119 protein-coding genes, 4 tRNA genes, 1 riboswitch and 1 other annotated feature are annotated in these 110,787 nt (G+C 42.5%); of the genes, 79 read left to right on the plus strand and 44 right to left on the minus strand.

Going from position 1 to position 110,787, the window contains the following annotated elements; all coding sequences use genetic code 11:
- Positions 1-137: 137 nt before the first annotated feature.
- Complete coding sequence (locus ABTQ23_RS04780; protein ID WP_408614508.1) at positions 138-437, plus strand: hypothetical protein; 300 nt, start codon at positions 138-140, stop codon at positions 435-437.
- Between the two features lie 590 nt (positions 438-1,027).
- On the opposite strand, the gene ABTQ23_RS04785 is transcribed toward ABTQ23_RS04780, so the two are convergent.
- The gene (locus tag ABTQ23_RS04785) at positions 1,028-1,855 is read right to left on the minus strand and encodes an enoyl-CoA hydratase/isomerase family protein (RefSeq protein WP_408614509.1); all 828 of its coding nucleotides are present in this window, start codon (positions 1,853-1,855) and stop codon (positions 1,028-1,030) included.
- A 106-nt stretch (positions 1,856-1,961) separates the two neighbouring features.
- Between ABTQ23_RS04785 and ABTQ23_RS04790 the strand changes: the two genes are divergently transcribed.
- The 4 genes from ABTQ23_RS04790 to ABTQ23_RS04805 all read left to right on the plus strand — a co-directional run bounded on the left by ABTQ23_RS04790 (position 1,962) and on the right by ABTQ23_RS04805 (position 4,020).
- Positions 1,962-2,327, plus strand: a complete 366-nt coding sequence (locus ABTQ23_RS04790) for a winged helix-turn-helix transcriptional regulator (protein ID WP_408614510.1) — start codon at positions 1,962-1,964, stop codon at positions 2,325-2,327.
- Between the two features lie 203 nt (positions 2,328-2,530).
- Positions 2,531-2,764 (plus strand): hypothetical protein, encoded by a 234-nt coding sequence (locus tag ABTQ23_RS04795; protein ID WP_408614511.1) that lies wholly within the window; start codon positions 2,531-2,533, stop codon positions 2,762-2,764.
- A 39-nt stretch (positions 2,765-2,803) separates the two neighbouring features.
- Positions 2,804-3,334 carry a GNAT family N-acetyltransferase gene (locus tag ABTQ23_RS04800; RefSeq protein WP_408614512.1) on the plus strand — a complete coding sequence of 177 codons (531 nt, stop codon included), beginning with the start codon at positions 2,804-2,806 and terminating at the stop codon, positions 3,332-3,334.
- A gap of 119 nt (positions 3,335-3,453) precedes the next feature.
- Positions 3,454-4,020 carry a PhnA domain-containing protein gene (locus tag ABTQ23_RS04805; protein ID WP_408614513.1) on the plus strand — a complete coding sequence of 189 codons (567 nt, stop codon included), beginning with the start codon at positions 3,454-3,456 and terminating at the stop codon, positions 4,018-4,020.
- Positions 4,021-4,076: 56 nt separating this feature from the next.
- On the opposite strand, the gene ABTQ23_RS04810 is transcribed toward ABTQ23_RS04805, so the two are convergent.
- On the minus strand, positions 4,077-6,044 hold the full coding sequence (locus tag ABTQ23_RS04810) for a glycoside hydrolase family 127 protein (RefSeq protein ID WP_408614514.1): 1,968 nt from the start codon (positions 6,042-6,044) through the stop codon (positions 4,077-4,079).
- 13 nt (positions 6,045-6,057) lie between these two features.
- Positions 6,058-7,464, minus strand: a complete 1,407-nt coding sequence (locus ABTQ23_RS04815) for an MFS transporter (RefSeq protein WP_408614515.1) — start codon at positions 7,462-7,464, stop codon at positions 6,058-6,060.
- Positions 7,465-7,664: 200 nt separating this feature from the next.
- Here ABTQ23_RS04815 and ABTQ23_RS04820 point away from each other — a divergent pair, with 200 nt between their 5' ends.
- From ABTQ23_RS04820 to arfA, 3 genes are all read left to right on the plus strand, one after another.
- The gene (locus ABTQ23_RS04820; protein ID WP_408614516.1) at positions 7,665-8,477 is read left to right on the plus strand and encodes a helix-turn-helix domain-containing protein; all 813 of its coding nucleotides are present in this window, start codon (positions 7,665-7,667) and stop codon (positions 8,475-8,477) included.
- 92 nt (positions 8,478-8,569) lie between these two features.
- Positions 8,570-9,514, plus strand: a complete 945-nt coding sequence (locus ABTQ23_RS04825) for a ketopantoate reductase family protein (protein WP_408614517.1) — start codon at positions 8,570-8,572, stop codon at positions 9,512-9,514.
- Between the two features lie 200 nt (positions 9,515-9,714).
- Positions 9,715-11,211, plus strand: coding sequence for an arabinosylfuranosidase ArfA (gene arfA, locus ABTQ23_RS04830; RefSeq protein WP_408614518.1), 1,497 nt, complete (start codon positions 9,715-9,717; stop codon positions 11,209-11,211).
- Between the two features lie 45 nt (positions 11,212-11,256).
- Here arfA and ABTQ23_RS04835 read toward each other — a convergent pair whose 3' ends face one another.
- Together ABTQ23_RS04835 and ABTQ23_RS04840 are read right to left on the minus strand one after the other, a co-directional pair.
- The gene (locus ABTQ23_RS04835; RefSeq protein ID WP_408614519.1) at positions 11,257-13,176 is read right to left on the minus strand and encodes a methyl-accepting chemotaxis protein; all 1,920 of its coding nucleotides are present in this window, start codon (positions 13,174-13,176) and stop codon (positions 11,257-11,259) included.
- A 270-nt stretch (positions 13,177-13,446) separates the two neighbouring features.
- The gene (locus ABTQ23_RS04840; protein ID WP_408614520.1) at positions 13,447-14,637 is read right to left on the minus strand and encodes a pyridoxal phosphate-dependent aminotransferase; all 1,191 of its coding nucleotides are present in this window, start codon (positions 14,635-14,637) and stop codon (positions 13,447-13,449) included.
- A 197-nt stretch (positions 14,638-14,834) separates the two neighbouring features.
- Here ABTQ23_RS04840 and ABTQ23_RS04845 point away from each other — a divergent pair, with 197 nt between their 5' ends.
- Positions 14,835-15,746, plus strand: coding sequence for a DnaJ C-terminal domain-containing protein (locus ABTQ23_RS04845; protein ID WP_408614521.1), 912 nt, complete (start codon positions 14,835-14,837; stop codon positions 15,744-15,746).
- A gap of 63 nt (positions 15,747-15,809) precedes the next feature.
- Here the strand turns inward: ABTQ23_RS04845 and ABTQ23_RS04850 are convergent, their stop codons facing one another.
- Complete coding sequence (locus ABTQ23_RS04850) at positions 15,810-17,012, minus strand: MFS transporter (RefSeq protein WP_408614522.1); 1,203 nt, start codon at positions 17,010-17,012, stop codon at positions 15,810-15,812.
- 110 nt (positions 17,013-17,122) lie between these two features.
- Between ABTQ23_RS04850 and ABTQ23_RS04855 the strand changes: the two genes are divergently transcribed.
- The 3 genes from ABTQ23_RS04855 (at position 17,123) to ddlA (ending at position 19,747) form a co-directional block, all read left to right on the plus strand.
- On the plus strand, positions 17,123-17,452 hold the full coding sequence (locus ABTQ23_RS04855) for an ArsR/SmtB family transcription factor (protein WP_408614523.1): 330 nt from the start codon (positions 17,123-17,125) through the stop codon (positions 17,450-17,452).
- 65 nt (positions 17,453-17,517) lie between these two features.
- The gene (locus ABTQ23_RS04860; protein WP_408614524.1) at positions 17,518-18,429 is read left to right on the plus strand and encodes a homocysteine S-methyltransferase family protein; all 912 of its coding nucleotides are present in this window, start codon (positions 17,518-17,520) and stop codon (positions 18,427-18,429) included.
- A gap of 217 nt (positions 18,430-18,646) precedes the next feature.
- Positions 18,647-19,747, plus strand: a complete 1,101-nt coding sequence (gene ddlA, locus ABTQ23_RS04865) for a D-alanine--D-alanine ligase (protein WP_408614525.1) — start codon at positions 18,647-18,649, stop codon at positions 19,745-19,747.
- Between the two features lie 171 nt (positions 19,748-19,918).
- On the opposite strand, the gene ABTQ23_RS04870 is transcribed toward ddlA, so the two are convergent.
- A tRNA-Asn gene (locus ABTQ23_RS04870) sits at positions 19,919-19,995 on the minus strand.
- A 659-nt stretch (positions 19,996-20,654) separates the two neighbouring features.
- Here ABTQ23_RS04870 and uvrB point away from each other — a divergent pair.
- A complete protein-coding gene (uvrB, locus tag ABTQ23_RS04875; protein ID WP_408614526.1) occupies positions 20,655-22,643 on the plus strand; it encodes an excinuclease ABC subunit UvrB in 1,989 nt (662 codons plus the stop codon).
- On the opposite strand, the gene ABTQ23_RS04880 is transcribed toward uvrB, so the two are convergent.
- The 3 genes from ABTQ23_RS04880 to ABTQ23_RS04890 all read right to left on the minus strand — a co-directional run bounded on the left by ABTQ23_RS04880 (position 22,640) and on the right by ABTQ23_RS04890 (position 25,069).
- On the minus strand, positions 22,640-23,362 hold the full coding sequence (locus tag ABTQ23_RS04880; RefSeq protein WP_408614527.1) for a sulfite exporter TauE/SafE family protein: 723 nt from the start codon (positions 23,360-23,362) through the stop codon (positions 22,640-22,642). The genes uvrB and ABTQ23_RS04880 overlap by 4 nt on opposite strands.
- A 158-nt stretch (positions 23,363-23,520) precedes the next feature.
- On the minus strand, positions 23,521-24,273 hold the full coding sequence (tpiA, locus tag ABTQ23_RS04885; protein ID WP_408614528.1) for a triose-phosphate isomerase: 753 nt from the start codon (positions 24,271-24,273) through the stop codon (positions 23,521-23,523).
- A 175-nt stretch (positions 24,274-24,448) separates the two neighbouring features.
- Positions 24,449-25,069 carry a YdcF family protein gene (locus ABTQ23_RS04890; protein ID WP_408614529.1) on the minus strand — a complete coding sequence of 207 codons (621 nt, stop codon included), beginning with the start codon at positions 25,067-25,069 and terminating at the stop codon, positions 24,449-24,451.
- 385 nt (positions 25,070-25,454) lie between these two features.
- Here ABTQ23_RS04890 and ABTQ23_RS04895 point away from each other — a divergent pair, with 385 nt between their 5' ends.
- Entirely contained in the window at positions 25,455-26,645 is a 1,191-nt protein-coding gene (locus ABTQ23_RS04895; RefSeq protein ID WP_408614530.1) for an amino acid aminotransferase, read from the plus strand.
- A 52-nt stretch (positions 26,646-26,697) separates the two neighbouring features.
- Here ABTQ23_RS04895 and ABTQ23_RS04900 read toward each other — a convergent pair whose 3' ends face one another.
- Complete coding sequence (locus tag ABTQ23_RS04900) at positions 26,698-27,021, minus strand: cupin domain-containing protein (RefSeq protein WP_408614531.1); 324 nt, start codon at positions 27,019-27,021, stop codon at positions 26,698-26,700.
- Positions 27,022-27,415: 394 nt separating this feature from the next.
- A complete protein-coding gene (locus ABTQ23_RS04905) occupies positions 27,416-28,033 on the minus strand; it encodes an LON peptidase substrate-binding domain-containing protein (RefSeq protein WP_408614532.1) in 618 nt (205 codons plus the stop codon).
- An 82-nt stretch (positions 28,034-28,115) separates the two neighbouring features.
- A riboswitch (molybdenum cofactor riboswitch) is annotated at positions 28,116-28,259 on the plus strand.
- Between ABTQ23_RS04905 and moaA the strand changes: the two genes are divergently transcribed.
- From moaA to moaE, 6 genes are all read left to right on the plus strand, one after another.
- Complete coding sequence (moaA, locus tag ABTQ23_RS04910; RefSeq protein ID WP_408614533.1) at positions 28,246-29,217, plus strand: GTP 3',8-cyclase MoaA; 972 nt, start codon at positions 28,246-28,248, stop codon at positions 29,215-29,217. It overlaps the preceding riboswitch by 14 nt.
- Position 29,218: 1 nt before the next feature.
- Positions 29,219-29,803, plus strand: a complete 585-nt coding sequence (gene mobA, locus ABTQ23_RS04915; RefSeq protein ID WP_408614534.1) for a molybdenum cofactor guanylyltransferase — start codon at positions 29,219-29,221, stop codon at positions 29,801-29,803.
- A complete protein-coding gene (gene moaB, locus ABTQ23_RS04920; protein WP_408614535.1) occupies positions 29,787-30,299 on the plus strand; it encodes a molybdenum cofactor biosynthesis protein B in 513 nt (170 codons plus the stop codon). The genes mobA and moaB overlap by 17 nt, the downstream gene beginning before the upstream one ends.
- Positions 30,299-30,784, plus strand: coding sequence for a cyclic pyranopterin monophosphate synthase MoaC (gene moaC, locus ABTQ23_RS04925; protein ID WP_408614536.1), 486 nt, complete (start codon positions 30,299-30,301; stop codon positions 30,782-30,784). Before moaB ends, moaC begins: the two co-directional genes overlap by 1 nt.
- Positions 30,781-31,026 (plus strand): molybdopterin converting factor subunit 1, encoded by a 246-nt coding sequence (gene moaD / locus ABTQ23_RS04930; RefSeq protein ID WP_408614537.1) that lies wholly within the window; start codon positions 30,781-30,783, stop codon positions 31,024-31,026. Before moaC ends, moaD begins: the two co-directional genes overlap by 4 nt.
- Position 31,027: 1 nt before the next feature.
- A complete protein-coding gene (gene moaE, locus ABTQ23_RS04935) occupies positions 31,028-31,474 on the plus strand; it encodes a molybdopterin synthase catalytic subunit MoaE (protein WP_408614538.1) in 447 nt (148 codons plus the stop codon).
- A gap of 70 nt (positions 31,475-31,544) precedes the next feature.
- Here the strand turns inward: moaE and moeA are convergent, their stop codons facing one another.
- Positions 31,545-32,780, minus strand: a complete 1,236-nt coding sequence (gene moeA / locus ABTQ23_RS04940) for a molybdopterin molybdotransferase MoeA (RefSeq protein ID WP_408614539.1) — start codon at positions 32,778-32,780, stop codon at positions 31,545-31,547.
- Between the two features lie 116 nt (positions 32,781-32,896).
- On the opposite strand from moeA, the gene folE reads away from it, so the two are divergent.
- The 6 genes from folE (at position 32,897) to ABTQ23_RS04970 (ending at position 37,617) form a co-directional block, all read left to right on the plus strand.
- Positions 32,897-33,553, plus strand: coding sequence for a GTP cyclohydrolase I FolE (gene folE / locus ABTQ23_RS04945; protein WP_408614541.1), 657 nt, complete (start codon positions 32,897-32,899; stop codon positions 33,551-33,553).
- Between the two features lie 77 nt (positions 33,554-33,630).
- Complete coding sequence (locus ABTQ23_RS04950) at positions 33,631-34,188, plus strand: GNAT family N-acetyltransferase (RefSeq protein WP_408614542.1); 558 nt, start codon at positions 33,631-33,633, stop codon at positions 34,186-34,188.
- Between the two features lie 3 nt (positions 34,189-34,191).
- Positions 34,192-34,461 carry an acylphosphatase gene (locus ABTQ23_RS04955; RefSeq protein ID WP_408614543.1) on the plus strand — a complete coding sequence of 90 codons (270 nt, stop codon included), beginning with the start codon at positions 34,192-34,194 and terminating at the stop codon, positions 34,459-34,461.
- A gap of 587 nt (positions 34,462-35,048) precedes the next feature.
- Positions 35,049-35,792 carry a DeoR family transcriptional regulator gene (locus ABTQ23_RS04960; protein WP_408614544.1) on the plus strand — a complete coding sequence of 248 codons (744 nt, stop codon included), beginning with the start codon at positions 35,049-35,051 and terminating at the stop codon, positions 35,790-35,792.
- Positions 35,793-36,152: 360 nt separating this feature from the next.
- Positions 36,153-36,809, plus strand: coding sequence for an OmpW/AlkL family protein (locus ABTQ23_RS04965; RefSeq protein WP_408614545.1), 657 nt, complete (start codon positions 36,153-36,155; stop codon positions 36,807-36,809).
- A 67-nt stretch (positions 36,810-36,876) separates the two neighbouring features.
- Positions 36,877-37,617: a heparin lyase I family protein gene (locus tag ABTQ23_RS04970; protein ID WP_408614546.1), complete on the plus strand. Its 741-nt coding sequence runs from the start codon at positions 36,877-36,879 to the stop codon at positions 37,615-37,617.
- Here the strand turns inward: ABTQ23_RS04970 and ABTQ23_RS04975 are convergent, their stop codons facing one another.
- From ABTQ23_RS04975 to hisG, 10 genes are all read right to left on the minus strand, one after another.
- Complete coding sequence (locus ABTQ23_RS04975) at positions 37,618-39,402, minus strand: ABC transporter ATP-binding protein (RefSeq protein WP_408614547.1); 1,785 nt, start codon at positions 39,400-39,402, stop codon at positions 37,618-37,620.
- Positions 39,395-41,137, minus strand: coding sequence for an ABC transporter ATP-binding protein (locus tag ABTQ23_RS04980; protein WP_408614548.1), 1,743 nt, complete (start codon positions 41,135-41,137; stop codon positions 39,395-39,397). Before ABTQ23_RS04980 ends, ABTQ23_RS04975 begins: the two co-directional genes overlap by 8 nt.
- A 119-nt stretch (positions 41,138-41,256) precedes the next feature.
- Entirely contained in the window at positions 41,257-41,868 is a 612-nt protein-coding gene (gene hisIE / locus ABTQ23_RS04985) for a bifunctional phosphoribosyl-AMP cyclohydrolase/phosphoribosyl-ATP diphosphatase HisIE (protein WP_408614550.1), read from the minus strand.
- A complete protein-coding gene (hisF, locus tag ABTQ23_RS04990) occupies positions 41,865-42,638 on the minus strand; it encodes an imidazole glycerol phosphate synthase subunit HisF (protein WP_408614551.1) in 774 nt (257 codons plus the stop codon). The genes hisIE and hisF overlap by 4 nt, the downstream gene beginning before the upstream one ends.
- Positions 42,620-43,357 (minus strand): 1-(5-phosphoribosyl)-5-[(5-phosphoribosylamino)methylideneamino]imidazole-4-carboxamide isomerase, encoded by a 738-nt coding sequence (gene hisA / locus ABTQ23_RS04995; RefSeq protein ID WP_408614552.1) that lies wholly within the window; start codon positions 43,355-43,357, stop codon positions 42,620-42,622. The genes hisF and hisA overlap by 19 nt, the downstream gene beginning before the upstream one ends.
- On the minus strand, positions 43,358-43,963 hold the full coding sequence (gene hisH / locus ABTQ23_RS05000; RefSeq protein ID WP_408614553.1) for an imidazole glycerol phosphate synthase subunit HisH: 606 nt from the start codon (positions 43,961-43,963) through the stop codon (positions 43,358-43,360).
- Complete coding sequence (hisB, locus tag ABTQ23_RS05005) at positions 43,963-45,033, minus strand: bifunctional histidinol-phosphatase/imidazoleglycerol-phosphate dehydratase HisB (protein ID WP_408614554.1); 1,071 nt, start codon at positions 45,031-45,033, stop codon at positions 43,963-43,965. Before hisB ends, hisH begins: the two co-directional genes overlap by 1 nt.
- The gene (gene hisC / locus ABTQ23_RS05010) at positions 45,030-46,100 is read right to left on the minus strand and encodes a histidinol-phosphate transaminase (protein WP_408614555.1); all 1,071 of its coding nucleotides are present in this window, start codon (positions 46,098-46,100) and stop codon (positions 45,030-45,032) included. Before hisC ends, hisB begins: the two co-directional genes overlap by 4 nt.
- A gap of 2 nt (positions 46,101-46,102) precedes the next feature.
- Positions 46,103-47,389 (minus strand): histidinol dehydrogenase, encoded by a 1,287-nt coding sequence (hisD, locus tag ABTQ23_RS05015; protein WP_408614556.1) that lies wholly within the window; start codon positions 47,387-47,389, stop codon positions 46,103-46,105.
- 4 nt (positions 47,390-47,393) lie between these two features.
- Positions 47,394-48,293, minus strand: coding sequence for an ATP phosphoribosyltransferase (hisG, locus tag ABTQ23_RS05020; protein ID WP_408614557.1), 900 nt, complete (start codon positions 48,291-48,293; stop codon positions 47,394-47,396).
- Between the two features lie 24 nt (positions 48,294-48,317).
- Positions 48,318-48,440 (minus strand) — a sequence feature (His leader region).
- Between the two features lie 180 nt (positions 48,441-48,620).
- On the opposite strand from hisG, the gene ABTQ23_RS05025 reads away from it, so the two are divergent.
- The 6 genes from ABTQ23_RS05025 to rnd all read left to right on the plus strand — a co-directional run bounded on the left by ABTQ23_RS05025 (position 48,621) and on the right by rnd (position 53,555).
- Positions 48,621-48,836, plus strand: coding sequence for a hypothetical protein (locus ABTQ23_RS05025; protein ID WP_408614558.1), 216 nt, complete (start codon positions 48,621-48,623; stop codon positions 48,834-48,836).
- Positions 48,837-48,895: 59 nt separating this feature from the next.
- The gene (gene yoaA / locus ABTQ23_RS05030) at positions 48,896-50,839 is read left to right on the plus strand and encodes a DNA repair helicase YoaA (RefSeq protein ID WP_408614559.1); all 1,944 of its coding nucleotides are present in this window, start codon (positions 48,896-48,898) and stop codon (positions 50,837-50,839) included.
- An 8-nt stretch (positions 50,840-50,847) separates the two neighbouring features.
- A complete protein-coding gene (gene tsaB / locus ABTQ23_RS05035) occupies positions 50,848-51,537 on the plus strand; it encodes a tRNA (adenosine(37)-N6)-threonylcarbamoyltransferase complex dimerization subunit type 1 TsaB (protein WP_408614826.1) in 690 nt (229 codons plus the stop codon).
- Positions 51,538-51,540: 3 nt separating this feature from the next.
- Positions 51,541-51,807, plus strand: coding sequence for a hypothetical protein (locus tag ABTQ23_RS05040; RefSeq protein ID WP_408614560.1), 267 nt, complete (start codon positions 51,541-51,543; stop codon positions 51,805-51,807).
- Positions 51,800-52,300 (plus strand): Slp family lipoprotein, encoded by a 501-nt coding sequence (locus ABTQ23_RS05045; RefSeq protein WP_408614561.1) that lies wholly within the window; start codon positions 51,800-51,802, stop codon positions 52,298-52,300. The genes ABTQ23_RS05040 and ABTQ23_RS05045 overlap by 8 nt, the downstream gene beginning before the upstream one ends.
- 133 nt (positions 52,301-52,433) lie before the next feature.
- The gene (gene rnd, locus ABTQ23_RS05050; protein ID WP_408614562.1) at positions 52,434-53,555 is read left to right on the plus strand and encodes a ribonuclease D; all 1,122 of its coding nucleotides are present in this window, start codon (positions 52,434-52,436) and stop codon (positions 53,553-53,555) included.
- Positions 53,556-53,614: 59 nt separating this feature from the next.
- On the opposite strand, the gene minE is transcribed toward rnd, so the two are convergent.
- Genes minE through minC form a run of 3 tightly spaced genes read right to left on the minus strand, consistent with a single transcriptional unit; the run spans position 53,615 to position 55,412 of the window.
- Positions 53,615-53,896: a cell division topological specificity factor MinE gene (minE, locus tag ABTQ23_RS05055; RefSeq protein ID WP_408614563.1), complete on the minus strand. Its 282-nt coding sequence runs from the start codon at positions 53,894-53,896 to the stop codon at positions 53,615-53,617.
- Between the two features lie 6 nt (positions 53,897-53,902).
- Positions 53,903-54,715: a septum site-determining protein MinD gene (gene minD, locus ABTQ23_RS05060; RefSeq protein ID WP_408614564.1), complete on the minus strand. Its 813-nt coding sequence runs from the start codon at positions 54,713-54,715 to the stop codon at positions 53,903-53,905.
- A 16-nt stretch (positions 54,716-54,731) separates the two neighbouring features.
- Complete coding sequence (gene minC, locus ABTQ23_RS05065; RefSeq protein WP_408614565.1) at positions 54,732-55,412, minus strand: septum site-determining protein MinC; 681 nt, start codon at positions 55,410-55,412, stop codon at positions 54,732-54,734.
- Between the two features lie 114 nt (positions 55,413-55,526).
- Between minC and ABTQ23_RS05070 the strand changes: the two genes are divergently transcribed.
- From ABTQ23_RS05070 to ABTQ23_RS05085, 4 genes are all read left to right on the plus strand, one after another.
- A complete protein-coding gene (locus ABTQ23_RS05070; RefSeq protein WP_408614566.1) occupies positions 55,527-55,811 on the plus strand; it encodes a YcgL domain-containing protein in 285 nt (94 codons plus the stop codon).
- Entirely contained in the window at positions 55,798-56,781 is a 984-nt protein-coding gene (locus ABTQ23_RS05075) for a lytic murein transglycosylase (protein WP_408614567.1), read from the plus strand. Before ABTQ23_RS05070 ends, ABTQ23_RS05075 begins: the two co-directional genes overlap by 14 nt.
- A 242-nt stretch (positions 56,782-57,023) precedes the next feature.
- Positions 57,024-57,482, plus strand: coding sequence for a YcgN family cysteine cluster protein (locus tag ABTQ23_RS05080; RefSeq protein WP_408614827.1), 459 nt, complete (start codon positions 57,024-57,026; stop codon positions 57,480-57,482).
- Positions 57,483-57,591: 109 nt separating this feature from the next.
- Positions 57,592-58,170, plus strand: coding sequence for an MSMEG_1061 family FMN-dependent PPOX-type flavoprotein (locus ABTQ23_RS05085; RefSeq protein WP_408614568.1), 579 nt, complete (start codon positions 57,592-57,594; stop codon positions 58,168-58,170).
- A 54-nt stretch (positions 58,171-58,224) separates the two neighbouring features.
- Here ABTQ23_RS05085 and dsbB read toward each other — a convergent pair whose 3' ends face one another.
- From dsbB to rne, 6 genes are all read right to left on the minus strand, one after another.
- Positions 58,225-58,731, minus strand: a complete 507-nt coding sequence (gene dsbB / locus ABTQ23_RS05090; protein ID WP_408614569.1) for a disulfide bond formation protein DsbB — start codon at positions 58,729-58,731, stop codon at positions 58,225-58,227.
- Positions 58,732-58,781: 50 nt separating this feature from the next.
- The gene (gene nhaB / locus ABTQ23_RS05095) at positions 58,782-60,368 is read right to left on the minus strand and encodes a sodium/proton antiporter NhaB (RefSeq protein WP_408614570.1); all 1,587 of its coding nucleotides are present in this window, start codon (positions 60,366-60,368) and stop codon (positions 58,782-58,784) included.
- 384 nt (positions 60,369-60,752) lie between these two features.
- On the minus strand, positions 60,753-62,258 hold the full coding sequence (locus ABTQ23_RS05100; RefSeq protein WP_408614571.1) for a SpoVR family protein: 1,506 nt from the start codon (positions 62,256-62,258) through the stop codon (positions 60,753-60,755).
- A gap of 10 nt (positions 62,259-62,268) precedes the next feature.
- Positions 62,269-63,537, minus strand: coding sequence for a YeaH/YhbH family protein (locus tag ABTQ23_RS05105; protein WP_408614572.1), 1,269 nt, complete (start codon positions 63,535-63,537; stop codon positions 62,269-62,271).
- A 17-nt stretch (positions 63,538-63,554) separates the two neighbouring features.
- Positions 63,555-65,477: a PrkA family serine protein kinase gene (locus ABTQ23_RS05110; protein WP_408614573.1), complete on the minus strand. Its 1,923-nt coding sequence runs from the start codon at positions 65,475-65,477 to the stop codon at positions 63,555-63,557.
- Positions 65,478-66,017: 540 nt separating this feature from the next.
- Positions 66,018-69,020: a ribonuclease E gene (rne, locus tag ABTQ23_RS05115; RefSeq protein WP_408614574.1), complete on the minus strand. Its 3,003-nt coding sequence runs from the start codon at positions 69,018-69,020 to the stop codon at positions 66,018-66,020.
- 129 nt (positions 69,021-69,149) lie between these two features.
- Here rne and ABTQ23_RS05120 point away from each other — a divergent pair, with 129 nt between their 5' ends.
- Positions 69,150-69,350, plus strand: coding sequence for a hypothetical protein (locus ABTQ23_RS05120; RefSeq protein WP_408614575.1), 201 nt, complete (start codon positions 69,150-69,152; stop codon positions 69,348-69,350).
- Positions 69,351-69,441: 91 nt separating this feature from the next.
- The gene (gene rluC, locus ABTQ23_RS05125; RefSeq protein ID WP_408614576.1) at positions 69,442-70,407 is read left to right on the plus strand and encodes a 23S rRNA pseudouridine(955/2504/2580) synthase RluC; all 966 of its coding nucleotides are present in this window, start codon (positions 69,442-69,444) and stop codon (positions 70,405-70,407) included.
- Positions 70,408-70,464: 57 nt separating this feature from the next.
- On the opposite strand, the gene ABTQ23_RS05130 is transcribed toward rluC, so the two are convergent.
- Positions 70,465-71,052: a Maf family protein gene (locus ABTQ23_RS05130; protein ID WP_408614577.1), complete on the minus strand. Its 588-nt coding sequence runs from the start codon at positions 71,050-71,052 to the stop codon at positions 70,465-70,467.
- A 130-nt stretch (positions 71,053-71,182) separates the two neighbouring features.
- On the opposite strand from ABTQ23_RS05130, the gene yceD reads away from it, so the two are divergent.
- The 12 genes from yceD to ABTQ23_RS05190 all read left to right on the plus strand — a co-directional run bounded on the left by yceD (position 71,183) and on the right by ABTQ23_RS05190 (position 80,749).
- Positions 71,183-71,713: a 23S rRNA accumulation protein YceD gene (gene yceD / locus ABTQ23_RS05135; protein ID WP_408614578.1), complete on the plus strand. Its 531-nt coding sequence runs from the start codon at positions 71,183-71,185 to the stop codon at positions 71,711-71,713.
- Positions 71,714-71,725: 12 nt separating this feature from the next.
- Positions 71,726-71,899 (plus strand): 50S ribosomal protein L32, encoded by a 174-nt coding sequence (rpmF, locus tag ABTQ23_RS05140; protein WP_408614579.1) that lies wholly within the window; start codon positions 71,726-71,728, stop codon positions 71,897-71,899.
- 10 nt (positions 71,900-71,909) lie between these two features.
- Positions 71,910-72,941, plus strand: coding sequence for a phosphate acyltransferase PlsX (plsX, locus tag ABTQ23_RS05145; RefSeq protein WP_408614580.1), 1,032 nt, complete (start codon positions 71,910-71,912; stop codon positions 72,939-72,941).
- Positions 72,942-73,115: 174 nt separating this feature from the next.
- A complete protein-coding gene (fabD, locus tag ABTQ23_RS05150; protein ID WP_408614581.1) occupies positions 73,116-74,054 on the plus strand; it encodes an ACP S-malonyltransferase in 939 nt (312 codons plus the stop codon).
- Positions 74,055-74,069: 15 nt separating this feature from the next.
- Complete coding sequence (gene fabG, locus ABTQ23_RS05155) at positions 74,070-74,807, plus strand: 3-oxoacyl-ACP reductase FabG (protein WP_408614582.1); 738 nt, start codon at positions 74,070-74,072, stop codon at positions 74,805-74,807.
- Between the two features lie 151 nt (positions 74,808-74,958).
- The gene (acpP, locus tag ABTQ23_RS05160; protein ID WP_131913439.1) at positions 74,959-75,195 is read left to right on the plus strand and encodes an acyl carrier protein; all 237 of its coding nucleotides are present in this window, start codon (positions 74,959-74,961) and stop codon (positions 75,193-75,195) included.
- A gap of 77 nt (positions 75,196-75,272) precedes the next feature.
- The gene (gene fabF / locus ABTQ23_RS05165; RefSeq protein ID WP_408614583.1) at positions 75,273-76,505 is read left to right on the plus strand and encodes a beta-ketoacyl-ACP synthase II; all 1,233 of its coding nucleotides are present in this window, start codon (positions 75,273-75,275) and stop codon (positions 76,503-76,505) included.
- A gap of 79 nt (positions 76,506-76,584) precedes the next feature.
- Positions 76,585-77,397, plus strand: a complete 813-nt coding sequence (gene pabC, locus ABTQ23_RS05170) for an aminodeoxychorismate lyase (protein ID WP_408614584.1) — start codon at positions 76,585-76,587, stop codon at positions 77,395-77,397.
- Between the two features lie 6 nt (positions 77,398-77,403).
- Complete coding sequence (gene mltG / locus ABTQ23_RS05175) at positions 77,404-78,396, plus strand: endolytic transglycosylase MltG (protein WP_408614585.1); 993 nt, start codon at positions 77,404-77,406, stop codon at positions 78,394-78,396.
- Positions 78,393-79,028: a dTMP kinase gene (gene tmk / locus ABTQ23_RS05180; RefSeq protein WP_408614587.1), complete on the plus strand. Its 636-nt coding sequence runs from the start codon at positions 78,393-78,395 to the stop codon at positions 79,026-79,028. Before mltG ends, tmk begins: the two co-directional genes overlap by 4 nt.
- Positions 79,018-79,974: a DNA polymerase III delta subunit-related protein gene (locus ABTQ23_RS05185; protein ID WP_408614588.1), complete on the plus strand. Its 957-nt coding sequence runs from the start codon at positions 79,018-79,020 to the stop codon at positions 79,972-79,974. The genes tmk and ABTQ23_RS05185 overlap by 11 nt, the downstream gene beginning before the upstream one ends.
- Positions 79,964-80,749: a TatD family hydrolase gene (locus ABTQ23_RS05190; protein ID WP_408614589.1), complete on the plus strand. Its 786-nt coding sequence runs from the start codon at positions 79,964-79,966 to the stop codon at positions 80,747-80,749. The genes ABTQ23_RS05185 and ABTQ23_RS05190 overlap by 11 nt, the downstream gene beginning before the upstream one ends.
- Positions 80,750-80,860: 111 nt before the next feature.
- On the opposite strand, the gene rsmF is transcribed toward ABTQ23_RS05190, so the two are convergent.
- Positions 80,861-82,342: a 16S rRNA (cytosine(1407)-C(5))-methyltransferase RsmF gene (rsmF, locus tag ABTQ23_RS05195; protein WP_408614590.1), complete on the minus strand. Its 1,482-nt coding sequence runs from the start codon at positions 82,340-82,342 to the stop codon at positions 80,861-80,863.
- A 108-nt stretch (positions 82,343-82,450) separates the two neighbouring features.
- Between rsmF and ABTQ23_RS05200 the strand changes: the two genes are divergently transcribed.
- From ABTQ23_RS05200 to prc, 4 genes are all read left to right on the plus strand, one after another.
- A complete protein-coding gene (locus ABTQ23_RS05200; protein WP_408614591.1) occupies positions 82,451-82,720 on the plus strand; it encodes a YebG family protein in 270 nt (89 codons plus the stop codon).
- Positions 82,713-83,186 (plus strand): free L-methionine (R)-S-oxide reductase MsrC, encoded by a 474-nt coding sequence (locus tag ABTQ23_RS05205; RefSeq protein ID WP_408614592.1) that lies wholly within the window; start codon positions 82,713-82,715, stop codon positions 83,184-83,186. The genes ABTQ23_RS05200 and ABTQ23_RS05205 overlap by 8 nt, the downstream gene beginning before the upstream one ends.
- An 81-nt stretch (positions 83,187-83,267) precedes the next feature.
- A complete protein-coding gene (gene proQ / locus ABTQ23_RS05210; RefSeq protein WP_408614593.1) occupies positions 83,268-83,879 on the plus strand; it encodes an RNA chaperone ProQ in 612 nt (203 codons plus the stop codon).
- A gap of 21 nt (positions 83,880-83,900) precedes the next feature.
- The gene (gene prc, locus ABTQ23_RS05215; RefSeq protein WP_408614594.1) at positions 83,901-85,925 is read left to right on the plus strand and encodes a carboxy terminal-processing peptidase; all 2,025 of its coding nucleotides are present in this window, start codon (positions 83,901-83,903) and stop codon (positions 85,923-85,925) included.
- Positions 85,926-85,980: 55 nt separating this feature from the next.
- Here prc and ABTQ23_RS05220 read toward each other — a convergent pair whose 3' ends face one another.
- The 3 genes from ABTQ23_RS05220 to ABTQ23_RS05230 form a co-directional block, all read right to left on the minus strand.
- A complete protein-coding gene (locus ABTQ23_RS05220) occupies positions 85,981-86,931 on the minus strand; it encodes a tyrosine-type recombinase/integrase (protein ID WP_408614595.1) in 951 nt (316 codons plus the stop codon).
- A gap of 292 nt (positions 86,932-87,223) precedes the next feature.
- Positions 87,224-88,618: an amino acid permease gene (locus ABTQ23_RS05225; RefSeq protein ID WP_408614597.1), complete on the minus strand. Its 1,395-nt coding sequence runs from the start codon at positions 88,616-88,618 to the stop codon at positions 87,224-87,226.
- A gap of 97 nt (positions 88,619-88,715) precedes the next feature.
- Positions 88,716-90,659: an exoribonuclease II gene (locus tag ABTQ23_RS05230; RefSeq protein ID WP_408614599.1), complete on the minus strand. Its 1,944-nt coding sequence runs from the start codon at positions 90,657-90,659 to the stop codon at positions 88,716-88,718.
- 363 nt (positions 90,660-91,022) lie between these two features.
- On the opposite strand from ABTQ23_RS05230, the gene ABTQ23_RS05235 reads away from it, so the two are divergent.
- Positions 91,023-92,441 carry an MFS transporter gene (locus ABTQ23_RS05235; protein ID WP_408614600.1) on the plus strand — a complete coding sequence of 473 codons (1,419 nt, stop codon included), beginning with the start codon at positions 91,023-91,025 and terminating at the stop codon, positions 92,439-92,441.
- Positions 92,442-92,450: 9 nt separating this feature from the next.
- Complete coding sequence (locus tag ABTQ23_RS05240) at positions 92,451-93,386, plus strand: glycoside hydrolase family 43 protein (RefSeq protein ID WP_408614601.1); 936 nt, start codon at positions 92,451-92,453, stop codon at positions 93,384-93,386.
- Between the two features lie 96 nt (positions 93,387-93,482).
- Here the strand turns inward: ABTQ23_RS05240 and ABTQ23_RS05245 are convergent.
- From ABTQ23_RS05245 to ABTQ23_RS05255, 3 genes are all read right to left on the minus strand, one after another.
- Positions 93,483-93,559: transfer RNA gene (locus tag ABTQ23_RS05245), tRNA-Val, on the minus strand.
- 21 nt (positions 93,560-93,580) lie between these two features.
- Positions 93,581-93,657: transfer RNA gene (locus ABTQ23_RS05250), tRNA-Val, on the minus strand.
- A 22-nt stretch (positions 93,658-93,679) separates the two neighbouring features.
- Positions 93,680-93,756 (minus strand) — tRNA-Val (locus ABTQ23_RS05255).
- A gap of 317 nt (positions 93,757-94,073) precedes the next feature.
- Between ABTQ23_RS05255 and putP the strand changes: the two genes are divergently transcribed.
- A complete protein-coding gene (putP, locus tag ABTQ23_RS05260; RefSeq protein WP_408614602.1) occupies positions 94,074-95,573 on the plus strand; it encodes a sodium/proline symporter PutP in 1,500 nt (499 codons plus the stop codon).
- A 56-nt stretch (positions 95,574-95,629) separates the two neighbouring features.
- Here the strand turns inward: putP and ABTQ23_RS05265 are convergent, their stop codons facing one another.
- Entirely contained in the window at positions 95,630-96,550 is a 921-nt protein-coding gene (locus ABTQ23_RS05265; RefSeq protein WP_408614603.1) for a chemotaxis protein, read from the minus strand.
- Between the two features lie 235 nt (positions 96,551-96,785).
- Positions 96,786-97,181 carry a response regulator gene (locus ABTQ23_RS05270; protein ID WP_408614604.1) on the minus strand — a complete coding sequence of 132 codons (396 nt, stop codon included), beginning with the start codon at positions 97,179-97,181 and terminating at the stop codon, positions 96,786-96,788.
- A gap of 458 nt (positions 97,182-97,639) precedes the next feature.
- Here ABTQ23_RS05270 and ABTQ23_RS05275 point away from each other — a divergent pair, with 458 nt between their 5' ends.
- A complete protein-coding gene (locus tag ABTQ23_RS05275) occupies positions 97,640-98,659 on the plus strand; it encodes a CobW family GTP-binding protein (RefSeq protein WP_408614605.1) in 1,020 nt (339 codons plus the stop codon).
- Positions 98,660-99,465: 806 nt separating this feature from the next.
- Here the strand turns inward: ABTQ23_RS05275 and ABTQ23_RS05280 are convergent.
- A complete protein-coding gene (locus ABTQ23_RS05280) occupies positions 99,466-99,708 on the minus strand; it encodes a helix-turn-helix domain-containing protein (protein ID WP_408614606.1) in 243 nt (80 codons plus the stop codon).
- Between the two features lie 268 nt (positions 99,709-99,976).
- Between ABTQ23_RS05280 and ABTQ23_RS05285 the strand changes: the two genes are divergently transcribed.
- The 8 genes from ABTQ23_RS05285 to ABTQ23_RS05320 are packed head-to-tail and all read left to right on the plus strand — an operon-like array spanning position 99,977 to position 104,799.
- Entirely contained in the window at positions 99,977-100,237 is a 261-nt protein-coding gene (locus tag ABTQ23_RS05285) for a hypothetical protein (RefSeq protein WP_408614607.1), read from the plus strand.
- Positions 100,230-100,469 (plus strand): hypothetical protein, encoded by a 240-nt coding sequence (locus ABTQ23_RS05290; RefSeq protein ID WP_408614608.1) that lies wholly within the window; start codon positions 100,230-100,232, stop codon positions 100,467-100,469. Before ABTQ23_RS05285 ends, ABTQ23_RS05290 begins: the two co-directional genes overlap by 8 nt.
- Positions 100,466-102,169, plus strand: coding sequence for a rolling circle replication-associated protein (locus ABTQ23_RS05295; protein WP_408614609.1), 1,704 nt, complete (start codon positions 100,466-100,468; stop codon positions 102,167-102,169). Before ABTQ23_RS05290 ends, ABTQ23_RS05295 begins: the two co-directional genes overlap by 4 nt.
- Before the next feature lie 14 nt (positions 102,170-102,183).
- On the plus strand, positions 102,184-102,411 hold the full coding sequence (locus ABTQ23_RS05300; RefSeq protein ID WP_408614610.1) for a hypothetical protein: 228 nt from the start codon (positions 102,184-102,186) through the stop codon (positions 102,409-102,411).
- A gap of 11 nt (positions 102,412-102,422) precedes the next feature.
- Positions 102,423-102,719: a hypothetical protein gene (locus tag ABTQ23_RS05305; protein ID WP_408614611.1), complete on the plus strand. Its 297-nt coding sequence runs from the start codon at positions 102,423-102,425 to the stop codon at positions 102,717-102,719.
- A 3-nt stretch (positions 102,720-102,722) separates the two neighbouring features.
- Positions 102,723-103,223, plus strand: coding sequence for a hypothetical protein (locus ABTQ23_RS05310; RefSeq protein WP_408614612.1), 501 nt, complete (start codon positions 102,723-102,725; stop codon positions 103,221-103,223).
- The gene (locus tag ABTQ23_RS05315; RefSeq protein ID WP_408614613.1) at positions 103,220-103,942 is read left to right on the plus strand and encodes a hypothetical protein; all 723 of its coding nucleotides are present in this window, start codon (positions 103,220-103,222) and stop codon (positions 103,940-103,942) included. The genes ABTQ23_RS05310 and ABTQ23_RS05315 overlap by 4 nt, the downstream gene beginning before the upstream one ends.
- Positions 103,943-103,959: 17 nt before the next feature.
- Positions 103,960-104,799, plus strand: coding sequence for a hypothetical protein (locus ABTQ23_RS05320; RefSeq protein ID WP_408614614.1), 840 nt, complete (start codon positions 103,960-103,962; stop codon positions 104,797-104,799).
- A 92-nt stretch (positions 104,800-104,891) separates the two neighbouring features.
- Here ABTQ23_RS05320 and ABTQ23_RS05325 read toward each other — a convergent pair whose 3' ends face one another.
- Positions 104,892-105,134 carry a hypothetical protein gene (locus ABTQ23_RS05325; protein ID WP_408614615.1) on the minus strand — a complete coding sequence of 81 codons (243 nt, stop codon included), beginning with the start codon at positions 105,132-105,134 and terminating at the stop codon, positions 104,892-104,894.
- Between the two features lie 600 nt (positions 105,135-105,734).
- Here ABTQ23_RS05325 and ABTQ23_RS05330 point away from each other — a divergent pair.
- The 13 genes from ABTQ23_RS05330 to ABTQ23_RS05390 all read left to right on the plus strand — a co-directional run bounded on the left by ABTQ23_RS05330 (position 105,735) and on the right by ABTQ23_RS05390 (position 110,732).
- A complete protein-coding gene (locus tag ABTQ23_RS05330) occupies positions 105,735-106,595 on the plus strand; it encodes a major capsid protein P2 (protein ID WP_408614616.1) in 861 nt (286 codons plus the stop codon).
- A gap of 11 nt (positions 106,596-106,606) precedes the next feature.
- A complete protein-coding gene (locus ABTQ23_RS05335; protein WP_408614617.1) occupies positions 106,607-106,903 on the plus strand; it encodes a hypothetical protein in 297 nt (98 codons plus the stop codon).
- Positions 106,904-106,905: 2 nt separating this feature from the next.
- Positions 106,906-107,070: a hypothetical protein gene (locus tag ABTQ23_RS05340; protein WP_408614618.1), complete on the plus strand. Its 165-nt coding sequence runs from the start codon at positions 106,906-106,908 to the stop codon at positions 107,068-107,070.
- The gene (locus ABTQ23_RS05345; RefSeq protein ID WP_408614619.1) at positions 107,067-107,267 is read left to right on the plus strand and encodes a hypothetical protein; all 201 of its coding nucleotides are present in this window, start codon (positions 107,067-107,069) and stop codon (positions 107,265-107,267) included. Before ABTQ23_RS05340 ends, ABTQ23_RS05345 begins: the two co-directional genes overlap by 4 nt.
- Positions 107,252-107,644 carry a hypothetical protein gene (locus ABTQ23_RS05350; RefSeq protein ID WP_408614620.1) on the plus strand — a complete coding sequence of 131 codons (393 nt, stop codon included), beginning with the start codon at positions 107,252-107,254 and terminating at the stop codon, positions 107,642-107,644. Before ABTQ23_RS05345 ends, ABTQ23_RS05350 begins: the two co-directional genes overlap by 16 nt.
- On the plus strand, positions 107,628-108,131 hold the full coding sequence (locus ABTQ23_RS05355) for a hypothetical protein (protein ID WP_408614621.1): 504 nt from the start codon (positions 107,628-107,630) through the stop codon (positions 108,129-108,131). Before ABTQ23_RS05350 ends, ABTQ23_RS05355 begins: the two co-directional genes overlap by 17 nt.
- Positions 108,131-108,859 (plus strand): hypothetical protein, encoded by a 729-nt coding sequence (locus ABTQ23_RS05360; RefSeq protein ID WP_408614622.1) that lies wholly within the window; start codon positions 108,131-108,133, stop codon positions 108,857-108,859. Before ABTQ23_RS05355 ends, ABTQ23_RS05360 begins: the two co-directional genes overlap by 1 nt.
- On the plus strand, positions 108,856-109,470 hold the full coding sequence (locus tag ABTQ23_RS05365) for a hypothetical protein (RefSeq protein WP_408614623.1): 615 nt from the start codon (positions 108,856-108,858) through the stop codon (positions 109,468-109,470). Before ABTQ23_RS05360 ends, ABTQ23_RS05365 begins: the two co-directional genes overlap by 4 nt.
- 35 nt (positions 109,471-109,505) lie before the next feature.
- Entirely contained in the window at positions 109,506-109,916 is a 411-nt protein-coding gene (locus ABTQ23_RS05370) for a hypothetical protein (RefSeq protein WP_408614624.1), read from the plus strand.
- A 76-nt stretch (positions 109,917-109,992) separates the two neighbouring features.
- Entirely contained in the window at positions 109,993-110,244 is a 252-nt protein-coding gene (locus ABTQ23_RS05375; protein ID WP_408614625.1) for a hypothetical protein, read from the plus strand.
- A 5-nt stretch (positions 110,245-110,249) separates the two neighbouring features.
- The gene (locus tag ABTQ23_RS05380; protein WP_408614626.1) at positions 110,250-110,390 is read left to right on the plus strand and encodes a hypothetical protein; all 141 of its coding nucleotides are present in this window, start codon (positions 110,250-110,252) and stop codon (positions 110,388-110,390) included.
- Positions 110,391-110,392: 2 nt separating this feature from the next.
- A complete protein-coding gene (locus tag ABTQ23_RS05385; RefSeq protein WP_408614627.1) occupies positions 110,393-110,569 on the plus strand; it encodes a hypothetical protein in 177 nt (58 codons plus the stop codon).
- The gene (locus ABTQ23_RS05390) at positions 110,559-110,732 is read left to right on the plus strand and encodes a hypothetical protein (RefSeq protein WP_408614628.1); all 174 of its coding nucleotides are present in this window, start codon (positions 110,559-110,561) and stop codon (positions 110,730-110,732) included. The genes ABTQ23_RS05385 and ABTQ23_RS05390 overlap by 11 nt, the downstream gene beginning before the upstream one ends.
- Positions 110,733-110,787 lie beyond the last annotated feature (55 nt).

Genomic DNA, 110,787 nt, shown 5'->3' on the forward strand with positions numbered 1-110,787 from the left:
CAATTGACAAAATAACTGTCACGAATTTTGGTTCCCAAAATGTAGCGCCAGCTATTTTGCAACTGAGCTCAGCGTTATGTTGCTGTTTCCGCTTCGGTAGATTCAAATGAAATGTTTGGAAATTAAGGTCTGTTTAAATGGAAAGATGTGAGATAGGAAATCTAGGACTAAGCCTGGCCGAAGATCTGTTTGCAGAAGCAAAAAAATATCACGTCAAGTCGAATAAGCACGAGATATTGTGCTATGAGTCAGCTGGGGTTCGTGGAATGTCAGATGAGTTACTGACTGGAGATTCCTGTAGGTATGATCTGATCGAATCCACTCTATTGTCGGATTGGGGTTCTCCATTGGCAGACGAAATTCCTGATCTATTTGAACGGGTAAAACTTTTTCGTCGTTTGTATCAAGGCTATAAGTTACCAGAAACGGGTGAGTGATATGGAGTACCCATCGGAGAGTCAAATATACGAATACATGCGAGTTCTGCTTCGTGAGTATTCGAACTCTTTAGAATTGGAAGAACACCTTAAAGTTATAGACTCGTGCGAACGAGATGGTAGATTTCCACCAGGAAAATGGTTGCTGTACACTATTGATACAAACATCAAAAACAGTTCTACCTCTTTGTCTGAGAAGCATCGAGAGATATACAGCGAAATATGTTCATTTTGTATATAAACGTTGGGGCACATAACGACGTTCTAACACGCTTTTGTCCAATGAGTTGCCATGTCGATCGAGGCTATCTCGTTTATGCCCGGTTGTTCGCTAGTGCAAAATCGTGGTGGGAGTAAGTGAATGAAGGTGGCATAAATCCGTTAAAAGAGTTTGCGGGAAAGCTCCGTTCTTACCTTAATGGAATTACCGCTTCAGCAGTTTATCTTAGAATACCAGCACCCTTAGAGGGATAAACAAAAAGTTAAAGTTAATCAAACGGATAGGATGGATATGGTTATTGAAACATCGATTCTTCTTAAAGATAAAAGCGGCTTTCTCCGAAAAGCCGCAATGAACCTAATAAGAGTCTTTAAAGTTGGTCTCTAAGTAGCTGTTCTAAATTTCTCTCTCCATAAATTGTTTGTGCTCCATTATCTAAACCCTCCCTAATCAATTTTTCGGCAACTGGCTGTATAAACAATCTCGCCCATTCGTTGCTTTCACGCACAAAACCGTTTGTAAGATCTTCAGCAGGAATAGCGTTCTTCGCGGCAGCAATTATTCCGTCCGGTAATGTCGCAATATTACATGCGAGTCGTTGAACGAATGCATCCAGTTCATGATTGGGAAGCGCTCGATTAATCCAGCCATATTTCTCGGCTGTCTTCGCATCGATTAGGTCTGCGCCCAAGACAACCTCAAGCGCTCGGCCTCGAGTCATACGCTGTGACAAATATTGTGTTGCACCACCACCAGGGATTATTCCCATTAAAGCTTCGCATTGAGCTAATCCAGAACCATCTATTGCAGCAAACGACATATCAACTGCTGCTACAAATTCTGCACCGCCACCACGGGCAAAACCTTGGAGTTTTACAATCGTAACTTGTGGTTGATGACGGATCATTTCAGCAAACGCTTGAAACGGATTTAAGCCCTCTGGTACGTTTTTCGCTAGTTCATCCAAAACATGAGGCTCATCAATTAACTTCATATCGACGTGAGCAATAAATAACTCGGGATTAGCACTTTGAAATACTATGACCTTAGTTTTGTCATCGTTCCGTATATCTGTTAGAAAATGCTGGATATCATTCATCAACTTTACATCCAATACATTAACCGGTGGATTGTTAATTGTGATCGTAGCCACTCCATCAATATTTTGGACATCAATTGTCGAATAAGTATCTTTCATAATGTTGTTCTCCTAGGCCTTTCATCGTGTGGAATATGATGGTATACAGTGAGCACCTAGTGTCAATTACGCACCTAATTCATACCTAGTATCCTGGAGAATACCTATGAGCAAAGACGTTTATCCTGTTTACAGAGCTGACTGTCCAAGTCGCGTCATTCTTGATCAAATTGCAGATAAGTGGTCAATGTTAGTTATGTTAGTTTTAAAAGAACCACACCGTTTTAATGCTATCAAAAGGCGTCTTGACGGTATTAGCCAACGAGTTTTGACCAGTACACTACGTAAACTAGAACGAAATGGAATGGTGACAAGAACTGTTAAAGATGGAAAAACGCTTAGCGTTGAATATGCTTTAACACCCCTTGGACAGTCGTTAGAACTTCCCTTTACTGCACTGTATCAGTGGACCGTTGAGCATATGGATACAATTCAAACTTACCAAGCTCTATACGATGGTCAGAATGATTAGAAGCATTGAAATGTGGACATATAGTTCTATTTAAATTTAGATGTCGTTGAATGTTGAATGTTTTAAGGCTGAATCGCCACTACTTCATCAATGACTTGGAGATTTATGCCCCAAGACATGTCGCCATCTGTTGAATGGACGCAGTTTTGCCCAAGGCTTAGTTGCAAAAATATTCTGCCCAGTGAGGTGATAAAGCGAACCTTATGTTTAAATCTGAAGCATTAAATTTTATTTTAGAAGCTGAGCTTAAAGCAGGAAATACTATTTTTGAGCAGTCCGCTTGGCCGCCCAAATGTAGCAAACTCATAATCTTAAAAAACCGATTTTCAAAAAATTATGACTCAGCATTACTCACCTATAGAAGGTTAGATGAGCCACATTACTGGTACAGTGAATATTTAACTCTTGATGGCGATGAGTGTATTGCTTGCCGCTAGAGCCGCGATAATATAAATACGAGTGCTAGGAGCCAACCTATGCAGACGCAGCGATTACAAATATTACCTCCATCGATGGTGATTCAACCATTGATGTATGAGGCGTTACTTGAAAGTGAAAACGAGCTTCGAGAATTTTGTCCATGGGTAGATTCGGTTTTGAAGCTAGAAGACTCAGTGGCAAACACTCAGCAAGCGATTCGAAACTATGAAAATTTTGAAGGTGAGCTGCGCTATTCGCTCATTAACAAAGATTCTGGTCAGTTTGTTGGGGTTATCGGGCTTATTATTCGCGATCCAGACGTGCCATTTTTTGAGATTGGTTACTGGCTGCGAAGTGCTTGTGTGGGTTTTGGCTATATGAGCGAAGCTGTTCAAGCGCTTGAGCAATACGCATTTAAAACACTTGATGCGCGCCGGATAGAAATTACAGCTGCCGAAGAAAACCTAAAAAGTAGAGCAGTTGCACAACGCTGTAATTATCAATTAGAAGCAACGTTGCATAACGCGCGCAGATTGCCTTCGGGTCAATTAGCTAATACGGTTGTTTATGCGAAAACCCATTTATAACGACTAAATTTGGCATTTAATGGCCTGTTAGCTGCATAATTCACACAAATTTCCCTTTTCATTTTGTGGATTAACTGGATAATACGCCGCTCATTTAATTTATGTAGTGAGTGACACTAATGTCTACTGAAGCAACTTTATTAGCACGTAGCGGCTCAAAATGTGAGCTTTGCTCAGCTGAAACTTCTCTAAGTCCTTATGTGGTCGCACCACATACACAATTAAGTGTCGATCACGGCGTGATGATTTGTGACCATTGCAAAGCTCAATTAGAAGAACCAGAACAAACTGATGTGAACCATTGGCATTGTCTAAATGAAAGTATGTGGAGTGAACATCCACCGGTTCAGGTTTTGGCATGGCGTCAGCTCAAACAGTTAAGTGCTGAAAATGGTTGGGCACATGATCTCCTTGATATGATGTACATGGAAGAAGACGTGCAAAAATGGGCTGAATCAGGCTTAAACGATGTTCAAGAAAAGACATTAGATGCCAACGGCGCTGAGCTCAATAAAGGCGACAACGTCACAGTGATTAAAGATTTACCTATCAAAGGGACCAAGCAGGTAATTAAGCAAGGTACTGTGATCCGAGGGATCGGTTTATCAGATGACCCAACACTGGTCTCTGGCAAAGTGAATGGTCAGTCCATGTATGTGATTGCCGCGTTTTGCCGCAAAAAATAACCGTACAAAATTAAAAAAGGTACTCATTTGAGTACCTTTTGTCTTTGGATGAGAAGCTAAAGCTCGTTAATCCACACTCGCATTTCACCTTCACCGCGATTGGCCCAGCTAAAATAGGGCACAAGTGTTAACTCATACTCTGTCAGCGCAGGTTTTGCGCCATTATAAGAATATAAAGGTTGGCTTTGCGCTTGATTCGCATCGATGCGGTAAGCCTTCGCTTTTAACAGCGTTTTGCCAGACAAAAGCCCGCTACCTTCAACGCATTTAAGCGCAACGCTCGAATCGATCAGTAAATTGTGGAGCTGTTCGCCGTTGTCGGCTTGTTCAATGCAATAGACTAATGGCCCGCGTTGAATGGCAACTTTGCGAGCATCATGACGCAATAGCGGATTTGGCCGCACCAGCATGGCTTGCATTGGCAGTTGCAGGAGGATTTCATCGCCAGTTTGCCATTGCCGATTGATATGAATATACCCATCACCATTTTTGTTTTCAGCGTTAATATTGCTTTGATTAACGCTCACTTTGGGGTGCTGGCACCAATTGGGAATACGCAGTGCGATATCTGCATCGCTCGGATTATCCATTTCAAGTTTAAAGCTAATCGTGTCTTGCCACGGATAGTTACCTTTTTGTATCAGTTTAATTTCACCCTTAGCAAGGCTTAGGGTACTTTCACTGGCAATAAATAAGTTGGTGAATATCGTATTATCTTTCACGGTGTAGATGTAGTTGCCAATGGAGCCAATTAAACGCGCAACATTAGGTGGGCAACACGCACAACCGAACCACTGTTGACGAATAGGTTTAACATGGTCATAAATGTGATTATGGGCAATCGCTTTGGGATAAACCTCAAGTGGATTGACATAAAAGAAATGTTTGCCATCAAGGGCCATTCCAGCTAAAACCGTGTTGTAAAGTGCTCGCTCCATCACATCGGCATAATCGCTGTTGGGCTCAAGCTGAAGCATCTGATTGGCAAACATAATCAAACCAATTGAAGCACAGGTTTCAGTGTAGGCGGTGTCATTCGGCAAATCATAATCACAGCTAAACGCTTCGCCAGTGCTCTGTGAGCCGATTCCTCCGGTAATGTACATCTGTTTGTTGGTGACGTTTTTCCACAGCGTTCGACACGCTGTTAACTTTTCTTGATTGTGGGTAATGCGTGCTAAGTGGGCAACGCCTGCCATTAGATAGACAAATCGCACCGCGTGGCCAGTTGCGAGTGTTTGCTTAGTGATTGGCGCATGCGCTTGAGAGTAATTCTTCTGTTCAACCATCCATGCTTTTCCATGGGGTTGCCAATAGGAAGTTCGCCCGCGTTTTTCATATTCGATGTCATAGTAATGCGGTTTCTGACCACGTTGCTCGATAAAGAATTGGCAAAGTTGGGTGTACCGCTCATCTTTAGTGACTTCATAAAGACGCATGAGCGCAAGCTCAACCTCTGGATGACCTGGATATCCTAGAAGTTGCCCAGGTTTTTTACCAAAGACATCGTTAATATGATCTGCAAATTTACAGACGATATTCAAAAGTGCTGTTTTTTGAGTCGCACAGTAATAAGCTACGCCCGCTTCGATTAAATGCCCGGCGCAGTAGAGCTCATGGCATTCGCAAACATTCGTCCATTTTTCGTCTGGGGCTTTGACTGTGAAATAGGTATTCACGTAACCGTTAGGTTGCTGCGCTTTACCGATGAGCTCAATTACATCATCGGCGAGGGATTCTAAGGCTGAGTCAGGATGATTCGACAACGAGTAGGCCACGGCTTCTAGCCATTTGGCAACATCACTATCTTGAAACACCATCCCATAAAATTCCCCCTGCATCTGGTCTGCGGCAATTTTGAAGTTGTCAATTGCATGGCTGGGTTCAGCATCATCAATTGTGTCATTCAGAGCGCCCCATTGATAAGGAATAACGACTTCGTTGATCAGTTTCTGATATTGCGTCCAGAATAAATCCTTAATTGCAACATGAGTAAATTGAGATTCTGTACATTCAGTTTTCATATCTTTGTTCGCTCTATGCATGTTGTGGTTTAATTTGTTGAGTAATTTTATCCATCAGAGGCATATCCAATTTGCTTTTGGCAATGAGCAACGCCAAGATCAAATGGATCACCGCAGGGATAAAGGTTTCGATACAAACCATCCCGCTGATAGATTGTGTCGTCTGATTTGCAAGACCTGGCTGATAGGCGATGATCACCAGAATTAAGCTGACAATTGCCGCACCCGATGCCCATGCCAGTTTGATAAAGAACAGGTTAAAGGCGAAATTAAGCCCGGATGAACTCACGCCTGTTTTCCAGCGTCCGTAATCGTCGGCAAAGGCCATCAACGAGAAGTGCAAAGGCAAGGTAATACCCAATAAGAAGTGATAAACGAAAATAATCCCAAGCCAGAGCATCTGACTGTGAGCTCCGATTGGTAGCAAAAACATCGCTGCAGAGTAGATAGCCAACAGCAAATTTAGATACATATAGAGCTTTTTAAGCTCAATGATGCGAGTTAAATAACTGACGGTTAGCGGGCCAAGGATCCCACCTGCGGTGACCATTGCAAAAAAGATGGATGTATAAGAAGTACTTCCTTGCAGCGCGTAGTTGATAAAATACATATAGCCACCGCCGCGGATATTAAAGATGTTAATCAAGAAAAATGACATGAATAACATCAGTAATAATTGATCGTTTTTGCGAATACTCGCTATGTGCTCTTTAAATGAAAACCGCCCCATGGTGCTCACTGACACGCGCTCTTTTACGCTGACAAAACACCAAATAAACATAACCGCGGCACAGCCACAGAGAATCATCACTCCATAGCGGTAACCCAGCGCCGCTTGGTTAGCATCAAAGTGGCCCACAAACCATGGTAATCCTACCGCAACCATTGCACCGGCAATGCCAGTTAAGACAAAGCGCCAAGATTGGCATTGAATCACTTCTTTGTGGTTAGTGGTCATAGTGCTGATAAGCGCACAATATGGGACGTTGATGGCGGTATAGCAGATAGATAACAGCATGTAAGTTACAAAGGCATAGAGAACCTTCATGGTGTAACTAACATCTGGAACGCTAAAGGTCATAATCCCGACTATTGCTATCGGAATTGCAATCCATAACTGCCAGGGCCGAAATCGGCCAAATCGACTATGCGTTTTATCCGCAACGACGCCCATCAGTGGGTCGGTGATTGCATCAAATACGCGTAACACTAAAAATAACATACCAACGATTGCTGGCGTTAAACCAAAAATGTCGGTATAGAAAAATGTCAAAAAGTTACCAATTAATGCAGTAATAATGGTGCCGCCTGCATCGCCGAGTCCATAACCGAACTTTTCACTTGCTCTGATATGTACTGTCGCTGGGTCAACCTTGTGTGCGTCGCCCAATACTAAAGTATCTTGTGCAGCTTGGGACATAATGTTGCCTCGTTCTTATTGTAGGGATCTATCTTTTATTGTTAGAACGAGTGTGGCCCTCGCTTAGCCATTCAGGTAGAGCATGTATCAACATAAAAACAGGACAAATCCGACTCTGTGTTTGAATTTGTGAGCTGTATCTTTTTTCATCGTTTGTCCTTTGTTTAGATTTAATCTCAAGTAACGATACGGATAATTACATGGCGAATATTTATATCGATCACCCCTTGGAGATTGAGAATGGGGGATTATTTGTATCCAATGGGCGAGGAATCCACCCTAAACGGGTGATAGAATCCTACGAACTTATTTTTGTATTACATGGCACGTTAGCGATACGTGAAGGGGCTCACGATTATCTATTAAAAAGTGGTGATGTGTTGATATTGCACCCGAAAATTGAGCACCAAGGGATCGCTAATTTCCCAGCCGATCTGAAGTTTTACTGGGTGCATTTTCGCATAAATTCAAAGCAGTTATCTGCACGCTCGATGACTGCGATCGATTTAATTAAAACCGGGCAAGTAGGAGATACTACAAAAATTACGGAACTGTTTAACTTAATGCTTAGAGAGCAAGAGTTGGGTGTTGATAAACTGACGCTTAACTTATTGCTGCTGGTTATTCTGCGCGAGATTAGCTTAAAAAGTGATTTAGACAAGTTAACGAAACCCAAAGAGCTGGCGTATCGAGCACGTTCGTTGATTCGCCGCTTTTATAATGAGCCGCTAACTCCTGGGCAGATAGCTCACAGCTTAAAATGCAATGTGGATTATTTAGGACGTATTTATAAGCAAACGTTTGCCTGTTCCTTGGGGGAAGCGATACAGCTGCAAAAAGTATCAGCAGCAAAACATCAGTTAGTTGAGCAAAGTCAGACCATTAGTGAAATAGCCGATGAGTTAAGTTATCGCGATACTGGCTATTTTCGGCGCATCTTCGTAAAACACGTTGGCATGACGCCTTCGCGTTATCGCAAGCTTTATAGTATTGCCCGAATTAACTCCAATTAATGCTAATTTATTCGCTAAACGTCCAGCTCTTCATATTTAATTGAACTAACTCGTTGTATAGTCGTACTAATTTAAATCATTAGAGGATAAAAATGATGGCGATTAAAACGGTAGCGTTGATAGGTTTAGGGGCGATGGGAGCTTTTTTTGCGCCTAAATTAAAAGAACTATTGGGCGACGATCATTTTTATGTGATAGCCGATGGCGAACGCAAAAATCGGCTTGAAAATAAAGGCGTCACTTTAAACGGGGTAAATTATCGCTTTCATATTGAGCCTCCAGGCACTAATTTGCCCGTAGACTTGGTCATTGTTGCAGTTAAGGATATGCAACTAGAGCAAGCCATTGCTGATATACACAGTTTTGTTGGGCCGCACACTCAAATTATGTGCGTCATGAATGGTGTCGATAGCGAAGAGCGACTTGCCAAGGTTTATGGCAGTGAGCATGTTTTATATTCGTACATGCGCATGTCCATCGTGATGGCTGATGGGGTTGCTAACTTTAATCCTGAAGGCGGAATGGTTCACTTTGGTGAAGCGAATAACGCCCAACTTTCCGCTCGAGTGAGTGCGATAAAAGAGCTTTTTGAGCAAGCCGGTATTCGTTATCAGATTGAAGAAGACATGATCAAAGGGATTTGGTTTAAATTTATGTGTAATGTCAGTGAAAATTTGACCTGTGCACTACTGGGCATTCCATTTGGCGCATTTCGTTTAAGTGATCATGCAAACGCGATTCGTCTCGGTGCTATGAACGAAGTAATGAAAATCGCCAACGCCAAGGGCATTGATTTAAGCCAATCCGATATAGAGCGCCAAGAAACCACTGTTCGGCGGATCCCTTTTGCAAATAAGCCCTCAACACTGCAAGATCTTGAACGTAGTATGCTGACTGAAATCGATATGTTTGCTGGTAAAGTGGTCGCTTTAGGTGAGCAACTTAACATTGATACGCCCATTAGCTGGATGTTTTATCACGCCATTAAAGTGCTTGAAGAGAAAAATCAGCAGCTTTTTTTAGCGCCTGAGCAATAAAATATTCTCTGATTCACTATCGTTTTAACGCGACTTTGTAGCTGCGTTAAAACGTTCAACCTCTCAAAAAAATCGTCATAAAGATTTTCTGCAGCTAGTTAGCCTTTTTCTACATAGTTAGTCGATTTATTGTGTTTTTATAATGATCAGTTTATCGGGTAATTCACACGAGACACCTCGAACCCTTAGGAGATCTGCTTATGAAAAAGGCCAGCTGTATAGTAAACAAAAATTTCAAGATTGCTGATATTGATGAGCGGATCTATGGCTCGTTTATCGAGCATATGGGAAGAGCTGTATACACCGGTATTTATCAGCCTGATCATGAAACTGCCGATGAGCAAGGGTTTCGTCAAGACGTAATCGATGCGGTCAAAGAGCTTAATGTTCCGATTGTTCGCTATCCTGGGGGAAATTTTGTCTCAGGCTATGATTGGACTGATGGAATAGGGCCTCGCCAAAGTCGGCCCAAACGACTTGATTATGCGTGGTTTTCGATAGAAACCAATCAGTTTGGTATTAACGAATTCGCCCAATGGGCCAAAAAAGCTAACACGCAAGGGATGATTGCGGTGAACTTAGGAACGGGCACCGCGCAGCAGGCCGGCTATTTAGTTGAGTATTGTAATATCGAGAAAGGGACCTATTGGAGTGACAAACGTCGTGAGCATGGGTTTTTAGAGCCGCATAAATTTAAAGTTTGGTGTTTGGGAAACGAAATGGATGGCCCTTGGCAGACATGCGGACTAAGTGCCCAAGACTACGCGAAAAAAGCGCGTGAAACGGCAAAAATATTAAAATGGGTAGACCCTGATATTGAGCTGGTGGCTTGCGGCAGCTCATCAAAAGAGATGGAAACATTTCCTAGCTGGGATAGAACCGTTCTAGAAGCCTGTTACCCTTATGTCGATTATATTTCGTTGCATCGCTATTATGAGTTCGAAGGCAATCAGGCCGATTTTCTGGCCGCATTTTATGATTTAGATGATTTTATCCAAACCATTAAAGCAACAGCCGATTATGTTAAAGCGGCGCTGCGTAGTGATAAAACCATGATGCTGAGCTTAGATGAATGGAATGTTTGGTATATTCAAAACATGCAGACACAGCGCTGGCAGTGGGCAGCGCCTATTGCTGAAGATGTTTATAGCCTAATGGATGCGCTTGTTGTCGGCGGCCTGCTCACCAGCATAGTGAACAATTGTGATAGGGTTAAGATGGCATGTATTGCTCAGCTCGTGAATGCACTGGCTCCGATTCATACCGCAAGCGATGGTGGGGTGTTAAAACATTCAACTTATTATCCGTTTGCTCAGGTTAGCCGCTATGGACGAGGAAGCGCATATAAAACGATTCTACAAAGTGAATCGGTTGAAACGGGTAAATATGGCAAAGTGCCAAGCCTTGCGACAGCTTGTACCTTCGATGAAAAAACGCAGCAACTTGCGTTATTTGTGCTCAATACCAATCTACAAGACGATGTTCAGTTGTCATTGCAACTCCAAGAGTTTGGTCCTCTTAAACTGATTGAGCAGCAAACCCTAGCAGGCGATGATCTCTTTGCTGTAAATAGTTTTGAGACTCCTGATAATGTAGTTCCCAAAAATTGTGACATTACTGAGCGCTCTGGCACTCAATTTGAGCTAACGCTTGGGAAAGCTTCGTGGACAATGGCATTATTTCGCAAACTCCATTAAAAAAGGGCAAGCCTAAGCTTGCCCAGCATTGACTTAATGCGGTAGTTAAACCTGATAATGGTTAAGCTGTTTGCTCAAACTATCGGCCAGTGCTTTTAGTTGGCGACAGGCTTCATTCGTCTCATTACTATATGAAAGGTTTAGCTCGCTCGCATCACGGATCTGATTGATGTTTTTGCTGACATCATCTGCCACATTATGTTGCTGGTGTGCAGCTGTTGCTATTTGTGAGTTAAGTTGAGAGATTTTATCGACAGAGCCAAGGACGGTTGCGAGAACCTCTCCGGCCGTTTTAGCTTGCGTAACGCTCTCTAGCGCCATCTCTTTATTGGTTTCGATTTGTGCCGACGTTTTATTCGCACTCGATTGTAATTGTTCAATCATCGAATGGATTTCTTGGGTTGAAGATTGTGTTCGGCTAGCAAGTTGGCGCACTTCATCTGCAACGACGGCAAAACCTCGGCCATGTTCACCGGCTCGAGCTGCTTCAATTGCGGCATTTAATGCCAAGAGATTTGTTTGATCAGCAATATCGTTAATTACTTTGAGTACGCTGCTGATGTTATCACTGGCGCTTACCAGTTCTTGGACGATTTCACTGGTATTTTGAATCGTTGTTGCCTGATTCTCAATGCCATGAATTGTGTTATTGAGTGTTTGTCCGACATTTTGTGCATCTTGGTTGGCATTTTGCGCGTGTTCTTGAGCATTATTGGTATTATCGGCAATTTCTTGCGCGGATAGGCTCATTTGGTGTGAGGCCGATGCAACTTGTTCAGTATCTTTATTTTGTTCTTTAATGGATTGCGATGATTTATCGGCAAGCTCAAAGAGTCGATTCGATGCATTGGCAACCTCATGTGCCGCTACTTTTGATTCTTTAATTGTGGCATGAATGCGCTCTAGAAGCCGGTTAAAGCCTTTAGCCATATCACCAAATTCATCTTTTCGGTTAGCATCAAAACGCTGCGTTAAATCGCCTTCACCTTCGGCAATATTATGAATAGCACTGACATAAAGACGTAGCGGTTTACCAATGATGTTTCGTACTAAAAATGAAGTGATAACGACTAAGATGATCCCTAGTAAAAGCAGTGTTCCGATGACTTGTAGTGATTTATGTGTAATCGCGGAGCTTACTTCTGAGTCTGGATAGGCGGCAACAATCGTATATCCCCAAGGTTTAAACTCTTCTTTACGAACAGTCCATGGCTGGCCGTCTTTTAAGGCATCCGTTACCTGCGCATCGCTTACATTAGCTGAGTGCATTCGCAGCGTGCCTTTACCATCAAATAGCGCGATAAATCCTTGGTTTAAAATTTTAGATTCGCCAATAAGTTGAGCAATAGCGCTCATGTCAGCTGAATAACCGACATACCAAATACCAACCGTTGAGCCTTGCTGGTCGCTAATTGGTGCATAGCCTGCTAAGTATGGATGGCCGAGAATATCAACTTCGCCATAGTAGGCTTGTTGTTGCTGGATTGCTTTTATCGCTTTGCCGTTCGGCGCGAGGATGGTTCCAATCGCTCTTTTACCTTCTTTTTTGACGTTGGTTGATACTCGCACATAGTCTTCATTATCGCGGCTAAATAACGTGGCCGTGCCGCCCATAACCTGGGTGAGGTCATCGACCAGCTTAAAGTTGTTGGTTTGATTTTCTTGGCCCAACCACAGCGATGGTGTTGGTCGACCTGCAACATCTTCTTTTTTACCTTGATGGGCGGGACCGAGTGCTTGACCGCGCTGGATTAACAGTTGCATGCTGGAGCGAACCCGTTGCAACATAATGTCATTCGTTGCAGCTAATAATCGTGAGACATTTTCGATTTTTTCGTGTTGCTGAGAATGGGCATTTTGATGAATGGTTTGAGCATTAGTTTTAATCTGATAAAGCATCAAAATGAGCGCAAAAACGAAGATAAATACAGAAATAGTGAGAATAAATTTGTGATTAATACGCATGGGATTCCTTTCTTTCCTGTTAAGACCGAACTGAGCAATTTCCATGCAATGTCGGTAACCTGACGTAGATCAAGTGTGTTAAAAATTTTGATCCAAGTCAATTTATACTGTTTTTAAAAGCATAATACACATTTAGTATAACAGTAAAGAAATACGGGCAAGGTGCTTATTTTATGAACGGTTAATCTATTGAAAATGCAGAAATTTGGCAAGGGTTTCGATGAACCCCTAATACCTAGTTTATAAAGTATTAGGGGGAATAATAACGCTCTAGAATGGTTTCACATTTAAAATAAACGCACGAACTCGTTCTAAAGCTGGTTCTAACAGTGGTAATTGAGTTGCGTGACAAATGCGAATATGGCCAGCGCCAGAGACGCCAAATGCTTCACCGGGAGCCACGCCAACTTTGGCTTGGTCTATCATTTGCCGTAAATAAGGCTGACTATCAAAACCAAGCCCTTCAATTTTAAGAAATCCATAAAAGGTCGCTTTCATCTCATACAAAGTGGTGTTTGGAATATCCCCAAGATAATGTTGTACACAATCGCGGCTTTGTTTAAGCGCTGCAACTGAGCTTTGTACAAAATCTTCACCTTGTTCAATGGCGGCCAAGCCACCAGCTTGGGAAAAGGCACTTGCGCACGAGACATTAAACTCGGTTAGCATTCGCACCGTGGGAACCAGTGATTTAGGAATATTCAGCCAGCCTAAACGCCAACCGGTCATTGCCCATGCTTTTGAAAAACTGTTACAGATGATCACTCGGTCATGTTCATCAACGAGCTCGCAAAATGAAGGAGCGGCTTTTTTATCAAATACGTGACGAGAATAAACCTCATCGCTGATAATCCAAATACCACGTTGCCGACAAAAATTAAGGATCTCTGTAAGTAGCTCTTTGCTGGCGACCCATCCAGTCGGGTTGGATGGACTGTTAATAATGATTGCTTGAGCGTCGCTTAAAGCTGCAAACAGCTCATCTGTGTCTAAATAAAAGCTATTGCCTTTGGTTTTTAAGGCCACACGAATAACTTCGCAACCGAGAATTTCCGGAATGGCTGACAAAGTTGGGAACAATGGCTCAATAACAACCACTTTATCTGCTGGATTAAGGCAGCTTTGCGCCGCAACCATGACGGCATTTGTTCCTGAGACTGTGACAGAGACATTCTCTGGACTAAAGTGCGAGCCAAATAGATTGTTTTGGTATTTAGCAATCGCCTGGCATAGTGCTGGGAGCCCGGTGTTTGGCGTGTATTTAGTTTCATGACGTGATAATGATTTGCTGGCTGCTTGGCAAATAAAATCAGGTGTTGGCGAAGATGCCTCACCAAACCACAGCGGCGTTACATCATCTTTTTCCATGCCATAGTTAGCAACTGAACGAATAGGGGACTCATCTAATAACTGAGCTCTTTGACTAATGCCATTTAACAATGACAACTCTGCATTTGGCATGACTATCCTTTAAGTTATTTATGTTATGAGGGGGCTTGTGAAAAGCTCGGCAAATTTGTCTTAAATCATCATGAAACAACACTGATGTAAAGAAAAGGGTTTTTTTTTAAAGATTTGTCCCAATATTAGAGCCATGGAACGTATCGTGATGATACGAGGTTTTTGGTGTTGTTTCACAAAAGGGTGTATGAGGCAGCATGAGTGCAAAAGATTTTTACAGTATTTTAGGTGTCTCGCGGAGCGCCAGTGAACAAGAGATCAAAAAAGCATACCGACGATTAGCGCGTAAATATCATCCGGATGTCAGTAAAGAACCGGATGCTGAGCAGCGTTTTAAAGAAATAGGTGAAGCCTATGAAGTGCTGAGCAGTAAACAAAAACGCGCTGCATATGATCAATTCGGTAGTCAGTGGAAAGCAGCTAGTGGCGCTGGAGCTGGCGGTGGTCAATGGCAAAACGCCCGTGGTGGCTCTAATCCATTCGGCGGTGGTGCAACTGGCGGCTTTGGTGACTTTTTCGAAAATATCTTTGGCCAAGGTGGCTTTGGCGGCCAAAGTCGAGGTGGCTTTGAAGGCGGCCGAGGGTTTAGCCAAGCAGGCGAGGATGTCGAAGCGCAAATTACCATTGATGTCGCAGATAGTTATTTAGGCGCGAGCCGCCCGATGACGCTAAATATTGGTGGTCAACGGCGCGCTTTGAACGTCAAAATTCCTGCTGGAATCAAAGAAGGCCAGAAAATTCGTCTTGCAGGTCAAGGCAAACCTGGAATGGGCAATGGCCAAAATGGCGACTTGTTACTGCAAGTTCATTTTCGTAAAGATGGCTATTATCGAGTTGAAGGCTCTGATGTTCATTACACGTTGCAGGTTGCCCCTTGGGAAGCCGCGTTGGGTGAAAAAGTCAGTGTGCCGTTGCCGGATGGCAAACATGTGGATGTAAAAATTCCACCGAACTCTTCTGGTGGGCGAAAAATGCGTCTGCGCGGACGCGGTCTACCAGCTAAACAGCCGGGTGATTTTTACGTTGAATTGCAGATATTATTGCCAAAAGCAGATACTGCAAAAGCTAAAAAAGCGTATGAAGCGTTCCGTCAGGCGTTTGAAGCTTAGATTTTAAGTTTAAAGTGAATGAATGCCCTCACTCATAAAGCTTATGGGTGAGGGCATTGTTATTTATACCTGTGACTTGTCTCGGTGTTGAATAACATAGCCACCCAGAGATGCTGCAAGCAGCATAAAGCATAGATACAAAAAGACTTGCGTTGCTGTTTGTAAACCCAAATGGCTGGCTAAAAAGCCAAGCAAAAAGATGCTGATGGCTGCAAACATATATCCGCCTAAGAAAAAGGTTGCAGTTGATCGCTGAAAGGTTCCCATTGGTCGGTATTGTTTTAATATGCTGGTTCCACCTAACTGCGTCAGGCTTTGACCCACGCCAGCAAAGATGGATGCAAGTGCCATAATCGCGACTAAATGTGTTACTTCAGCAACAAGAATGCTCACGCCACCAATAACTGCACATATCGCTCCGATTAGAATTTGTTTGCCAACCGAGAGATTTTTCAAGCACAACTGGCTGATAATCCCAGAGCCAAACATTAACAGGCCTATCCCTCCGGCAATTGTGTGGCTATCGGTATGCATTAACGTACTGACCATTTTCGGACCAATGGAAATAAATAATCCCGATAAAGCAAATGGACTAGCAAATAAACCGACTGTCACAAATGTTAGCCCATAGTTTTTCTGACCTTCTTGCGCAGGTGTATCTGTTTGCTGATGGCCTAACTCAATCAACTCTGCATCGGGTTTCATTTTTGCCAAGATAACCAGACAGATAGCAAGCAGTATCATTAATGGGGCGAAAATACTGCTATATGGACGATGAATTAGATCGGCTAAGACGCCCCCATAAAATGGGCCAACACCAAAACCGAGCACGCAGGCGAGAGTAACAATCAATGGGGTATTATTGACTTGCTGCTTCAGGCCAATTTTCACTATGAGAGAAATGCCACAAGAAACAAACGTACCGCTACATAAACCGATGATGAATCGCGCGGCGACCAGTTGCCAAAAATGTGCTGCGCTGGTAAATAAAGCGCCAGCGACAATCGTTCCAACAAGGGCTAGTAGAAGCAATCGTTTAATGGTTGTTGCGTTTTGTACTCGGGCCAGCGAAAGCAGGGAAATTGCAATGCCAATATGGTAGGTCACAAATATAATGCTGATTCCCGTGGTATTATATGCGATATGCTGTTGCCATATTGTATAAAGTGGTGTGGGTGCATTGGCCGTCAAGTAAACCAAAAATAAGGAAAAGGATAATACAGCCATCGCCAGTGTTGAATTGAGCGATAGTTTTGATTTGACCATTATATTGTCCGTAGGTTAGTTTGAAATTTTTTTGATGCCGTGGCATTGTAACGCATCAAAACTTAAAGTTCGATACTTATCGAACAAAGAGCTTTATCAGTGAGGACGTTATGACTGAACAATTAAGCGAAAACGAAGCAATTTATCACTGGCAAGGTAAACCGCTTAATGAGATTTCGTTAACTGATGTGTTAGGTGCACTCTCTGATCCTGCTCGCCTTTTAATTATTAGACAATTAAAACAAGATGGTGCATGTCGTTGTAGTGATTTTAAGCTCGGGCTTAGTAAATCAACTTTGAGTCACCATATTAAAACATTGCGCCTGGCTGGGGTTATCGCTTCGTGCAATCAAGGAACCTCCCGCTATAACAAGCTTCGTGAGCAAGAACTTCAGCAACGTTTTCCCGGGCTACTTAATGCCGTATTACAGGCAGATTAAAATAGCATTGCATCTTTGCCAGTGCACAGGTATTTTTCGGCTATAGAAAATACTGGCGCATTTTAATGACACACTCAACAATCATCCTTGATGGTGGCCTTGGCCGCGAACTCGCTCGGCGTAACGCCCCATTTAAACAACCCGAATGGTCTGCTCTGGCCATGATTGAAGCTCCTGAAATAGTCCAAGCGGTGCACGAAGATTTTATCCGCTCAGGTGCGCAAGTTATTACCACAAATAGTTACGCATTAGTGCCGTTTCATATTGGTGATGAGCGATTCCAAACGCAAGGGCGAGAGCTAATTGCGCGTGCCGGTAAAGTTGCCAAAGCTGCGACAATCGGCACGCAGGTGAAGGTTGCTGGTTCAATTCCACCTCTGTTTGGCTCGTATCGTCCGGACTTATATATTGCCAGTCAAGCTTCTCAAATCGCTATGCCTCTAATTGAAAATCTTCAAGCGTATGCAGATATCTGGCTGCTGGAAACGCAAAGTTTACTTGCTGAAACTCAAACTGTTTTAGATTTGCTACCTCAGGACAACAAACCTCGTTGGGTTTCGTTTAGCCTTGATGAACACTCATCTTCTCAGGGCGCACAATTGCGCTCATATGAGTTGGTAGAAGATGCGGTGAGAGCGATGGTCAAACGTGGTGATGTCGATGCTATTTTATTTAATTGCTGTCAGGTCGAAGTGATTCTTGCTGCGCTTAAAATCACGCATCAAGTTTTAACTGAGTATAAAGTTGCGCAGCGTATTCGCATCGGTGGCTATGCCAATGCCTTTGTTGAGTGTCAAGATAGCGAGTCAGCCACCGCTAATGAAGGGATTAGTCAGATGCGCCAAGACCTAAATACTGAGCGGTATCTTGATTTTGCCAAACAATGGCACTTAGCTGGCGCCTCAATCATTGGTGGCTGCTGTGGCATTGGTCCAGAATATATTGCAGTGTTAGCCGATGCGTTTGCCAAGCGATAATCTTACAGATTAAGCAAATACTCCTTTGGAATAAGGGGTAGAACAGCTTTAAAACTGTCTTAAAATTGTGCGGTTGATAGAGCGAACGCATGAAGGCGTTTGGCAACACAAGAAAGTTAATGTATAACCAATTGATAAAGGTGAAAGGTTTTTCTTACAAGGCGAATCAATTTAATAGTGCAACTAATGCGCTATTTGATTAGTTTCTGGATGAATTATGCAGCAAAAAAAACTTCGCGTAGCAGTTCTTTTCGGAGGGCGCTCCGCTGAGCATGAAGTCTCTTTACAGTCCGCTAAAAACGTTATCGCAGCAATTGACCCTGAGCAGTTTGATGTCTGCCTGATTGGCATCGATAGACAGGGCAAATGGTATCTAAATGATGCCAGCCAACCATTACTAACGAGTGACGATCCTAAATTAGTGGCCCTTAATCAATGCAATACGGACGTTACACTGGTGGCCAGTGATCAATCAGGTCAGCTGATGAGTAAAGGCCAAATTATCGATTCGGTCGATGTTTTATTCCCGGTTTTACATGGGCCATATGGCGAAGATGGTTCGATTCAAGGATTGGCTAAATTGGCTAACGTTGCCTGTGTGGGCAGCGATATTTTAGGTTCTGCTGTGGGGATGGATAAAGATGTCGCCAAACGTTTATTACGCGATAGTGATATTCCTGTTGCTGACTATATCGCGCTTCGTTCCTACCAAGTTAATGACCAATTGCCTGAGCAAGTTGCCCAAAGGTTGGGGTATCCGGTGTATGTGAAACCTGCCAATATGGGCTCCTCAGTTGGCGTGAGTAAGGTCAGTGAGCCAAGCGAGCTTATTAGTGCATTGACTCATGCCTTTGATTACGACATCAAGGTCATGATTGAGGCAGCTGTGGTCGGGCGCGAAATAGAGTGTGCGGTCTTGGGTAATGATGAACCTGAAGTTGCAACAGTTGCTGGTGAAATTATTACCAACGATCAGTTCTATAGTTATGATCGAAAATACGTTGATGAAACGGGCGCTAAATTACAAATTCCTGCGCAAGTTGACGATGCAACACTTTCTAAGCTTCGCCAGAGCGCACTTCGTGCTTATCAGTGTCTGGAAGCCAGAGGAATGGGACGCGTCGATATGTTTTTGACCGCCGATGGCGAGGTGTTGGTCAATGAGATTAACACTCTGCCGGGCTTTACGGCCATCAGTATGTATCCAAAACTTTGGGCCGCTAGCGGTGTTTCTCCTCGAGAGCTGACAACTCGTCTCATTCAGTTAGCTCTGCAAGAGCGTCAAGATAAAGACAAGCTCAAATCAACCGAGCATTAATATTAAAGCCAGTATTTGCTTTTGTTGATACTGGCTGGTCTTACTTTTTCCTGTCGTAAAATCTCAACAGCCCCATATCATTTCGATGCGATAAAATTGTCGATTCGACAGAAAGATTAATGTAATTATTTAACGATGGGAAAATTCAATGAAGAGAACATGCGTAAGCTTTGGCTCCCCAGGTTGGATTTGAACCAACGACACATGGATTAACAGTCCACCGCTCTAACCAACTGAGCTACTGGGGAATTATCATAAAGCGGATGCTTAATGAGGCAAATCATAATCACGGCTCAGTACTCTGTCAACGCCTATTCATGCTAAAATCGACAAATATTTTGGTTTAAATATTAATGCCTGTATTTGTGGATAGTTTGTAAGAATCCTGCCACTTTTCATTACACCTTGTTAAAGGGCTAAAAGGACAAGTTTTTGCTACTGTTTGAGCAAAAATCGTGCACCAATTAAGGGCTCTATCGCAGAGCATGGTTATTCACATTTTCTCTAGCCGAGGTTGCGCGCGGGGTGCAAGTGGTTATCCACTAAATCTGTGGATAACCATGTGAATGGTTAGAATAAATCTTGCTCTAGGCCGCTTGGATACTGGGGTCTGAATAAACTATGCAAAAATCAGCCATTTATGAAAAGATATATTTTTCAATAAGTTAAAAAGGTGCAATGAATTTTTTTATTATTTAAATTATCCAATTGCAGTTCATCTTAATAAATGTTAATGGCTGTGTATTAAATTTTACATTTACAGATGTTTTCAAGTCAAAATGGCTTGACATTTAGCTGATAATACACACGATTATTAGGCTGATCGCAATGCTATACTTTTGCAACAAGTTGATTAAGATCACATTGTGATTTTCATCCACATTTCTTCAAGTTTTGATAGGCCGACATGAAACCTTTTCAATTAGTATCGTCATATGAACCATCGGGTGATCAACCTAAAGCAATTGCTCAACTGAGCGAAGGCTTGCACGACGGGTTAGCCCATCAAACACTACTGGGTGTGACGGGCTCTGGTAAAACATTTACTATCGCGAATCTTATTGCGCAAGAGGGGCGTCCGACACTGATTCTTGCGCCGAATAAAACCTTGGCAGCCCAGCTATACGGAGAAATGAAAGAGTTTTTTCCACATAACTCAGTTGAGTTTTTCGTTTCATATTACGATTATTATCAACCGGAAGCCTACGTACCAACGACCGATACTTTCATTGAAAAAGACGCATCAATTAACTCCCATATTGAACAGATGCGCCTATCAGCGACCAAAGCTTTAATGGAGCGCCGAGACGTTGTGTTAGTTGCTTCGGTTTCTGCCATTTATGGCTTGGGTGACCCACAATCGTATATGAAGATGATGTTGCATCTCACCGTCGGTGACATCATTGATCAGCGGCAGATTTTAAAGCGTCTTGCCGAGCTTCAGTACAAACGAAATGATGCCGCTTTTGAGCGAGGCACTTTTCGCGTTCGTGGTGAAGTCATTGATATTTTCCCCGCAGAGTCAGATCGGAACGCTCTTAGAGTGGAGCTATTTGATGATGAAGTCGAACGGCTCAGTTTCTTCGACCCATTAACTGGTGCCGTTGAAGAAACGCTCTCTCGAGCAACTGTTTATCCAAAAACGCACTATGTTACTCCCAGAGAAACATTGCTCGATGCCATTGAACACATCAAAGTGGAGCTTAAAGAACGCCGGGCTCAGCTGTTAAGTGATAATCGCATACTTGAAGAGCAGCGCTTAACACAGCGCACTCAGTTCGATATTGAGATGATTAATGAGCTGGGTTATTGCTCAGGGATTGAAAACTACTCACGATTTTTGTCGGGGCGCTCAGCGGGCGAGCCACCACCAACATTGCTTGATTATCTGCCCTCAGATGGATTGCTGGTGATTGATGAATCGCATGTTACCGTTCCGCAACTTGGGGCCATGTATAAAGGGGACCGTTCTCGCAAAGAAACTCTCGTAGAGTATGGTTTCCGCTTGCCCTCGGCGTTAGATAACCGCCCTCTGAAATTTGAAGAGTTTGAAGCGATTGCTCCGCAAACTGTTTTTGTTTCGGCAACTCCTGGCCAATATGAGAAAGAAAAAGCGGACGGGCGTTTTGTTGAGCAAGTTGTGCGGCCAACCGGGCTCTTGGACCCGCGCATTGAAGTGCGACCTGTAACGACACAGGTGGATGATTTGCTCTCAGAAGCGCGCAAACGTTCAGCCAAAGGCGAGCGGGTATTGGTCACAACTTTAACCAAGCGCATGGCAGAAGATTTAACCGATTATCTGTCTGAACATGGTGTGAAGGTCCGTTATCTACACTCCGATATCGATACGGTTGAGCGCATGGAGATTATTCGTGATTTGCGCCTTGGCCAGTTTGATGTTCTCGTTGGGATCAACTTGTTGCGTGAAGGGCTTGATATGCCAGAGGTTTCTTTGGTAGCGATTTTAGATGCTGATAAAGAGGGCTTTTTACGCTCGGAACGATCAATGATCCAGACCATTGGCCGTGCTGCCCGAAATCTGGAAGGGATGGCAATTTTATATGCCGATAAAATTACCGGTTCTATGGAAAAAGCCATTCAAGAAACCAATCGTCGCCGAGAAATTCAAGACCGATTTAATAAAGAGCATGGCATTACTCCTAAAGCTTTAAATAAAAAAGTGAGTGATATTATGTCTCTGGGCCAAGGACGTGTTGAACGCGTACTTAAAGCCAAAGCTGAACATTCAGTGTTGACCCCAGAGCAGCTTGTGAAGCAAATTAAAGATCTTGAAAAGCAGATGTATCAACATGCACAAGATTTGGAATTTGAAAAAGCCGCAGCCCTTCGTGATGAGGTGAAAAAGCTGCAGAATCAGTTGGTTGATATAAGTTAATTGACTACAGCTTGATATAACAACATTAGTGCTGACAAGCTACATACAATCTGGGTGGTCACTTTGATATGGTGGCTGTTGAATCGGCTAATAAATTGTTTGCTAATAAAGAAGCCGATAAACACTCCTGGCAGCAATGTGATACCGCTAACAAGGTGGTGAATTTGAAATTTGCCACCTGCGATGAGCACTGCTGCAGAAATAAGCGTACTTACAGAAAAAAACGCAGATAGATTGCCGCGAATTGAGCCTGCCTGTTGATCTCGAAGCAGCATCGCGATTGGTGGCCCGCCGATGGCGGCAACGGTTGCGAAAATGCCAGATAAAAGTCCTGCTATTGCTAAATTGCGATGATTAAAACGAATCGCTTTATCGGTTAGTGTGGTTGCAACCCCCATTAACACTGCGATAGCGATCAGAATTTGTAAGCCTTTTTGATTAAAATAGACAAGTAATGCTAAGCCGATTAAAGCACCCGGGACTCGGGCAATTAAGGCATAACCCATCGCTTTTAAGTTAGCATTGCGACGATTGTAAAACCAATTGATCAGTGAAATCGAAAACCCAAGAATCATTAATGGCACGGGGACGAGTTGAGGGTCAATAAAATACAACAGTGGTGCGGCGACGACTGCTAAACCAAAACCAATTAAACTCTGAACAATTGCCCCTAAAATGACAACGCCAATCGCAAGTCCTAGGAGAAACGGATCCGGCATTACTTTCTCTTTTTTATAAAATGATGAAATGACAGCGTTTTAATTTATCATAATTCGTTTGTAGACGACCGATTTAAAACAAATTTTTAGCAAAAGTTATGCTTTGGAAGTTAATTCTAAGAGGGGATATTCCCGGACGGCGCCGGGAATATTAAAACTTATTTAGCAGCAGCGATAATTCCTGCAAATTCTTCAACTTTCAGTGAAGCGCCACCGACTAAGCCGCCATCAATATCAGCTTGGCCGAATAGTTCTTTAGCTGTAGCTGCTTTAACACTACCGCCATAAAGAATCTGAACTTTTGCCGCAACATCTGCATTTTGTGCAGCAAGCCATTGGCGAATTCCAGCATGAACAGCCTGAGCTTGTTCTGCTGTGGCTGATTTACCAGTTCCGATAGCCCAGATTGGTTCATAAGCAATAACAGCATTGTTAAATGCTTCGATACCGCACAATTCAACAACAGCTTTCAACTGACGTTCAACAACGGCTTGTGTTTCGCCAGCTTCATTTTGTTCTAAGCTTTCACCAATACACAGTACTGGAACTAAGCCATTTTCTTGAATTGCTTTAAATTTACCAGCAACGACTTCGTCTGATTCATTGTGGTATTCACGGCGTTCACTGTGACCAACTAAGCTGTATTTACAGCCAAATTCTTTAAGCATAACAGGAGAATTTTCACCAGTGAATGCGCCTTCAGTGTGGATATCGGCATCTTGAGAACCATATGCCAATTTGCTACCAGCTGTCAGTTGTTCAACCATTGCTAAGAAAATAACGGGGGCACAAACAGCAACTTCAACACCAGTTGCATCGTTTGCTGGTGTGATTAAACCTTTCACTAATGCTTCAACTGAAGTTTTGTTACCATTCAGTTTCCAGTTTCCCATTACCAGTGGTGTTCTCATTCTCATCTCCTTTAGACGAATCGCAATTTTTAAAATAGTGGCTCGATCCTAGCTCAAATTGAAATTTAATTACATAAAAAATGTAACTGCAGTCAGAGTTAGCCTGAAATAATTTGTTCTAAGTCATAAATAAGACCCAATCGTAATTATTTCACAGAGCCTAACTAGTTTACCTTTAAGGCAATTTCTTTTGTAGCTCTTCCCAAGCGATTCCCAATTTTTCATGCCAATAAGCATCAAAACGGCTCATCACAATTGGATCTGGCAGATACTGGTAACTTGAGAGCGGTGCTTGAAGCTTTTTGCCCAAATAGTCGGTTGGCACGGGTGTAATTTGGTTACTAAATTGCTGAAAGTATTTCATGGCGCGTTTCATATGAATGGCACTGGTGACTAGTGCACTTGGATGTTGGCCAATGTAAATTGAAATAAATCGAGCTTCTTGTGCGGTATCTTGGGCTTTAGGGATGGTAATAATGCTAGCGGGTAAAATATCAGCTTGGGTCGCAACCAATTTCATTAATTCTGCGTTGGTTTTTGGGTCACTGCCGCCATAGCCTGAAACAATTAACCTTGCCCCGGGGTTGGCTTTGGCCAGTTGAATTCCTTTTAAGATTCGCAATAACGATGCTTCACTGAGCTGCTCAATCGGTGATAAAGTTGGGTCGGAAACATGGCCGCCACCCAATACGATAATAAAATCGAACCGGTTGGCTATCTTCGTTGGCTGTGGGTATTGGCGTTCTAAAGTGTAGAGGCGATTAAACACCCAGCTGTAATTGCTGGTTAAAATCATAATCGTTAAAGCGCCGATTAAAGGCACACAAGCTAAATAAGCGCGTTTTTTCAAACATAAATAAAATGTTAACAATAGTAAAATAATGCTTATGTTTAGTGGCATTAACAAGCTAGCTAGCCATTTTTTTAATACAAAAGCCCAGCCCACATGCATAGTAAACCCTCATTATTTTTGTTAAAAAACAAACGCTTTAATGGCTTAAAGTATGGTTAATAATCATATCATGGTCCACTTAAAACGCAGATCAATTTATCGGCTTAATTAACGTAGTTTAAATGTGTAAAATTTATCAAAAAACCGCCTTTGCTCTAGAGACGCCGTGCCAGAATTAGGGTAGTCTGGTAGATGAATTTAGGCAGACAATATTAGAGGAAATTATTTTATGTTCGAGCGAGTAAATGCGGCCCCAGCCGATCCTATTTTTGGCCTTACCGAGGCCTTCAAGGCTGACCCTCGAGATCATAAAATTAACTTAGGTGCAGGGATTTATAAAGACGAAAATGGGCAGACACCAATTTTACAAACCGTAAAATTAGCTGAACAAAAACTCGTCGATACCGAAACCAGTAAAGCATACTTGGGCATTGATGGTCGCGCTGATTATTCCTTAGAAGTGCAAAAGCTTTTATTTAAACCAGAACACGACATTATTGCTAAACAGCGCGCTGTTACTGCTCAAACTCCCGGTGGAACAGGTGGGTTGCGAGTTTTGGCAGAATTTGCATTTAAACATGTAGGTATACGTACTGTTTGGATTAGCGATCCGACCTGGGCAAACCATGCCAATGTTTTTCGTGCAGCTGGTCTTGAAGTTAAAACGTATCGTTATTATGACCCTCTGACTCACTCTATGGATTTTGCGGGCATGTGCGAAGTGCTCGAAGAGATCCCTAGTGATGATATGGTGCTACTACATGGTTGTTGCCATAACCCGACAGGGATCGACCCGACTTTTGAGCAGTGGCAAAAAATCAACCAAATTTCATTAGCAAAAGGGTGGTTGCCTTTCTTTGATTTTGCATATCAAGGCTTTGGCAAAGGTATGGATGAAGATGCCGCAGGGTTGCGCTTGTTTGCTGATACGCATGAAGAGTTGCTGATCGCTAGTTCATTCTCAAAAAACTTTGGTTTATATAATGAACGTGTCGGTGCTGCCACGATTGTTGCTTCGACTCAAGTTAACGCACAAGCCTCATTTAGCCAGATGAAAGCAGAAATTCGGGCGAACTATTCAACTCCGCCTGCTCATGGTGCTGCTGTGGTCGCAACTATTTTAGAAGACCCAGAACTTGCAGCTAAATGGAGTGAAGAAGTTAGCGAAATGCGTGCTCGTATTCAGCAGATGCGGGAACTATTTGTCGCTAAGTTAAAAGAGTATGGGGCAAAAGAAAACTTTGATTTCATTAGCCATCAAAATGGGATGTTCTCTTTCTCTGGGTTAAATAAAACTCAAATTGAGAAACTGAAAAAAGACCATGCGATTTATATCGTTGGTTCTGGTCGTATTTGTGTGGCTTGTATGACATTGAAAAACATCGATCAACTATGTAAAGCGATCGTTGCGGTACTTTAATCTCATTACAAAGTAATTAAGTCACGGATGTGGCTTAATTACTTATTTGTAACTATTTCAAAAAATCATCACGCATTGGGGTAAAGGTATCTAGAAGAACACCTTCTTCTAAGCAGATACAGCCATGCTCTACATTGGGCGATTTGTATAATGTATCCCCAGCGCTAACATCATGTGTTTCTCCGTCAATGGTGAAGCGAAATTGACCACTTAACACATAAGTGAGTTGTTCATGGGGATGATGATGCATTGCTCCGATTGAATCTTTCTCAAAGTGCACTTCAACACCCATCATTTTGCCATCGTGTGCGAGAACTTTACGTTTCACACCACCACCTAAATCTTCAAATTCAACATCTTTGTTAAAGACAAACATGACTATTCCTTACCACAGTTATTTATTTTATATCTATATAAATCAATGAAATATATGCTTATTTAACCACGTTATTGGTGAATATAACACATTCAATAAAATAAATTAAAACATTGTTTTATAAAAATTGATTTAAATGATAAAACTATGATGAATGTCATAAAAATGAGCAGTGCTCTCTTTGCCAATATGTGGCTTAGTTCGGTGTGAGCAAACTCAAGGTATTAGGTAAGACTATAAAAATTAAACGTTGTTATTACGCAAAAATCCCACTTATGTGCTAAAGCTTATAAAGTATGTCATCACTTCCTTGACATTGACTCCTGTATATTTGCTCATTAGCAACCCGGCCTTACTGGCCGGGTTTTTTATGGGTTAAGCCGCCATTAGCAATTTATTGAAGTAACTTAGTCAGTAGTTGATGAGTTCGCTCACAAGTTGGGGTGGCCATCAATTCTTGTTTTTGCTCAACACCGAGTGGCAGTATTTCTAACCAGCGCTGGCACAACCAAGTTAAGTTATTTAGTTTTCGGTTAGCGTAGAGATTTCCCAACTCCGGATATTGTTCGTAAATACCGCATAATTGTCTGGCGATGTAGCGTTCTTTCTCGGCAAGTGCGCGAGCAGGCCAAGGTTTAAGATAGTCGATATTCGCAACATTTAATCCATCTTCTTGCACTTGTATATCACCGATTTTAAAGCAGGGGCCTCCACATACGGTAATTTCTAAGACATTATTTTCAAGTTGATCAAAATCGACAATTTTAGCACTGGTTCCAATGGGTTGGATGGACGCGGTTGTCGCGTATACATCGCTGCTAGCCATCATCACAATGCCAAAAGCAGCGCGATTTTTCGCACATTCTTTGACCATTCGTAAATAGCGGGGTTCGAAAATTCTTAAGGCCAGCTTTCCATCGGGCATTAGTTGTGCTGGCAACGGAAATATCGGAATCAGTTGCTGTGTTTTCAATCTCTTAGCCCATCCTAACGACAATAAATCTGATTTCATTTTGCTTGCTTTGCGTCAAATACTGATTAGTTAAATCACTTTTAAAACGATCCAGTAATGAAAAAATAGCACACGTTTAATATAATGGCTGACGAACCGAGTACTTTGCGCCTGTCTCCTTGGCGATATGGACAAAGTACCTCTGCGTATTTGTAGCTTGCAGACAGGGTATAGGAAGAAATGACTATGCCTCCCATACTTGGAAAGGTTTCATGTTTATAGATAAGTTTAATCGCCGATTCAGCTATTTGCGTTTGTCGGTCACCGACGTGTGCAATTTTAAATGTCAGTATTGTTTGCCTGATGGCTATCAGAAGCCATCTCAGGCTCAGCAATTTTTATCTCTGGAAGAAATTGCCAAACTGGTCACAACTTTTGCCCAATCAGGAACAAGTAAGATCCGTATCACCGGTGGTGAGCCCACGTTACGCCGTGATATCGAACAGATCATTGAATGTTGTGCTTTGCCGGAGCAAATCCACACAGTTGCGATGACAACCAACGGCTATCGCCTTAGTGAGAACGCCAAACAATGGAAGCAAGCTGGGTTATCGCGCGTAAATATCAGTATTGATAGTTTTGATGAACGTCTGTTTAACCAAATCACGGGGACGAACCGTTATACCAAAGTCGTAGCTGGAATCGAAAGCGCAATCGATTGTGGTTTAGAGGTCAAACTCAATACGGTTTTGATGAACAGTTATAATTTTCAGCAGTTCGAGCAAACTCTAGAACGCCTTAAACATTGGCCTGTTGAGTTACGTTATATTGAGCTGATGGAAACTCTTGAACAACGTCAATTCTTTGAACAAGAACATGTTAGCGGTGAAAAACTTAAACAGTTTTTATTGCTTAAAGGTTGGCGTGCTCAAAGCCGTGAACATGCCGCAGGCCCTGCTCAGGTATTTTCTCATCCTGATTATCTGGGCCAAGTTGGACTGATTCTCCCATACGAACAGAATTTCTGTGATAACTGTAATCGGCTGCGGATTTCTGCAACTGGCAAACTTCATCTTTGTTTGTTTGGAGAGCATGGTTACGATTTGCGCCCATATCTAAATGATGATGATTCACAATCTTTAGCTCGAGCCATTAATAAGGCGCTTGATGATAAACGCGCCGGTCATCATCTACACGAGCGCGATCCTGGTCAGACTATTCACCTAGCATCTGTTGGTGGTTAATGTGAGTCGATATCCTTTTATTAGTCTTATTTTAAGTGGCGGTCAGTCGCAACGAATGGGTCAGGATAAAGCCACTTTGCAAATAGGCGAGCAGTCACTAATTAACAGACAAGTTCAGTTGCTTGAATCATTAAATATGCCGGTTTGGGTCAGTGGATATTACCCTCAGTATCACTATGTTGAGGATGATAGTGATGCCAAAGGGCCATTAGCTGGAATCGGTTCAGCGATGCGTACTCTTGAATCTCAAGCAAAAGCATTGCTCGTGATTGCGGTTGATATGCCGCTTTTAACGATTAGCGCATTATCTGAATTTTTAGCACTAGTCACGGAGCAAGAACAATGTTGGTTTACGGACCAATCTCGTTTCCCAATTTGGCTACCCATTAATTCACAAACCTTACAACATACTAAAGCGTGCGAACAAAGCGGTAATTTTGCCTTAAAGCCTTGGCTTAGCCAACTGCAGGCGCGCTCTGTCACTTGTTCACACATACAACAATTAACAAATACAAACACCCCAGAGCAATGGCAACAAGCTATTGCCTATTTAGATGGAGAAGAGCGTCATGAGTCACAGCGCTGAAGAATTTAAACCATTAAACATTGCTGTTTTAACTGTTTCTGACACACGTAGCGAAGAAAATGACACATCAGGTCAGTTTCTTGCTGAATCTTTAACGCAGGCAGGCCATAAATTGGCTGATCGTAAAATTGTCATTGACGATAAATATCAAATTCGCTCAGTTGTTAGCCAGTGGATTGCCGATAAAAGTGTTCATGCTGTGATTACCACTGGCGGAACAGGCTTTAGTGATCGTGATAACACACCCGAGGCAATTTCAGTTTTGTTAGATAAACAAGTTGAAGGTTTTGGTGAGGTATTTCGCGCAATTTCTTTAGAAGAAATCGGAACATCTACGATTCAAAGTCGAGCTCTTGGGGGAATGGCGAATCATACGGTGGTCTTTTGTCTGCCAGGTTCGACTGGCGCTTGCCGTACAGGCTGGACAAAAATTCTTGCCGATCAGCTCGATAGCCGTCACAAACCATGTAATTTTGTCATGAACTTGGAGGCCTGATGAGCGGTTTTAGTCATATCGATCAACAGGGCAGAGCGAATATGGTTGATGTTTCAGATAAACAATCGACCGTTCGAGTTGCTAGGGCTCAAGCATTTGTGGTGATGAATGAGCAAACCTTGGATGCGATTATTCAGGGCCATCATCATAAAGGGGATGTTTTTGCCACGGCTCGTATTGCCGGTATTCAGGCGGCTAAACAAACCAGTAGCTTAATTCCGTTATGTCATCCGTTGATGTTAACCAAAGTGAGTGTTGAGCTTAGCGCTGAGCCAGAGCATCATCGTGTCCGAATTGAAACTATGGCTAAATTAACTGGCAAAACAGGCGTTGAAATGGAAGCGTTAACGGCTGCAAGTGTCGCTGCGCTGACTATTTATGATATGTGTAAAGCGTTGCAGCGTGATATGCGTATTGAAGGTGTTTGCTTGCTTGAGAAAGAAGGTGGGCGAAGTGGTCATTACATTAATCAGGAGGCTCAATGATTACCATTAGATTGTTTGCGCGATTGCGCGAACAGATTGGCCTTAGTTCACTTCAATGGGAACTTTCTGAGCCTATGACCATTCGCGCTTTGCTTGATGAACTCATTACAGGTGACTTTCGTTGGCAAAAACTCGCTGAAGCAGAAGTTTTATGTGCGGTGAATCATCAGCAAGTGACATTTGATCAATTACTGAAAAGCGGTGATGAAGTTGCATTTTTCCCGCCGGTGACTGGGGGCTAGCATGATTAAAATCCAACAGGACGATTTTAATGTGGGCGAGCAGTATGCTCGGTTAGCAAATAATCCAGAAGCGGGAGCAATTGTGTTTTTTGTCGGTTGTGTTCGAGACATGAACCAGGATGAACCTGTCTCTGGCTTATTTTTAGAACACTATCCGGATATGACTGAGAAAGTCATTGAACAAATTGTCGCTAAAGCAAAAGAGCATTGGCATTTAAGTGATGTAAATGTTGTGCATCGGGTAGGGCAACTCAATGTCAACGAGCAGATTGTGTTTGTTGGTGTTAGTGCCGCTCATCGCAACGATGCCTTTGCAGGGGCTGAATTTATTATGGATAAGCTAAAAACATCGGCACCGTTTTGGAAAAAAGAAGACCGTCAAGGCAAAAGTTATTGGCTTGAGCAGCGCCAGAGCGACTTGCAAGCTGCTGATAAGTGGGCTGTTTAAGCTATTTATGTTTAAGCTATTTATTGTGTTAAAAGCCTGACTTTGGTCAGGCTTTTTTATCGATAAAAGATTAGAGAGTTAAGAGAGCAGGAAACATCTCAATTGTAACGTTTTCACCTGGCTCAATTGCTCCTCGTTCAAGTTCTAACACGGCAAAGCAGTTTGCTTGGGTGAATGAGAGTAACGAAGCGCTACTTTGACTACCAATGGGTTTGACTTCCCATTGTCCCTCGCTATTGACACTAGCAATCGCTCGCTGAAAATCGGTACGGCCTGGTTTTTTCTTAAATTTTGCACTGGCTTTTGCTTGCCATTGAGGCTGAAGTTGTACTTTGCCACCGCCTAGTTTCTCAAGAGCAGGTTTAACCAACTGCAAAAATGTTACCGCTGCTGATACCGGATTGCCTGGTAATCCGAAAAAGTAGCTATCACTTAACTGGCCAAAAGCGAATGGCTTGCCAGGTTTCATCGCAACTTTCCAAAATTCGATTTTGCCCAGTTTTTCAAGCGCATCTTTTGTAAAATCTGCTGTGCCGACAGAAACACCTGCGCTGCTAATAATGACATCACATTGCTCATTGGCTTTAAGTAAAACATCGCTAATGTGCTCTAATGAATCATCAATTGCTCCAAAATCGATGATTTTAACAGGCAGTCGTTCGAGCATTGCCGTCAACATGGCGCGATTAGAATCATAAATTTGCCCAAACTGCAGAGGCTCTCCTGGTGCTTTAAGTTCGTCCCCAGTCGAAAATAGCCCAACAGTGATGGGTTGGTAACACTCTACTTGCGCAGTTCCAATGCTAGCTAGTAATCCAATATGGGCCGCATTAAGTAGATCACCTTGCTCGGCAACGGTTGCCCCTTCAGCAATGCTATCGCCTGGTAATCGGACATTAGCGTGCTCTTTCGGTGGTTTAACCAAAGTTAATTGAGAGCCATTAGTCTGGGTATGCTCTTGCATGACGACGGTATCAGCGCCTTGTGGCATTGGCGCGCCTGTCATGATGCGAGCACATTCACCAGAGGTGATTTTATGTTGATTTGTGTCGCCAGCTAAGATTTTTTGTGTAATGGTTAAGCTTTGATGCGTTGCTAAGTCTTTATAGGCAAAGGCATAACCATCCATCGCCGAATTTGCAAAACCTGGCATTGCACTAGCAGCCTTTGCACTTTTGGCTAAATAGTGGCCATGTGCACATTGATAGGAACATGGCGCCGAAGTCGCTATAATAGGAAGCTTATTGATTAAAAAAGAGCGTGCTTCTTCTAAAAGCAATAGTTCAGGATTAGAACACGGGTCCATATGATCCTCGTAATATAGAATGGATGAGAAGGCGTAATCATACCAGTAATTGGACTTGGTATGAGTAAAGGGTTAGGGATTTTGACCACAATATTTCCATTTAAGGAACGTTTTGCATGAACGAAATTTCCAACGATGCTTTGAATGTGCAAAAAGCATTAGTTGCTGCCGGTATCGAAACACCGAGCATCCAAAACACTCTAGAATCGAGTGAAAAAATTGCCCAAATAGGGAGCCATTTTCAGGAGATATTAAACATACTTGGAATGGATTTAACCGATGATAGTTTAACTGAAACGCCCCATCGCATTGCTAAAATGTATGTTCAGGAAATATTTCAAGGGCTAGATTATCGAAACTTTCCGAAGATTACCTTGATCGACAACAAGATGGATGTTGACGAAATGGTGACGGTTAAAAATATTGGTATGATCAGTACCTGTGAACATCATTTTGCAGCCATTGATGGCTTTGCTCATGTAGCCTATATCCCAAAAGGGAAGGTGATTGGTCTATCTAAAATTAACCGCGTCGTGCGCTTTTTTGCTCAGCGCCCGCAGGTGCAGGAGCGGCTCACCAGACAAATCTTAATTGCTCTTCAAACCATTCTTCATACACAAGATGTTGCTGTTCGAATTAATGCAGTTCATTATTGCGTTAAATCTCGTGGCGTAGCTGATCACTCCAGCGATACAACGACAACAGCACTTGGTGGCGGATTTAAAACTAACCTTGCCACTCGTCAGGAATTTTTGCATCAGCTCAAAGTCTGATATGCTATAGCCATTAAAAATGTAGGTATAAATATATTGGCTGATGTTCGTATAAGCCAATAAGGTATGAATAAGATATGAATAATATCGCGCAATCATTTGAAGTTCGTGCTGTACGAGCGATTGATCTTTATAAATTTTGCGAAATTTTAATGGATGCAACTCGCTGGTTTGAAAATGATGGCGAGGCCTTTTGGGATCGCCAACAGATTGTTCCGCACACAATTTTAGCGCACTATCGAATTGACGAACTTTTTTTGGGCTATGTTGATAAGCAGCCTGTTGCTGCCATGATTTTTAATAATCGTTGCCACTGGCCTCAGATTAGTGAATCACAGCGCCGTGCCAGCCTGTTTGTCCATAAATTGGCGGTAACTCGAGAATCTTCTGGAAAAGGTTATTCAGAAAAAATGCTGGATTGGGCCTATCAGCAAAGTGTCTCTCAAGGTTATAACCAACTCATTTTATTGTGTAATTGCTATCACAATAAGCTTCGTCAGTTATGGCAACGTTTCGGCTTTAATGAAATTAATAGCCAAGATGAGCAAGGCGAGTTAAATCGGTATTATGTTCAGCCGGTTGAATTAGGCAAACGACTGGGTAACGGAAAAGGCTTATTGAATGCTTTGGTATAAACCATGGTAATTTGTAAACATATTTACGTATCTGGTCGAGTTCAGGGCGTAGGATATCGTTATTACACAATGCTTGAAGCGAGGCGTTTAGGCCTCGCTGGTTTTGCCAAAAATCTTCGCGATGGCCGTGTTGAAGTCGTTGCGAAAGGGCAACAAGAGCAGGTCGATAAGTTTATTCAATTTCTAAATCACGCATCCCCTGCGGCAAAAGTGACTTCACTAGAAGTTGAAGATAACTATCAATGGGACAGTCAAGGTTTTACCACTGGCTAGAAACTGTCAACGTTTGGTGGTTAAGACTCATTTCATTAAAAGCTCTTCCTTTTTATAACTTATTAATAATACTAATTTTTATGTGTCAGAGCAGCTGTTCGAAACGACTGTTGGCTCTGATGATGTGCTCTTTGCCATAAACATTGGGTCATCAGTCACTTAAATGCTACGAACAATAACTTTGCGATGATTTTATGGGCAAACAACGACTTACTGGCATGTTTTATATCATATAGATTTTCTTCATCATCAATACAATTAATAACTAATGTATCCATAAAAAGGTTCGATTAAATTTTAATATTTTCAGTGACTTTATTAATAATGTTTTATTGCTTATTAAAGCATGTCTTAAGATTTAAATAAAAATTAAGATGTTAATCCCTTATATAAAAAGGGGTATTTATTGTTTTTAAGTAGTTGCCTTATACATATTTATTATTTTTTAAGTATTAAAAAGAATAAATAAATTAAATGAAAAGAATAATAGATAGCGGTTGATTATTGTCCTTTGTTAGCGATAAAATCTATTTCGATTATCTTGCATGCGTAAGAAAATCGAAAAATTCATTAACAATGAGACAAAAATGAACGCCAGACGTAGTGAAATTATCCAAATTGTAAACCAACGATACAGAATCACTGTTTCAGAACTTTCTGAACACACTGGCGTTTCTGAGGTCACGATTCGACAAGACCTTAATTACTTAGAGCAACTTGGCTACGTGAAGCGTATTCACGGTGCAGCGGTCGCTATTGATAACGACGATATAGCCCAGCAGATGGAAGTGCGCTTTGGCACCAAACAAAAGCTAGCACAACGAGCAGCAGCGTTAGTTGAGCCTGGTGAAACAGTGATGATCGAAGGAGGCAGTGCCAATGCATTGCTAGCTCGAGAGCTTGCCGAACGCGAAGATGTCACATTGATTACCTCGAGTGCCTACATAGCTCATCTGCTACGTAGTACCAACTCCAATATTATTTTGCTTGGTGGTGTCTATCAACATCAAGGCGAGAGTTTAGTGGGGCCGCTTACTCGTTATTGCATAGAAAAAGTTCATTTTAGTACGGCATTCATTGGGATTGATGGTTTTCATCAGGATACTGGTTTTACGAGCCGAGATATGATGCGTGCCGATGTGGTTGATGCAATTTTAGCTAAACAGCGTCGCAATATTGTCTTAACAGATGCGAGTAAATTTGGGCTTATATTTCCATCGACACTAGGTGGTTCGATTGGTGCATTTGATTTGCTGGTTACAAGTCAAGATGCACCAGCGGATGATATTGCTTTCTTAAAGCAACAACCCATTGAGCTTATCACTGTTTAATTATTTGTTAAAATCTCACTCCATAAATAAACCAAGTTATTAACATTTATTTAATATAATATTTATTGATAACTTAGTTTATTCCTCCTTTATTTATAAAATCATTATTTATTTGTATTCAATCTATTTATATCGCTATTTCTTATTAATTATTTCTAATACATTTAAAGTAAATTTATACATTTATTTAACAATTCGTTGAGTTATTGTTAGTTATAAATGTGACTCGTTGCATATTCTTTAAACGAATTGAGGGTTTATGAAAATTAACCCAGATCTACTTGATATCGATCAATATAAATAATGCGTTAAAAAGGCATTTTTACACCCACATAATAAATAGATTCTGGAGATATCTTTATGAGACTCAACGTTCGTCCTTCATGGATGGCTCTGACTGTGCTTTCTGCGTCACTTCTTGCTGTATCAACTGCAAATGCGGCTGATTTTAAACCAAAATCTGCAGGTGATTTTTTAATCCGTGCCCGTATTCTAGATGTTGTGCCTAACGAAGATATTACAGGCTCAATTGCCGGTAGTGCTGATGTAAATAATGACGTTGTACCTGAGCTCGATTTTTCATATTTCTTTACCGATCATATCGCTGCGGAATTGATCGCGGGGACTACGAAACACGATGTAAAATGGAATGCTGGAAGTTCAAGTAAAGTTGATTTAGGTACTGTGCGGTTATTACCACCAACATTAACACTGCAATACCACTTTATGCCAAAACAGCGTTTTAGCCCTTATGTCGGTGCAGGTATTAACTATACTCATTTCTTTGCTGAAGATACGGGTAGTGCAAACTCATCTATCGACTATAAAGATCGGTTTGGCTATGCATTTCAAGCAGGTTTTGACTATGCAATCGCAGGCAATTGGTCAGTTAACCTTGATGTTAAAAAATTATTCTTGCGTACCAAAGTTAATACAGTTGTCAGTGGCAATAATGTAAGTGCATCTGGTAGCTTAAACCCATGGCTGTTAGGCGTTGGTGTAGGTTATCGCTTCTAATTAAGAAGTTTTGTTGCTAGGCTGAAAAACCACCTCAAACGAGGTGGTTTTTTAATGGGAGCAATAAATGAAACCATTCATATGGGTTGCTATTTTTACTTATGTATTATCACAATCTACTTTTGCTAAGCCGTTACAACATGGTCTGTTAGATCCTTTGATGCGCTCACTTAATGATTCATCGTGGGGTTATAAGGTGGTTGTAGCTAGTTCGGCACCGGCTGCATATATTGAGCGTTTTGAAGTGCGCCCAGGTGATTGTGCTGCAAGTCACGGTTGGAATGACTGTAAAGAAGATAGAGAGCGTAGTGAGCTTTCTGAACGTCATAAAACAACTCATGAAGGGCAGACCATCTGGTATCACTGGCAATTTTATCTACCCAATCAATTTATTAATATTTATCCTGCCAAAGTTGCGCTGGGACAGTTTCACCAAAAAAATGCCAAACCAGCTTGGATTTTTGAGTTAAACGATAAAGGCTATGCATTAGTCCGCCATCTTCGAATTAAGCCCAATTATGAAAAACCACTCATTGCTTGGTCGAGCCTAACCAATCGTTGGCATGATATTGCTGTGCGGGTGAGTTGGTTTAAATCAAATAAAGGTCAGCTTGATGTTTGGGTGGATAAGAAAAGAAAGGTCCATTACCAAGGCCCAACAATGAGTGCCGATATCATCTATTTTAAATATGGCCTATACCGCGCATTTATTTCAAGATATCAACACTCAATGCCGACCCAATGGGTTGAATATGCCAACGTTTGCAGTGCGACATATTCATTATTAACCCATGGCTGTCCAAATTAATCATTCTTGCAGTTGAGCGAGTTTGCGCTCCTGCAATTGTAGTTCATACATCGAGCGATAAATACCACCTTTAACTTGCATCAAATGGCGGTGGTTACCTTGCTCGACAAGTTCACCTTTGTCCAAAACTAAGATGTTGTCGGCATGACTAATTGTTGAAAGGCGGTGAGCGACAACAATCATGGTTACTTTACCTCTTAGCCGATTCAGTGCTTTTTGTACGACTTGTTCTGTTTCTGAATCCACATTTGCTGTGGCTTCATCGAGCAGTAATATTTTAGGGGAGCCAGCAAGGGCGCGGGCGATAATCAACTGCTGGCGTTGGCCCGTTGATAAACGCAGGCCACCTTCGCCTAGTTGGGTCTGATAACCCTCTGGCATTTGTTCGATAACTTCATCTAAATGCGCTTCACGAGCAGCTCTCTCAACAGAGCTTTGCCCTAATGAGCGGCCCATATCAATATTCTCATAAATGGAAGAGGCCAGAATAAAGGGTTCTTGCGGAATAAATCCAACCCCGTTTCGCAATGTATCATGATCAAAGCTGGTAAGAGGGTGCTCATCAATTCTTATTTCACCTTGTTGTGGCTGATAAAAATTAAGAAGCAAGCTTAATAGGGTACTTTTACCACTCCCGGTATGACCGACGATGGCATAGAAATCGCCACTTTGGATATCGATATTAATATTTTTGAGCACATGTTGGTCTTGATTATAGCCAAACGAGAGTTCACGAACAGCTAACTTGCCATGTTCAATGGCAGCGCCATGCTCGGCAAAATGCTCTAAAGCAGGTTCTTGGAGCAGTTTGTAAACTCGATCACCTGCCACCATTGCTTGCTGATAAAGGCTGAAACGTTGAGTAATCTCAGCAAGCGGTTCGGTAAAACGCCCTAGATAATTAAGATAAGCATACAGAACACCAATTTGTGCCACACCTTCAACGACCTGTCTGCCAAAGACCCATACCACACCAACCAACACTAAAATACTCAGCAAATTAATTGCTGGACGTAGCAAAAATGACGCAATTTTTATGGTCTGTAAGCGAGTCTGATAGTAGTCGCGATTGGTTTCATTAAACTGAGCGAGTTTTGAGTGCTGTTGATTGGTCGCTTGAATGACCGACATGCCAGCGATGGATTCGCTAATGGTAGCATTAATATCAGAGCGTAATTGCCGACTTTTCGCGACAATTTTACCGCTGAAATGCTGATAGATAAAAATCATCCCACCGACAGTTGGCAATAAGAGCAAGGCAATTAGCATCAATTGCACATTCAAAATCGCCATTGCGGTTAAAATGCCGATAAGCAATATCACGTTAGACATCACATTGGCTAAAAACTGAACGTAAATATCTTTAATAGATTCCGTATCGTTCGTAATATGGCTCACTAATTGGCCCGTGCGCGCCTTGTCAAAAAAAGCCATTGGCAATTTTAACACATGGGCAAAAACACGTTTGCGAATATCAAGCACAGCATTCAGTGCGATATTGATAAATTTTAGGGTCTGCTGATATTGTAAAAATGTTCCCAACACCGTGGTGACAATAAAAGCACTGATTATTCCAACAATTGGCCACAGTGGATAGTTATCAGGCACGATAAAGTTGTCAATAAACACTTTACTCAAGATTGGCCCTAACACATCTAAACCTGTTGCCAGTACTACCAGTAATACAGCTTTAATAAATAGGGCACGATCAGCAAAAACATAACTCATCAGCAATCGAAACGAGCCGGATGAAGAGGCTGATTTTTTCTTGTTTAACTCAGTCATGTTGCGTATTCCCTATCGCTTGTTCCATTTGCTGATAAGTAGCCATTCGCGCATACCAGCCATCTTGTTCTATCAGTGATAAATGCGAACCTCGCTCATTAATCTTACCGTGATGAAGTACTACGACTTCATCTGCATGCTCTAACGCTGACAGGCGATGGCTAACGATAATGACGGTTTGATTTTTACGACTTCTCAGGTGCTGGATGATCTTTTGTTCGGTATGAACATCGACCGCCGAAAGCGCGTCATCTAACATTAAAATTGGGGCATCACTAATGAGTGCTCTGGCTATCGCCAGACGTTGCCGCTGGCCTCCTGATAGCGTGACACCGCGTTCGCCGACTTGGGTGTCATAGCCCTTTTCAAAGCCTAAAATATCGTCGTGAATTGCTGCAACACGGGCGGCTTCATAAATTTGCTCTTCGCTAGCATCGGGTCGTCCCATCCGAATATTCTCAGCAATGGTTGCGCTAAATAAAAATGAATCTTGCGGTACATAAGCAAATAGGGCGCGCAGCGCGCTTAACTGATAACGAGTAATCGGCTTTTGTGCAACAAGCAGTTGACCTTTGGGCGCTTCCCAATAACGCATTAATAATTTAAGCAGCGTAGACTTGCCTGAGCCGGTAGGGCCTGCAATCGCTAGCACTTTGTTTTCATAAATATCAAGGTTGATATGACTTAATGATAGGTGTTCATCGCCAGGATAACTAAAGCTAAGATCAACCAGCTCAATGTGAGCGTTATCAGGGCATTCGCTACCATTATCGACAATGCTGTCAGGCACTGAGAGCAGCTCGTGTAAACGGCCCATTGCTGCGTTGCCTCGCTGGAGAATATTCATTAACCAACCAAAGGCAAACATCGGCCAAATCAATTGAGTTAGGTACATCGTAAAGCTGGTTAACTGGCCGACTGTGAGCTCTTTTTCATGAATTTGCCAACCACCGGCGAGCAGCGTGATAAGCATTGCCGAGCCCAGACATAGTTTAATCGTGGGGCTAAATTTGGCATCTGATCGCTCAACCTTATAGTTACTTGATGCAGCGTTTTCAGCAATCTGATTAAAATCGTGTTTTTCAATTGATTCACGGCCCATGGATTTGATCATTCGGATCCCAACCATGGATTGTTGAGTCTGTTCATTAAGTCGAGAGAACTTATCGAGCGTGTCTTTAAACTGACGATGAATTAAATTAGATAATCGATAAAAACTAGCGCCCATAAAAGGGAAGGGTAACAGCGCTAAAATGGCAAGTCGCCAATCAATAAAGACAAACATCATAATCAAGACCAAGATGAAGGTCAGCATGCCATCAAAGCCGGATAAAATTCCTTCTCCAGCGGCGGTCTCAATCGCATCAATATCATTGGTGGCTCTGGCCATTAAGTCCCCGGTGGAATGCTCGCTATAAAAAGCTTGGCCCTGTTTAGTGAGTCGTTGATAAAAGCGCTCACGCAGGATATTCCCCAGTTTATAGGATGTACCAAACAGCAGCCGTCGCCAACCAAAGCGCAGCCAATAGACGCTCACGCCAGCCAGTGCAAGTAGGTACAGGTAGTGAATTGTATTTGCGAGCTGATGGGTTGCTAAAAGCCTATCAATGGCTCGGCCAATCATCCAAGGAATGGCCATATTAATCAAACCCACGCTAAAGAGCATAATAAGAGCGAGTGAATAGGTATGCCAGTAACGGCGAAAGAACCAGCTCAGATGTCGAAATAACTGCATGAAGGACCTAATTATATAACTGAGCTATTATTTTACCTTGGCGGCGCTGTTGGCACCACCTTGATAAAATGAAAAGCTCATGAAGATAATCTCAGCCCTTCATGAGAGAATGTGATGGTTTATTTATGCCGTGCTTTTAAACAAGCGATTACTTCACGAAGAGGTAATTTTGCATCTTCAAGCAATACCAATAGGTGGAATAACAAATCGGCACTTTCATTGGTTAGCTCATTTCTGTCTTTAACGGTTGCTGCCAAAGCTGTTTCTACGCCTTCTTCACCGACTTTTTGGGCCATTCGTTTGGTTCCAGCAGCAAATAAGCGAGCGGTATAGCTCTGCTCTGGTGAGCTGCCATGACGGCTTGCTATCACCGCCTCAAGTTCAGCTATAAAGCCTAAGTCCGAAGGGTTTTCGTTGCCAAAACAACTGGTTGTTCCAGTATGGCAAGTTGGACCAATGGGTTCAACAACCACTAAAAGCGTGTCGTTGTCACAGTCGAGCTGAATCGATTTAAGATTCAAAAAATTCCCGGAAGTTTCGCCTTTGGTCCAAAGACGTTGTTTGCTACGAGAGAAAAAGGTCACTTTTTCTTCGGTTAAGGTTTTAGCTAACGCGTCTTGGTTCATGTATCCCAACATCAAAACCTGGCCGCTGTGTATGTCTTGGATAATAGCGGGAATTAAACCATCAACTTTTTGCCAATCAACTTTTTCTAACAACTCATTTTTCATAATCTGACAACCACTTGTTCATTATTAAGGTAGGCTTTTAGCTCACCAATATTGATAATTTGTTTGTGAAATACGCTTGCTGCAAGCGCGCCATCGACATCTGCTTCTTTAAATGCTTGAGCGAAATGAACCATTTCTCCAGCTCCACCAGAGGCAATGAGAGGGACTTTGCAAACTTGGCGGACCATTTTAAGTTGTTTAAGGTCATAACCTTGGCGCACGCCGTCCTGATTCATCATGTTGAGTACGATTTCGCCCGCGCCTCGCGCTTGAACTTCTTTAACCCAATCTACGGTATTCCAACCCGTGGTGACGGTGGATTTTTCAGAGCCAGTAAATTGCTTGACCTGATATTGACCACTGGCATCGTCAAAGTAACTATCGATGCCAACCACCACACATTGCACGCCAAAACGATCAGCAAGCCTTGTAATAAGGGTTGGGTCAGCTAACGCTGGTGAGTTAATGGAAACTTTATCCGCGCCATGCATCAGAGTGCGGGCAACGTCTTCTTCTGTTTTGAGCCCACCAGCGACACAAAAGGGGATATCAATCACTTCAGCCACTCGACTCACCCAGCTTTTGTCCACGACTCGGCGATCACTACTGGCCGTAATATCATAAAAAACCAGCTCATCAGCGCCTTCTTGCGCGTATCGTTTAGCTAGAGGGACGATATCACCGATAATTTCATGGTTGCGAAATTGAACACCTTTGACAACCTGACCATCGCGAACGTCCAGACAGGGAATTATTCGTTTCGCCAACATTTGATGGCCTCCTCAACGGTAAACTTACCTTCTAGCAACGCCTTGCCCACGATCACTCCGGCCACACCGGTGGAACGTAGCTCTGCGATATCTTTAAGCGAGCCGATTCCTCCAGAAGACTGAAATTGGATCGTTGGGTAACGCTGACAAAGCTCTTTATACATCGCGATATTAGAGCCCTGTAATGTGCCATCTCGTGAAATATCAGTACACAAAACGTGTTTGAGCCCGTGTGCTAAATAGTGATCAAGCAGCGTCTCAATTTGAGTGCCACTGTCATCTTGCCAGCCTGATACAGCGACTCGTTTTTCACCTTGAGCATTAATATTTACATCAAGCGCTAAGACGATTTGTTCACTGCCATAACGTTCTATCCATTTGGTTACAATCTCAGGTTGTTTCACTGCCATTGAACCAATAACGACTCGGGCAGCTCCTGCTTCGAGGAGATCATGAAGATCATTTTCATCACGAATGCCACCACCGACTTGGACCTTTACATGAGTTTTGCTGATAAGGCGGCGTATTACACTAAGCTGACGAGCCGTTGTGTCTTTGGCGCCATCAAGATCAACGAGATGCAAAACACTGGCGCCTTGATTTTGGTAACTTAAAAACTGGCTAAGCGGATCATCGCTATAAGTTGTTTGTTGTTGGTAGTCGCCCTGATAGAGACGAACGACTTGCCCATTAATTAAATCTAGAGCTGGAATGATCATCTACATCTCCAAGAAATTTTTGATAAGTTGCGCGCCGGCTTTGCCACTGCGCTCAGGGTGAAACTGCACGCCCATAAAGTTGTCTTTGCCAATGGCCGCTGAAAATGGCCCACCGTAATCGCACTCAGCGATTGTGGCATCACTAACACTTAACGCGTAGCTGTGCACAAAATAGAAAAAGCTTTGTGGGTCGATATTGGCAAATAGCGGGTGATCGCTTGGTTTAATTTGGTTCCAGCCCATATGAGGTAGCGGCAAATCTTGCTTGGGCTCTAATTTAGTAATAGTTCCCGGGATTAGCCCTAAGCAATCTTGAGCAGTTTTAGCAACTTGCGCACCACCTTCAAATGATGATTCAACTAAAATCTGCATCCCTAAGCAAATTCCCAAAAGAGGTGCTTTGACCGATTGTACGACTTCAATAAGCTGCTTTTCTTGCAGTTGTTGCATGGCTGCAGCAACGGTTCCAACGCCGGGAAGAAAGACTTTGTCTGCACTTAAAATCAGCTTGGGATCGGCGCTAATCGCAACGTCAAACCCCAAACGTTCCACTGCAAAACGTACTGATGAAAGATTCGCACAACCTGTATCAACGATAATGTTCATTACAACACTCCTTTGCTACTCGGAAGAACGTCACTCGTTTGAGTAATGGCTTGGCCTAATGCGCGCCCAAAGCACTTAAATAGTGATTCAACAACGTGGTGTGTATTTCCATCACTGGCACTAAGGTGCAAGGTACAGTGCAGTGAATCAGCAAGCGAGCGAAAAAAGTGAGGCACCATCTCGGTAGTCATTTGCCCAACTTGCGACTCATTAAAAGATGCATCAAATTTTAAAAATGCCCGTCCCGAGAGATCGATAGCGCATTGAGCTAAGACTTCATCCATTGGTAGTGTAAAGCCGAATCGATTAATTCCGCGTTTATCACCTAAAGCTTGTTCTAAAGCCTGACCTAGCGCCAATGCAGTATCTTCGATGGTGTGATGGTCATCAATATATAAGTCACCTTTGACCTGACAATCGAGATAAAAACCGCCATGGGTTGCTATCTGATCGAGCATGTGATCGAAAAAGCCAATCCCTGTGTTGATAGTACTTTTGGCGCGAGAGTTTAAATCAACCGCAACGCTAATCTGTGTTTCACTGGTGTTACGCTGTACTTTTGCTTTGCGTGCAGTTGCGGTGAGCTCTTCAGTGATAGCTTGCCAATTGTTGCTATCGCGGTCATATAATATGCCAGTGATCCCCATATTTTGGGCAAGTTGCATATCACTTGGACGATCGCCGATGACCACACTTTTAGTAAAATCGACTTTGCCTTGTGTAAGATACGGTTGAACTAAGCCTAAATTCGGTTTACGGCAACTGCAATTCTCTTCGGGTAAATGAGGACAAATTAGAACATCATTGAATGTAATCCCTTGCGAATTAAACAGCTCCATCATTGCATTATGTGGCTTTTCGAAATCTTCACTTGGAAAGCTTATTGTTCCCAATCCGTCTTGGTTACTGACCATAACGAGTTTAAAACCAGCTCCGATGAGCTTTAATAGTGCTGGGATAACAAATGGTTCAAATTTAAGTTTTTCCAAAGAGTCCACTTGTTTATCGCTTTGTGGTTCTTCAATTAGCGTTCCATCGCGGTCAATGAAAAGGATCTTTTGTGCACTCATTGGCATGTTTCTCCCAGCAGCATTTGTGATAATTCTTTAATCGCTTCTAGCGTTTGTTCCATCTCTTGTTGATTACCGATGGTGACGCGAATCGAGCGTTCAAGACGGGGTTTATCAGCGAAGTTTCTCAGCACAATGCCACGCTGAGCGATTTTATCGAACAAATCAGCTTTAAACTGAACTAACACATAATTACCGGTTGCCGAGAAAATAGTATCCGCACAGTTAAGCTTGGCTATCTGGTTAACAAACTCAGCACGTAAGCGATTTGACTCAGCAACGCGCGCTTGCATGCTTGAAAGGCCCTGCGTTAGTACGCCAGTTGCCACCGATGCAACAGGAGATGGAACCGGGTAAGGCGCAATCACTTTAGCTAGCATGCTTATCACTTCATTTTGCGCCAGCACAAAGCCGCAGCGAGCACCTGCAAGGGCAAATGCTTTTGAGAGCGTTCGCAAAATTACGATGTTATCGAACTCTTGGATAAGCCCACTGGCAGTGGCTTGAGGGCTAAATTCAATGTAGGCTTCATCCACAACAATAATTGCTTTATCTTGCTGGGCTTTTGCCAATGTGCGAAGCGCCTCAATATCGACTAAATTACCTGTTGGGTTGTTCGGCGAGCAGATAAAAATGATTTTGGCATTCGCCTTGGCAAGTGCTTGATAGTCAGGATTGAAATCATCATCTAAAGGTTGCTTTATAACATCAACCCCAAATGTTTCGGCGCTGATAGCATACATGCCGTAAGTTGGTGGATTGATAACGATTTGATCTTGGCCTGGTTCGCAGTAAGTCCGAATTAAAACATCGATCGCTTCATCTGCGCCGCGCGTTGCTAAAACTTGCTCAGCACTGACACCAGCGTATTGTGCATAAGCGTTAATTAATTCTGGGGGCTGAAATTCTGGATAGCGATTCAAACGCAGTTCGGCTAATGGATAGTCGGCACTGTCTGGACTTTCATTGGCGTTTAACCAGATATTGCCGACTCCGCCGATTCTTCGCGCCGATTGATAAGGCGTTAATGATTGCACACAGGTACGGGCGAGCTGTTGTGTTGGCATGACTATTTCTCCTGTCCAATGCGAAGCGTGACCGCTCGGCGGTGCGCACTTAAACCTTCTGCGTTAGCAATTTCAATAACTGTTGGGGCTAAGTCGTTGAGGCTTTGCTCGTTTAGTTCTTGAACGGTATAACGTTTCATAAAATCGGCGGTACCTAAACTTGAATAAGTTCGGGTATAACCATAAGTTGGCAGTGTGTGGTTGGTTCCGCTTGCATAATCACCCACTGATTCAGGCGTCCAAGCGCCTAGAAATACACTGCCAGCACTTTTGACTCGAGCCAGTAACTGACGAGGTTGTTCTGTTTGAATAATTAAGTGTTCAGGGCCATAGCTATTTGCTACATCCATGGCTTGCTCAAGAGAATCAACGATAATTGCGCGGCTGTTGGCCAGTGCTTTTTTGGCAATCTCGCGCCGTTCTAATAGCTCAGTCTGTCTATCGACTTCTTTACTAACTTGTGCTGCCAAGTCAGCGCTATCACTGACGAGAATAACTTGAGAGTCAGGGCCGTGTTCAGCTTGAGAGAGCAGATCCGCTGCAACAAACGCTGGGTTTGCTTTTGAATCGGCAATGACTAACACCTCTGATGGACCGGCAGGTAAATCCATCGCCGCACCTTGGTAGTCTTGCGATACTTGTCGTTTAGCTTCGGTCACAAAGGCGTTGCCCGGACCCAAAATTTTATCAACTTTAGGAACGGATTGTGTTCCATAGGCCATTGCTGCTACGGCTTGAGCACCACCGATTGAATAAATTTCATCAACGCCGCACATGTGCGCGGTATAAAGAATAGCGTCGTTAATGGGGGCAGGAGAGCAGAGAATGATTTTTGAACACCCAGCAATTTTGGCTGGAATGGCTAACATCATCACTGTTGATGGCAGCGGGGCACTGCCGCCTGGAACATAGAGTCCCACTTTTTCAAGAGCACTAAAGCGCAGTTCACAACGAATACCCGGTTGGGTTTCAATCATGGTTGGCTTGGGTTTCTGAGCTTGATGAAATTTTGAGATATTGCCACTGGCAAGCTTTATCGCCTGTTTAAATTCATCACTCAAATTATCACCCGCGCGTAGTATCTGCTCTTGACTGACTTGCAGTTGATCTAGTGCGACCTTGTCAAATTTTTCAGTCAATTGTTTAAGTGCGCGGTCTTGTTCTGTTCTAACTTGATTTATGATTTGCGCAACAATTTGGCTAATTTCTTTTGCATTGCTGATTGCCGGACGCTGGAGTGAACTTTGTTTTTGTTCTTCGTTCAGTTGGTTCCAAATTAGCGTTTGCATGAGACTACTCCATCATTTTTTCAATTGGCATAACCAAAATTGAACTTGCACCTAACTCTTTGAGTGCTTCCATTGTTTCCCAGAATAGGTTTTCAGTGCTCACCATGTGCACTGCGACTAAATCATCGCGTCCAGCTAAAGGCAGCAAAGTAGGGCGTTCACTGCCAGGCATTAATTCAATGACTTCTTCTAATTTTGCTTTAGGCGCATGCAACATGATGTATTTGCTTTCTTTAGCCTGCATGACTCCTTGAATACGCAGTAACAATTTATCTAAAAGAGCTTGGTTTGATGGGCTTAGAACGTTGGATGATTGAATGAGCGTTGCTTTAGAGCGATAGATAACTTCGACTTCTTTTAGGCCATTGGCTTCAAGAGTTGCGCCAGTTGAGACCAAGTCACAAATGGCATCTGCTAATCCAGCCCTAGGTGCTACTTCGACGGAACCTGTGAGCATGATATTGGTGTAGTCAATGCCTTGGGTGTCCATGTAGCGCTTAAGTAACCCAGGATAGGTTGTTGCAATTCGCAAATTAGCCAAGGAGCGAGGACCTTTGAACTCAAAATCTTCAGGAACGGCAAGAGACAATCGGCAACCACCAAAATCAAGTCGCGTCAGAGTTTTAAATTCGGTAGATTCTTGCTGACTTTGGCGCAGTAGTGTTTCTTCTTCGAGGACGTTTTCGCCAACAATCCCTACATCGACCACGCCGTCCATAATTAAGCCCGGAATGTCATCATCTCGAACTCGCAAAATATCGATTGGCATATTTTCACAGTGGGCGATAAGGCGCTGTTCGCGTAAGTTAACTTTCATGCCGCAGTTTTTGAACATAAGCTGCGAGTCTTTACTCAGCCGACCAGACTTTTGAATTGCGATTCGTAAACGTTGTTGCTCTGACATTTGGTTGATCCCCTGACATATAAAATTAAAAAACCCTTGGAAGATTGAGCTTCCAAGGGTTTAAAAATGTCTGTCAACCGCCGGAAGCCTCTACGAGTCTTCCAGCACCAATTCTCCTGAAAGACCTATTCGGGATGGTGATGATGGTGATGATGTTTAACGACGATGTTTAACATTACGGGTCTTTTGGTAAATTGGTTAATGTATATCTACAGTAACAACCCAATTGAAAAAAGCAAACTCTTTTTCACAATAAAGTGAAATAAATTAAGAGAGATCATTTTTTGGTCGATATAAGTAATGTCATAACCGATTTGGGGAATTGATATGCCTTTAAATGATCTCATTCCTCCTGTCATTCAGCGGCCTACTGGGCCACCTTTACGACAGGTTAAAGATTCGGATGGCAATCGTCAGGACAGTAAAGGCGAGAAAAATACGAATCTTAAAAATGCTCGTAATAAGGCAGAAACAAGTGATAAAGAGCATAAAGACAAAACCAAAGCGCAATTAACGGATCACGAAATTGATCTATTTGTATAGATGCGAGCAGGGTCTGTTTTTGTCATAATAAGCCTTTGTAACAAATTAGGCTTTAGAACTTGAAAGAAGATTATTTTGCGCCTGAGGGACTGCTAGCGAAAAATATTGTTGGATTTTCACCACGCAAAGCCCAGCAAAAGATGGCACAAGCAGTATCAGACGTACTCAAGCGTAAAAAAATCTTATTAGTTGAAGCTGGAACAGGAACCGGTAAGACATTCGCTTATCTGGTTCCTGCGTTGCATAGTGATCAACAAATTGTCATTAGTACCGGTTCTAAAGCGCTTCAAGATCAACTCTTCCATAAAGATTTGCCGACAATGGTCAAAGCCCTTGGATATTCTCGTCCTGTGGCGTTATTAAAAGGCCGTAATAATTATTTGTGCATTGAGCGTTTAAGTCATTTTATGCAGCAGTCGCGTGATATGGACAAGCAATTGCTGGCAGACTTAGCACGGGTTCGACAATGGTCGGTAACCAGCGCTGATGGTGATATCTCTGAACTAGGGCCGCTGGCCGAAAAATCAGAATTATTGCCATTGATTACGAGTACCAATGACAATTGTCTGGGTAGAGAATGTCCTAGTTATTCTGATTGCCCGCTAGTCAAGGCTCGAAACCGAGCGATGCAAGCGCAGATCATTGTGATCAATCATCACCTTTTTTTCGCCGATATGGCAGTCAAAGAAACAGGTTTTGGTGAGCTGTTGCCACAGGCCGACGCTTATATTTTTGATGAAGCCCACCAATTGCCCGATATTGCGACCCAATATTTTGGTCAGACATTTTCTAGCCGAATGATCAGCGACCTTTGCAAAGATATCGAACTGCTCTATCGAACCGAATTAAAAGATATGGCGCAGCTTGCAAAAGCGGGGGCTAAATTACGAGTAAGTGCCCAAGATACTCGTTTGGCATTTGAAGGTGAGAAAGAGCGCGGGGATTGGCGACCACTATTAAACAAACCAAAATTTAGCCAACAGCTAAAGCGGTTAACAGATGACCTGCAATTTGTTTATGAGTTATTAAAGCTTGCTTTGTCACGCAGTGAATTAGGTGATCATCTTTTTGAGCGAGTCGCCCAGCTGCAAGTGTTATTAGAGAAAATGCAGAACACGCAAGTGACGGGATTCAGCTATTGGTACGATACTTCAAGATTGCATTTTTCACTGAATATTACGCCGCTTAATATTGCCGAGCGATTTCGTAAAGAACTCGATGAACGTGATGCTTCATGGATTTTTACCAGTGCAACTTTAGCCGTTAATCAAGGGTTTGATCATTTTGTCAGTCAATTAGGTGTTGATGGCTCTGAGCAGCTAATGCTCGAAAGCCCTTTTGATTTTTCTCACCAAGCTTTATTGTGTGTGCCTCGCTATTTGCCTGATCCTGGTTCGCCAGGATTTGAAAAAGTAATTGTCCAAAAATTGCTGCCGATTATAGAGAAAAACGGTGGGCGATGCTTCTTTTTATGCACCAGCCATGCAATGATTCAGCGCCTGTCAGGGCTTTTGCACGAGAAAACAACACTTCCGGTTCTAACCCAAGGTGAGGCTGCAAAAGGGATATTGTTAAACCAATTTATTAAAGCGGGTAATGCTATTTTGGTTGCCACAGGCTCTTTTTGGGAAGGAGTCGATGTCCGTGGGCAGGCATTGTCATTTGTGGTGATAGATAAAATTCCATTTGCATCGCCTGATGACCCGCTGATGCGTGCCAAAAGTGAAGATTGCCGCCTTCGAGGAGGCGACCCGTTTCAACAAGTCTATTTGCCGCAAGCCGCTATTACCCTAAAACAGGGCGTTGGGCGACTTATTCGAGATACAAGTGATCGAGGTGTTGTTGTCATCTGTGATAATCGCATGGTGAATCGTCATTACGGTCAGCTATTTTTACAAAGCCTGCCACCGATGCGGCGCAGTCGCGATTTAGAGCTGGTGGAACAGTTTGTTAGTCAGATGAATCATGCGGAAAATTCCGCAATAAGTGATGTAAATTCATGAACCAAAACTTGAACATTAATATATTAGCCCTTGATACAGCCACTGAAGCATGTTCTGTTGCACTTAGTTGGCAGGGAAAAATCTACTCGCACTTTGAGAAATGCCCACGTGAACACACGCAGAAAATTTTACCGATGGTTGAGCAAGTGTTAAATCAAGCCAATGTCAGCTTGAATGAGCTAGATGCCATAGCATTTGGTCAGGGGCCTGGTAGTTTTACCGGAGTACGAATTGGCGTCGCTGCAGCTCAGGGGCTTGCGTTTGGAGCAGAATTGCCCATGGTTGGCGTCTCAACGCTTGCCGCAATGGCTCAGCAAGCGATAGATAATTGCAATGTAGATAGGGTTGTGGCGGCAATTGATGCCAGAATGGGCGAAATTTATCACGCGATTTTTTCCAATCATCAAGGTATTGCAACCATCGAACAAACCGAACAAGTAATAGCCCCTGATGAACTGGAAGTTGCCAGCGAGATGTCAGGCGTTGCAGTGGGAACTGGGTGGGAAACCTATCGCGATATTTTGAGTGAAAAATATCCGTTAGTTACCCAAACAGATATTGCACTTCCGCGCGCATACGATATGCTTAAATTGGCTAACAAGCTTTATGCTGATGGTCAAACAACGCCAGCGGCAAATGCGCAGCCTGTGTATTTACGTGACAAAGTGACCTGGAAAAAGCTCCCCGGGAGAGAATAAATCGTGAGAGTTGGTGGCATAAATCAAGCACCTTATCCGATACAGAGCCCAAATAAAGGCTCTAAAAAGGTTAAGAAACGTGCTCAGAAAAAGTCAAAATCGAGTCAGGGGAAACTGCAAGTTGTTGCAGATGAATCTGTGTTCGATGCACTTAGTTACGACATGCCATCGGCTCAAGCACAAGGTGCGCTGCGTGCTTATCAAGAAATTCATATGTTGGCAAAACGCAGCCACATTAATTTAATATTTGGTGTTGATGTTTATGCATAAACGAGTTGGATTAGCAGCTTGGTTATTTGGCTGTTTATTTCTGGTTGGTTGTAGTAGCCTTCCGCGCTCTGTTCAGTTATCCGATAATCAAACAAATACCTCTTATCAACAAGCTAAGCAATCGAATCACCAAGGGCAATGGGCGCTTTGGCAGGGGAGTATTACTAAGGTTCACAACAGCGACAAAGGCACTCAAATTCAGGTTGTAATGCAACAGCTCGATTATGAAGGCAAAGTCGTGGGGGATAATAGTCCTGGGCGTTTTGTTGCTAATTTCAAACAATTTTTAGATCCAATGATTTATGCCCCTGGTCGGACAATCTCGATAAAAGGGCAGATTAGCGCACCAACTACCATTACCATCGACAAGCTTAAGCAGCAGGTTCCAAGCCTTGATGCGAAAGCATTTTATCTTTGGCCAAAGATAAATCCTGACCCAGATCCGTTGCCACGGCATTTTTATGCTTTTGATTGTGGCCCTTGGCCTAGATAGCAAATTAACTCATCATTGCTGATTAAATAAGCAGTTAGATTAAGCAAGACAAGTCTTTATCCGGCAATTTTGTTAGACTACACAGTAATTTTCCAAGTGATGTAGACGACTTGTTCGTTGTTTATTGTTAATTATGACTTATCAGATTATTCAAACACCTTCTCAACTGGCAGCTCTTTGTGAATTTTTAGATCAGAGCTCCACCACTTTGATGCTCGATACAGAGTTCGTCCGCACTCGGACGTATTACGCTAAATTGGGATTAATCCAAATCTTCGACGGTCATCAGTGTTTTCTAGTCGATCCGGTTTTAAATGATTTAGATGAGTGTAAATTTTGGCAACGTTTAGAGCGGCATCATTGGGTTTTGCATGCGTTTGGTGAAGACTTAGAAATCATGGCGCCTCATGTGAGCCAGTTCGGCTTATCGGTCTTTGATACTCAGATTGCAGCTTCATTTTTGGGTCATGGTATTAGCTTGGGGTATCAAGGATTAATCCAACAGACCACCGGCGTCTTGCTCGATAAAGGGGAATCTCGCACGGATTGGCTGGCTCGACCATTGACTGAGCGCCAATTAGATTATGCCTCCAAAGATGTAATTTATCTCAAATCTGCGTATGAACTGCAAGTCAAAGAGCTCAAGGAAAAAGGCTTGTATGACTATGTGCTTAGTGAAAGTGCCCGTGTGGCGGCTCTGCGCTGTTTAAAACCGCAAGAACAAAGCGCTTATCTTGATGTAAAAAATGCTTGGAAATTATCTCGCCAGCAACTTGCTGTACTTCAACAATTAGCTGCTTGGCGCCTGCGAGCTGCTATTGAAAAAGATATGCCAGTGAATAAAGTGGTTCATGCCGACACGCTTTGGGCAATTGCCAAGTATCAGCCTGCTAGCAAAAATAACTTAAAAAATACCGGAATCTCACCACAAGCATTTCGTATCCATGCTCAAACTTTATTACATATCGTCAAGCAGGCTCAACAAATACCAGAGCAGCAATGGCCTGACAAAATTAAGCGAATGGTCGATTATCCAGACTACAAGCCTATGCTCAGTCAATTTCGTGAAGCGGCAACTCAAGCAGAACAACATGTTGGAATCCCAGCAGATGTGTTAGCTCCCAAACGTTTGATTCATGAACTATTTACTTGGCACTGGAAACTTTCAGAACAAGAACGACAAACTAGCCCAAAACCTGCATTGCTCGATGGTTGGCGAGAAGATGTTTTGAAACCGTATCTGCCATCATTATAATCGCTTGATATGATTAAGCCCGCTAAAAGCGGGCTTATAGTTTAGTTGAGCGCATCAAGTTATTTGGTTTTGCCTTTAGTTTTACTATCTTCGGGCAAAGTGATGTTGAGCTCTAGTACAGATAAATCAGCCTCTTTATTATCCAGCGATACCTGAATTTGCTCTGGGTCAATCTGAACATAGCGCTGAATAACCTGCAAAATATCTTGTTTTAGTGCAGGTAAGTAATCAGGGCCTGAACGCTCACTGCGTTCATGGGCCACAATAATCTGTAGACGTTCTTTGGCCAACTTCGCGGAGCTTTTTTTATTGCTGCTACGAAAGTAATCAATTAAAGCCATGTGTCACTAACCTCCGAAAATCCTGCTGAAAAAACCTTTCTTCTGCTCATTTACAAAGCGAAGTTCAAGCGGATTTCCTAATAAACGTTCAACTGCATCTTGATAAGCTTGTCCTGCGTCACTTTCAACATCAAGAATGACAGGCTCACCCGAGTTTGATGCTTTTAACACAGATTGTGATTCGGGTATCACACCTAACAGTGGTACTGCTAGAATTTCACAGACGTCCTCAACACTTAGCATGTCACCGCGATGGACGCGGGTAGGGCTGTAGCGCGTCAGTAGTAAATGTTCTTTTACTGGTTCTAGGCCTTGTTCAGCGCGACGTGATTTACTTGCGAGCATCCCCAATATTCTATCTGAGTCTCGCACCGATGAAACTTCAGGGTTAGTGGTAACAATTGCTTCATCTGCAAAATACAAAGCTAATATGGCGCCAGCTTCAATCCCTGCTGGAGAATCACAAATGATGTATTCGAAGCCTTTTTCGCTAAGCTCGTTGATGACCTTTTCCACACCTTCTTTGGTGAGCGCGTCTTTATCGCGAGTTTGCGATGCCGGTAAAACATAGAGCCCTTCAAGACGTTTATCTTTGATCATCGCTTGATTAAGCGTTGCTTCACCGTTTATGACATTGACAAAATCATAGACCACGCGCCGTTCACACCCCATGATAAGATCGAGGTTACGCAAGCCAATATCAAAATCAATAATGATGGTTTTATGGCCCTTAACGGCCAGGCCTGTGCCGATAGCAGCGCTGGATGTAGTTTTACCTACGCCACCTTTACCTGAAGTCACAACGATAACTTTGGTCATATGATTCCTTCAACACTTAGTTTAGAGGGGCAAAAGTCAATTGCCGCTCCTGTAGTTCAATACAACATGCTTGCTGCCACATAGGCTGCAGATTTTCTGATAATTGATAATGTCCGGCTATTGAGACCAACTCAGCTTGCAGACTTTGGCAACAAATGATGCAATCTGATTGTCCACTAGCTCCGGCAATTGCTCGGCCTCTAAGGGCGCCATAAACGTGAATACTGCCGTCAGCTATAATTTCTGCGCCATTACTAACACTACCAAAAACGACTAAATCACAATTTTTAGCATAAACCTGTTGTCCTGAGCGGACCTGCCCACGAACCACTTTAGGTGGTTGACCGATACTCACATCTTGAGGAGCTTCGATCGGTTTAGGCTCGACATCTCGACCTGCAATTAAAACTGGGATATTGGCCGTGTGGCAAAGCTGTTTTTGAGCGCTATCTCGCGTTCCTGTTACACCAACCATAACAAAACCAGTGGCATTAATCGCCTTTCTCAATGCAGGAAAATCAAGCGACTCATTAACTAAACTTACATTTACAATAACCGGTGCAGTTGCAAAAAATTTTGGGGCTTGAGCCATTTTCTTCTCAAGTACCTGTTTGATATGCTCCAAATCATTGTCAATCAAATGAATGACTGAGATCGTAAATGTCGTTCCCTTTATTTCAACTTCTGGTTCGGCCATGTGATTAACTATTCCTATTACTTTAGTCTTTTTAGTGGCACATTGTTGGTATGCAATCTATTTTGCTATAGTTTGCCCATTTATCTGTAACGAAACAATAAAAAGAGTCAAAACATGCTGTGCTATATTTATAAAAGCTTAAAAAAAGAACAAACATACCTTTATATAGCCAAACGAGATAAGTTTGAAAACGTTCCTAAGCAATTATTAACCATGTTTGGTAAACCCGAGTTATTCATGACTTTTAATTTAGCCGGTAACAAACAACTGGCGATTGCCGATATCGACAAAGTCCGAGAAGCGATGCAAAAGGATGGATTTTATCTGCAGCTCCCACCTCCTGTGACAAATGAACTTGAAGTATTTAAAGCTTCTAAGGGGATACATGACTCGGATTAAATTGGCTATTGGATGTTTGATTCTATCCCTTGGCGTGACTGTGAATGCCAAAGCACAGTCCTTTGATGATTATGTTCTCTCACTTAAGCATCAAGCACTTGAGAAGGGCTATTCACAACCGCTGATTGACGAGGCGTTTAACAACGTCAAGTTACGCAAAAAGGTTATTTATAGCGATAAAAACCAACCTGAGTTTCGCCTGACTCTAGATACTTATATCCCAAGAGCATTACCTAAATGGAAAGTTGCTAAAGCGCGTAAATTGTATAAACAATATTATCCGCTATTAACGAAAATTTCGGCTCAATACCATGTCCAGCCCCGTTTTATCGTAGCTCTATGGGGAATTGAATCTAATTTTGGCAATCTTACTGGACGCTACGATGTGATGTCAGCACTCACGTCGCTGGCCTATGATGGCCGCAGAAGAGCGTTTTTTGAACGCCAGATCATGGCATCGCTTGCCATTATGAAAAAAGATGGCATTTCACGTAGTACCCTTAAAGGCTCATGGGCCGGCGCAATGGGGCAGGTTCAATTTATGCCTGGAACCTATTTCGCCTATGCAGTAGATGGCGACGGTGATGGCAAGAGCGATCTGTGGAATAGTGTGCCGGATGCATTAGCATCGGCGGCAAATTATCTAAATAAAATCGGTTGGCGAGACGATATGACATGGGGACGCCAAGTACATTTACCCAAAGATTTTGATTTGAAAACACTCGATATTAAATCTGCAAAATTGCTATCTGAATGGGAAAAATTAGGTGTTCGCCGGTACAGTGGCCAAGCGTTACCCACGCGTCAAATTAAGGCTCGATTAGTGGTTCCTGACGATCGCAACGGTCGTATTTATTTGGTTTATCACAACTATGAGACATTGCTCAAATGGAACCGCTCTAACTATTTTGCCATTACTGTTGGAAGCTTAGCTGATCGCATTGCATACCCACCAGTTGATTTACGCTAGCCAATGTTTCTTTGATATAATTCCCGATGTTTTATCCATATTGACCGACTTTAATTTGGTCAATATGGATTATCTATGGCAGGCTACCTGGGCATTCGCTCAAGGCCTTTTCAGTGTTTTTAACCTTAGTTATACGATAACACAACTGTTAGTTTGCGAAGACATACGCCCCTGTTGCATACGCCGATGGCGTCATTTGCTTTGAAACAATCATAAGACTATTAAAAAAGGTAAATTTGGTGATTAACGATCCTCTATTTTGGCAGCATAAATCTCTTGAGCAGATGAGCGAAAGTGAATGGGAAGCGCTTTGTGACGGCTGTGGTAAATGCTGTTTAGCAAAAGTAATCGATGATGATACCGATGAGCTTTATTTTACGGATATTAATTGTCAGCTATTAGATCAGCACAGTTGCCAGTGCAGTGATTATGCGAATCGTTTTGCTAAGGTCAGTGATTGCGTCAAAATTACACTTGAACATCATGAATCATTTCAATGGCTTCCACCAAGTTGTGCCTATCGGCGTTTAGACGAAGGAAGAGCTTTGCCATTATGGCATCCACTTCGCCACAATGGTGATAAGACATTAATGCATCGCGTGGGGGCTTCTGTGCGAGGTAAAACAATTAGTGAAACAGCTGTTAGTGGGGAGCTACAAGAATTTATTGCTTATTGGCCATTAGATGAATGTGAAGACTAGTGGTGCAGAATCATTTGTATTGTAATTATAAATACAAATGATTTACATTATTTAAAATAATCGAGAAACGACACTACTTTTCATCATTTTTCTCAAAACAGGAGCCGTTTTGAACGAATCAATTACGAAGATTGCACAACTTGAAGATTGCTATGGAACGCCGCATGAAATTGTTAAAAATAAGGCGGTTTATCAAATCGACCCATACACTCAGAAATTTATAGAACATAGTCCTTTTGTCATTTTATCAAGTTGTGATTCTGAAGGCTTTATGGACACATCTCCTCGTGGAGGTGAACCAGGATTCGTCAAAGTGCTTGATGAGACCACCTTGCTCATCCCTAATAGTGCTGGCAATCGGCGTTTAGACACATTTAGGAATCTGTTAAGCCATCCACAAATTGGGCTGATGTTTATGATCCCAGGCATTGAAGAGATTGTTCGAGTCAAAGGTTATGCCAGTTTGCATTCTGACCCTGAGCTTTGTGCAAAGGCCCCCGATGGTAATCGCGTTCCTAAAATGGTAGTCAAGGTTATCGTTAAGGAGCTGTTTTTTCACTGTCCCAAAGCAATTATGATCTCTAAACTCTGGCAGCCTGATAATGTAACAGACCGGTCGTTCTTGCCATCATTAGGTGACATCGTTACCGAACAACAGCGACTTAAAGAACAATCGCGTAATCATTAAAAGCAAAAACCCGCCAATGGCGGGTTTTCTATTAGTGAATCTATTTATAACAGATTAACGGCGGAATTGTCCCACCAGAATAACAAGAGCCATGATTAAATAGACGCCAAAAGCGACGATAAGCCACTGCGGCATACTCCAATCCATCATCTTCCAAACTATCACGGAGCAATCCCCATGAGGTTGGAACATCCACGGAAACCAGTCATTCAGTCTGAGCCAACTCGGAAAATGCGGATATGGACTGCAGGTTGAAAAAGGCGAAGGATGTAACTGTAATTGAGTATGCTGCCATGCGAGCAATAATCCCCAAGCGCTAGAAGCTATAAATCCCACTGTACCAATCAAACGAAACAGTAACCAGCGTGGCGCAATAAAAGCAAAAATAGCACTGACAAATATTCCTAACATCGCGGTGCGCTCATAGACACACATGACGCAGGGTTCTAATTTTTTGCCGTATTGAAAATATAAAGCTGCGAGTTCAAAAGCGACCGTACTAAGAGCAAGAACGAGCCATGGCTTACGGTGCATCGACCAGGTTCGAAAAAGTTTAACCACACCAACTCCTTAAACTAAGAAAGGGCAAATTGCCCTTTCTTATACCAAATTTAGTGACCAATTGCAGCTGCTGCAGCTTTGGCACTATGATGAATCAACCAACCATGTTGGTAAAACAGGTCAGTGACCGGCATTAGGAAGAAATTCACACAAAGCAGGCCAACAACGACTAAAACAATCGTGTAGGGTAGAGCCATCATAACCATGCGGCCATATGAAAGTCTTAATAGCGGTGCTAAAGAGGACGTTAATAGGAACAAAAATGCGGCTTGACCATTGGGAGTTGCCACCGATGGTAAGTTTGTACCTGTATTAATCGCAACGGCTAGCATATCGAATTGGTCCCGAGTAATTTGACCATCCATCAGCGCTGAGCGAACTTCATTGATATATACCGTTCCCACGAACACGTTATCCGAGACCATGGATAGAACGCCATTAGCAAGATAAAAGGCAATTAATTGCGCGTGGCCTTCTTGTTGTAAAACCCAATGAATCACAGGCTTAAATAACTGCAAATCGATAATCACAGCAACAACCGAGAAGAATACTGCCAGTAAAGCGGTAAAAGGTAGGGCTTCGGTAAATGCTTCGCCTAATTGATGTTCTTCGGTAATCCCCGCAAAGGTGGTTGCAAGAATGATGACTGACAAACCGATTAAACCCACTGCAGCAAGGTGTAGTGCCAAGCCAACAATCAACCATACTGCGATAATACCTTGTACGATTAATTTGATATTTTCACGGCGAGTACGGCGGCTATCTTCATAAGCGTCAAAGCGCTGCATAATAGCTCGAACACGTTCAGGAAGTTTACCGCCATAACCAAACCAGCTCATTTTTTCTAAAATGATACAAGTGACAAGCCCTAAAATTAAAACGGGCACAGATACTGGCGCCATCCGCAAGAAAAACTCACTGAAATGCCATCCGGCTTGGTCTGCAATAATTAGGTTTTGAGGCTCACCAACCATGGTGCATACGCCGCCTAGCGCCGTGCCGACACCGGCATGCATGAGCAGGCTACGTAGAAAAGAGCGGAAGCCATCTAAGTCCTGGCGAGTTAATTCATCTTCAAGTTGTTCATCTTGGGTATGATCATGTTCAATATGGAAATCTTTTCCTGAAGCAACTTTATGATAAATTGCATAAAATCCGACAGCAACACTGATCACTACCGCAATTACAGTCAAGGCATCGAGAAATGCAGATAAAAACGCAGCAGCTAGACAAAATGCTAGTGATAGAAGGACTTTACTGCGAATTTTGGTAAGCATTTTGGTAAAAACGTAAAGCAATAACTGCTTCATGAAGAAAATACCAGCAACCATGAAGATCAATAAGAGAATTACTTCAAAGTTGGCTAATAGTTCATGTTTGACAGTCTCTGGCGATGTCATCCCGATTGCTATCGCTTCAATTGCTAATAAGCCACCGGGTTGCAGTGGATAGCATTTTAAAGCCATCGCCAGCGTAAATATAAATTCAACGACTAAGACCCAACCAGCGACAAACGGATCAATCGAAAAGATGATCGGATTGACGACTAAAAAGGCGATTATGGCAAGTTTGTACCACTTAGGTGACTTACCAAGAAAGTTAGAGGCAAAAGCCGTTAGTAACGAGTCATTGGTCATAATTGCGCTAATATCCTGTTAAAAGAGTGATCCATTTTATAGTAAGTAGAGTAGCTGTCCAAAACACATTACGAAATGCGTTTAAGAATTATTCTAAATTAAAATATGGTGTGAAAAATACCTATTGATTAAAGAATAACTCGAATAGTTCAGAACATTGACTAAAGTTAAGCTTTAAGCGTTTTTTTAGTAAAAAAACTATTTTGATGATGTTTATGCTTGTTAAATAAATGCGTGTAAAGCGTTGCTTAAATATAAAGCAAAATATACTAGGCCATGCTAGACATTGTACTAGAGATGTTTTTTTATAAAAATAGCGGTTTCGTTTAAGATTGAGTAACAATAATAAAAAAGCTACTGTATCGCTACAGTAGCTCATAGCAGTTAATCAGCTGTTTTCGGCGGGCAAGTTGCTAATATTTCTGTATGTCCAGAGTCTGCCACTTGCTCTAATCGCACTGTGAATCCCCACAATCGATGCAAATGCCTTAGGACCTCATCTAGATTTTTGGCCAGAGGAATATGATTATGCGGCGTGTATCGCAGTGTCATAGAACGATCCCCTCGAACATCAACATTATAAACTTGAATATTCGGATCAATCGTCGAAATATTATATTGATTAGAAAGCGCCTGGCGAACCGCCTGATAACCCGCCTCATTATGAATCGAACTAATTTCCAAATAAGGTAAGTTATGATGGTCGGTTAAGTTAAACAATTTAAAATCACGAATAAGCTTCGGTGATAAAAATTGACTTATAAAGCTTTCATCTTTGAAATTTTGCATCGCAAAATGCAACGTTTCGAGCCAATCACTCCCGGCTATATCAGGGAACCAATATTTGTCTTCCTCCGTTGGGTTTTCACAAATCCGCCGAATATCACACATCATGGCAAATCCAAGGGCATATGGATTTATCCCATTGAAATAAGGACTGTTATAGGCCGGCTGAGCTACAACGTTCGTATGATTATGTAAAAACTCCAGAATGAATCGGTCTGTGACATAACCTTGGTCATACATATCGTTCAAAATAGTGTAATGCCAAAAAGTCGCCCAACCTTCATTCATCACCTGTGTTTGCCGTTGCGGATAAAAGTATTGGCTGATTTTGCGCACAATCCGAATGATTTCCCGCTGCCAAGTTTCTAAAAGCGGCGCTTTTTTCTCAAGAAAATATAAAATATTCTCTTGTGGTTCTTCCGGGAAGTTTTTCGGTTTAAATTGCTGCTCACTTTCATTTTTAGGAATGGTTCGCCACAGCTCATTCACCTGAGCTTGTAGATATTCCTGGCGAGATTTCTGTCTGGCTTTTTCCTCTGCAAGCGAAATAGGAGAAGGGCGTTTATAGCGATCCACGCCGTGATTCATCAGTGCATGGCAAGAGTCTAAAATATCTTCTACAGCTTCGATGCCATAGCGTTTTTCACACTCAGCAACATAATTTTTTGCAAATAGTAGATAATCAATAATTGAGCTTGCATCTGTCCATGCTTTAAATAAGTAATTATTTTTAAAGAAAGAGTTATGTCCATAGCTGGCATGCGCCATTACTAGCGCCTGCATCACCATAGTATTTTCTTCCATTAAATAAGCGATACATGGATTTGAGTTAATAACAATTTCATAGGCCAGCCCCATCTGGCCTCGCTTATAAGTCTGCTCTGTCTGAATAAATTTTTTACCAAATGACCAGTGATTATAGCCAATTGGCATACCTACACTTGAATAGGCATCCATCATTTGTTCAGCAGTAATAATTTCAATTTGGTTCGGGTAAGTTTCTAGCTTGAACTTTTCAGCCGTTGCAGCGATCACTTCGTGATACTGCTCAATGAGCGGGAAAGTCCAGTCTGGCCCGTCATCTAGACGTTTGTTTTTGACCATACTCTCCTCCTCATGCAACTTCTTTTCGGAAAAACTCTCTGAATACCGGGAAGATATCCTCAGGTTTGCGAATATGCTGCAAGTCAAAATTTGAATGTTGTTGGGCGAGAGATTCGTACTCACGCCATAAAGTTTGATGCGCTCTAGCTGTAATTTCTATATAAAAGAAGTTACGGATTAGCGGTAAAATATCTCGGTCAAGCAATGTCCGGCATACTGGTGAATCATCTGCCCAGTTGTCCCCATCAGATGCTTGGGCTGCATAAATGTTCCACTGATCTTCAGGGTAACGATCAGCAATAATTTGTTTCATTAATTTTAATGCGCTGGATACTATGGTTCCCCCAGTTTCCTGCGAGTAGAAGAACTCTTGCTCATCGACCTCTTTGGCTTGAGTATGATGGCGAATAAACACAATCTCGATACGTTCGTAATTACGCGTCAAGAATAAGTACAACAACAGGTAAAACCGTTTAGCCATATCTTTGGTCGCTTGGTCCATTGAACCAGACACGTCCATTAAGCAAAACATCACAGCTTGTGAGTTTGGTACAGGTTGCTTAACAAAAGCGTTAAATTTCAGATCGAAGGTATCAATAAAGGGGACTTTACGAATACGTTCTCTGAGCTCTTCTGCCTCTTTTTCTAAAATTAAAATTTCAGCTTCATTCTCCTGAGGAGATTCGTTTAATTTTACAATTTGCTGTTCAAGTTCATGTAAAACCCGCTTTTTACCCGCTGACATCGCAGTACGACGTAACAGTGAATTTTGTAACGAACGAACAATATTAATATTCGATGGGACACCATCATTGGTGAAACCAGCACGAACAGTTCGAAAATCAACCATTCTATCGGTACTGTTTTCTTGCAAGTTTGGCAGTTCTAGATCATCAAAAAGAATATCTAAATATTCATCTTTTGAAATCTCAAACTGAAAGTTATCAGTGCCTTCACCGCTATTACTTGCATCACCTTCACCGGAACCACCACCGCCCCCTCCTTGGGGGCGTTCTATTCTGTCACCAGGTGAGAACTGATCGTTGCCTGGTAATACTCGAGTACGGTCACCACCTTCACCTTGATGGAAAAATGGTTCCGTAATATCCCGAGAGGGGATAGAAATGCTTTCTCCAGAATCGAGATCCTGAATACTGCGCTGATTGACGGCATCAGTTACTGCTTTTTTGATCTGCTGTTTATAGCGGCGCATAAAGCGCTGCCGATTCACAGCGCTTTTGTTTTTACCGTTTAAACGTCGGTCAATAAAATGAGCCATACAAAAACCTCCGATGGCTAAGACGATTTACGAACACGTAAATACCACTCAGAAAGAAGTCTGACCTGTTTACGGGTATAACCTTTTTCCATCATACGGTCGACGAAATCGTCATGTTTACGTTGGTCTTCAGCCGAAGTTTTCGCATTAAACGAAATAACTGGCAGGAGATCTTCGGTGTTTGAGAACATTTTTTTCTCAATCACAGTGCGAAGTTTCTCATAACTCGTCCAGTTCGGATTTTTACCTTCATGATTCGCTCTGGCACGTAAAACAAAGTTTACGATTTCATTACGAAAATCTTTCGGGTTACTAATGCCTGCTGGTTTTTCAATTTTTTCCAGCTCATCGTTTAACGCGGCGCGGTCAAATAGCTGGCCGGTGTCTGGGTCGCGGAATTCTTGATCCTGGATCCAGAAGTCAGCATAAGTCACGTAGCGGTCAAAGATATTCTGGCCATATTCAGAATATGACTCTAGATATGCCGTCTGAATTTCTTTACCAATAAATTCGATATAAGTTGGAACAAGATACCCTTTAAGAAATTCCATATATTGATCGGTCATCTCTTGTGGGAACTGTTCACGTTCAATCTGTTTTTCTAGTACGTAAAACAGGTGAACAGGGTTTGCTGCAACTTCGGTTGGGTCAAAGTTAAAGACGCGCGATAAGATTTTGAACGCAAATCGTGTGGATAGACCGTTCATCCCTTCATCGACGCCAGCAAAATCCCGATACTCTTGATAGGACTTCGCTTTTGGATCGGTATCTTTTAAACTTTCTCCGTCATAGACCCGCATTTTGGAAAATAGCGACGAGTTTTCAGGATTTTTTAGTCGAGATAGGACTGAGAACTCAGCCAATAATTTTAAAGTGCTAGGTGCACAGTTAGCGTGGTTAAGTTCACTATTATCCAGAAGTTTCTGATAAATTTTCATCTCTTCAGAAACCCGTAAGCAGTATGGCACTTTGACAATGTACACACGGTCTAGGAAGGCTTCGTTGTTTTTGTTGTTACGAAATGCCTGCCATTCTGACTCGTTAGAGTGGGCCAAAATGATCCCAGAGAAGGGCAGTGCAGACAAACCTTCGGTGCCGTTATAGTTTCCTTCTTGGGTTGCTGTTAATAATGGATGTAGCACTTTAATGGGTGCTTTGAACATTTCCACAAATTCCATCAACCCTTGGTTAGCTCGGCATAAAGCGCCCGAGTAACTATAGGCATCGGCATCGTTTTGCGCATAATGTTCAAGTTGGCGAATATCGACTTTACCAACTAGCGATGAAATATCTTGGTTATTTTCATCCCCTGGTTCAGTTTTAGCGATTGCTATTTGATCCAAAATAGATGGGTAGATTTTTTCAACTTTAAACTGCGTAATATCACCGCCAAATTCGTGCAACCGTTTTGCCGCCCAAGGTGACATGATTGGTCGCAGGTAACGGCGCGCGATGCCATATTCTTTTTGTAAAATGTCGCCATCTTCTTCTACATCAAACAAAGCAAAAGGATGGTCGTTTACGGGTGAGCCTTTTAAAACATAAATAGGCAATTTTTGCATCAGGCTTTTTAATTTTTCGGCCAACGATGATTTACCACCACCGACAGGGCCAAGCAGGTACAAAATTTGTTTTTGTTCTTCAAGCCCTTGAGATGCGTGTTTGAGATAGGAGACAATTTGTTCAATACTGTCTTCCATCCCGTAGAATTCTTCAAAAGCGGGATACCTAGCAATAACCCGGTTAGAAAATAGTCGGCTCAGACGAGGGTCTTTTGCCGTATCGATGTATTCAGGTTCCCCAATAGCCAGTAACAAACGTTCTGCTGCAGAAGCATAGACTGATGGGTCGTCCTTACATAACTGTAAATATTGTTCCAAAGATAGCTCTTCATGGCGAGCCTCTTCATAACGTTGCTGATAATGATTGAATATGCTCATAGCACTCTCCCTAACATCGTTTCCATCCGAAAACCAGATAGACTTCGCAAACGAATTCGTTATGTAGTTACTTTAAGATTAGACTAATAACCGAATAACCCAATAAAACATAAAAGAAAAACTTTGATATTTATTTTGCCACTCAATAACCAGGCCCAATTTTTCGCCTCTATCTATTTTAGTTTTTGATTGACCACCCAACTTTGTCAAAGTCTTTTACGCGCTTACTGAAGTTTAAATGGTTGCATCATTTATGCCGAAAATAATTGACACAAATGACGAAAAGATTTGGAGAATGTCATTTTGTCGAAAAAAAGACCAATTAAGATAATGATTTATCGGATAAAAATATCAACAAAAAAAACACGAGGAGGGGAATTTGAAAGATGAATTTTTTATATACAAACTTATTTTTTAGTTTTTTTATAAAAAAATAAACTAAAAAATAGCAAATCTATATCAATCGCAGTTTAAAAGAAGGCCCATCAAAATGACGGGCCTTTTACCATTAGATGATGATTAAAATTGCACCAGATATGATCACATCGTTTTCTGCATTGGTGCATTCACCCAATTAGAAGCACCATCGATGCCTGCTTGTCTACCACTGTGAACCAAATTAGGCCGATCATATGGCTGTGCTTCTATGGTTATTTGAGTAACCTCTGCCGGTTTCGGTTTAGTCATTGGGGCAAAAGCATGCCCTTTAGCGCCACCAACGCTCCCTTTAGTAACAGGAGCGTTTTTCTGTTCGCTTTGCTGCACAACGTCTTCAGAGACAACTTGTGGTTCATTTGCAACATTGTCAGATTGAGTTACTTGGAGATTAGCTTCTGCGTTAACGTCAGCTTCATCATCAGTGACTTTTGGTTGTACAGGCGCAATTGCTTCAGCCTCATCCTGTTGCTCTGGCGTTGGTGCTGGCTCAGTTACAGGCTCTTCCTCTAACGATGATTGCTCTTTTTTAACCAAATCCGCTTCAACTGAATTTATCTCACTTTGCACCGGTGTTGATTTTTCATCAGCTTCGCTACTATTTTCAATATCAGCTTTGGGTAGGTCGCTAAAACGTTTACGCTCACCAGCATGTGGCGATTGAGTATTACGGCGGCGGCGACGCTTAGGTTTAGTCTGAGATTCATCTTCAGCTTTGGTTGGCTCGCTATCGCCAGTTACAACTTCATCGGCTTCATTTGAGTCTTTTTGCGCTTCAACAGCGGGCTCTGCCGCATCTAAAGATTCGACGCTTTGCTCTTTATTTACATCCACTTGAGCGGCTGCTTGCTCAACTGTTGTTTCAACCTCTACAGACTCGACAACTTGGTTTTGCTCAACAGTGGCTGCAGGTTGTTGCACTTGTTCGGCAACAATCGTTGTATCGGCAATTTCAGTTTTCGTTACCTCTATTGACTGCTCAACATCTTTAACAACTTCTTGCATGCGGATCTTGCGATGCATACGGCGTTGTTGACGACGTGGTTTTACAACTTCTTCAGCAGCTGTGTTTTGTTGCGGTTTGTTCTGCTGAGGTTTCTCTACATTTAGTTTTTTATCGTCAGTTACAGATGTGCGCTGTTTGTTAGCAGGTTTATTCGCTGCATTTTTCTTCTGATTTTGTGCTGACTTATCATCTTTAACCGCAGTTGGCTTTTTAGTATTAGCCGAACCTTGAGTTTGAGATGAACCTTCTTGTTTTTTAGTTTTGTTCGTATCGCCATTTTGTTTGGAGCGATTCTGACGACGATTACGATTTTCCCGTGTTTTACGCAATTGCTCCGAATTAGAAGATTGTTCTGTTTTCGGTTTAGCAACTGGAGCAGGGGAAGCGGTTTGCGTACTCGCTTGTTCAGGTTGTTCTGAGCTCGCGGCAAACAGTTTTTTCATCAAACGAGAGAACCAAGATTGCGATGCATTCGCTGTCTGTTCTGTTTTGCTAACTGGTGCTGGCTCAATAGGCGCAAAGCCTTTTAAGACAGGCTGTTCTTGGCTTTGTTCTTGAGAGTGAACTCGAGGTTGATACACAGGAGATGGCTGCGCTGTAGCAAGGCTATAACTAGGCTCATCGGTCTGCTCAACCGGACGCACACGGTTGACCTCGTAATGAGGAGTTTCCATGTACTGGTTTGGAATGATAACAATTCGAACTTGGTGGCGTTTTTCAACTTTGTTCAACGAAACTCGTTTTTCGTTTAACAAATATGCAGCGACTGAAACAGGAACTTCAGCTCGCACTTCATTGGTATTCTCTTTTAAGGCTTCTTCTTCAAGTAAGCGTAAAATTGAAAGTGCCAATGATTCGGTGTCACGAATCGTACCTTGGCCATTACAGCGAGGGCAGATGTGAGTTGATGATTCACCGAGTGATGGGCGAATTCGCTGACGCGACATTTCGAGCAAACCAAACCGAGAAATGCGACCAATCTGAATTTTAGCTCGATCTTGGCGTACTGCTTCGCGGAACCGGTTTTCAACTTCTCGCTGGTTTTTAACCGGAGTCATATCGATAAAGTCAATGACGACTAAGCCACCTAAATCTCGTAAGCGTAATTGACGAGCAATTTCATCAGCAGCTTCAAGGTTGGTTTGTAAAGCCGTTTCCTCAATATCCCCCCCTTTAGTTGCGCGAGCCGAGTTGATATCGATAGAAGTCAATGCTTCTGTTGGGTCGATAACAATACTCCCACCGGATGGTAGGCGAACTTCACGCATAAAGGCTGATTCAATCTGCGATTCAATTTGGTAATGGTTAAATAACGGGACTTCACCTTCGTAACGTTTGACGCGATTGACAAAATCAGGCCGCACGCGCGAGATATGCTCTTTAGCTTCTTCAAAGATGGCTTTGTTATCAATTAAGATTTCGCCAACATCACGACGCAAATAGTCGCGAATGGCTCGCACGATCACGTTGCTTTCTTGATGGATAAGCACAGGGGCAGGGTGAGAGTCAGCGACAGATTTAATTGCATCCCAACGGTTGAGCAATACTTTTAAATCCCACTCTAACTCTTCGGCTGATTTACCTGTTCCGGCAGTACGAACAATTCGTCCCATACCTTTTGGAACTTTAATCGCGTTTAAAGCTTCTTTGAGCTGAGTACGATCATCGCCTTCAATACGTCGCGAGATGCCACCTGCATTTGGGTTATTTGGCATCAAAACCAAATAGCTACCAGCCAAACTGATAAATGTAGTTAACGCCGCACCTTTATTGCCACGCTCTTCTTTATCAATCTGAACAATAACTTCTTGGCCTTCTTTTACCGCATCTTTAATCGATGGGCGACCTTTGTAGACATACCCGTCTGTAAAATACTCGCGGGAAATCTCTTTAATTGGTAAAAAGCCATGGCGTTCTGCGCCATAATCTACAAATGCGGCCTCTAGACTAGGTTCAACCCGAGTAATTTTACCTTTATAAATATTCGCTTTTTTTTGTTCATGACCTGGGCTTTCAATATCCAGATCATACAGCTTCTGTCCGTCTACTAGTGCCACGCGCATCTCTTCGAGTTGCATGGCATTAATTAACATTCTTTTCATTCGTTCTGCCTTGGTATATTCCCCAAGCAGAGCATTCAACCTGCCTTATAACGGCAAGGCCCTGTGTTTTTAAAAATAACGGAAATGGAACCTCACGGTTGCGGCTTCGTCAATAAAAGGGCGCATAAAATGACGCGTCGTAATTACCTTGGCGCAGATAGCTCTGTGGCGATCATGCAACCCGGTGTAAAATCTACTCGCTCTTCGCGTTTTAAGGCAACGTTAACGATGCCTGCTCGGTTGTTTTTAATTTGTTATTCGTTCTCGCTGAAAGGCCGTAGTGACTTGTATAATACGGTGCACATCAGTGAACTGAGCGTGACGCACTAAAAATAATAAAACCGGTGCGTTTAACATGTTAAATATAGCAAAGCTACATTTTCACAGCAATCAATTTCATCTTTGTGGTAGTATCTGTTACATGAATGATCAAAATAATAGCGTCCGTTTTGTTCGCGTTAGCGACGATGAAGCCGGGCAGCGTATAGACAATTTCTTAAAACGGCAGCTCAAGGGCGTGCCTAAAAGTTTAATTTATCGGATTTTGCGCAAAGGCGAAGTACGAGTTAATAAAAAACGGATAAAACCCGATTATAAATTACTCGCCAACGACGATGTTCGTATTCCTCCGGTTCGCACTTCAGAGCCGGATAAACCTGTTGCGAATGCTAATTTAAGTAAAATCGCCCATTTAAATGATTGCGTTTTATTTGAAGACGATTGTTTGCTGGTTTTGAATAAACCATCAGGGTTCGCCGTTCATGGCGGCAGTGGCTTAAATTTTGGAGTGATTGAAGGGCTCCGCGCACTTCGTCCTGAAGCGCGGTTTTTAGAGCTAATTCATCGATTAGACCGCGATACTTCTGGGGTATTGATGATAGCGAAAAAACGCAGCGCTCTGCGCGAGTTGCATCGTCAATTACGCGAAAAAATTGTCCATAAACATTACCTAGCACTGGTCCATGGCAAGTGGCCTCGCTCTTTAAAGAAAGTTAACGCACCGTTGGCAAAGAATGCACTTGCTTCGGGTGAGCGCATAGTTCGGGTTGACGAAGTTCAAGGGAAGCCATCATTAACGCGTTTTCAATTAGAGCGTAACCTTGGTGAAATGACATTGATTCAAGCGTCACCTGTGACCGGGCGCACCCATCAAATCCGTGTTCATTGTCAAAGCGCCGGCTATAGCATCGCTGGGGATTCAAAATATTCGACCCACGAGCAACAAAGCGCTGCAAAAGCTTTCGGATTGGGCCGCTTATTTCTACATGCGTGGAAAATTGAATTTGTTCATCCTAAATCGGGCGAAACTGTAAAATTAACTGCGCCTTTAGATGCATCGCTACAAAAAGTCGTTGATAATTTAGCATCTGAAGTGAGCTTTAATTAAGTCTGAATCTATTTCCTCAGCCTCTATATATATGATTGGCTGAGGAAGTCTGCCTAACTAGGCGCTAAGCATCTCTACGCCAAACGATTCTAAAAATTCAACTAACCGAATTAACGGTAAACCGATCAGCGTATTTGGGTCATTTCCAATCAGTGACTTAAATAACACAATGCCACTTCCTTCTGATTTAAAACTACCTGCGCAGTTAAGCGGTTGTTCAAGCTCAACATAGCGGCGGATTAATTTCTCTGAGAGAGCGCGAAACTCAACATCAAAATGTTCAACGCATGCTTGGCATTGACCTGTGGCCGAGTTCAGCACGCACAGACCTGTCAAAAAACGGGCTTTTTTATTGCTGGCTAATGTGAGTTGTTCAATTGCTCGCTCGTTAGTATGTGGTTTTCCTAAAATTTGCTCGTCAATACAGCAGACTTGATCACTGCCAATAATAAGGTGGTTAGGATAGATACTGGCTAGCGCTTTGGCTTTTGCAACTGCTAAGCGTTCGACCAATGCTTGGGCCAATTCACCATCAAAGCGGGTTTCATCAATATTGGGAGCATGGGAGTGGAACTTAATTTTGAGTTTTGCCAACAGCTCTTGGCGAAAAGGTGAGCTAGAGGCAAGAATAATAGATTGTTGCATAAAATCATCTCGCTATTTTGACGGACTGATTGTAAACTCTGTGCGTCGAACAAGCGAGGGCTTGTAAAGTTATTGGTTTTGATTAAAATCCTTTGACTATCAGGCTTTCAATCTATATGATGCGCGCCTTATGCAAAAGGTTAAATTACCGGTTGAGGTTGAACCGTTCCGCGCGGCGAAACGCCGGCTGGATTATCAAGGCATAGTACCCGCAGGGCAAATGCCAAGACTTGCACAAGCAACCTTAGCTGTAAACAAAGACGCTGAAGCTTCGATTCGCTTTGAAATTGACCCGCAAGGGCTCACAGTGATGACAGGCGAGGCAACAACTGAAGTGGAACTTGAATGCCAGCGATGTGGCGAGCCATTTGTTTTGGCACTACATGTTGAATTTCAATACGCTCCAGTCAACGATCATCAGTCGATGGATGAGTTACCGCAAGCATATGAACCGCTTGAGTTAAATGAAAACGGAGAATTTTATCTTCGTCAGGTTCTGGAAGATGAATTTTTATTAGCACTGCCTTTGATTGCTATGCATCCTTTGGCAGAGTGTAAAGTTCAGCAACAGGTCAGGACGTTTGGTGAAATGCCGACTCAAGAAGAGAGTATGCAGCCGAATCCATTTGCTATTTTACAAAGTTTAAAAAAAGAAAATTAGGAGAAAGGGTCAATGGCCGTTCAACAAAACCGTAAAACCCGTTCTAAGCGTGGCATGCGTCGTTCTCATGATGCGATCACTAACAATGCTGCACTGAGCGTTGATAAAGAAACTGGTGAAACTCACCGTCGTCATCACGTAACTGCTGATGGCTTCTACCGTGGCCAGAAAGTTATAAACAAGTAAGGCAACGCCATTGCAACGTCTAACGATTGCGTTAGATGCTATGGGGGGAGATTCTGGCCCCCCTGTCGTTATTCCTGCCGTCAAACGCATTTTAGAAAACTATCCTGATATTGCTGTTCACCTTGTTGGTGATCCGGTGATGCTCAACCCTCTTCTTAAGCACTATCAACTGCAATCAGATTCTCGCATTCATCTTACATACACCAGTGATGTTGTATTGCCTGACGATAAGCCCTTGACGATTATACGTTCGCGTCGCTCATCTTCTATGGCTAAAGCCTTAAAACTGGTCGCTGATAATCAAGCCGATGCTTGCGTAAGTGCTGGAAGTACAGGCGCGTTAGTTGCTTTATCGCATTCGATTTTAAAAGTATTGCCCGGTGTTGATAGGCCTGCATTGGTAACTGCTCTACCTAATAAAAAAGGCACTAAAACGCTGTTATTAGATCTTGGAGCGAATATTAACTGCCACGCCAATCTATTAGTTCAATTCGCGATGATGGGCTCGGTGCTTGTCGAACAGCTCTGGGGAGTTAACAACCCATCGATTGCTCTGTTGAATATTGGCAGTGAAGCGATTAAAGGCAATGATACCATTCGCCATGCGAGTCATTTATTGATGCAAACTAAGCAGCTTAATTACCGTGGGTTTATTGAAGGTAATCAGTTATTTAATGGTCAATGTGATGTTATTGTTTGTGATGGTTTTTCTGGCAATATCGCGCTTAAGACCGCTGAAGGCACAGCAGAATATCTATTAGATATATTTTCATCACTGGTACCCAAAGGGCGCATAAAACGCTATTTAATCAGCAAATTATTGCCAACTATTGCAATCCAGTTGAATCAATATCGCCCCGACCAATACAATGGCGCGTGCATGTTAGGGTTAAATGCAAGCGTTATTAAGAGCCATGGCAGAGCGGATAGCGATGCATTTTATCAAGCAATTTGTGAAGCAATAGAACAATCAAAATTGCATATTCCACAGATGATAGGGGCTAAAATACAGACTTATCAGGATACATTGACAGTAAATTGATAATATATTGCACATATTGAGGAATATTTAACCACTTGTATTAGCCAACACATAGATGTTGCTTGGGATGTGATGTCGAAGTGGTTATACTTGCAAATATTAAATCACTATTTGGTTTTCCAAGAGTACAGTCGTCATCAATCAGACTGTTTAATTTAGATATAGGAATATCTCATGTCGAATTTTGCATTTGTGTTTCCGGGGCAGGGTTCCCAAAGTGTTGGGATGCTAGCTGAACTGGCCCAGTCAAACGCAACTGTTCAGAAGACTTTCGCCCAAGCATCAGATGCTTTGGGCTATCGCATCGATGATGTTATCGCTAATGGTCCTGCTGAAAAGTTAAATGATACAGCCGTTACTCAGCCTGCGCTGTTAACTTGTTCAGTTGCATTATGGCGCGTTTGGCAAGAACGAGCTGATTTTAAACCCGCTTTTTTAGCTGGCCATAGTCTTGGAGAATATTCGGCTTTAACCTGTGCAGGTGTTATTGATTTTGCAGATGCAGTGAAATTGGTAGAACTGCGTGGTCAGTTGATGCAACAGGCGGTTCCAGCGGGTGTTGGAGCAATGTCTGCAATTATTGGTCTTGATAACGACACTATTATTCAAGCGTGCCAGCAAGCGGCACAAGGTGAAGTGGTTACCGCAGTTAATTTTAACTCGCCAGGTCAAGTTGTTATTGCTGGGAATAAAGCCGCTGTTGAACGCGCGAACGCTCTTTGTAAAGAAGCGGGTGCAAAACGCGCTTTGCCATTGCCAGTGAGTGTCCCGTCACATTGTGAGCTTATGCGTCCTGCCGCTGAACAATTGGCTGAAAAATTAGATACTCTCTCATTTGCTCAGCCACTTTATCGCGTAATTCATAACTATAATGTATCAGTGTCTGAAAACGCTCAGCAGATCAAAGAAGCGTTAATTAAACAGCTTTATAGTCCTGTACGATGGGTTGAAACAGTTGAAATGCTTGCAAATGAAGGTGTGTCTCATTTAGTTGAGTGTGGTCCGGGTAAAGTGCTTTCTGGTTTGACTAAACGGATCAACAAACAACTTTCATCTGTATCGTTTAACGATACTGCATCTTTAGATGCAGCCATTGAAACAATTTCTAAATAATTAAGGATTGATAACATGTCGTTTACCGGCCAAATAGCATTAGTGACCGGCGCCAGCCGCGGGATTGGCAAAGCAATCGCTACGATTCTTGCTGACCGAGGCGCAACCGTGATTGGTACAGCCACTTCAGCCAACGGGGCTGAAGCAATTAGCGATTATCTGCGCGAGCAGGGTGGTTGTGGCATGGTTTTAAATGTCACAGATAGTGAGTCAATCAACGAATTATTCAGCCATATTAAACAACAATTTGGCGATATCGATATTTTAGTTAATAATGCGGGTATTACTCGCGATAACTTATTAATGCGGATGAAAGATGATGAGTGGGATGATATCATCGCCACGAATTTGACATCTGTATTTAAATTATCCAAAGCCGTTTTACGGGCTATGATGAAAAAACGTTCTGGTCGCGTAATTAATATCGGTTCAGTTGTCGGATCTATGGGCAATGCTGGGCAAACCAATTATTCAGCAGCCAAAGCCGGGTTATTAGGTTTTACACGTTCAATGGCAAAAGAAGTCGCCTCTCGTGGAATTACTGTCAATGCAGTCGCCCCCGGATTTATAGAAACAGACATGACTAGAGCCCTTGATGAAGGTCAGCGCCAGGCTATTTTAGCCGAGGTGCCTATGGCTCGCCTCGGAGATCCTGAAGAAATTGCGAAGACAGTTGCATTTTTAGCAAGTGATGACGCAGCATATATTACAGGTGAAACGATTCATGTTAATGGCGGAATGTACATGGCATAATCACTTTTAAAGTGATTAAATAAGGCATTCTCCGTTAAATTCAGTGATAAATCGCGGAAGCGATCATGCAACTAGGGGTTGCAACTTTTCGCGGTTTGAATACACTATCGCAACAACGCAAAAGCGTATTATACAAAGGAAAATTATTGTCATGAGCACAATCGAAGAACGTGTAAAGAAGATTATCATCGAACAGCTTGGTGTTGGTGAAGATGAAGTAAAACCAGAAGCATCATTCGTTGATGACCTGGGTGCTGATTCTTTGGATACTGTTGAGCTGGTGATGGCTCTGGAAGAAGAGTTTGATACTGAGATTCCAGATGAAGAAGCTGAAAAAATCACTACCGTTCAAACAGCTATTGATTACATTCTTGCTAATCAAGACTAATCTTCTAAAACAGGCAGTTTAACTGCCTGTTTTGATCTCACTCTTTATTTCGTATTCCCGTTTCTGGAGGCTAATCTGTGACAAAACGCAGAGTGGTTGTGACCGGCATTGGTATGCTGTCGCCGGTAGGAAATACGGCGGAAGATTCTTGGAAAGCTCTTCTTGCAGGCCAAAGCGGTATTGGACCCATTGAGCATTTCGATACAGAGGCCTTTCCAACTCGTTTCGCCGGCTTAGTTAAAAACTTTGATGCTGATAAATATGTTGCTAAAAAAGATCAACGTAAAACTGATCTTTTCATTCAATACGGTATTGCTGCCGGCTTGATGGCACTTGAAGATTCAGCAATTGAAGTAACAGATGACAATGCAGAACGGATCGGATTATCCATTGGTTCTGGGATTGGTGGTTTGGGCTTAATTGAACAAAACCACGCAAATCTGATGAACAATGGCCCCCGTAAAATCAGCCCATTTTTCGTTCCATCGACAATCATCAACATGGTTGCTGGGCACCTGTCTATTAAAACAGGGATTAAAGGACCAAACATCGCTGTAACAACAGCATGTACAACTGGGACTCATTCAATCGGCCTTGCTGCGCGATTGATTGCCTATGGTGATGCAGATGTTATGCTCGCCGGTGGTTCTGAAAAAGCATCGACTGAATTGGGCATGGGCGGTTTTGCTGCTGCTCGCGCTTTAAGTAGCCGTAATGATGACCCTCAGCACGCTAGTCGTCCATGGGACAAAGACCGTGATGGCTTTGTTTTAGGCGATGGTGCTGGTGTTATGGTTCTTGAAGAGTATGAACACGCTAAAGAACGTGGCGCTAAAATTTATGCAGAACTTGTTGGGTTTGGCATGAGTGGCGATGCGTATCACATTACGTCTCCATCTGGTGATGGCGCTGTATTAGCGATGAAGAATGCTCTTAAAGATGCCAAAGTTGATCCATCTGTGGTGGGATACGTTAATGCTCATGGCACATCAACCCCTGCTGGTGATGTGGCAGAAAGCAACGCGGTTAAAAGTGTATTTGGTGAACATGCTTATCACTTGTTGGTTAGCTCAACCAAATCAATGACCGGGCATTTACTAGGTGCAGCAGGCGCTGTTGAAGCGATTATCTCAGTGTTAGCACTTCGAGATCAAATTGCACCGCCAACAATTAATCTGGAAAATCCTGATGAAGGATGTGACTTAGATTATGTTGCTAATAAAGCTCGCCCAGCCGAACTTGAATATACCTTATCTAATTCATTTGGATTTGGTGGCACAAACGGTTCTTTACTATTTAAAAAGATTTAGTTTAAGAGCCGTTTGAGCATTGAGCCTGATGTCGTTAATATGGCATCGGGCTTTTTTATACCCAAATTAAGGAGTTTCTGTGGCAAAACACTGGGTAAATGGTCAGCCATGTGAGTTATTGTCCGTTGAGGATAGAGGGTTGCAATATGGTGATGGCTTTTTTACGACAATGGCGGTGCACCATGGAAAAATTCAAAATCTAGATTATCACCAAATCCGCATCTGCCATGGATTAAGTTTGTTAAAGTTTTCCCTTGATGTGGCCAAACTTTGGCAATTCGCTCAGCACCAAGCAGCGCTGCTAAATGACGGTGGATTAAAACTAACCATTACTCGAGGTGTCGGTGGCCGCGGCTATCAAAGCCCTGAGAACCCTTGCTCAAATTGGATCCTGAGCAGTTTCGATGTGAGCCCTATTTACACACAATGGCAAAAATCTGGGATAAAATTAGGTTTAGCTCAGACGAGACTTGCTGTCGGCAATGTTTTTAGCCACTTAAAAACACTGAATCGGCTCGAACAGGTCGCCCTTAAGCAAGAGTTGACTGGCGAGCATGACGATCTGCTTGCATTAGATTACTTTGGCAATGTCACCGAAGCGATTGCAGCGAATATATTTTGGCGTAAAGACAAACAAATTTATACGCCAGAGCTTAAATTGGCGGGTGTGTTCGGCACTCAACGCAACTATATTATTGAGCGCTTACAGCATCGCGAATTTGATGATGTCGAGTTAAATATTGATAACTACCCACTGGCTCATGTGCAAAATGCGGATGAAATATGGCTAACCAATAGTTTATTGCCAGTTGTTCCTGTACGCCAATTTGAGTCCAGAACATATCAAGATTTTTCATTTACCCAGCGTTTATTAGGCGATCTAGGATATTAATTGCCCATGCGAAAAGCTCTTCTAGCAATCTTTTTCATCATTGTCGTTGTTTTAGGTGGTTTACTATTCAAAGGGTATCAGTCTACTGAGCAACTTTGGATAAAGCCAAATTTAGCAACAACACAGCTTTATACTCTTAAACCGGGTGAACGCTTGATTGACGTATTCGCCCAATTAACCAACCTTAATAAAGCCCAACGAATCAGCTTAAAACTTTGGTTTCGTTTGCATCCTGATCTGGTAAAAATTAAAGCTGGCACTTATGAGCTTCCAGCTCAATCCAGTTTTGCTGATGTAGCCGCTATTTTGCGCTCAGGAAAAGTGTACCAATACCGTTTAACCCTAGTCGAAGGTGAAACTTTATCTCAGTGGTGGCAGCGTTTAAGCGACTCACCGGGATTACTCCCACCACAAAATAGCCCGCAAGAAATAGCCAAACAGCTCGGTGCACCTTTAGCAAATCTAGAGGGCTTGTTATTACCTGAAACTTACTATTATACGCACGATACGAAAGCAATTGAGGTTATCACTCGAGCGTATCACTCGATGGATACTTTAAGCTCTAAATTGTGGGCTGAGCGTGACAAAGATTTACCGCTGAGTTCTCGCTATCAATTGATTATTCTTGCTTCGTTAATTCAAAAAGAGACGGGGATTAATGCCGAGATGCCAAAAGTAGCATCCGTCTTTGTGAACCGGTTACGTAAAGGCATGCGTTTGCAAACCGACCCAACCGTTATTTATGGATTAGGTGATGCCTATAACGGCCATATCACGAGAGCCGATCTTAAAGCTAAAAATGCGTATAATACCTACGTGATCCATGGCTTGCCGCCAACACCGATTGCAATGCCAGGAAAAGCAGCATTAGAGGCTGCAGCCCATCCACAGAAAACCCATTATTATTATTTTGTTGCTGATGGTAGTGGCGGACATCATTTTTCACAAACATTAAAGCAGCATAACCGTGCCGTTAGGAAATATTTAATAAAACGATGAATAAAGGCCAATATATAGTTATCGAAGGTTTAGAAGGCGCAGGCAAAAGCACCGCGCTTGAGACCGTAAAGACATGTCTAGCAGAACAGGGCATTGATTTTATCGCGACCCGAGAACCGGGAGGCACGCCTTTGGCTGAAAAGCTTCGCCATATCTTAAAACACTATGAAGATGAAGCGATCACCAGCCAAAGTGAGTTGTTGTTGATGTACGCGGCTCGCAGCCAGTTGGTTGAAAATGTTATAAAACCTGCTTTAAGCCAAGGCAAATGGGTCTTAGGCGATCGCCATGATCTCAGCTCTCGAGCGTATCAAGGCGGAGGGCGCCAAATTCCAATGAACACACTTGACCAGCTTCGCGATTTAACTTTAGGTGACTTTAGGCCAGCTTTAACACTTTATCTTGATATCGATCCGGTCAAAGGTTTGGCCAGAGCTAAGGCGCGAGGGAAATTAGACCGGATAGAACAGCAGCAATTAGACTTTTTTCAGCGGGCAAGGCGTGTTTATCTTGATGAAGTCGCTCTTAATAGCCATTGTGTTAAAATTGATGCCAGTTTAGCGCTTGAAACAGTGCAACAGGCTATCAGATCAGCAGTCACTCAGTTTATAAATCAGTGTCATGATAACTAAACCATATCAGTGGCAGCAGCGTTTAGCCGAACAATTGAGTGCCCAGTTTGCCAACGGTCATTTAGCGCAAACACTGCTGCTTGATTGTGAAAAGGGCGCAGCTGGTGAAATTTTAAGTCAGTATTTGGCTAGTTTAATTTTATGCCATAGTCATACCACTCAGAATAAGCCTTGTGGTGAGTGTCACAGTTGCCGAATGTTTGAATCTCAAAGTCATAGCGATTTATATACGTTGTCAGCCAAAGGGCAGAGTATTGGTGTCGATGAGGTTCGTTTACTGCAGCATTGGGCCGTGCAAAAACCAACTCATGGCCATGGTAAAGTCGCTTTAATTGAACAGACCGATAAATTAACACCATCGGCAGCTAATGCGCTGCTTAAAATGCTAGAAGAGCCTAAATCTGACACCTATTTTATACTGTTAAAGCCTTTGCAGAGCGCGCTACTGCCAACAATTATTAGCCGAGCTCAGCGCTGGGTTGTCCACAGTCCATCATCGGCACAAGCTCTTAGCTTGTTAAAGCAGTTGCATCCGGGAATTGACGTCGCTCAGCTCAAACTTGCATTGCATTGGCTTGATGGTCCCAATGAGTGCAACGAGTTTTTTGACGCCGATGGGGCGGATAAACTTACTGAATTTACACAAAGTATCGATAAACTAAATCAAGGCGATTTCGACTTAGTCGCCCAACAACTTGAAAAGTCACCCGATAAATTAAATTGGTTAGGACAGGTTATTATCGATTCGCTGCAAAGTCAGTTTAATCCTCAAGGGGAAGTAGGTCCTTTACTCACTCAGCTTACCCAAAGTCAACTTATGAGCGCTTGGCAAATGTTTATACAATTGCGTGAGAAACTCGAGCAAAGTCCTGCGCTAAATTTCTCGCTACAACTTTACCCATTACTTAGTTATTTATCTCAACCGGAGAGTAGTCGTGCTGATTGATTCACACTGTCATCTTGATCGCCTTAATTATGAAACATTGCATAAAGACCCTAAGCAGGTGATCGATCATGCTGCAAGTCAAGATGTGAACTATATGCTCGTTGTGAGCATCTCGTTAGATGAATATCAAAATATGCGCAGGGCACTTGATGAGTATCCTAATTTAGCGTTTTCTTGCGGCGTTCACCCGCTGCACGCTCATGAGACACCTATCGAGCCGGAGCGGCTTAGAGAGCTAGGTGGGCAACCACGGGTTGTTGCATTAGGTGAAACGGGGCTGGACTATTTTTATAGTCCACAGACAAAAGAGCAACAAACGCAGAGTTTCATCGAACACCTCAAAGCCAGTCGAGAACTAAAAAAGCCAGTCATTATTCATACTCGTGATGCAAAAGATGAGACTCTTGAGCTCATCAAAAAATATGGTGACCCTGATGTGGGCGGTGTTTTGCACTGTTTTACTGAGGATTATGATATGGCAATGCAGGCTATCGACATGGGGTATTTTGTTTCGGCAAGCGGGATTATTACGTTTAAATCAGCTAAAAAAGTGCAACAGATGTTTGCTAAATTGCCACTTGAACGGCTTCTGGTTGAAACCGATTCACCATATTTAGCTCCCGTGCCATTTCGTGGCAGCGAAAATCAGCCCGCTTATACACGCCAGGTTGCAGAGCATTTGGCAGAACTAAAAGGGATTAGTTATGAGCAGGTAGCGAAAGCGACCACTGCTAATTTTCAGACGCTGTTTGGTTCGATTGAATCATGCAGATAAAAAAAGTCCGGTGCGAATCCTTGCGCCGGACATAGGGGAATGGCCCGCGTGGGCCTTGCGCTAATTATTACCAACATTTTAAGTGTAGCTAGGGTTAGCTAATTTGCCAGTTTAAATAAATTGGACGCCATCGCGGACCAACTCCCGAGGAAGTCTGTTTTTAATTTTACCTTTAAGTTGCTTACCAAGGCCTAAGGGAACGTCTTGAGCAATAAGTAAAACTTCACCACCACCGACTTTTGCTTCACTGCATTTAATATCTTGTCCTCGATAATATGAAGCTGCCTGCTCAAGCGTGAGTTGAACAATATTTTTTTGGGTTTGGCTTGCCCAATGTATAGCGGCTTCATGGGTTAGTCGCCATTGGTCTTTAAACTGCTCAGCAACTTTTAAACCGATGCGGTCAAAGCGAATTTCATCCGTTAGCTGATAAATTGCTTCAGGAAATAACCAGTACTCGTTATCTCGAACCATCAGCACATCATCATCTTTTAAAACAATCCCAAATTGTTTTTTTAAATAAGAAGTAAGCTGTTGCTGTTGTTTTTTGCTCGCTTTAGAAAACGGCAGCGGTCGAACTTTCTTTTGCACAGGTTCAGCTGTTATTGATGAGGTTTTCTTAAGAGCGGCAACAAAGAATCCTTCACTATCGTATATTTGTGGCCAAACATGCAGATAGCCTTCAGCTGTTTGTGCTTTATGTGCTTCGTTAAATAGTGAACCTAATGGTAAAACCTCGATAGCCTCAGGGTAACGCTCTGTAATGAGCTCGATAACTTGTTCATTTTCAACTCGGTTGAGAGTACATGTGGAATAAATGACGACGCCACCAGGCTTTAACGCATGCAATGCGCTATCTAGCAATGTCAGCTGCAAAGCGGCAATCTCATTCACATGCTCAAGTGACCAATTATTCATTGCTTGCGGATCTTTTCTTAACGTTCCTTCACCAGAGCAGGGTGCATCTAACAAAATGCCGTCAAAACTTTCAGCAAGCCAGCGACCAAATACATCGGCGTTGTAGTTCGTCAAAGCAACGTTCGCAATACCGCAGCGCTGCAAATTAGAATAAAGTCCTTTGATGCGACTTGCTGAAAATTCATTGGCTACAATTGCGCCTTCATGGTTGAGCGTTGCAGCTATCTGTGTCGTTTTAGAACCCGGAGCCGCCGCTGCATCCAAAATAAGAGGTGCATCATCTGAAGCTATAAATTGAAATAGCGCGCTCACCGGCAGCATAGAGCTGGCTTCTTGAATGTAAAACAATCCACCCAGATGTTCTAGCGTGTTTCCGAGTGCTGTCTGCTCATCCTCTCGCTCTAGCCAAAAACCGCTTTCACACCACGGAACGGCAGTTAAATGCCATCCTTTAGCGCTCATTCGCTGGCAAAAATCGGCAACAGAAATTTTTAAGGTGTTGACACGAATACTGCGACGCAAAGGTTTATCACAGTACTCAAGAAATTGATCGAGGTAATCAGGAGTCGGCAGACTTTCAGAAATAAGTTCGACAAACGGCTCAGGTAATGAAACAGGCACAGTTGTAGATCCTTTGGATAAATACTGGCGCATATTGTACTGATCTGAGCTCATTTCGCATCGATATTTTGCAACCAGTCGCTTTTTTCTAGAAGCCTTAGATTTTTATCAATATATCCGTATAATACCCACTGTACATAAATACAGTATTTGGAGTTACCCGTGGCAGTCGTCGTCAAATATGTAGTTGAACGAGATGGTGTAGAAAAAATGACTTTTACTTCGAAAAAAGAGGCTGATGCATACGATAAAATGCTAGATATTGCCGATCAATTTGCCTTATTTTTACGTCAATCTGAGGTGAAAATTGATGAATCGCAAGCCGAAGAATTAGGATTTTTTATCGCCAACAATCGCAATTGTGTCAATAATTTGTTAAAAGGACGTGAGTTTGAAATAAATATGCTATCAGGAGCATCTGAAGATGAATGAAAAAGCCAAATTTTATGAACGGCTAACCCAACAGGCTGAAGCTTTTACCGGACCTGACGTTCACTGGCTTTCAACGCTTGCAAATACAGCAGCGCTATTATGGATGGAACTTGATACAATCAACTGGGCTGGTTTTTATCTTAAAAGTGGTGAGCAATTAGTGCTTGGGCCATTCCAAGGTAATCCAGCTTGTACTAACATTGATATTGGAAAAGGAGTCTGTGGAACTGCGTTTGCACAACGGAAACCATTAGTGGTTACGAATGTTCACGAATTTCCCGGGCATATTGCATGTGATGCAGCAAGCGAATCTGAAATTGTTTTACCTTTTTATGCGAAATCTCAACTTGTAGGGGTTTTAGATATTGACAGCCCCATTTTAAATCGGTTTGATCAACATGACGAATCAGGTTTGCAAAAGTTGCTTAATCTATTAGCTAACGCCTTACCAGATATTGAATTTTAATAGCTTTTCCAAGCTTGGCCACTATAATAACCGGAGTGCAGAGCGGTCTGTACTATCTAGTTGTGTAATTTAAGGTTGTTCATGGAAACCGTTAATAAACTAAAGAATAGTAAAGAAGTTATTGCCTATCTGGCAGAATTATTCCCTCAGTGCTTCTCTTTGAAAGGGGAAGCGAAGCCATTGAAAATTGGTATTTTTCAAGATTTAACCAAACGGTTAAAAGACGATTCTCGGGTAAGCAATACACTGCTACGTAGTGCATTGCGCCAATACACTTCCAGTTGGCGTTATCTTCATGGAGTTAAAGCGGGAGTGCACCGCATTGATCTAGATGGACAGCCAGCTGAAATTGTTGAGCAGCAACATGCCGATCATGCTCAACAGAAATTAAAAGAGAGTAAAGAGAAAGTCTTTGGTTCTAAAGCTCAAGCAAAACGGGAAACCAAACCTGCAAGCGCAAAAGTAGAACGAACCAATGCAGCTCGTCGTCCCAAGAAAAATAATAACACGCCTCGTCCGGCTAAAATTAAAGCTGTTCCTAGCGAAGAGTTACATACCGGCAAGCAAATTCGTGTGTTAGTCGGCAAGACCCCCATGCCTGGAGTGATTACCGAAATCGTGAAAAATGAGATTTCAGTACAGCTTAATACTGGTATGCAAGTCAAAGTCAAAAAAGAGCATATCGTTGCTTAATTTTATTCAAGAGGCGTCTTTATGAGATTAATCCGCCCGCTGTTCGTGGCGCTGACACTTTCTTTGAGTTTATCGACCAGTGCAAATGCTTTAGCTAGTGCGGTTAACATCAAAGAATCAGCGCTGCCGCAACTGGCTCAACAAAGCCAACATGCTACGGAAGCAAGGCGAATTGCTGCCATTTATACACGCACTCATTATGTCAACGTTGTCTTAGATAATGCTCTTTCAAAAAAGATCTTCAAGCGTTATTTGGACCAGCTTGATTATCATCATGAGCTATTTTTGCAATCTGATCTTGACGCCATGGACGACTATCAAACTCAGCTTGATGATGATATTGCGTCTGGGCAACTTTCTCCCTTTTATAAGATTTTCAATTTAAGTTTAAAGCGTCGCTATGAGCAACTTGCTTACGCTTTGAGTTTGTTAAATGTGCATAAGCCATTAACATTTACAGACGACGAACGTTATCAATTTGATCGAACCGATGCAGCTTATCCTAAAGATAAGAACGAACAAAAAGCACTCTGGGAAAAAAAGGTTAAGTTTGATGCATTAAATCTTGAGCTCTCAGGTAAAAAGTGGCCGGAAATTGTCAAATTACTATCTAAACGCTACAACTATGCACTTAAGCGTTTGACTCAAACAGAGAGTGAAGACGTTTTCCAAACTGCCATGAATGCTTTTTCGCGTTCAATCGATCCTCATACAAGTTACTTGTCACCTCGTTCATCAGAGCGTTTCAAAACAGAAATGAGCCTTTCATTGCAAGGCATTGGTGCTGTTTTGGAAAATAAAGACGAATATACAACGATTCGCAGTTTAATTCCTGGCGGACCTGCTGCTAAAAGTGGATTACTCAAACCGGGTGATAGGATTGTTGGAGTTGCGCAAGATGGTAAACCAATGGTTGATGTCATTGGTTGGCGAATTGATGATATTGTTGACTTAATTAAAGGCCCGAAAGGAACCACAGTTTTTCTGCAGATATTGCCAGCAGGTAGTAAAGTTGATGGTAAAACTCGGCAGATTAAGTTAGTTCGAGATGTCGTCAAGCTTAAAGATCGTGCCGCCAGCGGTAAGGTCATGAAGGTAGATGGCAAAAAAATCGGAGTGTTAACCGTTCCTAGTTTTTATGTCGGCTTAAGTAAAGATTCAGCAAAAGCCATTGAGAAACTTAAAACGAAAAATATTCAGGCTCTGGTTGTGGATCTTCGAGAAAATGGTGGCGGCGCATTAACCGAAGCCATTGGAATGACTGGTTTGTTTATTCCCAAAGGTCCGGTTGTACAAGTTCGCGATCAATTAGGACGCGTTAGTGTCAACGAAGATACCAGCGGTTCAACTGTCTACAAAGGTCCATTAGTTGTACTTGTTGATCAATATAGTGCTTCAGCATCAGAAATTTTTGCAGCAGCGCTGCAAGATTATGGTCGAGCAGTTATTGTCGGTGAACAAACATATGGTAAAGGTACTGTTCAGCAGCACCGAGGATTAGGCCGCATTTATGATTTGTTTGAACACCCGATGGGACATGTGCAATACACGATTGCTAAATTCTATCGAATTAATGGTGGGTCAACTCAGCGTAAAGGTGTAATGCCTGATATTATTTTCCCATCAGCACTACCGCATTCAGAAATTGGCGAATCAGCGAACGATAATGCGTTACCTTGGGACCATATTAAGCCGGCTGAATATCATAAAGTTGGTAGTTTTAATAAACTGTTACCAATTTTGATTGCTGATCATAAAAAACGTGTCGCGAAATCAAGTGAATTTCAGTATATCGTAGCTGACATCAAGCAGTATCAAGAGCGAAAAGATAAGAAAAGCATCAGCCTAAATTATCAAGTTCGTAAAGCCCAACGAGATAAACAGGATGATAAGGAACTTATCCGTTTAAATGAGCGTTTAAAACGAGCAGGCAAAAAACCGGTCAAATCGATTGCCGATGAGCCAGCTAACTTTAAAGCTCCAGATGCTTATCTTGATGAAGCAACCGATATCGCAGAAGATTTAGCAGTTCACGAAAAACATTAGAGCTTTACTGCTAAATGAATAAATAAAAAACCACCTTTGATAGGTGGTTTTTTTATTAAAAAATAATCTTTGAGCTAGCCCTTTGTAGCCGTTCATCACCGCGGCGATCATATCGCTGAGTCGTGCTAATACTTGCATGACCCATCGCGTCTTTAACCGTCACGATATCTTCGCCATTATCAAGCATCATCGATGCAAATGTACGCCTTAGATCATGCGGAGCAAATGGCTCAATGGCCGCTTCTTTTTGTCGCAATTGCAAAATATGGTAGACAGCTTGGTCACTTAGCCGCTCTAAAGTCACATCGTCATATCTTCGAATTCGAGTAAATAGGGGACCTGAATATTCGCCTCGAATATCATGAAGCCATTTTTGTAAATAATTCCAACTGCTCGGTGGCATGAAGGAGCGGCGTTGTTTATTCCCTTTGCCCATAACAACCAGTGTTTTACTGGCATGTTCTATATCATTTAAATTAAGAGCAACCAATTCGGCTCGGCGTAATCCACAACCAAGTAATAACGCAATAATTGCAGCATCTCGCGTACCTTTACATGATAAGTCTTCATTCGTCACACTGAACAATTGCTTAATCTCATACTGACTTAAAGCACGGCCTCGACTGACTCGATATCCTTTCACGGATTTAACCTGACGAATGTGAGTGTAGGTATCAGTATCGATTAAATTCATACTCCAAGCTTCTAACATCACACCTTTGATAGCAGCCAAATAGGTATTCACTGTCGCAGGACTTCTACCTTTGGCCAGTAATTTTTCAATAATAGCTTGGATATGATGTCTCTTTAGCTCACTCCACGGGCAATCTTTAAACGAAGTACATCCTAAAATTTTTGCGACCGTATTTAAAAAGGACTTCATCGTTTGTCGGCTTCTGACCGACTGTAGCGAAATTAGATAAGCAACTGCAGGATTTTTAAGATCTGATGAGAAGTTTTTGAGTTCATTTTTAAAAGATTTTCTTGATACAACAGAATCTGACACCTAGATACTCCCATCACAGCTTATTTACGACTAACTGATTCAGCCAACTTTCAAATTAATAAAAGCTACTTTTTCAAAGATACATTTTAATAAGTAGAGATATAAAATTCAATAACTTTATATAAATTACTAATAAATTCATATAGTTATTTTGACAAGGCCAGGCCGTCTAATGTTATAAACAAAAATATAAAAGGGTTAATAAAGGGGTAAAACAATCAAAGCCAAGATCAGACAAATCGGGGGAGAGTAGAAAAGGGCAACGATAATCATCATTGCCCTTATCAGTTAGTTAAGAATTTTCAGTCGAATTTTCTGAAACACTAACGCTGTTTGTTTGTGATGTGCGATTTGATTTAATGAAGAAACAAATCGCTAAAAGCACGACCCAAGCAGGGAGTAAGTATACACAGATCTGTTGTTCTGGTGTCAGAAGCATAATGACTAAAATGACAACCATAAACGCCAGACATAAAATGTTGCTCCATGGATAAAAGAAACTAGGGAAGTAACTGCGTTTTCCATGGTGATTTTGATACTTGCGGAATTTTAAATGCGTAAAGCTGATCATTGCCCAGTTAATCACAAGTGCTGAAACAGTCAGTGACATTAAATAACCAAATGCTTCTCTTGGAACAAAATAGTTAAGAATGACACACAGTCCAACGATTAATGCCGAGCAACTTAACGCAATAACAGGGATCCCTTTGCGATTTACTTTCAGCAAAAATTTTGGAGCATTTCCCTGTTGGGCCAAACCAAATAGCATTCGACTATTACAATAAACACTACTGTTATAAACAGACAATGCGGCAGTTAACACGATAATATTTAGAATGTTAGCGACAAAGTCACTGTTGAGCGCATGAAAAATGAGTACGAATGGACTACCGCTATCGACCACTTTATCCCAAGGATATAACGATAAAAGAATAGCTAATGCGCCGATATAAAAAATGAGGATTCGGTAGATTACCTGATTGGTCGCTTTAGGAATCGTTTTTTTCGGTTGATCCGATTCAGCTGCGGTAATACCAACTAACTCAAGGCCACCAAATGAAAACATAATGATGGCCAATGCCATGATCACGCCATGCCAACCTTTAGGGAAAAATCCACCGTGCGCCCAAAGATTTGAAATTGTTGCTTGAGGACCTGCTGCACCGCTGACTAACAGATATGCGCCAAATAAAATCATACAGATGATTGCGACAACCTTGATGATGGCAAACCAAAATTCCATTTCGCCAAATAATTTAACGTGAGTTAAATTGATCAAGTTGATCACAATGAAAAATACTAATGCTGAAACCCAAATTGGAACACTTGGATACCAATATTGGACGTATTTACCGACAGCAGATAACTCGGCCATTGAAACTAATATATAGAGTACCCAGTAGTTCCAACCTGAAATAAAACCGGCCAAATTCCCCCAGTATTTATAGGCAAAATGACTAAAAGAACCAGCAACTGGCTCTTCAACAACCATTTCACCAAGTTGTCGCATAATTAAAAATGCAATAAATCCAGCGATCGCATAACCAAGTAATACCGCTGGTCCAGCCATTTTTATGGTGTCAGCAATCCCTAAAAATAGCCCAGTACCAATTGCACCTCCAAGAGCAATCAGCTGAATATGGCGATTTTTAAGGCCCCTATTTAGTTGTTGTGATTGTTCGTCCACGAGTTTTCCTTAAAAGTGGATAAGATCCATAAATGGCCCAGCTGGAATATACCGAACTGAGCCTTGTAATAATTATTTGATTGAGATTTCTAAGCGGTTAGACAAGCTCAGCGATGAGGCTTGAACCGTTTTGTTTAACTTCGCAAACTTTAACGGATAATTCATCACCTAACTGATATTTGCATTCGCCGTTAATGAATACTTTACCATTATCGCTATCACAGTTAAGTTGATCTTTAACTGCATGAACTTTGGTTGCAGGAACAAATGCAACTGCACCTGTTTCGTTAATGCGAACTTTTAAACCGCCACGAGTCACGTCAAACAATTGCCCATGCTCTATGCCGCGCTCTTTTAAGTGATGACGATAAAATTCGCTGTACAAATAATCCCCCATATTGCGCTCAGCAAATTTATGTGCTCGGCGACATTCGCCTAAATGCACAGATAATTCTTCATCAAGAGGGGATTGAGCTTGTTCATTAAGCAGCATGGCTTTTAGCAAACGGTGGTTAAGTAAATCACCGTATTTTCTAATAGGCGATGTCCATGTTCCATAACAAGGTTCACCTAAACCAAAATGCGGTTTCGCCTGCGCAGAGTATTCACTAAAACTATAGAATTTACGAAGACGAAGATCTAAATAAGTCATCTGTTCATCGTCTAATAGACGACGCAATTTACAAAATCCGTCAAATGACATGAGCTCTTCGCTAGTCATTTCGATGCCAGCTTGTTTAACAATCTCTTCGACTTGAGCAATTTTGCTTTCGTCAAAACCTGCATGCGTATTAAATACAGCAAATCCAAAATGATCGTTTAAGGTTTTAGCTGCGCTAATATTTGCAGCAATCATTGCCTCTTCAACCATTCGATTGCCAATTCGGCGTGGTTCACAGTGGATATCTGCGACACTACCATCGGGGTTGATATCAAAGCTATAATCTGGACGGTCAGCAAAAACAATCGCATTTTCTTTTCGCCAAGCCGTGCGCTGAGCAGTCATTGCTTGAAGCTCTTTAAGCTGTGTTGCAAGGGAATCGCTCTGCGGTTGCCAATCCGATTTACCATCAGATTCAACCCAACTAGAAACGTTGTCATAATTTAAGCGGTGTTTGCTTTGCATCCAGGCTGCGAAAAATTCAGTTTCACTACTAAGTTGCCCGTTATTATCAATCGCAATACGAGCGCAAAGTGTTGGGCGTTTTTGTTCTGGGTGCAAAGAACATAATTCATCCGCTAAATGTGCTGGAAGCATTGGCACTGTATGAGCAGGCAGATAAAGTGTAAAGCCACGTTCCTTAGCTGTTTTTTCTAGCGGATTTTCTGGCGTGATATAAGCACTAGGGTCAGCGATAGCAACCAATAACTGCCAGCCATCGTCTGTTTTTTCAATATTTAACGCATCATCCATATCTAATGTTGATTCTGAGTCGATTGTGAAAAACTCAACATCAGTAATATCGCGACGCTCTAATGACTCTTGTGCGAGAGTGTATTCATCTAGATCAGCTGGCGCATCCCACGCTAAATGATGACGCGCAGTCGTTGCTTTCCAACGGGCAAATTGGTCATCAGATTTAGCGATAAATTTTTGAATTTCGCAGTAAAACCCACGATCATTAAGTGGGTGGCGTAGCATTTTAGCGACAACCCAATCTTGTTTAGCCAGTTTTTCTGAAATTTGTTTATTAACTTTGGCATTGATGGGGAAGTTAATCAGTGGGTGGTCAGGAATAACTGCTGGGCGACCATCTCGATTTAAATGAATTTGGCCGATAAACTCATCAACACCCGCTTCAACTAATTTTTCTGGTTCAAAACTCTGTTTTCCATCGGAGCCATCCCGAATAACTCCTGAAACCTTATCACCGTGCATAACCCGCTTCATCTGAGCAGGGGTAATGAAGTAACTTTTGTTTCCTTCGCACTGCAAAAAACCAAATCCACGTTCCGTCGCTTTCACCTGACCTTCAGCCGTTGGTAAACTGTCTTTAATTTGTTGCTTCAGTTGCTGTAATAGCGGGTTATCTTTAAACATCTGAATTCATAAAACCCTTAATAAAAAGTAGGGTTCAACTATACACAATCGCCGCTTTTCTCGCTACCCACGGCTTGTTATTACTTGGCTATTGCACGGCTAAAACCATCATGAAAAATCATCTTTGAAACAAAAATTCCATGTAGATCTGAGAGTAAGCTTTCGTCCATAGATAAAATCGCTAAACGTCCTACAAAAGTAGTCATACCAATAATTATGCGAATTAGTACATAATTTTATCAATAACTGTTTACATAAAGTACAATATAGTGATTGGCGGCACACTTCTTTTTGTTTGTCCTGCATACGATAACGAAATAAAGCACTAAGTTGCTTTTCTGATTTTGTCATAGGGATAAAGTTATGGAAAAATTCAAGTTATCAGTGCTAGAAAAAGTTGGTTTTGGTAGTGGGGATATGGCTGTAAATGTCGTTATTTCCTCAATGATGCTCATTATCACCTTTTTCTATACAGACATATTCGGTTTAAAAGCTAGCGATTTAGCAATGCTTTTCATTGTGGTTCGGTTGATTGATGCTGTGACAGACCCAATGATGGGGATCATTACCGATAAATTCAAAACTCGATGGGGTCGTTATCGTCCTTACTTTTTAATATTGGCTGTGCCATTTGGGATATCTGTATTTTTAACGTTTAGTACACCAGATGTCGCGTACAACTTAAAACTGGTTTATGCCTACGCCACCTATATTCTGGTCACCCTTATTTTCACCGCTGTTACTATTCCTTATATTTCCCTTATCGGTGTCTTAACCAATGACCCACAACAGAGGTTGTCAGCGAATGGTTATCGTCTGTTTTTAGCCAAAGTCGCGGCATTTCTTGTCACGATTATCGTTCCTCAACTTTCAGCATCTTGGGGCGAAGGGAATATGCAGATGGGCTATAAAATTTCGATGGGGTTAATGGGATTAATGGCAACAGTGCTATTTTTATTCTGTTTTTTCACCACGAAAGAACGACTTGAACATCAGCCAGAAAAAATCTCAGTTTGGCATCAAGCCAAAGTATTGGCAAAAAATGACCAATGGCTGCTGCTATGTTTTGCTTGTGTGACGGGCACTGTAGGTTATGTGATTCGAGGTTCTGTTGCTGCTTATTACGCTAAATATTATCTAGGCGGAGGAGCAGGGATGATCTCAGACTTCTTAGCCACTGGGGTGACTGCATCAATTTTAGCGATGGTTGCATCCACTTGGATTACTAAACGTTTTTGCAAAATTAAGCTATTTCGTTACAGCCAAATTGGTGTGGCTATCTTAAGTGTACTGATGTTCTTCACTGTCGGACAAAAAGACATCGCTTGGGCATTCGTATTGTATTTTATTCTCTCATTTGTCGTTGATTTACATGCGCCGGTTTTCTGGTCTGCGATCGCTGAAGCCGTCGATTATGGCAAAGTGAAAAATGGAGAAAGAGCTTCAGGGTTATCATTTGGAGGCATATCATTTTGTCAGAAGTTCGGAATGGGGATTGCAGGCGCCATTGTTGGCTGGCTATTAACCTACTTCAATTACGAACCGAACCAAGCTCAGACAGCATTTACTCTGACAGGAATCGCGTTAATGTTATCAATTATTCCGGGATTCTTTCATCTGTTGATGGGTCTGTGCATGTTTAAATACAAAATTACTGATGCATTCTATAACGAAATGCTCGAAACAGATGCTCTGGCTCATGAGGTAAATGAAGATGTCATCTTAGATACTGGGTCTAAATCTGATGACTCTCACCATGATCACCCAGCGTTTTCAAAATAGGGGAGTAATATGTCGTATCCTAAACCGTTTATTTTACAGCGTGCCGACCCACATATGTCAAAAGGGCCTGATGATTACTACTATTTTACTGCGTCTGTGCCACAGTATGACAGAATTGAACTTAGAAGAGCTGAGCACATTGATGAGTTACCCAGTGCGCCAGCTACTGATATTTGGCACGCTCCGGATTCAGGCCCTTATAGTTCGTTGATTTGGGCGCCAGAGCTGCATTATCTATTTGATCAGTGGGTCATCTATTTTGCCGCGGCACCTAATCGGGATATTGTTGATGGGCTTTTTCAGCATCGCATGTATGCCGTTGGCAATAAAAGTAAAAATCCATTTGCTACCGATTGGGAGTTTTTGGGACAAGTTGATTCAGGGATAGACACATTTTGCCTTGATGCAACTCACTTTGAACATAACGGCCAATCCTATTATGTGTGGGCGCAAAAAGATAATGAGATCCCTGGTAATTCAAATTTGTACATCTCAACGTTAAGTTCACCCACTCAATTGGCTAATTCCCCTGTGCGGTTAAGTATTCCGGATAAGCCATGGGAGCAGCGCGGATTTAAAGTCAATGAAGGGCCAGCGGCACTGATTCGTAATGGGAAAGTAATGATCACGTATTCAGCCAGCGCTACGGATGAAAACTATTGCATGGGGCTCTTATGGGCAGACCAAGACGCCGATTTGCTAGATGCTTCAAATTGGCATAAATCAGATGAGCCAATATTTACAACAAACTATAATCAGGAAATTTTTGGACCAGGTCATAACAGTTTCGTTACAGACGAGCAGGGGAACGACTTATTAGTATACCACGCACGTAATTATACGGAGATCGAAGGAGACCCTTTGTGGGATCCCAATAGGCATACCCGTATTCAAACCGTTCATTATGATAATGAAGGATTAGTCGAACTAGGTGAAGCGCTCTAATAAGAGCTAAAACTTAGGGTAAGCTAGCTTAGATAAATAAACAGAGGTGAGTAGCAATGCTACTTGCCTTTTTCATTTTTGCAGTAGATAAACGATTGGTACGACTGAGTGGACTCGAACCACCGACCCCCACCATGTCAAGGTGGTGCTCTAACCAACTGAGCTACAGTCGTATAATAGAAGATTAAGATGTTTGGTACGACTGAGTGGACTCGAACCACCGACCCCCACCATGTCAAGGTGATGCTCTAACCAACTGAGCTACAGTCGTACAATCATAATCTGTGTCTTTCTGGTACGACCGAGTGGACTCGAACCACCGACCCCCACCATGTCAAGGTGGTGCTCTAACCAACTGAGCTACGGTCGTACAACCGCGAAAGCGAGCGTATATTAGCGAGAGGGGGATGATGGCGCAAGTAGTTTTTTCCAGATTGAGAGCTAGTTGTCCAATCCATAACCGTTTTAGATATCAATGTGATCCATTGCCAACGTAGCCTCGATTGATTTTCAGTCACTTTTGTAAAAGTTGCCCTGATGAACCGAAAGTGATTGCGTCTGCTGTTTATTTTTAATACTAATAAAAAGGCATCCTTAATAAACTGGAATCAAGTAGAACCCATCTAAGACATAAAATAATAAATTTGGATGCAAAGGATTTTGCACACACAATAGAAGGAATTTTGAATGGATCGATCGACAATGGCTATCAGCCTGACATTCGTGGTTTATTTAGTCGCGATGCTTATTATTGGCTATTATGCTTATCTTCGAACAAAAAACTCATCTGACTACTTTTTAGGAGGAAGGTCGTTAGGGCCATGGCCTGCTGCCTTGTCTGCAGGTGCATCAGATATGAGTGGGTGGTTATTGCTTGGATTACCAGGCTTGGCCTATGCTACAGGTGTCTCATCCATATGGTTACCTGTTGGGTTATTAATTGGGACATGGTTGAATTGGCTTATTTGTGCAAAACGTCTGCGAACTTTTACAATTGTAGCTTCCGATTCACTGACTATTCCTGAGTATTTCGCGAATCGATTTAAAGACTCAAAGAAAATTCTGCAAACTATTTCCGCCTGCTTTATTTTGCTCTTTTTCCTAATCTATACAGGTTCTGGTTTGGTCAGTGGTGGTAAATTATTTCATACAGTATTTGGTTTAAATTACCACTGGGCAGTAGTTGCCGGGACGCTTTGTATTGTTAGCTATACGTTGTTTGGCGGGTTTCTGGCGGTATCGTGGACTGATTTGGTACAAGGCCTGCTGATGTCTCTGGCTTTAGTCGTTGTGCCAATCATAGCTATTCAAACAGATGGCTATTCTACCTTGGGTAGTGGCTTAAGAGCAGTTAATCCTAACTTATTGAATGTCTTTAAAGATCTCAATGGCGACCCAATTTCAGCTATTAGTATTATTTCATTGTTAGCTTGGGGTTTAGGTTATTTTGGACAGCCGCATATTTTAGCGCGTTTTAACGCTACTCGTTCTAACAAAGACATTAAAAAGGCTAGACGTATCGCCGTATCATGGACTGCAATATCAATGATCGGTTCTGTCTGTGTTGGGATTGCTGGTATTTTATATGTGTTATCGACTCAAGGTAGTCCCCTGGCAGATAAAGAAACCGTATTCATGGTTTTGGTAAATACGCTATTCAATCCAATTGTTGCAGGTATTTTATTGGCAGCTGTATTAGCGGCGATTATGAGTACTGCTGACTCACAGTTACTTGTTTCTTCATCCGCTATTGCCGAAGATATCTATGGCAAGTGGATTCGCCCTCACGCTAGTCAGGAAGAAATCGTTTTAGTCGGCCGGATAGGGGTCGTCGTTTTATCGCTGGCAGCAATGGGACTTGCAATGGACCCTGGCAGTTCCGTTTTAGGGTTAGTGAGTTATGCATGGGCTGGATTTGGTGCAGCATTTGGCCCGGCACTGATTATCTCACTATTTTGGCCTAGAATGAACCAACATGGCGCATTAGCCGGCGTGTTAGTTGGTGGTATCACTGTGATTGTCTGGAAACAGATCTCAGGTGGAATTTTTGATTTATACGAAATTGTGCCCGGATTTATTCTCTCTATTGTTGCAATTGTGATTGTATCGCTCATCACTCCTGCACCAAATAAAGAAGTCCAAGAGCAGTACGACGAATATCAAAAGCAGTTACAAAGCGATGCCTAATACAAAAAGCCACCTTTACGAGGTGGCTTTTCATTTCATTGATTCGTTAAAAAAGATTAACGACCAGCGACGCCGGCGCTAACCGTTCCATTTTCGATGTGATTTGCACCACGAAGCATCCCCTGAATTAATTCAGCAGCATCAAATTTAGTTAACGCTTCGTTTGCTCCAACTTGATGGGCTCGGTCTACACTAATCTCACTCGATAAAGAAGTATGTAAAATAATATATGATTTTGCTATATTTGGGTGGCTACGCACTTCAAAAGCTAACTCGTAACCATCTAATCCAGGCATTTCGATATCACTCACCAGGATATCAATACTGTTATCAGTGGCTGTTGATTTTAACATCATCTCTAGCGCTGTTGAACCATCGGCACAAACCTCAAATGGCACGTTCACATATTCAAGCGCTTCAGATAACTGTCGGCGTGCAACAGAAGAGTCATCTACAACCAATATACGATGTTCTCTAAGTTTGGCTCTATCTGCAGCATCAATATTGGCATGCAGATGATCTTCAGAAGTAGGGTAGATATGTGATAAAAGCATTTCAATATCAATCAACTGCACCATCTGCTTTTCAAATTCTGTCACGCCAAGAACATAAGCTGATCGACCTACGGCCGTAGGAGCAGGGTGGATATTGCGCCAATTACATTCAATAATCCGGTCAATTTTACGAACCAAAAAACCAACAAGTTGACGCTGACAATCCGTGACAATAATGAAGCACTGCTTATATTCTTCTTTCTGAATGCTACGATACCCCACGGCACAAGCCATATCGATAATGGGAATTGTCTTACCCCTAAATGGGGTAGAGCCGATAACATAAGGATGAGATTGAGGAAGAATCGTTAAATGCTGATAAGGGATAATTTCACGGACTTTTAAAGTGCCTAAGGCAAATGTCTGCTGCAGAGTTAATTTAAACAGCAATAGCCCCTGAGACTGCTGGCTGCTTTGCTTCATATAAATTCCTTTCAATAATCAGCTCGCCGCAGATAAACGGCATGCTCACCACAATTGTAGCATTTATTATACAGAAACTTTGATGAAGATGAAATTTCTTACAGATCAGATAGATAACTTGCCAAAAATAACAAAAGAGTCATTATCAGAAAACTGTCTGAGTTTAAGAAACTCAGACCACAGTATTTATCAGAACAGTTAATCATTCACACAAGAAAACAAAGAGAAATGAACGCTATGCGCATTTTCTCTCATATATTTTCTTAAAAATGAATTTGATTTTTTTGTCTAAGGTCACTTGGCTAAATGGTTTTACGATATAGCCATTTACACCCGCCTGAGCAGCTTCGACAATTTGTTCTCGCTTCGTTTCAGCTGTTACCATTAGTACTGGCAATTCATCAATACTCTTGGTTTCACGAATAGCTTTTAGCAGTTCCAAGCCATTCATGTTTGGCATGTTCCAATCAGTAATCACTAAATCAAATCGTGTGTGTTTTAGCTGAGCTATGGCATGTACGCCGTCTTCGGCCATTTCGATGTCTTCAATCCCTAACTCTTTTAAGATGTTTTTAATAATCCTTCTCATGGTCGAAAAATCATCAACAACTAATACTTTTAAATTCTTCATGGATGCTATTTATACAACTGTTATTTAATATAATGAAAACAAATTTATTTTAACATTTTTATTATGTATTTAGAAGCCAAGTTATGCCTTGTTTCAAGGTTTAAATGTTATATACAGCTTCTGATTAGAATCAAAGTGACTTAATATTTCAGATGGAAAAACATACTTTCATAATTTATACAATTACCCTTTAAATATTTTAACATGTTGATTTTTAATCATTTATTTTTATTTCGGAGTGATTTCATAAATTATAAAAACTTTATAGTGCCTTTTGTCTGTAATTTTAATGAAACTCATAATATCATCAATAAACTTAACCATCTAATTAATGAGATTCAGTGATTTTTCATCTTCGTATATACTTAATATTGACAAATATCACTAGGACATAACACTCGCCTATAACTTGTTCTTTATATTAATTTGAACCGTGTGTAAGAGGTATAAGAGTATCAATGAACACGAATCATCCTATTCTTAGGGTACCAACTAACGTAGTCACTGGCTTTCTTGGTGTTGGAAAAACCTCTGCTATCTTAAATTTGATTAAGCAAAAGCCCCAAAATGAACGATGGGCAATACTTGTAAACGAATTTGGTGAAATAGGTATTGATGGTAGCCTGATACGCGGACAAGGTAACATAAAGCAGCAAATATTTGTGAGGGAAGTTCCGGGTGGTTGTATGTGCTGTTCAGCTGGCGTTCCAATGCAGATTGCTTTAAATCAATTACTCAAGCAATCAAGACCAGATCGCCTTCTAATAGAACCTACAGGACTTGGTCATCCCAAAGAAGTGATGCAAACTCTTAAAGCTGAAAATTTCTCAGAGATTCTTTCAATACAAAAGACCATTACGTTAGTTGATGCCCGGCATCTGAACGATCCTCGTTATACGAATCATGATACTTTTAATCAGCAAATAGCAATTGCTGACACAATCATTGCCAATAAAGCAGATTTATATCAAGAATCAGATAAAGAACTTTTGTACCGTTACGTTAAAGATAGGGGACAACGCAATGCAAAAATTCTTTTTTCGTCCTATGGAAATATTCCTATTAACGAATTGATGGGCATAACTCAGCAGGTGAAGCAGCAAATTAGCCAAGTAATTACGCATATCTATCAACAAAAATCGTTAAAAACTAGCGGACAAAACATACTGCAAAGAGAAATACAAAGGTCATCAAAAAACGATGAGGGATTTAAAAGTATTGGTTGGCAATTTGCTAGTACCGAATTGTTTGATTATCAGCAATTACGTCTTGTTTTAGAAAAAATCAACGTGGAAAGACTAAAGGTTGCTGTTATTACAAATAGAGGATTATTTGGATATAACTCAACTACTGATGGCTTGACAGAAACCGCGTTGGCAGACTGTCCAGATAGTCGAATCGAGATAATTTGTAAAACAATCGACAATAATTGGGAGACAGATTTGCGATCTTGTTTAATAGCGGAGTCATTGGTTTAAAGAGCAATTTTTTGTAGGTTTTCGTGTTTAGATATCGAGATATGAAGCCAATGAATTGGATAAAATAGAAAGATAGCTAAATGGGAATAACCTATTTTATGGTAAATAGCACATTATTGTTAAATAGCGTTTATACATAAATAAGACTCGCGATATCTTTGTAGCTGTAGCTGTAGCTGTAGCTGTAGCTAAAGCTTTAAGAACTTAGCAACTAGTGACCGCTTAACTTCAAATTCATCTTTGAGTTAACTTTACGCATATATACAACATAAAACGCTGCATAAAAGCATTACCAGAGTTTCATTATTTGCCAAATCGACTATAAAACCATTGAAAAATGCAACACACAGCAACTGAGCTAAATGGAAACTTCTACGCGCAGAGGTAAAGGCTCAAAGGATGATATTGCGCTTGTCGCTCACAAACCTTCAGGCCGGCATCGACATTCTTCAGATTCTTTGTGAAAAAAACCAAAAGATGAAATCCAATACACCCGAGCATGATTGGAATTTGTGGCGCTAGGAAAATTCTGTAATTGCGTGAAGCACAGTGATGTGCAGACATACGTCATGCAGATTAAAGGTTAAGATAAATTAAGAAGTAGCGGTAAATTGAATCTCTTTGGCGTTTCTAAACCTTGGAGATTAAGAACTATCTTAAAAATCTTCTAGTACGATAATTTGCTGGTAAACGCAAAAAACAGCAGGCTAGTTCAATCTGTTTTATTGGTCATTAGCTCAATGCTCTAGCAACAAGTATCTTGTTAGACAAATAATCAATTTAACATAATATACATTAGTCGGGCGCTAATTAAGGGTAGGGCGGTTCGCATACTCACGATAACACTCTGATAATTCAGGTATTTTACTTTTCTCAGCTAACAGGGCGAATATTGCCGTATCGATTGGCAGGTTTCCTATCTGGGCGAGCTTGGCTAAATTATCCTCACCGGGGAAAATGCCGGTTTTTCGCCAATTAACCCATGAATAGAACGTATTGGTACTTACACCAATTTTACGACACAGAGCCGATATGTTGTGTCTAGGCATAGCAAGCTTTGCAGACAATAAAACATCATCAAGCGTCATTTCAAAAGTCCCAGTTTTCCCAAGTTTTTTTAGTATTACTTAAGTGCAAAAACCAGTCAATTATTGGTCATTATTCACAATGTGTTACGTTGCACTTCTCACGAAATTAATTAATGATGAGCAGGTCGTTAGGCGGCCCGAAGCCAGTTTTCCCAAGACCTTAGGGCCGCCGTCTGCTGATGTGTGTCAGACAAAACGACCAGATTAAAACGACATAGGACACAGGAAAATGAGCGAAGAATTGACGATTGCACAGTACATCCGCATAGGCGCACTTTTAGACCGTTTATCACAAGTTCAAAGTGAGCTTGATTCGATCACAGGATCAGTTAAAAACCAGTTTGAAATGCTGCACGAAAATCCGAATCATCCGCCAGAAATCGAAGATGTAGAACTGGCAATCATCGGCATTCGCACATCCAGTCACCGTTTAGCCAAAGCCGTTGACGCATTCTCACATGTTGCCGTTGGAGGTGATGAAAATGCGTAACAGCTTAAAACAGCTCATTGATGCTGAATTATCCCAACTGCCGGGGCCTCAGCATTTAACCCCAATTCCAGCTAAAGATCATACTTGGTCTGGCATTCTTCCCGGCGAACGTTCACCGAACGCAACGCCTAAAGAAAAATCCCTTCGTTGCTGTGCCGCACTCCGCCAAATTTTGCGCGGAGAACGGCAAGCCCCCGATTACCAAACCACGGTATTGGGAGGCCATCAATGATTGATCCTCAAATTTTAAACGCAGTCGTCGCCGGTCTTGAACCGGCTTTTTTTGGTGGTGAATATCATCCCGAAGTCCTGCCCGAATTTTCCGAACCCAAAGGCCCATTGTTTGATCGCAAAAGTGCGGATAAAACATTGCTGCATCACATCCAACGAACCAGCCGCGCAGCGCTGCCGAAGGCAGAAACAGCTAGGCTAGTCCAGAGGTGCAAAAGTCCGACACCGCGTCAAATCTTGGCCGATAGCCTCAATGATGAGCGCAGCAGGGCCAAACAAGCCCAATTTGAAGCCGAGCAACACCGGGCGCATGAAATTAACCGTTTGTTTGAACACTACAACCATGCCCCGAAAATTAATGTTAAACGGGAAGTCACCGAACGCGATTACAGTATCAAACCGAATGTGATCACCAAATTTGACCGTGAAACTGGGGAAGTACTCGCCACCCAAGGCCCAAAAGCCCGGATTTATCAGCGTGAATGGTCGAATGAATACCGGGTAAGAATCGAAGCGCAAGTGAGCTTAAGCACACCACCGGAAGCCAACACCGGGGAACGGTCAACCGATGCGCTGAATGGTCGCGCCGCGTCAAAAATTATGGATTCAGGCGCATACGTGCAAGCGGTTCGCGGCGGCTTCACCACGTTTTTAACTCTGACTTTTAACCCTGAAGCGCGAAGCCGGATTGTTTCAGGTGAATCAACCATCGGCGCGGAAGTTTCCCGGTTTTTCGATGCGGCTAAAAAAAGGTATCACCGGGGCTTTGCCATGGATCACGAAGTTTTAAAAACGGTGAACGGGTTTCACTGTTTGGGGGCGAGTTGTACCCCGGAAGAAACCGCGCATGATGATGAGTTTGATTATATCTGGTGCGCCGAAATGCCCAAGAACGAAAATGGGGAAGCGAACCCGCATTGCCATGTGTTGATGCGCTGGGATGTACCGCCGTATTTATTCCACGATTGGGCCTATCGTATCGAAAAATTATGGGGGCAGGGGTTCGCTAAATTGGAGCGTATCCGGGATGCGCACGCCGCCGGGGGCTATTTACTCAAAGCCCTGGGCTATGTCACCAAGGGTTCGAAAAAAGACCAAGGCACCATTCACGGCAACCGTTACAACATCAGCCGCAGTGCCCGTGCTCCAAAATGGGAATGTATCGCCAGTTTCTACGCCGACAACATGACGGCCATCATCAACGAACTGCGCGACCGCTGGCGCTGGGAAGATGCCCCAATTAAAGCCCGGATTGAAAACGCCAAGGCCCAACTGGCCCAAAAGAAAAAAGCTTACATGATCGCGAAGAAACAAAAACGGTTTCCGACTGCCGACAAGCTTAAAGCCCGATTAGAACAATTGACCAGTGAAATTAAAAGTCATTGGCAACACCTGAAAAGCCGCGAAGCGCGCGCCGATGAATATCAACTCACTATGAAAGGCGATAAAAAGCTGACCCGTTTTTTATCATGGGCCATTGCACGCCGGGGCTGGCGTTTCGAAGAGCCGGAAAATGCCTATTTAGGCACGATTGACCAACAGCAAAAAATTGAATGGATCAAACAAGCTCGCCGCACTTGGCGCAAAGCTGCCGAATGGGCCGGGTTTAACTGGTTTCACACTACCCACGAAGCGATCACCTTAGACGCCGGAACCATGGCCGATGTGCTCGCGTGGGAAAATTTCGCATACCAACCTTAACCAAGGACTGAACAATGGAACAACTACCGCAACTTTTAGCCCAAAAACGCGCGCTCACCGCCGAATTAACGCGGCTCAAGGATAACTTTAATCTACCAACGGGAGGCCTAACCGGGCTTTTTTTGTCAGGGGATTTCAGCAAATTTAAACCTATGGCCCGGATTATTTCGGATTTATTCGAAGTACAAGACCAAATCACCGAAGTGATGGCCGCACAACTGGCAGAACTTGCCGGAAAATAGGAGCGCAAACCATGGGCGTTTTATTAAAGGATGTGGCCGACCCAATTACTAAGGAACCCGCACAAATCTGGAAAGATGGACGGGGCAAACTATACATGACCGGGCCTTTAGGCGTATACAAAATGCAAAGCCATCGGGGCCAGCAGTATTTAGCTAAATTACTCGGAACATTTTCCGAAGGGGCCGCCAATGACAGCGGCTCACAGAATCCCGAACCGCAACCACCAGTGCTCGAATCCCCGGAACAACGCGCCAAAAAAGCCAACGTGTTGAGCTTCTCACTTTTCCATAATCACAAAAAAGGTTAATCCATGCTAAACCAAGTTGATACCAGCGCTGAAACCGTGGCCCGCGATTGGGCACGGATTGAAGCCGAACACAAAGTGCCGCCCGTTGAAACGATTCAACTCCAACCCGATGCAGTGCAATCTGAATCACAGCCGGACACTAACGAAGGTAAACCGGAAAACAAACCCGATCTCCCGGCAATGGATGATCTTGAAAAACGCATGCTCACCAAGGCCGCGATTTCACGAACCATCAAAACAGGCACCGAATTAGTGGGCCGTGTGTCTCTGCCGGATGCGGTTTTTGATGGTGTAGGGGAGGCCTACACTGAACTTGTATTGAAGTATTTTCCAGAAATGGGCGTCTTTAGCCTGATGGAGAAATACAAGGTCGAACTCGCTGCCGTCACAGCAACAGCAACCTTTGCCCTTGCATACCACACTGCGAAAAAATCCCAGCGTGAGCAACTCAAACAACGCACCGCCGCCAACGATGACAACAACCCACAGGAGCAAACCGCATGAGTACACCTCGTATGAATGGCAACATGGCCCTATTTTTAGGCATTACCCGGTCGGGAAAATCCGTACCCGTTAAACGGATTTCAGAAAAATGGACACGAGTGCTTGTGTATGACCCAAAAGGCGAATATCACAACGAAATGGGATTCGACCAAGCCAACACCCGCCGCGAACTTTTAAACATGCTCAAAGCGGCAACAGGCCCGGCAAAAATCAATTTTCCGGGTATTTCTAAAAGTGACTTTCTATTTTTCTGTGACTGCGCCTTTAACTGGAACCGTCAGAAAGAAGCCATGATTATTTGCGAAGAACTGGCAAGCGTGACTAATGCAGGCAAAGCCGATGGTGCTTGGAATAGGTTGATTAATCAATCCATGGCCTTTGGCCCGTTAGTCGTGGGAACCGTCCAACGCGGCCAAGAAGTTGACAAGTCATTGTTAAACAGCGCAAACTTTGTACATGTTGCCCAACACGGCACGGATGATGACGCACTATACATTGCTAAAAAACTCGGCGTTTCTATGGAAGAAATCCCACGCGAACCACTTAAGTTTTTTCAATGGACGGCTAATCGGGGCATTGTCGTTCGTGGTCATGTGGACTTCAAAGGGGCCAAAGGGAAACTTTGGGACGGAGGCACCCCGCGATTTGTTCGGGCCAGTAATGGCAAACCGATGAAATTTAATCGGACTGGACGTTTTGATGGAGTTGCTTATACCTAAACTTAAGGTCTAAATGGATGACAACGAAAAATAGCCAAACGACTGGATTTCTATTTGGAATATATGGTTATAGATGTACTTATCCAATTACCAATGAGATGTTTTGCATCACTCCAAAATTTTGGGATTATAAAAGTGTTAATGAACAATTTAAAAATAAAGAATATCTAGTTCTTATGGCTACAGTTGAACTATTCTGTGATAGAGCAGAAATAGAACAACAATTATTTGATTTAGAGGGTGTTCTATCATTTATAGAACAATCAGACGTCGTTATTCTGCCTAAAATGAATAATTTCCCTGAAAAAATAGACCGAATTTGGCCAAGAAGATCTTCAGGGGAAATCATTATAGAGGACTCTTTCTTTCAAGAGTCTCGGTCAAATTTCATTAAACTAGCTTTAAATGCTCTGAAAAATGAAGCTTTTCGAGTATCTTTTTTTATGGTTGTTGAAGTTCTAAAACAACGGAAAAACTATATAAATATAAGCTATTACCTATACTTTACATCCTTAGAATCATTATGCCGGCATATAGAAGATGATGAAAAAAGTTCTGCCGAAGAAGTTATTTATAGAGTTTTAAATAAAAAATATGGATTCGATATAAAACAAGCTAATCCTGTCCACTTGAATAAAGGGGTATCTACATACTGTGCTATTAGGAATGCTCTAATCCACAATCAAAAGTTTCAAACAAAATTATATATGGGAAATGGAATTATTAAAAATATTAAGGCCTCAGACTATGTTAATTACTTTTATTTATTAGTACCTTTGGTTTTACTTAAGTTTATCGGATTTGATGATACTCACATTAATTGGGAACAATGGCTGAACAGAAGAGCATTTAAGTAGATATTGATTCTATGTGGCAAGATAAGTTCATAATTCACTTAACTATCTTAAAATAAGGTCCCATCAAGGGACCTTATGAATATTAAATCAACTTAACGATCTTTATTTGATTGTGATAATACAGAACCAGCAAGAATTTTGGTTGTACTATTGTATTTATCGCTACTTAACGCTTTAGAAGCAATATCTTCCATTTTTGCTCCCGTTTGTTTAGTCGTTGATGTTTGGGAAAGAACTGATCCAGCAAGTGACTTTGCTGTTTTTGATGCAGCTTTATTTAGCAAAACACTGATTGCCAGTTTTGAAACAGATGTTGATGACTGTTTTTTGTTCATGATTTTTGAACCTCATTCAAAATGATATAAATCAGGTTGCATAGTCGATGACATGTGTTAGGCTAAAGTTTCCAATCAAAAGCAACACATGCAGAAAGCGCTATGCAACTCTGCACTATTTTGCCCCTGTCCAAGGGGCAATTACTTCTCAAAGCTCTGAAAAACACTACATATAGTTTTTTTCAGTCTTCAAATACCAACATAATGTGTTTTAGGGTAATGCTCAAGGCGCTGTATAGGGTTTAGATTACTAATTTAGCCTTAAATATCTTTCATTCATCAATAACTATATGTTTTAAAAGGTTTTTATTTTTATTTTTTAATTTGAAAATTTTTTAACATAATTATCTGTGATATTTCCTTGACAGATTCCAAAACGCTTGAGTTAGGGTTCGTCCCATCAAGCGTTTTTTTATTTCTGTAACCTGACAAGGAACCAACATGGACTACAAATCACTGGCTATTGTGGGCGGTTTATCGTTTGTTGTGGCGCTCGCCGCAATTTACGCCGTCAATCACATCGATTCGTTAAAAGACATTGTGGAAGGCTAAGCGCTTTTCTCTTTGAACCTCGTTTGTTGATTGAAGGAACTTCACACCATGGCTAAAACAAAAACTGTTACCAGTGCCGCCGCGCAAGCTACCGCGATTTTTAATCCAAAAACGCGCGAGCTTGATCCATTTAACGGCGTGTTTTACAACGCGAAAGCGTCTCTACAGCTCATTAGTGGGCCGACTTACCAAGAAATTGAACTCAAATGCAATGCGGTAAACCGTATTCGTTATATTTCAGCCACTTTAAACGGCACTGAATTTATTCGCGCTACTCCGGCCCAGCTCAAAGCACTGGACGAAGAACGCAAAATTTACACCGAAGATAACCGCGTAGTCATTCCATTTGCGGACTTTTCATTGCGCACCAAAATTGGTGTTTCTGGATGTGAACTCGTCACACTGCCAACTGACATCATTTACCTGTATGTGGAATTTGACGAAAAACAGGATAATGACCCGGCGAACCTGAGCTTATCCGCTCGAGCAAAAGTCACCGATGCCAAACAAGTGCGTTATTTTCTGCCGCGTTTAGTGACTGAAACTTGGGACCATCCCGCAGGTGGGCAAATCAACCACAGCTACAAACAAGGCAGCGCGTTTCGTTTCGTACGCCGCATGTTCTTAAGCTGTGATGCGAACGATATCACCCGCGTTGAAATTCATCGTGATGACAAAATCGAATTCCAGCTTAACCAAGATGACAACGCCTTTGACTTGGCGCGCCTTGGCAAAGAAGTACCGGACGGATTTTTCCCGCTCGACTTCTTAGAGTATGGCTTCGGGGCTGATGGCAAATTGCCAACGCTGAACCAAAAATCATTGGATTTCAAAATCACCAAAACCAGTGCAGGCCCGGTCACCGTGTTACAGCAATTGGTTGAAGTGGTTGCACTGCCCAATAGTTAAGGGGGCAACTCATGGCAAAAACAGCTCAAACCGTCAGTGATGACGGCGGCGAATCAATTTGGGGATCATTTGTCGATTCATTGGGTAAAACCTTGAACTCGGCAACCAATGCCTATGCCACTGCCGCAGGTTTAAAAAATAACGGCAGTGCCAACCCGGATGATTACCGCAGCAGCCAAAGCAGAGCGCAACAGCCGAACGGCACGCCGATTACATCGGGCAGCGCGTTTAACTCGCAATACCTGATGTGGGGAGCAATTGCTCTGTTTGCCGTTGTGGTGCTCATTCTCTTGGTGAAGGTGCTCTGATTATGCCGCTTCTCATTCCATTTATGTTGTTAGGCTCCGGCGGTGTTGCCGGGTTCCTTGGCGGCTTGTTCGCCGGGGATACAGCCAGCAGCTTGGCACACGCTCTGATGTGGTTGGTCGTTGTGGCCGTCATTGCTTTTTTTGTTTATCAGAAGGTGATCGCATGAGTAGCCCATTTTCAGCACTAAAAAGCTTTACCAACTCCGGCCAATTTGGCGGGAACGCAGGCCCGGCAACAACCGGGATGATGTATGGCGGCGGCGCTACAACTGCCGGGGTGCAATTTGGCAACTCCGGGTTAAGTGGTTGGTGGTTGATTGTCGCGGCGTTAATTGGCGTGGTGGGTGTATGGCTGTTCAAGTAATTCAAATTCCTTGGACGTCTGACCTTGAGCCACAACTGAGCCGGGCATTAGGTGAGTATTTACCGGATATTCGCGAAGAAGTGGCGCAGGGCACTTGCCAGTTATTTCAGGTAGGCGAATGCCTTGCCGTGACTCGTTGCGAAGGCACCCGAACCGGGCGCGAACTGGTCGGCGTGGCTTTAGTGGGCCACAACGCCAAAGCAGCAGTCAAAGCCATCGAGCGTATTGCCATTGCGAACCACTGCGACACCGCGCGCATTCACTGCCAGAACCCAGCTATTGCACGGCTCTACCGTCAAACCGGGCAAGACTGGCACGAAGTCGAGCGCGTTTACCGTTTAGATTTAACTGAGGTGAAACATGGGCGGACACAGTAAAAGCAGTAGCGCCAGCACCCAAAACACCACGACCTATAACATCGCCGCTGATGGCGACAATAAAGGCGTGATGGTCGGCGGGAACAACAACACAATCACCTATTCCGACCAAGGCGCAATTGATGCCGCGGGAAAAATGGCGAGCCAAGCGTTTCAAACCACGCAATCAGCCATTGATGCGGTCAAGGATAGCCAAGATAACGCGCTGGATTTTGGCAAGTATTCGTTAAACAGCGCATTAGATTATGGTGAGGATGCTTTAAAGCAAGTCACCAGTAGCAACCAGCAAGCTTTGCAAATGATGCAGGCATTGCAAGGACAACAAACCGCCAATAGTGCCCAGCAGATACAGGCGTTAAATAATTTAGCCAAATCACAAAGCACGGACGGCGGCACAGAACTCTTAAGCACGGTAAAACAAATCGTCTTAATTTTGTCGATTGTGGCCGGGGGTAGTGTGGTGATTTCAATGTGGGGGCGTAAGTAATGCGAATTACTCGGACATTACAACCGAACGAACGGGCCGAACTCATTGCAGAGGGGGAATTTGTCTACCTTCGCGCAGCCAACGCCCCGATTGATGTGCAGGTGAATAACCAAACACCAATTACATTGGACGTTCGCGACCAAATCCAAACAGCGGCCATTGATTCGCTGATTGTGATCAACCGTAGCAATGATGCGAACCCGATTACATTAGAAGTCGGTCACGGGCGCTTTGTTTCTTCAGGGGATGGTCGCTCAATTGCGATTAATAATTTCCCAACGCTGATGCACGTTGAACAAGTTGGCCCGGTTCGCATTGATAACTGGCCAAATCAACAAGCAGTGAGTGTGGCTAATTGGCCCAGTTCGCAGAACGTAAGCATTGCCAACTGGAAAAGTGTTCAAGCGGTCAAACAATCTGGCGACTGGACAGCAACCATTGCTAATTTGCCCGATGTGCAAAAAGTAAGTGTACAGAACCAGCCCGCCGCACCCAGCGCAATGAATAGTGATGTGATCACCATTGCCAGCGGGGCGGGCACTGTCACTAAAAACTCAAAACGTAGCAAAGTGATCTTAAAGGCTTCAACCAGTAATAAAGCGGATATCAGCATTAATAAATTCCCACTTTCAGCGGGAGACATGATCACGTTAAGCACAACTGCTGCACTGGCTTTAACGGGCACCGATGGCGACCAACTTTTTTATATTGAGGACGTTCAAGCATGAGCGAATTAATTCTGCCTTCTGGCAGTTCACGCAACAAAATTGAAGTGTTGGCCGAAGCTTTGAACTGGCTTCACGATACGAGCTTGGTTGATTTGCAAAACCAAATCACTACGCTGCAGAAAAGTATAGCCAGTGCTGGCAGCTCTGATGATAGCGGCCCAGTAGTGAAACTGTTTCACCCTAAACCTACTTATTTAAGCAGTGGCACCAATGGCTATGGTTCGAATGAAGCGCCAACGACTTATCGTCCAGGCGATTTGATTGCACGTAATGATGATTATTCGATTAAACCAACCATGATAATTATGGATTTGTCATCGCTTAGCGTGATTGCACACGAATTTGTTTTTGAATTTCGCTCTCGAAAATCAGGGCCATTACCGGATGGAAATGCCAATGAACCTTGGTTCACGGGCCTGAACACCAAAACAGGCACCATGAAACCTGTCACGTTATCCAGCTATATCCAGAATCTGCGCAAGAAACTTTGGAAAATGGATAACTATTCAATGCCGCCTGTGCTGACGTTCGAAACGTCCAAAGAGGCTGATAGCTGGAACGCTGTGAGCGGTGTCTTGAGCTATCAAGAAATTCCGCAGAATCAGTCATAACCATGAAACCGTTATTTTGGTTAGGAGTGTTAACCATGGGAACCGCTGTTCTTTATAGCAGTTTACCGCGCGGGGTTCGCAATAATAACCCGCTGAATATTCGCAAGGGCCAAAGCTGGAACGGCTTAGCCCCGGTGCAGCTGGATAGCAATTTTGACACGTTCGTGACACCGCTTTATGGATTCCGGGCTGCGGCTCGGATTATTAAAGGCGCATATCACCAACGCGGCGTAATTACCTTACAACAGGTGATCACGGAATGGGCACCGCCGAGTGAGAACCCGACGACCCAATACATTGAATTTGTCGCGGACAAAGCGCAAATCAGCCCGGCAGATGATGCCGTTGATTACTTACCGCGCGTTCTCTGGGCCATGGCCCAATATGAACAAGGTGCGGATTATTACGGCTTAGCCATGGCTGAGCAAGGAGCGAAACTCGCATGATTTTTCAATTAATCCTGTCAGTGCTGAGCGGCTTAATCACGCTGGCATTAGGCAAAACTTTAGGAATTGTTTAACGATGAATATCAAACCCAATGAACTATTAAACCAGTGGTCAACTTGGCGTGGTCTGGCTCTTACCGCAGCGAGTGTATTAGGAGCGCCAGCGGCAGCCATTGCGGCAGGTGGGCACGTTTTATCACTTGTTCCAAGTATCGTGACGGCTGGCATCGGTTTATTTGATGCGTTTCGTGATGAAAACAAAGCCGCGAAACCTCAAGTCAACGAACCGGATGCAGCCAAAGAGCAGGGCGCTAGTAAAGGGAAATAGGGCTTATGTTAGGCACCAGTAGCACCATTGCATTTGACCCTGACAAACCGTTTCGGTTGGTTATTGATGTAGGCTCAAAGCTCATTATTTTGGCCGTGATTGGGGCCATTGCAGTGATTGTATTGGGCAAAGTCATTAAGGGGTAAGCATGGACGAACTATTACGAACCTTGGGCGCGATCGGCTTTACCCCTCAAGACGTCATCATGATGGCATTATTTGCCTCAAACTGGCGGCTTAACTTCAAAATGGATAAACGGCTCACGCGTCTTGAGATTAAAGACAACTTAAAAGAGAAATTAGCAGAGGCTAATCATGGCAAATAAAAATCATGCCACTTATCAAAGTGGCCCGAAAAAAGGCAAGCTAAAACCGGGTTTTCGCTATGGCAAAAATGGCCGTATTATTCAGGCTAAAAAAGCGAAAAAACGCCGTCATACAAGCCCGGCGAAGAAAATAGAGAAGAAATTCCTTAGTTTCTTTAAATAAAGGCCGTAACGGCCTTTTTTTGTAGGTTTTCGCGTTTAGATATCGTGATATGAAG

It is taken from the genome of Celerinatantimonas sediminis (assembly GCF_046054195.1).
Lineage (GTDB): Bacteria > Pseudomonadota > Gammaproteobacteria > Enterobacterales > Celerinatantimonadaceae > Celerinatantimonas.

Excerpts from the sequence above, each read along its gene's own strand:
- ABTQ23_RS04780 (WP_408614508.1), top strand. The coding sequence starts at position 138 with ATGGAAAGATGTGAGATAGGAAATCTAGGACTAAGCCTGGCCGAAGAT.
- ABTQ23_RS04785 (WP_408614509.1), bottom strand. The coding sequence starts at position 1,855 with ATGAAAGATACTTATTCGACAATTGATGTCCAAAATATTGATGGAGTG.
- ABTQ23_RS04790 (WP_408614510.1), top strand. The coding sequence starts at position 1,962 with ATGAGCAAAGACGTTTATCCTGTTTACAGAGCTGACTGTCCAAGTCGC.
- ABTQ23_RS04795 (WP_408614511.1), top strand. The coding sequence starts at position 2,531 with ATGTTTAAATCTGAAGCATTAAATTTTATTTTAGAAGCTGAGCTTAAA.
- ABTQ23_RS04800 (WP_408614512.1), top strand. The coding sequence starts at position 2,804 with ATGCAGACGCAGCGATTACAAATATTACCTCCATCGATGGTGATTCAA.
- ABTQ23_RS04805 (WP_408614513.1), top strand. The coding sequence starts at position 3,454 with ATGTCTACTGAAGCAACTTTATTAGCACGTAGCGGCTCAAAATGTGAG.
- ABTQ23_RS04810 (WP_408614514.1), bottom strand. The coding sequence starts at position 6,044 with ATGAAAACTGAATGTACAGAATCTCAATTTACTCATGTTGCAATTAAG.
- ABTQ23_RS04815 (WP_408614515.1), bottom strand. The coding sequence starts at position 7,464 with ATGTCCCAAGCTGCACAAGATACTTTAGTATTGGGCGACGCACACAAG.
- ABTQ23_RS04820 (WP_408614516.1), top strand. The coding sequence starts at position 7,665 with ATGGCGAATATTTATATCGATCACCCCTTGGAGATTGAGAATGGGGGA.
- ABTQ23_RS04825 (WP_408614517.1), top strand. The coding sequence starts at position 8,570 with ATGATGGCGATTAAAACGGTAGCGTTGATAGGTTTAGGGGCGATGGGA.
- arfA (WP_408614518.1), top strand. The coding sequence starts at position 9,715 with ATGAAAAAGGCCAGCTGTATAGTAAACAAAAATTTCAAGATTGCTGAT.
- ABTQ23_RS04835 (WP_408614519.1), bottom strand. The coding sequence starts at position 13,176 with ATGCGTATTAATCACAAATTTATTCTCACTATTTCTGTATTTATCTTC.
- ABTQ23_RS04840 (WP_408614520.1), bottom strand. The coding sequence starts at position 14,637 with ATGCCAAATGCAGAGTTGTCATTGTTAAATGGCATTAGTCAAAGAGCT.
- ABTQ23_RS04845 (WP_408614521.1), top strand. The coding sequence starts at position 14,835 with ATGAGTGCAAAAGATTTTTACAGTATTTTAGGTGTCTCGCGGAGCGCC.
- ABTQ23_RS04850 (WP_408614522.1), bottom strand. The coding sequence starts at position 17,012 with ATGGTCAAATCAAAACTATCGCTCAATTCAACACTGGCGATGGCTGTA.
- ABTQ23_RS04855 (WP_408614523.1), top strand. The coding sequence starts at position 17,123 with ATGACTGAACAATTAAGCGAAAACGAAGCAATTTATCACTGGCAAGGT.
- ABTQ23_RS04860 (WP_408614524.1), top strand. The coding sequence starts at position 17,518 with ATGACACACTCAACAATCATCCTTGATGGTGGCCTTGGCCGCGAACTC.
- ddlA (WP_408614525.1), top strand. The coding sequence starts at position 18,647 with ATGCAGCAAAAAAAACTTCGCGTAGCAGTTCTTTTCGGAGGGCGCTCC.
- uvrB (WP_408614526.1), top strand. The coding sequence starts at position 20,655 with ATGAAACCTTTTCAATTAGTATCGTCATATGAACCATCGGGTGATCAA.
- ABTQ23_RS04880 (WP_408614527.1), bottom strand. The coding sequence starts at position 23,362 with ATGCCGGATCCGTTTCTCCTAGGACTTGCGATTGGCGTTGTCATTTTA.
- tpiA (WP_408614528.1), bottom strand. The coding sequence starts at position 24,273 with ATGAGAACACCACTGGTAATGGGAAACTGGAAACTGAATGGTAACAAA.
- ABTQ23_RS04890 (WP_408614529.1), bottom strand. The coding sequence starts at position 25,069 with ATGATTTTAACCAGCAATTACAGCTGGGTGTTTAATCGCCTCTACACT.
- ABTQ23_RS04895 (WP_408614530.1), top strand. The coding sequence starts at position 25,455 with ATGTTCGAGCGAGTAAATGCGGCCCCAGCCGATCCTATTTTTGGCCTT.
- ABTQ23_RS04900 (WP_408614531.1), bottom strand. The coding sequence starts at position 27,021 with ATGTTTGTCTTTAACAAAGATGTTGAATTTGAAGATTTAGGTGGTGGT.
- ABTQ23_RS04905 (WP_408614532.1), bottom strand. The coding sequence starts at position 28,033 with ATGAAATCAGATTTATTGTCGTTAGGATGGGCTAAGAGATTGAAAACA.
- moaA (WP_408614533.1), top strand. The coding sequence starts at position 28,246 with ATGTTTATAGATAAGTTTAATCGCCGATTCAGCTATTTGCGTTTGTCG.
- moaB (WP_408614535.1), top strand. The coding sequence starts at position 29,787 with ATGAGTCACAGCGCTGAAGAATTTAAACCATTAAACATTGCTGTTTTA.
- moaC (WP_408614536.1), top strand. The coding sequence starts at position 30,299 with ATGAGCGGTTTTAGTCATATCGATCAACAGGGCAGAGCGAATATGGTT.
- moaD (WP_408614537.1), top strand. The coding sequence starts at position 30,781 with ATGATTACCATTAGATTGTTTGCGCGATTGCGCGAACAGATTGGCCTT.
- moaE (WP_408614538.1), top strand. The coding sequence starts at position 31,028 with ATGATTAAAATCCAACAGGACGATTTTAATGTGGGCGAGCAGTATGCT.
- moeA (WP_408614539.1), bottom strand. The coding sequence starts at position 32,780 with ATGGACCCGTGTTCTAATCCTGAACTATTGCTTTTAGAAGAAGCACGC.
- folE (WP_408614541.1), top strand. The coding sequence starts at position 32,897 with ATGAACGAAATTTCCAACGATGCTTTGAATGTGCAAAAAGCATTAGTT.
- ABTQ23_RS04950 (WP_408614542.1), top strand. The coding sequence starts at position 33,631 with ATGAATAATATCGCGCAATCATTTGAAGTTCGTGCTGTACGAGCGATT.
- ABTQ23_RS04955 (WP_408614543.1), top strand. The coding sequence starts at position 34,192 with ATGGTAATTTGTAAACATATTTACGTATCTGGTCGAGTTCAGGGCGTA.
- ABTQ23_RS04960 (WP_408614544.1), top strand. The coding sequence starts at position 35,049 with ATGAACGCCAGACGTAGTGAAATTATCCAAATTGTAAACCAACGATAC.
- ABTQ23_RS04965 (WP_408614545.1), top strand. The coding sequence starts at position 36,153 with ATGAGACTCAACGTTCGTCCTTCATGGATGGCTCTGACTGTGCTTTCT.
- ABTQ23_RS04970 (WP_408614546.1), top strand. The coding sequence starts at position 36,877 with ATGAAACCATTCATATGGGTTGCTATTTTTACTTATGTATTATCACAA.
- ABTQ23_RS04975 (WP_408614547.1), bottom strand. The coding sequence starts at position 39,402 with ATGACTGAGTTAAACAAGAAAAAATCAGCCTCTTCATCCGGCTCGTTT.
- ABTQ23_RS04980 (WP_408614548.1), bottom strand. The coding sequence starts at position 41,137 with ATGCAGTTATTTCGACATCTGAGCTGGTTCTTTCGCCGTTACTGGCAT.
- hisIE (WP_408614550.1), bottom strand. The coding sequence starts at position 41,868 with ATGAAAAATGAGTTGTTAGAAAAAGTTGATTGGCAAAAAGTTGATGGT.
- hisF (WP_408614551.1), bottom strand. The coding sequence starts at position 42,638 with ATGTTGGCGAAACGAATAATTCCCTGTCTGGACGTTCGCGATGGTCAG.
- hisA (WP_408614552.1), bottom strand. The coding sequence starts at position 43,357 with ATGATCATTCCAGCTCTAGATTTAATTAATGGGCAAGTCGTTCGTCTC.
- hisH (WP_408614553.1), bottom strand. The coding sequence starts at position 43,963 with ATGAACATTATCGTTGATACAGGTTGTGCGAATCTTTCATCAGTACGT.
- hisB (WP_408614554.1), bottom strand. The coding sequence starts at position 45,033 with ATGAGTGCACAAAAGATCCTTTTCATTGACCGCGATGGAACGCTAATT.
- hisC (WP_408614555.1), bottom strand. The coding sequence starts at position 46,100 with ATGCCAACACAACAGCTCGCCCGTACCTGTGTGCAATCATTAACGCCT.
- hisD (WP_408614556.1), bottom strand. The coding sequence starts at position 47,389 with ATGCAAACGCTAATTTGGAACCAACTGAACGAAGAACAAAAACAAAGT.
- hisG (WP_408614557.1), bottom strand. The coding sequence starts at position 48,293 with ATGTCAGAGCAACAACGTTTACGAATCGCAATTCAAAAGTCTGGTCGG.
- ABTQ23_RS05025 (WP_408614558.1), top strand. The coding sequence starts at position 48,621 with ATGCCTTTAAATGATCTCATTCCTCCTGTCATTCAGCGGCCTACTGGG.
- ABTQ23_RS05045 (WP_408614561.1), top strand. The coding sequence starts at position 51,800 with ATGCATAAACGAGTTGGATTAGCAGCTTGGTTATTTGGCTGTTTATTT.
- rnd (WP_408614562.1), top strand. The coding sequence starts at position 52,434 with ATGACTTATCAGATTATTCAAACACCTTCTCAACTGGCAGCTCTTTGT.
- minE (WP_408614563.1), bottom strand. The coding sequence starts at position 53,896 with ATGGCTTTAATTGATTACTTTCGTAGCAGCAATAAAAAAAGCTCCGCG.
- minD (WP_408614564.1), bottom strand. The coding sequence starts at position 54,715 with ATGACCAAAGTTATCGTTGTGACTTCAGGTAAAGGTGGCGTAGGTAAA.
- minC (WP_408614565.1), bottom strand. The coding sequence starts at position 55,412 with ATGGCCGAACCAGAAGTTGAAATAAAGGGAACGACATTTACGATCTCA.
- ABTQ23_RS05070 (WP_408614566.1), top strand. The coding sequence starts at position 55,527 with ATGCTGTGCTATATTTATAAAAGCTTAAAAAAAGAACAAACATACCTT.
- ABTQ23_RS05075 (WP_408614567.1), top strand. The coding sequence starts at position 55,798 with ATGACTCGGATTAAATTGGCTATTGGATGTTTGATTCTATCCCTTGGC.
- nhaB (WP_408614570.1), bottom strand. The coding sequence starts at position 60,368 with ATGACCAATGACTCGTTACTAACGGCTTTTGCCTCTAACTTTCTTGGT.
- ABTQ23_RS05100 (WP_408614571.1), bottom strand. The coding sequence starts at position 62,258 with ATGGTCAAAAACAAACGTCTAGATGACGGGCCAGACTGGACTTTCCCG.
- ABTQ23_RS05105 (WP_408614572.1), bottom strand. The coding sequence starts at position 63,537 with ATGGCTCATTTTATTGACCGACGTTTAAACGGTAAAAACAAAAGCGCT.
- ABTQ23_RS05110 (WP_408614573.1), bottom strand. The coding sequence starts at position 65,477 with ATGAGCATATTCAATCATTATCAGCAACGTTATGAAGAGGCTCGCCAT.
- rne (WP_408614574.1), bottom strand. The coding sequence starts at position 69,020 with ATGAAAAGAATGTTAATTAATGCCATGCAACTCGAAGAGATGCGCGTG.
- ABTQ23_RS05120 (WP_408614575.1), top strand. The coding sequence starts at position 69,150 with ATGACGCGTCGTAATTACCTTGGCGCAGATAGCTCTGTGGCGATCATG.
- rluC (WP_408614576.1), top strand. The coding sequence starts at position 69,442 with ATGAATGATCAAAATAATAGCGTCCGTTTTGTTCGCGTTAGCGACGAT.
- ABTQ23_RS05130 (WP_408614577.1), bottom strand. The coding sequence starts at position 71,052 with ATGCAACAATCTATTATTCTTGCCTCTAGCTCACCTTTTCGCCAAGAG.
- yceD (WP_408614578.1), top strand. The coding sequence starts at position 71,183 with ATGCAAAAGGTTAAATTACCGGTTGAGGTTGAACCGTTCCGCGCGGCG.
- rpmF (WP_408614579.1), top strand. The coding sequence starts at position 71,726 with ATGGCCGTTCAACAAAACCGTAAAACCCGTTCTAAGCGTGGCATGCGT.
- fabD (WP_408614581.1), top strand. The coding sequence starts at position 73,116 with ATGTCGAATTTTGCATTTGTGTTTCCGGGGCAGGGTTCCCAAAGTGTT.
- fabG (WP_408614582.1), top strand. The coding sequence starts at position 74,070 with ATGTCGTTTACCGGCCAAATAGCATTAGTGACCGGCGCCAGCCGCGGG.
- acpP (WP_131913439.1), top strand. The coding sequence starts at position 74,959 with ATGAGCACAATCGAAGAACGTGTAAAGAAGATTATCATCGAACAGCTT.
- mltG (WP_408614585.1), top strand. The coding sequence starts at position 77,404 with ATGCGAAAAGCTCTTCTAGCAATCTTTTTCATCATTGTCGTTGTTTTA.
- tmk (WP_408614587.1), top strand. The coding sequence starts at position 78,393 with ATGAATAAAGGCCAATATATAGTTATCGAAGGTTTAGAAGGCGCAGGC.
- ABTQ23_RS05185 (WP_408614588.1), top strand. The coding sequence starts at position 79,018 with ATGATAACTAAACCATATCAGTGGCAGCAGCGTTTAGCCGAACAATTG.
- rsmF (WP_408614590.1), bottom strand. The coding sequence starts at position 82,342 with ATGAGCTCAGATCAGTACAATATGCGCCAGTATTTATCCAAAGGATCT.
- ABTQ23_RS05205 (WP_408614592.1), top strand. The coding sequence starts at position 82,713 with ATGAATGAAAAAGCCAAATTTTATGAACGGCTAACCCAACAGGCTGAA.
- proQ (WP_408614593.1), top strand. The coding sequence starts at position 83,268 with ATGGAAACCGTTAATAAACTAAAGAATAGTAAAGAAGTTATTGCCTAT.
- prc (WP_408614594.1), top strand. The coding sequence starts at position 83,901 with ATGAGATTAATCCGCCCGCTGTTCGTGGCGCTGACACTTTCTTTGAGT.
- ABTQ23_RS05230 (WP_408614599.1), bottom strand. The coding sequence starts at position 90,659 with ATGTTTAAAGATAACCCGCTATTACAGCAACTGAAGCAACAAATTAAA.
- ABTQ23_RS05235 (WP_408614600.1), top strand. The coding sequence starts at position 91,023 with ATGGAAAAATTCAAGTTATCAGTGCTAGAAAAAGTTGGTTTTGGTAGT.
- ABTQ23_RS05240 (WP_408614601.1), top strand. The coding sequence starts at position 92,451 with ATGTCGTATCCTAAACCGTTTATTTTACAGCGTGCCGACCCACATATG.
- putP (WP_408614602.1), top strand. The coding sequence starts at position 94,074 with ATGGATCGATCGACAATGGCTATCAGCCTGACATTCGTGGTTTATTTA.
- ABTQ23_RS05265 (WP_408614603.1), bottom strand. The coding sequence starts at position 96,550 with ATGAAGCAAAGCAGCCAGCAGTCTCAGGGGCTATTGCTGTTTAAATTA.
- ABTQ23_RS05270 (WP_408614604.1), bottom strand. The coding sequence starts at position 97,181 with ATGAAGAATTTAAAAGTATTAGTTGTTGATGATTTTTCGACCATGAGA.
- ABTQ23_RS05275 (WP_408614605.1), top strand. The coding sequence starts at position 97,640 with ATGAACACGAATCATCCTATTCTTAGGGTACCAACTAACGTAGTCACT.
- ABTQ23_RS05280 (WP_408614606.1), bottom strand. The coding sequence starts at position 99,708 with ATGCCTAGACACAACATATCGGCTCTGTGTCGTAAAATTGGTGTAAGT.
- ABTQ23_RS05285 (WP_408614607.1), top strand. The coding sequence starts at position 99,977 with ATGAGCGAAGAATTGACGATTGCACAGTACATCCGCATAGGCGCACTT.
- ABTQ23_RS05290 (WP_408614608.1), top strand. The coding sequence starts at position 100,230 with ATGCGTAACAGCTTAAAACAGCTCATTGATGCTGAATTATCCCAACTG.
- ABTQ23_RS05295 (WP_408614609.1), top strand. The coding sequence starts at position 100,466 with ATGATTGATCCTCAAATTTTAAACGCAGTCGTCGCCGGTCTTGAACCG.
- ABTQ23_RS05300 (WP_408614610.1), top strand. The coding sequence starts at position 102,184 with ATGGAACAACTACCGCAACTTTTAGCCCAAAAACGCGCGCTCACCGCC.
- ABTQ23_RS05305 (WP_408614611.1), top strand. The coding sequence starts at position 102,423 with ATGGGCGTTTTATTAAAGGATGTGGCCGACCCAATTACTAAGGAACCC.
- ABTQ23_RS05310 (WP_408614612.1), top strand. The coding sequence starts at position 102,723 with ATGCTAAACCAAGTTGATACCAGCGCTGAAACCGTGGCCCGCGATTGG.
- ABTQ23_RS05315 (WP_408614613.1), top strand. The coding sequence starts at position 103,220 with ATGAGTACACCTCGTATGAATGGCAACATGGCCCTATTTTTAGGCATT.
- ABTQ23_RS05320 (WP_408614614.1), top strand. The coding sequence starts at position 103,960 with ATGACAACGAAAAATAGCCAAACGACTGGATTTCTATTTGGAATATAT.
- ABTQ23_RS05325 (WP_408614615.1), bottom strand. The coding sequence starts at position 105,134 with ATGAACAAAAAACAGTCATCAACATCTGTTTCAAAACTGGCAATCAGT.
- ABTQ23_RS05330 (WP_408614616.1), top strand. The coding sequence starts at position 105,735 with ATGGCTAAAACAAAAACTGTTACCAGTGCCGCCGCGCAAGCTACCGCG.
- ABTQ23_RS05335 (WP_408614617.1), top strand. The coding sequence starts at position 106,607 with ATGGCAAAAACAGCTCAAACCGTCAGTGATGACGGCGGCGAATCAATT.
- ABTQ23_RS05340 (WP_408614618.1), top strand. The coding sequence starts at position 106,906 with ATGCCGCTTCTCATTCCATTTATGTTGTTAGGCTCCGGCGGTGTTGCC.
- ABTQ23_RS05345 (WP_408614619.1), top strand. The coding sequence starts at position 107,067 with ATGAGTAGCCCATTTTCAGCACTAAAAAGCTTTACCAACTCCGGCCAA.
- ABTQ23_RS05350 (WP_408614620.1), top strand. The coding sequence starts at position 107,252 with ATGGCTGTTCAAGTAATTCAAATTCCTTGGACGTCTGACCTTGAGCCA.
- ABTQ23_RS05355 (WP_408614621.1), top strand. The coding sequence starts at position 107,628 with ATGGGCGGACACAGTAAAAGCAGTAGCGCCAGCACCCAAAACACCACG.
- ABTQ23_RS05360 (WP_408614622.1), top strand. The coding sequence starts at position 108,131 with ATGCGAATTACTCGGACATTACAACCGAACGAACGGGCCGAACTCATT.
- ABTQ23_RS05365 (WP_408614623.1), top strand. The coding sequence starts at position 108,856 with ATGAGCGAATTAATTCTGCCTTCTGGCAGTTCACGCAACAAAATTGAA.
- ABTQ23_RS05370 (WP_408614624.1), top strand. The coding sequence starts at position 109,506 with ATGGGAACCGCTGTTCTTTATAGCAGTTTACCGCGCGGGGTTCGCAAT.
- ABTQ23_RS05375 (WP_408614625.1), top strand. The coding sequence starts at position 109,993 with ATGAATATCAAACCCAATGAACTATTAAACCAGTGGTCAACTTGGCGT.
- ABTQ23_RS05380 (WP_408614626.1), top strand. The coding sequence starts at position 110,250 with ATGTTAGGCACCAGTAGCACCATTGCATTTGACCCTGACAAACCGTTT.
- ABTQ23_RS05385 (WP_408614627.1), top strand. The coding sequence starts at position 110,393 with ATGGACGAACTATTACGAACCTTGGGCGCGATCGGCTTTACCCCTCAA.
- ABTQ23_RS05390 (WP_408614628.1), top strand. The coding sequence starts at position 110,559 with ATGGCAAATAAAAATCATGCCACTTATCAAAGTGGCCCGAAAAAAGGC.